The 115,343-nt window shown below is 45.0% G+C and carries 112 protein-coding genes and 1 pseudogene (2 of these 113 running past the window's edge); 21 read left to right on the top strand and 92 right to left on the bottom strand.

Annotated features, from left to right (window positions below; translation table 11 throughout):
- The 37 genes from A5877_RS09610 to flgB all read right to left on the bottom strand — a co-directional run.
- Positions 1-253: the 5' portion of a hypothetical protein gene (locus A5877_RS09610; RefSeq protein WP_016609029.1), read on the bottom strand. It extends 104 nt beyond the left edge of the window; only the first 253 of its 357 coding nucleotides appear in the window; its start codon is at positions 251-253; the stop codon falls past the left edge of the window.
- On the bottom strand, positions 254-529 hold the full coding sequence (gene flgM, locus A5877_RS09605; RefSeq protein WP_016619539.1) for a flagellar biosynthesis anti-sigma factor FlgM: 276 nt from the start codon (positions 527-529) through the stop codon (positions 254-256). It abuts the gene before it with no gap.
- A gap of 95 nt (positions 530-624) precedes the next feature.
- Positions 625-1,683, bottom strand: coding sequence for a flagellar motor switch phosphatase FliY (fliY, locus tag A5877_RS09600; RefSeq protein WP_008376584.1), 1,059 nt, complete (start codon positions 1,681-1,683; stop codon positions 625-627).
- On the bottom strand, positions 1,680-2,690 hold the full coding sequence (fliM, locus tag A5877_RS09595) for a flagellar motor switch protein FliM (protein WP_008376586.1): 1,011 nt from the start codon (positions 2,688-2,690) through the stop codon (positions 1,680-1,682). Before fliM ends, fliY begins: the two co-directional genes overlap by 4 nt.
- Before the next feature lie 17 nt (positions 2,691-2,707).
- Positions 2,708-3,097, bottom strand: a complete 390-nt coding sequence (locus A5877_RS09590) for a chemotaxis protein CheW (RefSeq protein ID WP_005232757.1) — start codon at positions 3,095-3,097, stop codon at positions 2,708-2,710.
- A gap of 19 nt (positions 3,098-3,116) precedes the next feature.
- The gene (locus A5877_RS09585) at positions 3,117-3,479 is read right to left on the bottom strand and encodes a response regulator (protein ID WP_003129084.1); all 363 of its coding nucleotides are present in this window, start codon (positions 3,477-3,479) and stop codon (positions 3,117-3,119) included.
- A 14-nt stretch (positions 3,480-3,493) separates the two neighbouring features.
- Positions 3,494-4,081, bottom strand: a complete 588-nt coding sequence (locus tag A5877_RS09580) for a chemotaxis protein CheC (protein ID WP_005226634.1) — start codon at positions 4,079-4,081, stop codon at positions 3,494-3,496.
- The gene (locus A5877_RS09575; RefSeq protein ID WP_086316748.1) at positions 4,078-6,129 is read right to left on the bottom strand and encodes a chemotaxis protein CheA; all 2,052 of its coding nucleotides are present in this window, start codon (positions 6,127-6,129) and stop codon (positions 4,078-4,080) included. Before A5877_RS09575 ends, A5877_RS09580 begins: the two co-directional genes overlap by 4 nt.
- A 21-nt stretch (positions 6,130-6,150) precedes the next feature.
- Positions 6,151-6,924 carry a protein-glutamate O-methyltransferase CheR gene (locus A5877_RS09570; protein WP_005226631.1) on the bottom strand — a complete coding sequence of 258 codons (774 nt, stop codon included), beginning with the start codon at positions 6,922-6,924 and terminating at the stop codon, positions 6,151-6,153.
- A gap of 5 nt (positions 6,925-6,929) precedes the next feature.
- On the bottom strand, positions 6,930-7,940 hold the full coding sequence (gene cheB, locus A5877_RS09565) for a chemotaxis-specific protein-glutamate methyltransferase CheB (protein WP_061053560.1): 1,011 nt from the start codon (positions 7,938-7,940) through the stop codon (positions 6,930-6,932).
- A gap of 15 nt (positions 7,941-7,955) precedes the next feature.
- Complete coding sequence (locus A5877_RS09560) at positions 7,956-8,465, bottom strand: chemotaxis protein CheD (protein WP_005226629.1); 510 nt, start codon at positions 8,463-8,465, stop codon at positions 7,956-7,958.
- Positions 8,437-8,940: a chemotaxis protein CheW gene (locus tag A5877_RS09555; RefSeq protein ID WP_086316747.1), complete on the bottom strand. Its 504-nt coding sequence runs from the start codon at positions 8,938-8,940 to the stop codon at positions 8,437-8,439. The genes A5877_RS09560 and A5877_RS09555 overlap by 29 nt, the downstream gene beginning before the upstream one ends.
- Positions 8,941-8,957: 17 nt before the next feature.
- The gene (locus A5877_RS09550) at positions 8,958-10,253 is read right to left on the bottom strand and encodes a methyl-accepting chemotaxis protein (protein ID WP_005226627.1); all 1,296 of its coding nucleotides are present in this window, start codon (positions 10,251-10,253) and stop codon (positions 8,958-8,960) included.
- 154 nt (positions 10,254-10,407) lie between these two features.
- Positions 10,408-11,118, bottom strand: coding sequence for a cell division ATP-binding protein FtsE (locus A5877_RS09545; RefSeq protein WP_005232774.1), 711 nt, complete (start codon positions 11,116-11,118; stop codon positions 10,408-10,410).
- A gap of 12 nt (positions 11,119-11,130) precedes the next feature.
- On the bottom strand, positions 11,131-11,913 hold the full coding sequence (locus A5877_RS09540) for a flagellar hook-basal body protein (RefSeq protein WP_086316746.1): 783 nt from the start codon (positions 11,911-11,913) through the stop codon (positions 11,131-11,133).
- Between the two features lie 10 nt (positions 11,914-11,923).
- Positions 11,924-12,625, bottom strand: coding sequence for a flagellar hook-basal body protein (locus A5877_RS09535; protein ID WP_086316745.1), 702 nt, complete (start codon positions 12,623-12,625; stop codon positions 11,924-11,926).
- Positions 12,622-13,329: a sigma-70 family RNA polymerase sigma factor gene (locus A5877_RS09530; protein WP_015508736.1), complete on the bottom strand. Its 708-nt coding sequence runs from the start codon at positions 13,327-13,329 to the stop codon at positions 12,622-12,624. Before A5877_RS09530 ends, A5877_RS09535 begins: the two co-directional genes overlap by 4 nt.
- Positions 13,330-13,359: 30 nt before the next feature.
- Positions 13,360-15,435: a flagellar biosynthesis protein FlhA gene (gene flhA, locus A5877_RS09525; protein WP_061053555.1), complete on the bottom strand. Its 2,076-nt coding sequence runs from the start codon at positions 15,433-15,435 to the stop codon at positions 13,360-13,362.
- Between the two features lie 19 nt (positions 15,436-15,454).
- A complete protein-coding gene (locus A5877_RS09520; RefSeq protein WP_005232780.1) occupies positions 15,455-16,522 on the bottom strand; it encodes a flagellar biosynthesis protein FlhB in 1,068 nt (355 codons plus the stop codon).
- Between the two features lie 30 nt (positions 16,523-16,552).
- A complete protein-coding gene (gene fliR, locus A5877_RS09515; RefSeq protein WP_016619533.1) occupies positions 16,553-17,302 on the bottom strand; it encodes a flagellar biosynthetic protein FliR in 750 nt (249 codons plus the stop codon).
- 12 nt (positions 17,303-17,314) lie between these two features.
- Positions 17,315-17,578, bottom strand: a complete 264-nt coding sequence (fliQ, locus tag A5877_RS09510) for a flagellar biosynthesis protein FliQ (protein WP_005232782.1) — start codon at positions 17,576-17,578, stop codon at positions 17,315-17,317.
- A gap of 25 nt (positions 17,579-17,603) precedes the next feature.
- Complete coding sequence (gene fliP, locus A5877_RS09505; protein WP_005232783.1) at positions 17,604-18,368, bottom strand: flagellar type III secretion system pore protein FliP; 765 nt, start codon at positions 18,366-18,368, stop codon at positions 17,604-17,606.
- Positions 18,365-18,730, bottom strand: a complete 366-nt coding sequence (locus A5877_RS09500) for a flagellar biosynthetic protein FliO (RefSeq protein ID WP_008376622.1) — start codon at positions 18,728-18,730, stop codon at positions 18,365-18,367. Before A5877_RS09500 ends, fliP begins: the two co-directional genes overlap by 4 nt.
- A 14-nt stretch (positions 18,731-18,744) precedes the next feature.
- Positions 18,745-19,248 (bottom strand): flagellar basal body-associated protein FliL, encoded by a 504-nt coding sequence (gene fliL / locus A5877_RS09495; protein WP_008376623.1) that lies wholly within the window; start codon positions 19,246-19,248, stop codon positions 18,745-18,747.
- An 11-nt stretch (positions 19,249-19,259) separates the two neighbouring features.
- The gene (locus A5877_RS09490; protein WP_005226609.1) at positions 19,260-19,457 is read right to left on the bottom strand and encodes a flagellar FlbD family protein; all 198 of its coding nucleotides are present in this window, start codon (positions 19,455-19,457) and stop codon (positions 19,260-19,262) included.
- 35 nt (positions 19,458-19,492) lie between these two features.
- Positions 19,493-20,389, bottom strand: coding sequence for a flagellar hook-basal body complex protein (locus tag A5877_RS09485; RefSeq protein WP_005232786.1), 897 nt, complete (start codon positions 20,387-20,389; stop codon positions 19,493-19,495).
- A gap of 78 nt (positions 20,390-20,467) precedes the next feature.
- On the bottom strand, positions 20,468-20,830 hold the full coding sequence (locus A5877_RS09480) for a hypothetical protein (protein WP_005232787.1): 363 nt from the start codon (positions 20,828-20,830) through the stop codon (positions 20,468-20,470).
- Positions 20,827-21,258, bottom strand: coding sequence for a flagellar hook capping FlgD N-terminal domain-containing protein (locus A5877_RS09475; RefSeq protein ID WP_003129052.1), 432 nt, complete (start codon positions 21,256-21,258; stop codon positions 20,827-20,829). Before A5877_RS09475 ends, A5877_RS09480 begins: the two co-directional genes overlap by 4 nt.
- A gap of 12 nt (positions 21,259-21,270) precedes the next feature.
- Complete coding sequence (locus A5877_RS09470) at positions 21,271-22,608, bottom strand: flagellar hook-length control protein FliK (RefSeq protein WP_086316744.1); 1,338 nt, start codon at positions 22,606-22,608, stop codon at positions 21,271-21,273.
- A gap of 64 nt (positions 22,609-22,672) precedes the next feature.
- Positions 22,673-23,092 (bottom strand): flagellar export protein FliJ, encoded by a 420-nt coding sequence (fliJ, locus tag A5877_RS09465; RefSeq protein WP_005232789.1) that lies wholly within the window; start codon positions 23,090-23,092, stop codon positions 22,673-22,675.
- A gap of 22 nt (positions 23,093-23,114) precedes the next feature.
- The gene (gene fliI, locus A5877_RS09460) at positions 23,115-24,467 is read right to left on the bottom strand and encodes a flagellar protein export ATPase FliI (RefSeq protein WP_008376625.1); all 1,353 of its coding nucleotides are present in this window, start codon (positions 24,465-24,467) and stop codon (positions 23,115-23,117) included.
- Positions 24,464-25,222 (bottom strand): hypothetical protein, encoded by a 759-nt coding sequence (locus A5877_RS09455; RefSeq protein ID WP_016619529.1) that lies wholly within the window; start codon positions 25,220-25,222, stop codon positions 24,464-24,466. The genes fliI and A5877_RS09455 overlap by 4 nt, the downstream gene beginning before the upstream one ends.
- A complete protein-coding gene (gene fliG, locus A5877_RS09450; RefSeq protein WP_005226586.1) occupies positions 25,206-26,210 on the bottom strand; it encodes a flagellar motor switch protein FliG in 1,005 nt (334 codons plus the stop codon). Before fliG ends, A5877_RS09455 begins: the two co-directional genes overlap by 17 nt.
- 10 nt (positions 26,211-26,220) lie before the next feature.
- On the bottom strand, positions 26,221-27,843 hold the full coding sequence (gene fliF / locus A5877_RS09445; protein WP_051154592.1) for a flagellar basal-body MS-ring/collar protein FliF: 1,623 nt from the start codon (positions 27,841-27,843) through the stop codon (positions 26,221-26,223).
- 27 nt (positions 27,844-27,870) lie between these two features.
- Entirely contained in the window at positions 27,871-28,194 is a 324-nt protein-coding gene (gene fliE / locus A5877_RS09440) for a flagellar hook-basal body complex protein FliE (protein ID WP_016611614.1), read from the bottom strand.
- Positions 28,195-28,201: 7 nt separating this feature from the next.
- Positions 28,202-28,618 (bottom strand): flagellar basal body rod protein FlgC, encoded by a 417-nt coding sequence (gene flgC / locus A5877_RS09435; RefSeq protein WP_086316743.1) that lies wholly within the window; start codon positions 28,616-28,618, stop codon positions 28,202-28,204.
- A 21-nt stretch (positions 28,619-28,639) separates the two neighbouring features.
- Positions 28,640-29,002, bottom strand: coding sequence for a flagellar basal body rod protein FlgB (gene flgB, locus A5877_RS09430; protein WP_008376628.1), 363 nt, complete (start codon positions 29,000-29,002; stop codon positions 28,640-28,642).
- Positions 29,003-29,619: 617 nt separating this feature from the next.
- Between flgB and motA the strand changes: the two genes are divergently transcribed.
- Both motA and A5877_RS09415 read left to right on the top strand, forming a co-directional pair.
- Positions 29,620-30,384: a flagellar motor stator protein MotA gene (gene motA / locus A5877_RS09420; protein WP_005232810.1), complete on the top strand. Its 765-nt coding sequence runs from the start codon at positions 29,620-29,622 to the stop codon at positions 30,382-30,384.
- A gap of 13 nt (positions 30,385-30,397) precedes the next feature.
- Positions 30,398-31,162: a flagellar motor protein MotB gene (locus A5877_RS09415; RefSeq protein WP_008376629.1), complete on the top strand. Its 765-nt coding sequence runs from the start codon at positions 30,398-30,400 to the stop codon at positions 31,160-31,162.
- Positions 31,163-31,308: 146 nt separating this feature from the next.
- Here the strand turns inward: A5877_RS09415 and A5877_RS09410 are convergent, their stop codons facing one another.
- Both A5877_RS09410 and A5877_RS09405 read right to left on the bottom strand, forming a co-directional pair.
- Positions 31,309-33,354 carry a methyl-accepting chemotaxis protein gene (locus A5877_RS09410; protein ID WP_008376630.1) on the bottom strand — a complete coding sequence of 682 codons (2,046 nt, stop codon included), beginning with the start codon at positions 33,352-33,354 and terminating at the stop codon, positions 31,309-31,311.
- A gap of 283 nt (positions 33,355-33,637) precedes the next feature.
- The gene (locus A5877_RS09405; protein WP_061053548.1) at positions 33,638-34,447 is read right to left on the bottom strand and encodes an aldo/keto reductase; all 810 of its coding nucleotides are present in this window, start codon (positions 34,445-34,447) and stop codon (positions 33,638-33,640) included.
- A 172-nt stretch (positions 34,448-34,619) separates the two neighbouring features.
- Between A5877_RS09405 and A5877_RS09400 the strand changes: the two genes are divergently transcribed.
- A complete protein-coding gene (locus tag A5877_RS09400) occupies positions 34,620-35,012 on the top strand; it encodes a YbaN family protein (protein WP_005226569.1) in 393 nt (130 codons plus the stop codon).
- An 81-nt stretch (positions 35,013-35,093) separates the two neighbouring features.
- Here the strand turns inward: A5877_RS09400 and ppdK are convergent, their stop codons facing one another.
- Positions 35,094-37,727 (bottom strand): pyruvate, phosphate dikinase, encoded by a 2,634-nt coding sequence (gene ppdK, locus A5877_RS09395; protein ID WP_086316741.1) that lies wholly within the window; start codon positions 37,725-37,727, stop codon positions 35,094-35,096.
- A gap of 190 nt (positions 37,728-37,917) precedes the next feature.
- Here ppdK and A5877_RS09390 point away from each other — a divergent pair, with 190 nt between their 5' ends.
- Genes A5877_RS09390 through A5877_RS09380 form a run of 3 tightly spaced genes read left to right on the top strand, consistent with a single transcriptional unit; the run spans position 37,918 to position 41,245 of the window.
- Positions 37,918-38,553 carry a helix-turn-helix transcriptional regulator gene (locus tag A5877_RS09390; RefSeq protein ID WP_005232817.1) on the top strand — a complete coding sequence of 212 codons (636 nt, stop codon included), beginning with the start codon at positions 37,918-37,920 and terminating at the stop codon, positions 38,551-38,553.
- A 12-nt stretch (positions 38,554-38,565) separates the two neighbouring features.
- Positions 38,566-39,384, top strand: a complete 819-nt coding sequence (locus tag A5877_RS09385) for a pyruvate, water dikinase regulatory protein (RefSeq protein ID WP_005232818.1) — start codon at positions 38,566-38,568, stop codon at positions 39,382-39,384.
- The gene (locus A5877_RS09380; protein WP_086316740.1) at positions 39,374-41,245 is read left to right on the top strand and encodes a fructose-1,6-bisphosphatase; all 1,872 of its coding nucleotides are present in this window, start codon (positions 39,374-39,376) and stop codon (positions 41,243-41,245) included. Before A5877_RS09385 ends, A5877_RS09380 begins: the two co-directional genes overlap by 11 nt.
- Before the next feature lie 34 nt (positions 41,246-41,279).
- Here the strand turns inward: A5877_RS09380 and A5877_RS09375 are convergent, their stop codons facing one another.
- The 7 genes from A5877_RS09375 to A5877_RS09340 form a co-directional block, all read right to left on the bottom strand.
- Positions 41,280-41,693 (bottom strand): phosphate-starvation-inducible PsiE family protein, encoded by a 414-nt coding sequence (locus A5877_RS09375; protein WP_005232820.1) that lies wholly within the window; start codon positions 41,691-41,693, stop codon positions 41,280-41,282.
- Positions 41,694-41,990: 297 nt separating this feature from the next.
- Entirely contained in the window at positions 41,991-42,557 is a 567-nt protein-coding gene (locus tag A5877_RS09370; RefSeq protein ID WP_086316739.1) for a hypothetical protein, read from the bottom strand.
- A 266-nt stretch (positions 42,558-42,823) separates the two neighbouring features.
- Positions 42,824-43,327: a general stress protein gene (locus A5877_RS09360; protein WP_016619521.1), complete on the bottom strand. Its 504-nt coding sequence runs from the start codon at positions 43,325-43,327 to the stop codon at positions 42,824-42,826.
- Between the two features lie 240 nt (positions 43,328-43,567).
- A complete protein-coding gene (locus A5877_RS09355) occupies positions 43,568-45,670 on the bottom strand; it encodes an SH3 domain-containing protein (protein WP_086316737.1) in 2,103 nt (700 codons plus the stop codon).
- Between the two features lie 221 nt (positions 45,671-45,891).
- Positions 45,892-47,121 (bottom strand): OFA family MFS transporter, encoded by a 1,230-nt coding sequence (locus tag A5877_RS09350; protein ID WP_086298937.1) that lies wholly within the window; start codon positions 47,119-47,121, stop codon positions 45,892-45,894.
- A gap of 90 nt (positions 47,122-47,211) precedes the next feature.
- Positions 47,212-49,638, bottom strand: a complete 2,427-nt coding sequence (locus tag A5877_RS09345; RefSeq protein ID WP_086298936.1) for a flavocytochrome c — start codon at positions 49,636-49,638, stop codon at positions 47,212-47,214.
- A gap of 18 nt (positions 49,639-49,656) precedes the next feature.
- The gene (locus tag A5877_RS09340) at positions 49,657-50,262 is read right to left on the bottom strand and encodes an NADPH-dependent FMN reductase (protein WP_008376652.1); all 606 of its coding nucleotides are present in this window, start codon (positions 50,260-50,262) and stop codon (positions 49,657-49,659) included.
- Positions 50,263-50,525: 263 nt separating this feature from the next.
- Here A5877_RS09340 and A5877_RS09335 point away from each other — a divergent pair, with 263 nt between their 5' ends.
- Positions 50,526-51,440: a LysR family transcriptional regulator gene (locus tag A5877_RS09335; protein WP_086294335.1), complete on the top strand. Its 915-nt coding sequence runs from the start codon at positions 50,526-50,528 to the stop codon at positions 51,438-51,440.
- A gap of 65 nt (positions 51,441-51,505) precedes the next feature.
- On the opposite strand, the gene A5877_RS09330 is transcribed toward A5877_RS09335, so the two are convergent.
- The 3 genes from A5877_RS09330 to A5877_RS09320 all read right to left on the bottom strand — a co-directional run bounded on the left by A5877_RS09330 (position 51,506) and on the right by A5877_RS09320 (position 54,726).
- The gene (locus A5877_RS09330; protein ID WP_086294334.1) at positions 51,506-52,447 is read right to left on the bottom strand and encodes an FAD:protein FMN transferase; all 942 of its coding nucleotides are present in this window, start codon (positions 52,445-52,447) and stop codon (positions 51,506-51,508) included.
- A 136-nt stretch (positions 52,448-52,583) separates the two neighbouring features.
- Positions 52,584-53,792: an NAD(P)/FAD-dependent oxidoreductase gene (locus A5877_RS09325; protein ID WP_005232831.1), complete on the bottom strand. Its 1,209-nt coding sequence runs from the start codon at positions 53,790-53,792 to the stop codon at positions 52,584-52,586.
- Positions 53,793-53,823: 31 nt separating this feature from the next.
- Entirely contained in the window at positions 53,824-54,726 is a 903-nt protein-coding gene (locus A5877_RS09320; protein ID WP_008376658.1) for a prenyltransferase, read from the bottom strand.
- Between the two features lie 93 nt (positions 54,727-54,819).
- Between A5877_RS09320 and A5877_RS09315 the strand changes: the two genes are divergently transcribed.
- On the top strand, positions 54,820-55,800 hold the full coding sequence (locus A5877_RS09315; protein ID WP_005226544.1) for a polyprenyl synthetase family protein: 981 nt from the start codon (positions 54,820-54,822) through the stop codon (positions 55,798-55,800).
- Between the two features lie 54 nt (positions 55,801-55,854).
- On the opposite strand, the gene cydC is transcribed toward A5877_RS09315, so the two are convergent.
- From cydC to A5877_RS09290, 5 genes are all read right to left on the bottom strand, one after another.
- On the bottom strand, positions 55,855-57,615 hold the full coding sequence (cydC, locus tag A5877_RS09310) for a thiol reductant ABC exporter subunit CydC (RefSeq protein WP_086316736.1): 1,761 nt from the start codon (positions 57,613-57,615) through the stop codon (positions 55,855-55,857).
- Entirely contained in the window at positions 57,608-59,329 is a 1,722-nt protein-coding gene (gene cydD, locus A5877_RS09305) for a thiol reductant ABC exporter subunit CydD (RefSeq protein ID WP_086316735.1), read from the bottom strand. The genes cydC and cydD overlap by 8 nt, the downstream gene beginning before the upstream one ends.
- Positions 59,326-60,345, bottom strand: a complete 1,020-nt coding sequence (gene cydB / locus A5877_RS09300) for a cytochrome d ubiquinol oxidase subunit II (protein WP_005232836.1) — start codon at positions 60,343-60,345, stop codon at positions 59,326-59,328. The genes cydD and cydB overlap by 4 nt, the downstream gene beginning before the upstream one ends.
- The gene (locus A5877_RS09295) at positions 60,342-61,772 is read right to left on the bottom strand and encodes a cytochrome ubiquinol oxidase subunit I (RefSeq protein WP_005232838.1); all 1,431 of its coding nucleotides are present in this window, start codon (positions 61,770-61,772) and stop codon (positions 60,342-60,344) included. The genes cydB and A5877_RS09295 overlap by 4 nt, the downstream gene beginning before the upstream one ends.
- Positions 61,773-61,954: 182 nt before the next feature.
- Positions 61,955-62,920 (bottom strand): Rgg/GadR/MutR family transcriptional regulator, encoded by a 966-nt coding sequence (locus A5877_RS09290; protein WP_086316734.1) that lies wholly within the window; start codon positions 62,918-62,920, stop codon positions 61,955-61,957.
- Positions 62,921-63,015: 95 nt separating this feature from the next.
- Between A5877_RS09290 and A5877_RS09285 the strand changes: the two genes are divergently transcribed.
- A complete protein-coding gene (locus A5877_RS09285; protein ID WP_061053538.1) occupies positions 63,016-63,957 on the top strand; it encodes an ATP-binding cassette domain-containing protein in 942 nt (313 codons plus the stop codon).
- Entirely contained in the window at positions 63,954-64,706 is a 753-nt protein-coding gene (locus A5877_RS09280; protein WP_008376673.1) for an ABC transporter permease, read from the top strand. Before A5877_RS09285 ends, A5877_RS09280 begins: the two co-directional genes overlap by 4 nt.
- A 79-nt stretch (positions 64,707-64,785) precedes the next feature.
- Here the strand turns inward: A5877_RS09280 and A5877_RS09275 are convergent, their stop codons facing one another.
- From A5877_RS09275 to A5877_RS09255, 5 genes and pseudogenes are all read right to left on the bottom strand, one after another.
- On the bottom strand, positions 64,786-66,225 hold the full coding sequence (locus A5877_RS09275) for a glycoside hydrolase family 1 protein (protein ID WP_086316733.1): 1,440 nt from the start codon (positions 66,223-66,225) through the stop codon (positions 64,786-64,788).
- 44 nt (positions 66,226-66,269) lie between these two features.
- Positions 66,270-67,535 carry a PTS sugar transporter subunit IIC gene (locus A5877_RS09270; RefSeq protein ID WP_008376678.1) on the bottom strand — a complete coding sequence of 422 codons (1,266 nt, stop codon included), beginning with the start codon at positions 67,533-67,535 and terminating at the stop codon, positions 66,270-66,272.
- A gap of 110 nt (positions 67,536-67,645) precedes the next feature.
- Entirely contained in the window at positions 67,646-68,452 is an 807-nt protein-coding gene (locus A5877_RS09265) for a MurR/RpiR family transcriptional regulator (protein ID WP_008376679.1), read from the bottom strand.
- Positions 68,453-68,601: 149 nt separating this feature from the next.
- Positions 68,602-68,893 (bottom strand): annotated as a pseudogene (locus A5877_RS09260) (type II toxin-antitoxin system RelE/ParE family toxin).
- A complete protein-coding gene (locus A5877_RS09255; protein ID WP_086298932.1) occupies positions 68,883-69,212 on the bottom strand; it encodes an AbrB family transcriptional regulator in 330 nt (109 codons plus the stop codon). Before A5877_RS09255 ends, A5877_RS09260 begins: the two are co-directional and overlap by 11 nt.
- 255 nt (positions 69,213-69,467) lie before the next feature.
- On the opposite strand from A5877_RS09255, the gene A5877_RS09250 reads away from it, so the two are divergent.
- A complete protein-coding gene (locus A5877_RS09250) occupies positions 69,468-69,824 on the top strand; it encodes an MmcQ/YjbR family DNA-binding protein (protein WP_005232842.1) in 357 nt (118 codons plus the stop codon).
- 107 nt (positions 69,825-69,931) lie between these two features.
- Here the strand turns inward: A5877_RS09250 and A5877_RS09245 are convergent, their stop codons facing one another.
- The 15 genes from A5877_RS09245 to A5877_RS09175 form a co-directional block, all read right to left on the bottom strand.
- The gene (locus A5877_RS09245; protein WP_086298931.1) at positions 69,932-71,374 is read right to left on the bottom strand and encodes a glycoside hydrolase family 1 protein; all 1,443 of its coding nucleotides are present in this window, start codon (positions 71,372-71,374) and stop codon (positions 69,932-69,934) included.
- 221 nt (positions 71,375-71,595) lie between these two features.
- Positions 71,596-72,915 (bottom strand): PTS sugar transporter subunit IIC, encoded by a 1,320-nt coding sequence (locus A5877_RS09240; RefSeq protein WP_008376690.1) that lies wholly within the window; start codon positions 72,913-72,915, stop codon positions 71,596-71,598.
- Positions 72,916-72,922: 7 nt separating this feature from the next.
- Positions 72,923-74,203 (bottom strand): DUF4038 domain-containing protein, encoded by a 1,281-nt coding sequence (locus A5877_RS09235; RefSeq protein WP_086316732.1) that lies wholly within the window; start codon positions 74,201-74,203, stop codon positions 72,923-72,925.
- 45 nt (positions 74,204-74,248) lie between these two features.
- A complete protein-coding gene (locus A5877_RS09230; RefSeq protein ID WP_086298928.1) occupies positions 74,249-75,106 on the bottom strand; it encodes an alpha/beta hydrolase in 858 nt (285 codons plus the stop codon).
- A 12-nt stretch (positions 75,107-75,118) separates the two neighbouring features.
- Positions 75,119-76,567, bottom strand: a complete 1,449-nt coding sequence (locus A5877_RS09225) for a glycerol kinase (protein ID WP_086316731.1) — start codon at positions 76,565-76,567, stop codon at positions 75,119-75,121.
- 1 nt (position 76,568) lies between these two features.
- On the bottom strand, positions 76,569-77,510 hold the full coding sequence (locus A5877_RS09220) for a transketolase family protein (protein WP_086316730.1): 942 nt from the start codon (positions 77,508-77,510) through the stop codon (positions 76,569-76,571).
- Positions 77,497-78,333, bottom strand: coding sequence for a transketolase (locus tag A5877_RS09215; RefSeq protein ID WP_005232864.1), 837 nt, complete (start codon positions 78,331-78,333; stop codon positions 77,497-77,499). The genes A5877_RS09220 and A5877_RS09215 overlap by 14 nt, the downstream gene beginning before the upstream one ends.
- Entirely contained in the window at positions 78,324-79,742 is a 1,419-nt protein-coding gene (locus tag A5877_RS09210) for an L-fucose/L-arabinose isomerase family protein (RefSeq protein ID WP_005226500.1), read from the bottom strand. Before A5877_RS09210 ends, A5877_RS09215 begins: the two co-directional genes overlap by 10 nt.
- Positions 79,743-79,773: 31 nt before the next feature.
- Positions 79,774-80,061 carry a PTS Lactose/Cellobiose specific IIB subunit gene (locus tag A5877_RS09205; RefSeq protein ID WP_016611646.1) on the bottom strand — a complete coding sequence of 96 codons (288 nt, stop codon included), beginning with the start codon at positions 80,059-80,061 and terminating at the stop codon, positions 79,774-79,776.
- Between the two features lie 155 nt (positions 80,062-80,216).
- Positions 80,217-81,224 (bottom strand): LacI family DNA-binding transcriptional regulator, encoded by a 1,008-nt coding sequence (locus A5877_RS09200; protein WP_016611647.1) that lies wholly within the window; start codon positions 81,222-81,224, stop codon positions 80,217-80,219.
- A 117-nt stretch (positions 81,225-81,341) separates the two neighbouring features.
- Positions 81,342-83,363: a type I pullulanase gene (gene pulA / locus A5877_RS09195; RefSeq protein ID WP_086316729.1), complete on the bottom strand. Its 2,022-nt coding sequence runs from the start codon at positions 83,361-83,363 to the stop codon at positions 81,342-81,344.
- A gap of 40 nt (positions 83,364-83,403) precedes the next feature.
- Entirely contained in the window at positions 83,404-84,042 is a 639-nt protein-coding gene (locus A5877_RS09190; protein WP_086316728.1) for a DUF624 domain-containing protein, read from the bottom strand.
- Between the two features lie 6 nt (positions 84,043-84,048).
- Positions 84,049-84,936 carry a carbohydrate ABC transporter permease gene (locus A5877_RS09185; RefSeq protein ID WP_086316727.1) on the bottom strand — a complete coding sequence of 296 codons (888 nt, stop codon included), beginning with the start codon at positions 84,934-84,936 and terminating at the stop codon, positions 84,049-84,051.
- Positions 84,937-84,952: 16 nt separating this feature from the next.
- Positions 84,953-85,885 carry a sugar ABC transporter permease gene (locus A5877_RS09180; protein WP_008376715.1) on the bottom strand — a complete coding sequence of 311 codons (933 nt, stop codon included), beginning with the start codon at positions 85,883-85,885 and terminating at the stop codon, positions 84,953-84,955.
- 148 nt (positions 85,886-86,033) lie between these two features.
- Entirely contained in the window at positions 86,034-87,704 is a 1,671-nt protein-coding gene (locus tag A5877_RS09175; RefSeq protein WP_086316726.1) for an extracellular solute-binding protein, read from the bottom strand.
- Positions 87,705-87,909: 205 nt separating this feature from the next.
- Here A5877_RS09175 and A5877_RS09165 point away from each other — a divergent pair, with 205 nt between their 5' ends.
- Together A5877_RS09165 and A5877_RS09160 are read left to right on the top strand one after the other, a co-directional pair.
- Positions 87,910-89,415 carry a response regulator gene (locus A5877_RS09165; RefSeq protein ID WP_086316725.1) on the top strand — a complete coding sequence of 502 codons (1,506 nt, stop codon included), beginning with the start codon at positions 87,910-87,912 and terminating at the stop codon, positions 89,413-89,415.
- The gene (locus A5877_RS09160; protein WP_086316724.1) at positions 89,409-91,124 is read left to right on the top strand and encodes a sensor histidine kinase; all 1,716 of its coding nucleotides are present in this window, start codon (positions 89,409-89,411) and stop codon (positions 91,122-91,124) included. Before A5877_RS09165 ends, A5877_RS09160 begins: the two co-directional genes overlap by 7 nt.
- Positions 91,125-91,187: 63 nt before the next feature.
- Here A5877_RS09160 and A5877_RS09155 read toward each other — a convergent pair whose 3' ends face one another.
- Entirely contained in the window at positions 91,188-91,889 is a 702-nt protein-coding gene (locus tag A5877_RS09155) for a TetR/AcrR family transcriptional regulator (protein WP_086316723.1), read from the bottom strand.
- 225 nt (positions 91,890-92,114) lie between these two features.
- Here A5877_RS09155 and A5877_RS09150 point away from each other — a divergent pair, with 225 nt between their 5' ends.
- From A5877_RS09150 to A5877_RS17195, 3 genes are read left to right on the top strand one after another with little or no spacing between them, the layout of a single operon-like run.
- Positions 92,115-92,441 carry a PadR family transcriptional regulator gene (locus A5877_RS09150; RefSeq protein ID WP_005232883.1) on the top strand — a complete coding sequence of 109 codons (327 nt, stop codon included), beginning with the start codon at positions 92,115-92,117 and terminating at the stop codon, positions 92,439-92,441.
- Entirely contained in the window at positions 92,428-93,018 is a 591-nt protein-coding gene (locus A5877_RS09145) for a DUF1700 domain-containing protein (protein ID WP_016619500.1), read from the top strand. Before A5877_RS09150 ends, A5877_RS09145 begins: the two co-directional genes overlap by 14 nt.
- Positions 93,015-93,179, top strand: a complete 165-nt coding sequence (locus A5877_RS17195; protein ID WP_005232885.1) for a hypothetical protein — start codon at positions 93,015-93,017, stop codon at positions 93,177-93,179. The genes A5877_RS09145 and A5877_RS17195 overlap by 4 nt, the downstream gene beginning before the upstream one ends.
- A 292-nt stretch (positions 93,180-93,471) precedes the next feature.
- Here the strand turns inward: A5877_RS17195 and A5877_RS09140 are convergent, their stop codons facing one another.
- The gene (locus tag A5877_RS09140) at positions 93,472-93,957 is read right to left on the bottom strand and encodes a hypothetical protein (protein ID WP_005226468.1); all 486 of its coding nucleotides are present in this window, start codon (positions 93,955-93,957) and stop codon (positions 93,472-93,474) included.
- 259 nt (positions 93,958-94,216) lie between these two features.
- On the opposite strand from A5877_RS09140, the gene A5877_RS09135 reads away from it, so the two are divergent.
- Positions 94,217-95,590: an MFS transporter gene (locus A5877_RS09135; protein WP_008376728.1), complete on the top strand. Its 1,374-nt coding sequence runs from the start codon at positions 94,217-94,219 to the stop codon at positions 95,588-95,590.
- A gap of 124 nt (positions 95,591-95,714) precedes the next feature.
- Here A5877_RS09135 and treP read toward each other — a convergent pair whose 3' ends face one another.
- Positions 95,715-97,694: a PTS system trehalose-specific EIIBC component gene (treP, locus tag A5877_RS09130; RefSeq protein WP_008376729.1), complete on the bottom strand. Its 1,980-nt coding sequence runs from the start codon at positions 97,692-97,694 to the stop codon at positions 95,715-95,717.
- A 336-nt stretch (positions 97,695-98,030) separates the two neighbouring features.
- Between treP and A5877_RS09125 the strand changes: the two genes are divergently transcribed.
- Genes A5877_RS09125 through treR form a run of 3 tightly spaced genes read left to right on the top strand, consistent with a single transcriptional unit; the run spans position 98,031 to position 102,094 of the window.
- Positions 98,031-100,658 (top strand): glycoside hydrolase family 65 protein, encoded by a 2,628-nt coding sequence (locus A5877_RS09125; protein ID WP_061053524.1) that lies wholly within the window; start codon positions 98,031-98,033, stop codon positions 100,656-100,658.
- 14 nt (positions 100,659-100,672) lie between these two features.
- The gene (gene pgmB, locus A5877_RS09120; protein WP_005232889.1) at positions 100,673-101,323 is read left to right on the top strand and encodes a beta-phosphoglucomutase; all 651 of its coding nucleotides are present in this window, start codon (positions 100,673-100,675) and stop codon (positions 101,321-101,323) included.
- 54 nt (positions 101,324-101,377) lie between these two features.
- Positions 101,378-102,094, top strand: a complete 717-nt coding sequence (gene treR / locus A5877_RS09115) for a trehalose operon repressor (RefSeq protein ID WP_005226457.1) — start codon at positions 101,378-101,380, stop codon at positions 102,092-102,094.
- A 302-nt stretch (positions 102,095-102,396) separates the two neighbouring features.
- Here treR and rny read toward each other — a convergent pair whose 3' ends face one another.
- The 7 genes from rny to A5877_RS09080 form a co-directional block, all read right to left on the bottom strand.
- Positions 102,397-103,971, bottom strand: a complete 1,575-nt coding sequence (gene rny / locus A5877_RS09110; RefSeq protein WP_005232891.1) for a ribonuclease Y — start codon at positions 103,969-103,971, stop codon at positions 102,397-102,399.
- A gap of 242 nt (positions 103,972-104,213) precedes the next feature.
- Positions 104,214-105,257, bottom strand: a complete 1,044-nt coding sequence (recA, locus tag A5877_RS09105; RefSeq protein ID WP_008376737.1) for a recombinase RecA — start codon at positions 105,255-105,257, stop codon at positions 104,214-104,216.
- A gap of 102 nt (positions 105,258-105,359) precedes the next feature.
- Complete coding sequence (locus A5877_RS09100; protein ID WP_005232893.1) at positions 105,360-106,598, bottom strand: competence/damage-inducible protein A; 1,239 nt, start codon at positions 106,596-106,598, stop codon at positions 105,360-105,362.
- Between the two features lie 127 nt (positions 106,599-106,725).
- Positions 106,726-107,307 carry a CDP-diacylglycerol--glycerol-3-phosphate 3-phosphatidyltransferase gene (gene pgsA, locus A5877_RS09095; RefSeq protein WP_042890631.1) on the bottom strand — a complete coding sequence of 194 codons (582 nt, stop codon included), beginning with the start codon at positions 107,305-107,307 and terminating at the stop codon, positions 106,726-106,728.
- 132 nt (positions 107,308-107,439) lie between these two features.
- A complete protein-coding gene (locus A5877_RS09090) occupies positions 107,440-108,342 on the bottom strand; it encodes a helix-turn-helix domain-containing protein (protein WP_005232895.1) in 903 nt (300 codons plus the stop codon).
- A gap of 464 nt (positions 108,343-108,806) precedes the next feature.
- Positions 108,807-110,105 carry a pitrilysin family protein gene (locus A5877_RS09085; protein WP_005232896.1) on the bottom strand — a complete coding sequence of 433 codons (1,299 nt, stop codon included), beginning with the start codon at positions 110,103-110,105 and terminating at the stop codon, positions 108,807-108,809.
- On the bottom strand, positions 110,098-111,366 hold the full coding sequence (locus tag A5877_RS09080; protein ID WP_005232897.1) for a pitrilysin family protein: 1,269 nt from the start codon (positions 111,364-111,366) through the stop codon (positions 110,098-110,100). Before A5877_RS09080 ends, A5877_RS09085 begins: the two co-directional genes overlap by 8 nt.
- 161 nt (positions 111,367-111,527) lie before the next feature.
- Here A5877_RS09080 and mscL point away from each other — a divergent pair, with 161 nt between their 5' ends.
- Complete coding sequence (mscL, locus tag A5877_RS09075) at positions 111,528-111,974, top strand: large conductance mechanosensitive channel protein MscL (RefSeq protein ID WP_005232898.1); 447 nt, start codon at positions 111,528-111,530, stop codon at positions 111,972-111,974.
- A 96-nt stretch (positions 111,975-112,070) separates the two neighbouring features.
- Here mscL and A5877_RS09070 read toward each other — a convergent pair whose 3' ends face one another.
- From A5877_RS09070 to cysS, 7 genes are all read right to left on the bottom strand, one after another.
- On the bottom strand, positions 112,071-112,523 hold the full coding sequence (locus A5877_RS09070) for a GNAT family N-acetyltransferase (protein WP_086298923.1): 453 nt from the start codon (positions 112,521-112,523) through the stop codon (positions 112,071-112,073).
- A 61-nt stretch (positions 112,524-112,584) separates the two neighbouring features.
- Positions 112,585-112,830 (bottom strand): Veg family protein, encoded by a 246-nt coding sequence (locus A5877_RS09065; RefSeq protein ID WP_005226417.1) that lies wholly within the window; start codon positions 112,828-112,830, stop codon positions 112,585-112,587.
- A gap of 87 nt (positions 112,831-112,917) precedes the next feature.
- Positions 112,918-113,481: a sigma-70 family RNA polymerase sigma factor gene (locus A5877_RS09060; protein WP_005232901.1), complete on the bottom strand. Its 564-nt coding sequence runs from the start codon at positions 113,479-113,481 to the stop codon at positions 112,918-112,920.
- Between the two features lie 95 nt (positions 113,482-113,576).
- Positions 113,577-114,095, bottom strand: a complete 519-nt coding sequence (locus tag A5877_RS09055; protein ID WP_005232902.1) for an NYN domain-containing protein — start codon at positions 114,093-114,095, stop codon at positions 113,577-113,579.
- Entirely contained in the window at positions 114,092-114,931 is an 840-nt protein-coding gene (rlmB, locus tag A5877_RS09050) for a 23S rRNA (guanosine(2251)-2'-O)-methyltransferase RlmB (RefSeq protein ID WP_005232903.1), read from the bottom strand. Before rlmB ends, A5877_RS09055 begins: the two co-directional genes overlap by 4 nt.
- Positions 114,897-115,319 carry a Mini-ribonuclease 3 gene (locus A5877_RS09045; RefSeq protein WP_005232904.1) on the bottom strand — a complete coding sequence of 141 codons (423 nt, stop codon included), beginning with the start codon at positions 115,317-115,319 and terminating at the stop codon, positions 114,897-114,899. The genes rlmB and A5877_RS09045 overlap by 35 nt, the downstream gene beginning before the upstream one ends.
- Positions 115,316-115,343, bottom strand: partial view of a cysteine--tRNA ligase gene (cysS, locus tag A5877_RS09040; protein ID WP_016619443.1) — the end only. The gene runs 1,385 nt beyond the window's last position; 28 of the gene's 1,413 nt are visible here — the last part of the coding sequence; the start codon falls outside the window, past its right edge — the gene reads right to left on this strand; its stop codon occupies positions 115,316-115,318. Before cysS ends, A5877_RS09045 begins: the two co-directional genes overlap by 4 nt.

Genomic DNA, 115,343 nt, shown 5'->3' with positions numbered 1-115,343 from the left:
AAACGGTTTGGAAACTAATGGCTTGTTCCGTCAGCAGGAGATTCTCGGCTTGCTGCACTTGGATCTGGCGGATGAGTTCTTTGATCGCCACTGAAAGAGTTCCTTCATACGTGGAAAAAACGGGTACGAAGGCGGTTTTTTTCTCGACGAGTTCTGGTAATTTTTCTGCTTGATTTTTGATCAAGCAGGTCTTTTCTTTTTGCAGCAACCGCAAGAACTGCTGTAGCTGACGCTCAAATTCCCGTTCTGTCATCTAGTCGACCTGCTTTTCATCTTGCTGCAGCATTTTATCGGCGATTGTTTCGGCAGATATTTGGTAGGTGCCTTCTTTGATCGCTCGTTTCAATTCTGCCACTCGTTCACTGCGACTGGCTGTTTGATTGGCACTCTTTTGAATGGCTTGAGCTGTTTCGGACAATTGAACATCGACGGTTTTTTCTGTCTGAGCAGCAGTTGGCTTTTCTTGTTTGACCGCTTCACGTTTGATAGCCTTGTCGCTGTATTCTGCGTAACCTCTTTCGATTTTCATAGGTTCTCCTCCGTTCTCATTCTTCTACCCTCTACTATCGGTCAAATCACAAAAAAGTTAAACCCATATGTTTAACTTTTTGCGATTTCTTCAAATTAATGCAAATTGTGGATGCGTTGTTTTTGCGAAAGAATGTTGGTGATCCGTACGCCGAAGTTTTCATTGATGACCACGACTTCCCCAGTGGCGATCAGTTTGCCGTTCAACAAAATCTCTAGCGGTTCATCCGTCAGTTTTTCCAGTTCGATGACGGACCCTGTATTGAAAGATAAAATGTCCTTAATGGTTTTTTTGCTGCGGCCTAACACGACACTTAGATCCAGTGGCACATCAAGAATCAAGTCCAAATTATCCCCATCGCTCACCCCGCTAGAGGCCAATGTTTGAAACGCCGGTTTGCTGACTTCAACGGGTTTTGATGTAGCCGCCGGTTCAGGGGTAGGCGCAGCAACGGGTGCCGTTGGCTGCGGTGTTGGTGTTTCTCGAGTAACGACAGTCGCTTCATCGGACAGCATCGCACTGGCGATATCGTTAACCACCGGATCCGTAAAGATCTGCATGATTTTGCTTTCGATCAGACCTTCGACGCGCAAAGAAAATGAGATACAATAAATCTCTTCCTCTGCCTCGATCCCGCTATACTCAATGTTTTCTGGTGTCTCCCATAGTTTGACGATCGGCGGTAAGATATCCACTTTACGGCTGATCATCGTCGCCATCGAAGTCGAGGCAGTCCCAATCATTTGGTTCATGGCTTCTGCCACAGCACTTAGCTCTAATTCCGTGAATTGGGTGTTGCTGGTTTCACCGGTTCCCCCCATCATCAAATCAGCGATCACGATGGCATCTTTGACTTCTAACAGCATCAAATTACTGCCTAAAAGGCCTTCTTTAAATTCAACTGTCGTTGCTACTTTTGGTGCAACGAGGTCGTTTAAGATCTCACCAAATTTGATTTTAGACACCCGGGGAGTCGTGATGCTGACCCGACGATCAAGAATGGAAGACAACGTCGTCGCCGCTTGCGACATGGAGATATTGCCAACTTCGCCGATAATGTCGACTTTGACTTGCTCTTCTAATCCTTGCGGCTGGGTTGGGGCACTTTGATTCAACAATGCATCGATTTCTGCTTGGGATAAACGTTCACTCATAGTTCTTGCTCCTCTTCTAACTTGTCTAATAATTCAATGGCTAAATGGTCCTCTTGCTTCCCAGGTTTTGCTCGGAAGTAAGGTTTTCCATCGATGAAGGTCTCTAATGGTTCAGTAATTTTTTTGTCTAGTTTGATGACATCGCCTTCTTCTAAGTGGAGAAACTCAGAAAGACTCATTTGAGCATGGCCCAGCAGAACTTCTAGATTCAATCCGACCCCATTCAAACTTTTTTGCAACTCGCGGCTATCGTCTTGGTTGACGGGCTGATTGCTATCAAACCAATTGCGGAAACTTAATTTATCAATGATCCCTTCAAAGAAGACATAGGGGATACATAGATTGATAAAATGTTTCACTTCAAAAATTTTGATAGTAAAGGTCACTAACACGACGGGTTCGTTGGGCGACATGTTTTGCATCAATTGCGGATTCGTATCGATTCCATCCAAAACCGAATCCAAGGCAACGATGTCCTTCCAAACATTTTGGTAGACCCGTACAAATTGTGCTACTACTTCTTCCAAGATCGCTGTTTCAATATCAGTAAAACTTTTTTTCTCGCTAAAATCCATTTCGATCGGCTTGTTTTGATAAACATCCAATCCGCCGCACAACAACTCCACCAACATCATACACAGTTGTGGGTTCATCTCGATCATTTGGATCCCGCTCAAAGGCTGCGAATGAAAGAGCCCCAACAAAGTAAATTTTGGTATCGAATGGATAAATTCGTCATAACTGACTTGTTCGATAGCTGCCAACTGCAAAGAAACATTGGTCCGCAGTTGGGTAGAAAGCATGCTGCTGCTCATCTTCGAGAAATCCTCGAAGATCATGTGCAGGGTATTGACGTATTCTTTCGACAGCTTTGTTGGTCGGCGAAAATCGTAGGCTTTCACTTTGGCTTGTTTGTCTTCTATCTCAATAATTTCTTGATCGATCTCTCCGCTGCTCATCGCATTCAACAATAAATCAATCTCTTGCTGCGTCAATACCTGATCCACACTAATCCCCCATTTTTTTAAAAAATCATGTGATCGATTTGAATCACACTGGCTACTTTTTCACCGATCGTCACGACCCCAACGGCATGTTCTGTCTCTTGATTGCCCAGTTGGATATCGTCTTCAGTGATATCAAGTACTTCAATTACTTCTTCTACGAGGACCCCTTTGGTCTCCTCTTGCTTCTTCATGATCAATATGTTTTTTTCGTAGGCTGGTTCCATGATGGGAATCAATTTTGCCAAACGAATCACCGTTACGACAGACCCCCGCAGATTGATCAACCCTTCCACCCACTCTGGTGCTAAGGGCACCTTCGTAAAGGAAGGGGCATCAATGACCTCGTCCACCGAGTCCGCCGAGATCAAATAGTACTGCTGGGCCATTTTGAAAAGAATCATCTGCATGTCGCTATCCTCCTAGGCATTAGGCAAAGGCTTTGTCGATGGCAGTGATTACGCGGTCCGTGTCAAAGGGCTTCACGATAAAGTCCACCGCACCGGCGCGAATCGCATCCATCACCATTCCTTGTTGCCCCATAGCACTGCACATCACGACTTTCGCCTGCGCATCAAACGTGCGGATCATTTTTAATGCCTCTAAGCCGTCCACTTCTGGCATCGTGATATCCATAGTCACTAAGTCTGGTGTCGTTGCTTGGTATTTTTCAAAAGCCTCTTGGCCATTTTGGGCTTCCCCCACGACTTCATAGCCGTTTTTTTCTAAAATATCCTTTAATTTCATGCGCATAAATACCGCATCATCCACGATCAATACTTTTTTTGACATTGTATTTGCCCCTTTCAAATTCCTAATGAATCAAATATGTTTTCTAGTACACCGATTTCTGGAATCAAAAATAACGATGCCTCTAATGTTTCTTTGGCGTAGACGAACTCATTACGAATCACCATCACCTGCTCATCATACTGGGCCATCGCCAGATAGATGGAGCTGATCGCTGCGCCAAAGAAATCATAACTGGCGCTTGGTAAAGACGCACTCAGCTGGGTTTCCAACAGTTGCCCGATCGCGATCAAAAAAGAATTGGTGAGGATGTTGGTCAACTCGTTGATGACCGATTGCTTCAACTCTTCTGACGGATCGCTTTCTTGGATCATCAACTGACGCAATTTTGCGGCGGATTCATCCGTTAAGACAAACAAGAAGATCCCCCGAAACGCCCCTTCGATCTGGCTCATCACCACATGGACTTCTTTGTCTTCCGCCATGATCTGCTGATACAGGTCCTCATACGCTAGAATCTCGACTTCCGGTACCCGCATGTCGATCGGTTGTTGGACGAGCTTTGATAAACTCGTCGCAGCGTGACCACCGCCGATATTGATCAGTTCTTTTAGGCCATCGATCTGCAGCGCTGTATAACTCATAAGCGGTCATCCTTTTTTTCCTGACAGATGGCATGAATGTCTAAGATCAGTGCAATCGAGCCGTTACCCATAATCGTTGCTCCTTGATAGCGATTCAGCTTTTGCAGCAGCGGATCGATTTTCTTGATGACGATTTCTTGCTGGCCGATCAGTTCATCTGCCAAAATGCCGTGAAATTGCTGGTCATTGTTGACGATGATGGCGAATTTTTTCTCAGATGGATCGCCTTCGATCGCTAAGAGTTGATCGGTCCGAACCAAGGGAATCAACTCCTCTTGAAAACGATAGACCTCATCCGAGACCGTCTGGATGATCTCTTCTTCTTTGACCATCACCACGCGTTCGACGAGATTTAATGGGATCGCAAAGGTTTCTGCTCCGACGCGAACCATCAACGCTTGAATGATCGACAGAGTCAATGGCAATTTGATCACAAACTGCGTGCCTTTATTTGGCTGACTCTTCATTTCGATCGTGCCCCCTAGTTGGGTGATCTTCGATTGCACGGCATCCATCCCGACACCGCGCCCTGAAATGTTGGTCACTTCTTGCGCCGTTGAAAAACCAGGATGGAAAATCAGCTGCTGCAACGCTTCATCGGAAAGACCTTCCGTTGCTAAGCCTTTCTTTTCAGCACTTGCTTTGATTACTTGCGGATCAAGGCCTTTGCCATCATCCTCTAAAGTAATGATCACGCGATTGCCTTCTTGGTAGGCCGCCAAGCGAATCGTGCCCTTGCGCGGTTTGCCCAGTTTTTCCCGAACATCGGGTGCTTCGATGCCGTGATCGACAGAATTACGCAATAGATGGACCAGAGGTTCACTCAACTCAGAAACCACTGTTTTATCCAATTCCGTTTCTTCCCCAAAAATGACAAGTTCCATCTCCTTTTGCAGTTCATTGGATAAGTCCCGAACCATTCGCGGAAAGCGACTAAAGACGACATTGACTTGCTGCATGCGGATCCGCAAGACCAAATCTTGCAGCTCAGAGGTCAATCGTGAAACTTGCTCTAAGGGGTCTTTGACTGCTTCGATGTTTTCCCGCTCACTGACATCCTCTAATTGATTGCGATAGACCACTAATTCGGACACGAGATCTAAGAATGAATCTAAGCGATTCAAGTCGACTCGGATCGATTGATTTTGGGCGGACGCATGATGCGCGGGCGCCGGCGATTTTTCTTTCGTTTCTGTTGTCGCTTGCTGAAGAGCAGAAGTCTCTGACTCTTGGGTCGGCACTGGTTGAAGCAGCTCTTCTGCCTCCTCCAACACAGCAGCTGAAGGATCAAACGGTGCCACCACAAAGGCTTCGATCTCACTATTGCTGGCGATGTTTTGCTCGACATCAGCCAGTGTTTGCTGCGTCAAATACAGCAGTGAAAAATCTGATTCAAAGGTGCCTTCTTCGAGTGTTTGGGCATCTGGTTCTGTATAGAGAACATCCCCTGCTTGACCCAGCTTTTCCATGATCAAGAAGGCACGAGCGCCTTTTAACATGGATTGGGCATCTAAGCGAACAGCAATTTGGACCGCTTGATAGCCATCTCCAGCCGCTTGCTCGATCACATACAGATCAGAAGGATCGATCTGTTGAAGCTGTGGGGTTAATGCGCCCACTGCGGTGGGTTTTTGACTTGCTTCTGTCTCGGTTGGTAGGCCGCCAGAATGTTCCGTTTGGTCAAGTTCGGCCAATAAATCGGCAATTTGAGCTGGCTGCAGGTCGCGTTCTTCCCGCAAGTCCTCCACAAGTTCTGACAGGCGATCCAGACATTTGAAAATCAATGAGATCGATTGCTGGGTCACTTGCAAGGTCCCTGTTTTAAATAACTCAAAAATATTTTCCATTTTATGGGTCAGCTGCGTCATGACGTCATAGCCCATCGTTGCCGCCATCCCTTTAAGGGTATGGGCAGAACGGAAAATATCATTCAGCAAGGCGCTATCTTTTGGATCGTTTTCCAATTGCAAGACATGATCATTCAACTGTGCTAAATGATCGTCTGTTTCTTCAAAGAAAAGGGTACGATAGACACTATTGTCATCCAAATGGGTCCCTCCTTTACAAAATTATACTTTTTGATAGATAAACGAATCGATTTTCTTGAGACCGAATTGTTCCGCAAAATTGATCGTTTCTGTCGCTCCCGTAAACAAAATGCCCCCTGGGACCAATGCATCGCTGAATTTTTGATAGACGGCATCCCGAGCATCACTTTTGAAATAAATCGTCACATTGCGGCAAACGATCACATCAAAAGGCCCATTGTACGGGTCTTTCAAAAGATCGTGTTGCTTAAAATGAACTCGCCGTTTGATTTCTGGTTTGATTTGAAACTGGTTCTTTTCTTTTGCATCAAAAAAACGGGTACGTTCTGCCGCTGAGACATTCCGCAATTCGTGGTCTCGATAGAGTCCTTGCTTGGCTTTTGCCAAAATTTGCGTATCGATATCAGTGGCCAAGACATTGGCTGCGGCAATTTGGTTTTTTTCTAGCAGCATGGCGATCGTATAGGGTTCTGCCCCAATCGAACATGCGGCACTCCAAATTTTTGGCAGCGTGGTTTTCGGGAGAACAATGGTTTTCAAGACGCGTTCAAAGGCGTCAAACAGTTCTTTGTTGCGATAAAATTCCGTTACGTTAATGGTGATATGGGCTAAAAAAGCCGCCCGCACCCCGTCATCTCCTTCGATCAATTGCTGGTATTCCCTCAACGTTTTTGCCCCGCTGTTTTCCATGATCGTAAGGATGCGGCGCTGCATTTGATTTTCTTTGTATGCGGCTAAGGGAATCCCTAATCGGCGATCCACCCACGCATTAAATAAGGCAAATTCTTCTTCCATCTTCTTCACCTGACCATCTGTGCAATTTTTGCTTCAATGCCCTGCAACGGCAGGACTTCATCCACGACTCCTTGTTCAATGGCATACCGCGGCATCCCAAAGACTGTACACGTTTCTTTGTCTTGAACGATCGTATAGCCCCCAGCCGCTTGGATCTGTCGTAAGCCAGCGGTGCCGTCTTTTCCCATCCCCGTCAAAACCACTGCCGCTAGTTGCGGGCCATAGTAGTCAGCAGCTGAGGAAAAAAGATAATCGACGGTTGGCCGCGTCCCATGACGTTTTTCTCGCTGGTCCAGCTGCAAGTGCCCTTGTTTGACCGTCATGTGGTAATCCCCTGGACAAAGATACACTTGATTTTCGATCCGCATGCCATCGACTGCTTCTTGTACTCGGACGGTTGTCTCTGTGTCTAAGCGCTTTGCAAAGGAAGCCGTAAATCCCGCAGGCATATGCTGAACAATCAAAATGGGACAACGCAAACGCGCAGGCAAACGGCGGATTATCCCCAGCAAGGCACGCGGTCCGCCTGTTGAAGCACCAATGACTAGCGCATCAAGTGATACCGGCAAGCTGTTTTGCGTCAGCTTAGTGGGCTGGGCAATCGTTGGCATCAGGGTTTGAACCGTGCCGGCTTCATGATCCATCGCCAAAATCTTTTGATGAAATTCAGCGATCCATTCTTTTTCGATCATCGATAGACTGACCGGTTTTTCGACAAAATCTCGGGCGCCTAGCGCCAATGCCTCAATCGTGGTTTCTTGATTGGTTAATGAACTAAGCATGATGACGGGAATGGCTGATTGCTGTTTCATCCTCCGCAAGGTCTCTAATCCATTCATCACAGGCATCTCCACATCCATTACTACCAAATCGATCGCTTCTTTGGTCAGATAGTCCAATGCTTGTTTGCCATTGCGGGCAGCGACGGTCACTTCGATATCAGGCAGCTGATTCAATAAATCTGTCACTACTTTCCGCATGAATGCCGAATCATCGACGATCATTACTTTTTTCATATCCCTGTACTCCTTTTACAAATAAACGATTTCTTGTTTGACTTGCCGAACCATGGTCTTGAAATCCTGAAGATCTACGATCATCGTTCGACCAGCGCTGCCGCCAACATGTTTGGCTACGATCGGAATGTTTAGCCGAGCCAAGACTTCCTCGACGGCTTCAATATTGCGCTGACCAATGTTGCTGGCAGCGTTAAGCGTCTGGAACTGAAACATATTGGCGCCCCCAACGATTTTCGCTTGAAAGCGAGGCCGACGGATCTTTTGTTCCAGCTCAGCCACCATCGCTGGCAATGCCAAATCCGCAAACTTCTCGGGCTTGATTTCCCGCTTGTGCAAAAAAGGCTGACTATCTGGCAGCATAATATGACTCAAGCCGCCGATATGACTGGCTTCATCGTAAATGATCGTGCCGATGCAAGAACCTAAACCCACCGTGATCAAACGCGTTGGCGCTTGGGCGATCTTATACTCCGAGATCCCCACATGCAGTTCCTCATTCACGGTCATCATTGTCATCGTCATTGGCGGCTGCCAATTCCTCTGTCTGATAGGCGTCTAACTCAGCCGTCATCTCAGCGGCTTGTTCATAGCTAAAAAGAAACGGCAGCACCAATGCCAGCACAAGTTCATCGTCTTTTTTCAGAAAGGCTTCGATATAGTTTTGCTTGAGTCCTGACGTATTTAATTCCGCATTGCTAGGACTTTCAATTAGCGGTAAAATGCCGACGATCTCTTCCACGTATAGGCCGATCGCCTGCTCTTGCCAGTGACACAACAAGACCACATTTTGCCCAGTTTCCGGTGTAAATTCATCAAACAGCTTTTTGCGGATGTCAATGATCGGCACCATCGCCTCTTCAAAAGGCTGGATCCCCAGCACGAAATCTGCCACTTCTGGCAGCTGTGTAAAAGGAGCAGCCTCAATGACCCGTACCACATAGTCGATACGCAAGGCAAAGAGTTGTTGATGACTTTTAAATACAACGTATTGTTCCATTGGCGTCACTGCTCCTTTTAGAATTTGAAACTATCCACTTGGAATTTAAGGATAGTGGCGATCGTTTCGATCTCTTGCACATTCCGTTCAAAGTCTTCGATGACTAAGTAGAAGTCTTCTAAGTTTGCCGTTACTTCTTGGGTGCCGGCAGAGGTTTCCGAAACAGCAGCCGAAATGTTGCTGACGGAAACTTGAACCATGTCTTTTTTCTCAACGATCCCGGTAATATGGGCTTCCACGGCTTGAATACTTGAAACCAATTTTTCGACAATATCAGAGATCTCATTGGCTGACTCGATCGCTTTGTTGATATTGTTGGTTTGTTTTTCGCCGCTTTCAAAGGAATCCGTCACTGCAGAGACCACTTTTTCCGATTTTTTGCGGATCGTTTCAATGATCGAACGAATGCTTTTCGTTGATTGACTGCTTTGTTCCGCCAAGCTGCGGACTTCTTCCGCAACGATGGCAAACCCTCGGCCCGCTTCTCCAGCTCGAGCTGCTTCGATGGATGCATTCAATGCCAGTAAGTTGGTCTGATCAGAAATGTCATTGATCAGCTGAACGATCTTACCGATGCTTTGGACATCTTCGTTCATGTCGTTCATGCTTTCTACTAATTCTGCTTGGTTTTGCCGTTCGATCTCCCAGCTTTCAAATACATGGAACATCATTTCTGAATTGTGGACATTGCTGCTTTGGGATTGACCCACATAGCCATTCATCAATTCGATCTCTTTGTGGATCTCTTCGATACTTAAGGCTAGCTCGTCCATATCAAAGGAGGTTTGTTCCGCTTCGGAGGCTTGTGAACTAGTGGCATCTGCGATGGCATTCATCGTCTGACGCACATTTTCAATTGAATTTTTGGCATTTTTTGAGGTTGTTGTTAGGCCGCCTACCATTTTTTCCATTCGGCTGCTTTCTTCGTGCATACCAACGATCACCGCTTTGAAGGTGTTTAAAACCCCTTGAAAACGATTTTGAACTTGCCCAAAAAGAGAAGTCTGGTCGCTGCTGCCGATCTCATCGATATGCGACAGATCGCCAGAACCGACTGCTTCTAGTTCTGTCAATAACGTATCCATGCCCGAATGGGTCTCTTTTTTTACCAAATAGGTCATTCCTACTAACACTGCGATTTCTAGCAGCAGTACGATTACTGAAAAAATAAAGAAACTTTTTGCTGCTTGTCCGTCTCCGTGGGTGCGGATCACGAAGAAATAGCATCCTAATAATACGATCAGGGTAAATCCTAGCGGAATCAACGCCGCCAAGCGGATTTTTTTGATGATAGCTTGTACCTTCTTCTTCATAACAGTATCCTTTCCTATGCAAAATGATCAGTCGTGCTGTTTATCAAGATTCGCTCTTCACTTGATAATCGTTGGGTCACTCCTTCTTTATCCGATTATGAAAACAATCTTCTAGTTCTTTAATCGGATCTTTTGCTAGAAAAGTTAAGCATCTTCACCAGACATATGTATCTTTTGGATCAGCAAAGCGCGTATAGCCGCCTTGATATTCATCACGAACCAAGCGACCGTTTTGCAGCTCGACTACCCGATTACGGACCGTATTGACCATCGTGCTGTCGTGGGTCGCCAAGAGGATCGTGGCACCGACTTGATTGATCCGCAAGAGTAGTTTCATGACTTCAACGGCTGATTTCGCATCCAGATTGGCGGTGGGCTCATCGGCGATCAAGACTGCTGGCTCTGTGACGATCGCCCGCGCGATCGCTACTTTTTTGCGCTGTCCCACGGAAAGCTCTTCAGGATAGTGATCCTTTTGAGGAAACATACCCACCAGTTGCAGTGCTTTGGCGGTTTTTTCCTGACGCAGCTTACGGGGAGTGCCTAGTACTTGCAGCGCATAGTCAACGTTTTTGGCAACCGTCAGATAAGGAAGCAAAAGGTCTTCTTGTCCGACGATACCGACTTGTCGTCGAATCATATAGAGATGACGGTCTTTGAGTTGTTCCAACAAGACATTGCCGACTTGGATAGAACCGGCCGAAAGCTCTTCTTCTTTCAAGAGCAATTTGAATAATGTCGATTTGCCGGCACCACTGGGACCCACCACATAGATAAATTCTCCTTGAGGGATCGCAACAGAAATATCGGCCAATGCCAACGTACCATTGCTGAATTTTTTACTGACCTTGGTTAAGCGAATCATGTTCTTTCTCCTCTAATCTGTAAAACGATTGATCACGGACCACATCTCATCAGCAGTCTGCATGGCTTTCGTATTCAATCCATACGCACGCTGGGTCGTTAACAAGTCTGTCATGGACGTCGCTAGATCCACCGTCGACTGTTCTAACTGTCCTTGCAAGACGCTGCCAAAGGCTGCTGGATTGGTTTGCGAAGTAAGCAACGCTTGATCACCGGCACGGTACAGTTGGTTGCCCACTGGCGTGATGTTTTCTGTATTCGTCGGCTGATAAAGGGTCAGCTGCCCCAACACGCGAGTCTGACCATTTTCTTCCGTCGTCAGCTGACCGCTGGCATCTATTGCGATTTGCTGCGCATCTGGCCACTGAGGGGTTGGTACGTTTGTGGTCATTGCCACAGGGTACCCTTCACTATTGACTAATTGCTTGTTCTCACTTAAATGAAAATTGCCTGCTCGACTCAGCAGCAATTGACCAGTTTGGTCCCGGACCCCGAAAAAGCCGTTGCCTTGGATCGCGAGATCTAATGGCTGAGCAGTGCCCGCCAGATTGCCTTGGGCAAAACTGGTGGTCGTGGTTGCCTTCGCCCCCATTGACGCACCATATTGGGCGGCGTTGCCATTAAACAGCGTTTCTTCTGCACCGATGGCATTTTCCATCAATGCTTGAAAGTGCGTCGTTTGTGCTTGGTAGCCATTGGTATTGACGTTGGCAATATTGTTGGCTGTCGTGTCTAAGTTTGTCTGCAAATGATTCATCCCAGAACGGCTGATTCCTAATAATCCACTGATATTCATTGACTCATCCTCAAATCTTTCCTAATTCGTTGACCGCTTTTTGCAATGTCTGATTCGTTGAACTCAAGACTTTCTGATTGGCTTCAAATTCCCGAGAAGTCTGGATCATCGCCACCATTTCATCGGCAACCGCTACATTGGCTTGTTCTAAGGCACCTTGTTGGATCACTGGTGCATTCACCGTGGTTCCTGCTGCGTTGCTAGTCACGTAGTTTTGACCATCTGTAGTCAATGCTTCTTGGGGGAATGTTTGGATCTGAAAGTTCGCTGGTCCTAAGGCGCTGACTGCTTGTCCATTGGCACCCAAGACAAGATAGCCTTCTTGTGTCACGTATTGATTCTGCTGATTGACAGTAAAGTCGCCATTTCTCGTATACAACCGCTGACCCGCATTGTTTTGAACGACAAAGTAGCCTTCGGAAAGCAGTGCAAAATCACTGGCTTGTCCCGTCTGTTTGACAGCACCTTGGTCTTGACTGATGGTACTGCCTGCCAATTGGGTCCCTAAAGACAATCCACCGATGTCACGGCGGATATCCGCATTGGGCCCGCTTTGGTAATTATGCAATGCCACTTCGTCTAGCGTCGACTGGAATAAGGTTTTTGCTTGATACCCTGTTGTATTGACATTGGCAATATTGCCGCTCGTCGTCTCTTGTCGCTTTTGTAATAATGAAATGTTCCGTGATAAGACATCCAGTCCTCGAATCATGCCAGTTCCTCCTCAATCAATGTGCGCAATTTGGCAATCGTTTTGCCATGAATTTGTGAAACTCGCGGAATCGAGACTTCTAAGATTTCAGCGATTTCTTTTAACGTCAGTTCTTCGGTATAGTACAAACTTAAAATCAATTGTTCCCGTTCCCCTAATTTTTTGATGCACGCAACCAAAGCGGTGCGTTTTTCTTCGGCGACCAAGGTATCTTCGACATTCTCGGCAGGATCTCGAACCATATCTTTTAACGTCATGCCTTCTTCTTGGTAAGCAAACAAGGTATCTTCCAAAGAGACGCTGGCTAAGTAGTGCAGACTCTCATAAATATCCGCTAGTTGACTTTGGTTGATTCCCAACTGTTTGCAGATCTCGGTGTCGGTCGCTTCTCTTTTGAGGCTTTGCTCCAACTCTTGCCGCGCTTGATAAAACTGATTGACTGCCGCCATTTTGTAACGGGAGATTTTGGCGTGCTTGCGTACTTCATCAATGATAGCCCCTTTGATGCGAATCGCTGCATAGCTTTCAAAAGGAACTTTTTTTGAGGGATCGAATTTCCGCAAGGCATCCATCAGCCCAATCACCCCAATATTGTAGAGATCGCCTGATTCATAATCGGCGGTTTTGATAGACAGGCGCTGAACCACCCGTTCCACTAGCGGCAGATACTTGATGATCTCCGCTTCTCGATCGACTTCATACATCGGCGATGCCCCTTCCTAAGAAAATTCTGCTTAAATGTCAATACTGCCCACCGTTTCGATCGCAATTTCATTGGGAATCTCATTCAGAGAAAGAACGGCGATATCTGGGAAATTAAAAACGATCATTTTTTTGAATGCTAACCGGATCTTAGGCGATGCCAGAATCACGAAATTGATATTTTGAGCGATCGCTGCATGTTGGATCCCACTGATGGAATCCAACAGCTTGGTCACGGTATCTGGTTTTAAGACCGGGTACGAGCCAGTTGCGGTTTTTTGGATACTTTGAGCGATGATTTCTTCTAGTTTCGGCTGGATCACCGCCACTTGCAGCTCGTGGTTCTCATTGGCATACTTGGCAGCGATCGTCCGTTTCAATGCTTGGCGGACATATTCTGTCAAAACTTCTACGTCTTTCGTGACAACGCCGTAATCGGCTAAAGTTTCTAAGATCGTTGCTAAGTCATTGATGGGAATTTGCTCATCCAATAAATTTTGTAAAACTTTTTGGACCTCGCCGAGCCGTAAAATATCGGGGATCAATTCATCGATCACGACATTGTACTGCTCTTTGATGCCCTCCAATAATTTCTTGACTTCTTGGCGACCTAACAGCTCTGGTGCATGGGCATAGATGATTTCTTTTAAGTGTGTTGCGATCACGGTCAACGGCTCGATAATCGTAAACCCTTGCAGATCCGCCATCTCCTTATCGGATTCATCGATCCACATAGCATCCAGATGAAAGGCTGGTTCTTTTGTTGCGATTCCTTGAAAAGGAAACGGCTCTTCATTCGGACTGATCACCATGACTTTATTCGGGTAAATATCGCCGCGGCCGACTTCGTTGCCGCGGATCTTGATCACGTAATCGTTGGCATCCAAATAGAGATTGTCGCGAATACGAACGGGACTGACTAAGATCCCTAATTCTCTAGCACTCTGTTTACGGATCGCCACGATGCGGTTCATCAAGCTGTTGTCGATCGAACGATCCACGATAGGGATCAGACCATAACCGATTTCCACTGAGATTGGTTCCACTTGGAAGGAAGCCACGGAATCGTCTTCTTCCTGTGCTTCTTTTTTGCGTTCCAGTGCCAATTTTTGTTCCCATTGTTTTTGTTCCACTCGCTGCTTTTCTTCTTTTTGCGTCACCAGAAAGCTGGCTGCGAAAAGGCCTAAGCCAATCAACACAAAAGGCACAAAAGGAAACCCAGGAACTAAGGCTAAGACGAAGAGAATCGCCCCCACGATCCGAAACAGTTGGGGATTACGCATCACATCTGCCGCAATATCCAAACCAAAGGAACTATCGTTATCAGAACGAGTCACGATCACCCCAGAAGCAATCGAAATCAATAAAGAGGGAATCGAGCTGACCAAGCCATCCCCGATCGCCAGTTTCCCGAATTGGGCGAAGGCTTCCATGACGGTCATTTGTCCCCCCATGGAGAAAATGATCGCCCCGCCGACTAAATTGATGACAGTGATCAAGATCCCTGCGATCGCATCCCCTTTGACAAACTTGCTGGCACCATCCATCGAACCAAAGAAATCAGCTTCTCGCTGCAGATCTTTTCGTCGTTTGCGGGCATCCGCTTCCGTGATCAAACCGGCATTTAGGTCGGAATCGATCGCCATTTGCTTGCCGGGCATCGCATCCAATGTGAATCGAGCAGTCACCTCTGAGACACGCCCTGCACCATTGGTCACGACGACTAGCTGAACGACCATGATGATCACGAACAAAATGATCCCCACGATATAATTGCTGCCGGCAACGACATTGGCAAAGGCATCGATCACGTGTCCGCCATTTCCTTGGGTCAAGATCAAACGAGTGGAAGATAGGTTCAAACCTAAACGAAACATCGTTGTGATCAGCAGCAAGGTTGGAAACGTAGTGAATTCCAACACTGATTTGGTAAACAGGGTGATCAGTAAAATGTTGATCGCAATCGTCAAATTGATAATGATCAAAATATCTAATAATGCACTCGGTAATGGAATAATAATCAAACCAATAATAGCTAGGACGATCACCGAGATTAAGATATCCGCCAGACCAATGCCTTTTTTCGGTTTTGAGGCAGCCTCATTCATTTTTGTTCCTCCTGTTTCCTTAAATCTTGCCGCGTTGGCTTTCTTCTAACTGATAGACCAAAGCGATGATTTCGGCAATGGCTTCATACATTTCAACAGGGATCAGATCCCCGGGTTCTACTTGACGATAAAGGGCCCGTGCCACTTCACGGTTTTCGATCTGTGGGATATTTTCTTTCAGGGCTTCTGCTTTCATCCGCTGCGCCAGCTGATCTGCCCCTTTGGCCAAGACCCGAGGCACCCCTTCACTGCTGGCATCGTAACGAATCGCAATGGCGAAGTGGGTCGGATTGGTGATCAAAACCGTCGCTTCTTTGACGTTGGCGATGGCATTTTGGGTCATCGCACGGTACTTCGCTTTGCGCTGTGCTTTGACTTGCGGATCACCTTCCATTTGCTTGAACTCTTCTTTGACTTCCTGCTTGCTCATCATCAAGTTCTTACGATGGCTATAGCGCTGGTAGCCGTAGTCGACTACGGCTAAAATGATCAAGAAAATCGAAATCTGTAAAAACAATTCTTTGGCCCGCAGCAGCATGAACAGGATCGTTTTTTCCAACCCCACTTCACTCAAACCCAGTAAAACAGGGACGGCGGCTAAAAATTGTTGATAGCACAAGTAGACGATCACGCCGAATTTCGCCAATGTTTTGCCTAAATTCATCAACGAGCGCAAACTGAATTGCTGCTTGATCCCGCTGATGGGGTTCAGCTTTTTAAAATCTGGTTTGATGGCCTTGCCGGAAAACAACAGACCGACTTGGGCATAATTCGTGATAAGCCCGACTCCGAGCGCAACCAGAAAGACGGGCGCACACAACAAAAGCAGCAGCAAGATACTCTGCACCCCCAGTTTTGGCAGATCCGCCAAACTGGTTTGATAATCAGCCAGCTGCGCCAAACTTTGGGAAAAATAAGGCAAAAAAGAAGCGGCGAAAAACTGCCATAAAGACAGGATCAAAAATGAGAAGACCAGCAGCGAAACAGCAGCTGCTAATTCCTGGGTCTTAGGTACCTCCCCGCGTTTGCGGGCATCCCGCAGCCGCTTGGCACTGGGTAGCTCGGTTTTGCCATCTTTTTCTGCCATCTTCTCACCTCCTGCTGGCTGCCTGTTACTTTATTGAAAGGACTCGATAAACTCCTGCAAGTAGCGGACCGTATCTGGCAAGTGTTTGCCTAAGTACGAAAGGACATTGGGTAATAGCAAGAGAAACACCACAAAACTGATGGCAGTTTTCATCGAGAGACTCATCATCAAAATATTGATCTGGGGGATCGAACGAGAGATCACACCTAGCACGAGGTCCACCAACAGCAGCGCAATGATCATTGGTGCCGCAAGATTGACTGCCATTACCATCATTTGGCTGAAAAGTTTGACGATGCCTTCAACCGTCGTGCCTTGGATCACCACAGAGCCTAAGGGCACGATCCGAAAAGACAACAGCAGTGCTGTGATCAGTCGATGATGCAGATCAAGACCAAAAAACACAGCGATCGTCAGCCAATAGTACGTTTTGCCATACTGGGAAGAGGCGATTTGCAACGTCGGATCATAGGCTTGCGCCATCGAAAAGCCTACTTGAAAGTCGATCAATTGGCCCGCAATTTCCACACCGGTAAAGACCAGCTGGCTCAAATAGCCCATCGCCATCCCAAACAGTACTTCTTTGATGACGAAAACCGTCAGCATAAAGAGGGAAAGCTCGGGAATCGCAGGTGCCGTCGGCAGACATAGGACCGTCAACGCCATGCCAATCACGATTTTTGCCAGTGACGGAAAATTTTGCTGTGAGAAGATCGGACAAAGGACGACAAACGCCAATATTCGACAAAAAATCAACACCGTCGCTTGAATCGTCGCCATCAGGTTTCCTCCTTACATTGCCGCAATCATTTTGAAGATCATTTCGGTAAAATTCAACAAGAGATTCAGCATAAAATTTCCCGCTAAGATCAAAGTCAAAAAAATCGCTAATAGTTTCGGCACAAAGCTCAACGTTTGTTCTTGGATTTGGGTAGTGGCTTGAAAAATACTGATCACCAATCCAACGAGCATGCCGACCAATAAGGCGGGGCCAGATATCGCTAGAATTCGAAGAAAGGCTTCCCTTAGCACATCAAGTACCATTTCTACTGTCATTTCCTCTTGGCTCCTTTCTTAGCGGCTATTGAAAGCTCTTGATCAGCGACTCCACGATCAGATACCAGCCATCCACTAAAACAAAAAGTAAGATCTTGAAGGGCAGTGAGATCATGATCGGCGACAGCATCATCATCCCCATCGACATCAAGATACTAGAGACGACCAGATCAATGATCAAAAAGGGGATAAAAATCAAAAAGCCGATACTGAAAGCCGTTCGTAACTCACTGATAATAAACGCCGGTACCATAACGGTCAGAGGAACATCGTCAGAAGAATGATACTTTTCGGTCTCCCCATCAGCTTCCGCAAACAAGGCAATGTCTTTTTCCCGTGTCTGTACCATCATAAAGGCCTTGATCCGTTTTTCTGAGCGGTCAAAGGCTTCGGCTTGGCTGATCTCTTGTCGATCAAACGGTTCAATCGCTTGCTGGTAGACGTCGGTATACACAGGTTTCATAATAAAAAATGTCAAGAATAAGGCCAACCCGATCAACACTTGATTGGGCGGGTTTTGCTGTGTACCTAACGAACTGCGCACAAAGGACAAAACCATGATGATACGAGTAAAAGAAGTCATCATGATCAGCAAGACTGGTAAAAGGGAAAGCAGCGTCAGCAACAAGAAAGTATTGATCGTATCACTTGATCCATTCCCATTCGACAATAAATTGTTGATGGTGGAACTGACGTCTTCCGTGTCTAGCGCAAATGCCGTCTGCGGAAGCATCAGACTGCTGAAAAGGACCGCAGCCATGATCTTGATATCTCTGCCTTTGATCTTCATTTTTGCTTGCCTCGTTTTCCAGCAATTTCCGCCTTGGCTTTGTTTAGCCATTCAGAAAAATCTTTGCCAGCTTGCACTTGGGTGCTTTCTAGGCTTTGCTGTAAAAAAGCGGCCGTTTCTTCTTGCGTCAACTCTTTGATGATCTGATTTTGCTGTTCAGAAAAGCTCATGACGTAACATTTGTCCATGATTTGGACGATCCCGATCGAAGACGACTTGCTGACGGCGATTTTTTGCAAAATACGCAACTGATGATTGTGCTGGTTCGTGTAACGATTCAAATATTTCAAACTAATGTTGATCAAATAAAGAATAAGCAGCAAAAACCCAATCATTTTGACCAGCGATAAAAATGTTTCCATCAACATGCCTCTTTCTATTGGATCACTAAATCCGTCACATAAACATCCTTGGCGATTTCTGATCCGTATTCCTGATTAATTGTTTCTTTCAATGCTTTTTTTAAATTCGGTACACTTTCGGCGGAGCTCAAAATACCGCTGGCCTTTTGTTGGCGCAATAAGTTTACGACGCTGTCACGAATGACAGCCACATTTTTCGTGGCTTCCGCGCTTTTTTCCTCATCCGCCACTAAAATCGATAAATTGACCTTCATGTATTGCTGCTCTTGGTTGTCTTCTTTTGCCAGATTGACTAAAAATTCATCCAATGCCACGATCGCTTCGTCTGAGGAGATTTTGCTGCTGTCTTTTGCTGTTTCAGCAGCTGCTGTTTTTTCCCCCGTCAAAAAGTGATTCGTCACTAAGGTTCCGCCGATACTGCCGCCGACTACCACGATCAAGAGGATCGGCAGTAAAACAACCATGTTCAAGCCTTTTTTCTCTTTTTCTGCTTTTGGTACTTTTTCTTCTTTTGCCATCTTTCCCACCCTTACGTTTTCACTTGGTTCGAATGGATCACCGTATGATACTCGATCACCCGCTGCGCAACTTCTTGCGCAGCTTCCGTCACCACTAAGGTTTTGCCGTCTGTCAGTGTGATCAATGTATCCGGCATTTCTTCGATCCGATAAATCAATGTTGGATTTAAATAGAATGGCTTGCCATTCAATGCGGTCACTAGAATCATGGTCAAACTCCTCTCAACGATGAAGCGTCACGTTCTTAACGTTTTAGATTCAATAATTCTTGCAGCATTTCATCAGAAGTCGTAATACTTCTTGAATTTGCTTGATAGGCACGGCTCGCAATGATCATTTCGGTAAATTCTGTCGAAAGATCGACATTCGACATTTCCAAGGCACCTGCTTGCAGCGTTCCCGCTCCATTATTGCCGGGGCCTGCAACGATCGCATTTCCTGAGTTGCTGGTTTGGATATAGTTGTTGCCGCCGACTTTTTCTAAGCCTTCTGGGTTATTGAAGGTTGCGACACCGACTTTTCCCATCACAAAGGTTTGATTGCCGTATTTTGCCAACACTAAGCCATTGGCATCGATTGCCATGGAGTTATAGGTCAAGGTTTCCCCATTGACGGTCAGTGTGCTTGGGATCGACAAGGGAGATACCGCACCTTGTCCGCTCAATGCCGTGTTTTCATCAAAGTTGTCATCATAGACAACTGGTTGACCGCCATTGACTGAACGACCTAAGACTTGCATCCCATCACTATTGGTCAAGGTTCCGTTGCTGTCGCGAACAAATGCGCCATCTCGTGTGTAATAGGTTTCGCCATTTGCTCCTGGTCCTTGTACCATAAAGTAGCCTTGTCCGCTGATATAAAAATCCATGCTGCGACCAGTCGATTGCGGGGCACCGACTGTATTGATGGTATCGATGGAGCCCGTCTGAACCCCTAAACCGATCTGCGTTGCATTGATCCCGCCTAAGCCGTTGCCTGGTGCAGTTGCGTTAGACATCGTTTGGCTCATCATGTCTTGGAAAAGGACTCTACTTGATTTGAACCCGACAGTATTGACGTTGGCGATATTATTTGAAACCACGTCCATTTTCGTTTGAAGATTTTTCATTCCACTGACACCTGAATATAATGATCGTAACATGCTTATTTTCCTCCTTATGGTTGGCGTATTTTCCTCTGTCATTCAGAAAATACTTGCAGCCCCTTTTCAGTCCAGCTGCTATTTGATAAATGTGGCGCTGTCAATATTGGTGACGGTGTGAAGCTCATTCATCCCCATCGCCGTAATGATGGTTCGTGAATGGACATCGGCGATCAAGCCCATATCTTTGTAAACAAGCAGTGATTCTTTGCTGCCTTTTTCCGCTAGCTCGCTAAGCGCCGTTGAAAGGGATTGGTAATCATCGTCTTGTAAGGTCAATTCCCTTGCGGTCAAACGCTTTTGCGCATGGTGCGAGACTTTGATGTCGTTTTGTTTTTGTTCAAGCATTGAAGAGAAGGCTTGTTTGTCCACGGCTTTGCGGGGATTTTGATAAGGCTCCCCGGCAACTTTTTGCAGCCCCTGTTGAATCGTCAAACTCATTTTGCTTCGCCGCCAATCTCTTGGATCGCACTCATACTGTATTCTTTGCCATTTACGACGATCGTGGCGTAGCCATTGGCAAAGCGGACCTTTTCGATGGTTCCTGACAATGTTTCTGTGCCGTCCATCAGAGTGACTTGTTTATTGATCAAGCTAAAAGCTTGCTGCTGTTGCTGTAAAATCACCGAGGTCGTCAACGTTTCGCTCAATTCATTCAAGCTCTCTAAGGTCGTAAATTGAACCAGTTGCGAGATATAGTCGGTGCTACCACCACCAGAAGAATCGCTGCCTCCCATCGATGGGTTGCTCATAGATGCTGCTAAGATCTTCAAAAAATCATCCATGGAGATATCTGAAGATTTTTTTGTTTGCGTTAATGCCGATGTATTGGCAATACCGGCCGCAGCTGCTGTAATTTCATCTGCCATAGGTCTCCTCCTTTACACTAAAATACTGATCGCATGATCGATCGGTGCTAATTGCTGCTCTTCTTCAACCGTATTGCTTTGATGAAATGGCTTTTTGCTTTGTCCTTTTTGAGCCTGTAAAAAACGCTGTTGGTTTAACTGACTGTCACTTGCCATCATACTGCCGGCAAAGGATTGATTTGACAGCGGACCAGCCTGCTGGACAGAAGCTAACGTAGGTTCTTTGATTGCTAGGATCGGCTGCTCTTGCTTTTGCAAAACTTGCTCTAGCTCATGCTTGATGGACAGCAATAATTCTTTGGCTTGCGGCTGCTGAACGGTCAGTTCTAAGCGGCTGCCTTGGGCATTCGTTTCTAGAGAAAGCTGGATCGTGCCTAATTTCTCGGGAACGAATTGCAACGTGATTTTTTTCTCGCTTGACGTGCTGCTCGTTTGGACGAGTTGGGCAGTCGCTTTTGCTAAGGGCAGAGCCGCTTGCTCCATACTCGCTTTTGTTGGCGCTAGTCCTTGCTTGCTCAAAAGGGGAGAAACATCAAGCAGTTGCAGTGCTGGTGTCGCCATTTCATTGTCGGTTACTGCCGAAAAAGCAATGGCTTGTGCAGAAACAGCTTCCGTATTTTTGGCGACTGTTTCCTTCGTGCTTTGCAAGGTGCTAGTCGTATCCGTCGCTTGGTGGGTCACTGGCGACACTTGATCCAATGGTCCCGTTTGGCCCAATTGAGCGGTCCCTTCGGTGGACTGTTTCAGCTGTGCTTCTGTCGTCTGCGCAATCGCGGCTTTTGTTACTGAATCGATTTCCTTGAAAGTCGCGATCCCTTTTGCCGTGGACTGCTCTTCGCCTACTAAGTCTTCTGGCAAAGGCGTTTCAAGCGTTGGTGCTGCGGCTTCACTTCTGTCATTTGTCATCAAATCCAGACCTTCAAGCGTAGACTCGGAGGGGGCGATGACTGTGGTGGCTACGTCTATTGGTGCTAAAGCTGCTGTGGCGCTTGTTTGGTTCTGCTCCGTCGTTACCATTGATGCCTGTGCCGCTTCCTGAACCAAGCCTGCAAAAGGTGTCTGGCTGATCTGGCTCATTTCTGGCGCTTGCGTCGTTGCAGATTGTTCAGCTGCTGAAGTGATTTCTGACTCCTGCGGCAGATGTTCCATACTGCTGGCCGTACCCATTTCTGGTGCGGCGGCGATTTGCTCCGTCATCCCTGATGTTTCGATAGGGGCTGGCAGGTTGCTGCCTGCTTGAACTGTCAGCTGTCGCATCATCAAACTGAAGACCTCTGGTGACGCCTCCATCTTTTTTGATTTGCTACCGACAGGTACAGCGGTTGCGGCACTTGTTGTGATCTCTTTCATTGTTCACCTCCTCTCAGCTGATGCTTTAAAACCAAGGTCATCTCATCACTAAAACATTAGTTCTTTAAGAAAATAAGGCGCGATTGCCGAACTCATCCAATTGTTTTTGCTCTTCCAATTGCTGTTCATAGGTGTATTCAGCAAATTGTTTTTCTCGCAGTTTTTCCACGATCTTGCGTTCCTGCTGCGCTTCTACCACTACCGATAAAGACTCTGCCAATTCTTGCTTCACGTGAAACATTTTGTTCTGAACCTCATCGATGGTGGCATTCAAAGCAAGCAAATAGCGTTGCTGCACTTGCATCCGCCCAATGGTCATTTCATTGACATCAAAAAGCTGGGCTTTTTCCTGTGCCAGCGTGTTCAGGTGCTGTTCTTGCTGAATCAACAATTGCTGTTTTTGGGCGTACGCTCGTTTGGCTTCTTGCTCAATGGTTTTTCGGTGATCCAATACTTTTTCTAAGGAAAAGTGAAATGCTTGCATGGTTGCTCCTTTATGATCTGTTTTACATGGTCGAACGCTGGCGCTCGATCAGCGCTTCTTCACTGAACAAATGCGCCAATTCAAAAATCGTTTGTTCAAATGGGATCCGCTCATCCACTTTTTGCTGTAAAAACCGTAGGATGGGGTGATGCAACGCGATCGCTTGGTCGGTCAACGCATTACTGCCGCTTTTGTAAGCACCGATATCGATCAAATCCTTGGCCTCTGCATAAACGGCCATGTTTTCTTTTAGTTCCCCCGCATGTTCATGCTGTTCCTCAGAAACGAGGGTCTTCATCAAACGGCTGAGGCTGTTTTGAATATCGATGGCAGGATAATGATTTTGAGCGGCGATTTTCCGTGACAACAGAATATGACCGTCAAGAATCCCCCGCACCGCATCAGCGATCGGTTCATTCATGTCATCACCTTCTACCAAGACGGTATAAAAGGCAGTGATCGAGCCTTTGTCAGACATCCCACTGCGCTCTAACAACTTCGGTAAAGCTGTAAACACAGAAGGGGTATAGCCTTTGGTCGTCGGTGGTTCACCTGTTGATAAACCGATCTCCCGCTGCGCCATCGCAAAACGGGTCACCGAATCCATCATCAATACGACTTTCTTGCCTTGATCGCGGTAATACTCAGCGATCGCCGTTGCCACATGAGCCCCTTTTAGTCGTACAAGGGGTGGCATATCGGAGGTAGCACAGACAACGACCGACTTGCGGTAGCCTTCTGGGCCTAGATCATTTTCAATAAATTCTTTGACTTCTCGTCCTCGCTCGCCGATCAAGCCGATCACGATGACATCTGCTTCGCAATAACGAGCCAGCATCCCCAATAAGGTACTCTTACCGACCCCGCTACCAGCAAAAATGCCGATCCGTTGGCCAAGGCCGACGGTCAAGAGACCATCGATCGCCCGGACACCTGTCGGCATGATCTCAGCGATTTTTTGACGACGAAAGGGGTCAGGAGAATCTTGACTAACTGGATATTCTGACGCAGTTTCCAGATCCAGCGCCATATCTAACGGTCGCCCTAGTCCATCTAAGGTGTGCCCTAGCAGCGTATCATCGATTTTTACCGTCAACGATTTGCCAGTTGGCCGCACTAAACAGCCCGGTCCGATGCCTTCTAGCTGATCAAGGGGCATCAGGAGCACGGTTTTTTTCACAAAGCCCACGACTTCGGCTAAAGCTGTATGTGTCTTGTTTTGCAGTGCGACTTCACAGATTTCTCCTATGAAAACCGACAACCCTTCGACTTTGATCAGCAGACCTACGACTTCGCTGACTTTGCCGTAAGTGGTAAAGAACGGCTGTGCTTGCGCTGTTTTGCGCAGCGCTGTGATCGGTAATTCAAACGTCATTCCTTCACACTGCTTTCTAGAAATTGGCTCAAAAAGCGAGCGATTTCTTCCCTCAGTTCAAAAACCACCAAGGCATTTTCAGATTCGATACAAAAATCGTGTTCCGCCAAGCTATCATCTGCCATGAGTAAATAGCGAAACCCGCTGATCGTCTGTTTTTTGGTTTCCAACAATTCTCGCAACCCTGCAAGATGCTGCTCTTGGCTGCGAATAGTCACAAATTGATCGGGTTGTTCAAATTGCCATAGCACAGACTCCACAAAAGGCAGAAAGCCTGCTTGCTCGTCTGTAAAACGTTGATTGATCAAGGCTTCGGCGATTGCCGTGCCGTAAGCGATCATTTCTTGCTTTTTCTCTGAGCGAAAGGTGTTGATTTCAGAAACGGCTTCAGCGACATTGGCTTGGGCTTGTGTCATCAATGCTTGCGCGGCTTCTTTGCTGGCATTGAGTCCTTCTTGATAGCCTTGTTGAAAGCCGTCTGCTTGTCCTGCTTGAAAGCCTTCCGTTCTCGCTTCTGCTAGAATTTGCGCCGCTTGCGCTTGTGCATCGGTCAAGATTTGCTGTTTCAAGGCTTCCATTTGCTGCAGATGCCGTTCCTGCTCCAACTGGCGTGCACGTCTAGCCGCTTGCAGTTCTGGGTCTAAGCTCGGTTTCTCAATCGGCGCTTTGATGGTCGTATCCGTCAAAATACTGCGCGCAGCTTCAGTCGTTTTGACCGCCTGCTGCTTCAATAAACTGCTATTTGACCACTGCATCTTGGTCGCCCCTTCCGATGTAGATCTCACCGGTTTCATCTAGCCGTCGAATCACAGCCACCACACTTTGTTGGGCTTCTTCTACAGCAGACAAGCGGGTAGGACCCATAAATTGAATTTCTTCTTGCAGATTTTCCACCGCCCGTGATGAGAGGTTGGAGAAAATAAAGTTCTTGATGTCGTCGGTCGTGCCTTTAAGCGCTAAGACTAAGACATCGTTTTGAACATCTCGCAAGACTTTTTGAACATCCAAGCGATCGAGGGTCACGATATCCTCGAAAGTAAACAAGCTGGATTTCACTTCGTTGGATAGTTCCGGTTGCCGCTTTTCCAAGTCGTTCAAAATGTTCTTTTCAGTACTGCGGCTGACTGAGTTCAAGATTTCTACCAGTGTATGCACACCACCGACATTTTCCGTATCGTTCTCAATGTAATTCGAGAATTTGTTCTCGATCACTTTTTCAATCCGTTCGATCACCAAAGGCGACGTACTGGAGATCGTCCCGATCCGTTCAGCGATCTCCACTTGCAAATGATCGGGAAACTGTGACAAGACGCTGGCCGCTTTGTCCGGCTGCATGTAGCACAAAATCAACGCTACCGTTTGTGGATGTTCGCCGATCAACAGATTGGTCAACTGTTGAACATCGGCTTTGCGAGCGATATTAAAGGGCCGTTCCCGCAGCTGAATCTGAGTCAATACGTCAATGACTTCTTTGGCTTTTTGAGGGCCTAATGCTTGGTTCAGCAAATTTTTGGCATAATCGATCCCGCCGTCTAAGACATATTTGCGGGCCGTTGCGGTATGAGAAAATTCCTCCAACACTTGATCCCGCTCTTCGGGACTGACAAAGTCGATGTTGGCGATCTCATAGCTCACTTTTTGTATAAATGATTCTGGCAGCAGCTTCATGATCTTTGCAGAGGTATCTGATCCTAGAGAAATCAGAAGAATCGCTGCTTTTTTTACCCCGTCTATTGTATCCATGGCTGCCCCCTTATTTTTCTTTCATCCAAGCTTTGATCAATTCCGCCGCTACTTCAGGATTGCTTTCGGCATAATTTCTAGCCGTTTGATCCAATGTTGGTTCTCCTGTATGTTCTGCTGTGGCTTCTTGTGTGGATGCTTCTGGCACCGCTGGTTTCGTTTCAGCAGACCGGTTACCGACACCGCCAAAAACGACTTCTTGTGCAACCGGGTTACTCGCTCCGATGCTAGCAGCGGATGGTTGTGCAAAAGTGACCATTTCATCCGTCACATCCACTTCCAACTCGTCTTCTTTGCGTCGGCGTCGGATCACGCCAACGATCATTAAGATCACCAAGAACAAGGTCAACACGATACCGCCGATGATGGCATACTTGACATAACCTTTGGCAGCTGCAATCTGTTCATTCCCTTGAGGATCAGCGGCTGGATCAACCTCTGCTTGGGCAAAGTCAAACCCTTGGATCGCAATTTGATCGCCACGATCATTGTCATAGCCGACGGCGCTAGCAATCAACTGCTGCAATTCTGCTTGATCAGCTTGCGAAAGGTTCGCATTGATCACGATTGAGCTGGTCATTCGTTCGATCATGCCAGGAGCCGTAATGGTCGTAGTGGTCTCGGTATCCAATTCATTTTCAACGGAACGACTGTAGGAATTGTTCCCCTCTCCATCCGTGCCCGTCACATTGGAGACATTGTCATCCACAGTCCCTGTTTGGGCTTCTTGGACAGTCTCTTGCGAACCAGCAGCCTGCACTGTTTCACTCTTGATCTCTGGGTCATCATAAGTGACTTTCTTCCGCTCGATCGAATCAAAATTCAAGTCTAAGTTGATCGACACTTGGAATTTGTCTGCACCATAGATCGGTGTCAGCAACTTCGCTACTTTTTCTTCTAGCGTTTTTTCATAGGAATCTTTGATGGCAATGTATTTATTGTTTAAGCCACTTAATTGACTGGCTTCATCTTCGGTTCTAGTCAACGTATTGCCCGCGCTATCAACGACTTTTACATTTTCAGGCTTCAGCTTTTCCACTGCGCCGGAAGTCAAGGTAACGATCCCTTGCACGGACTCGTCTGAGATTTGCTGATTTTTCAAGGACAACACGATAGAGGCCGTCGGCGCACTTTCCTCCGAAGAAAAGACACTTTCTTCTGGCATCACGAGTAAAACTTTGGCGGATTTGACCGCATCGATCGACTCGATTGCTCGCTGTAGTTCGCCCGTTACTGCCCGCTGATACATGATTTTGCGGTCTTCATCCGTTGTCATCATGTTGGCATCATCAAATAATTCAAAGCCTGTACTGGTATTTGGTAACTTATTGTCCACGGCAAGATTGATGCGGTATTCATCGACTTGGTCCTTATCGATCAAAATAGTCGTCCCATTGTCGGCTAATTTGTAGGCGATCTGCTGTTCATCCAAATCCTTGCTGATCGTTCCCGCATCGGCATCGCTTAGATCCGTAAACAAGATACCGTATTCAATTCGCGTATTTAAATAATAAACAGCTGCTGTGATTCCGAGAACGCTGATAACGGAAAGAACAACGATCATTTTCTTTAAAGAGCTTTGCATTTGCCAACGGTCTTTGAGTTGTTCTGTCCATTCTTTCACTTTATCCATCATTTATTCTTATTCCCTCACCCACTGCTAAAACTGCATATTTTTCACGTCATTGTAAGCTTCTAAACACTTGTTTCGTACTTGAACGGCTGTTTGTAGCGCCAATTGCGCCTCCGTCATGCGAATCATCACATTGCCTAGATCGCTTTCATCGCCGGTGATCAAATTGACAGTATCTTGATCCATGACCGCCGTTTTTTGATTCAACTGATCGACCGCATTGGTCAAGTAGGAAGAAAACTGGTTTTCCTTGGTGCCCACAACACTAGTCTCTTTTGAAGCAGCCCCCGTGCCTAGTGTCCGCAAAACGTTTTGGTAGTCTGTTAATCCTGTCGTTAAAAGTCCATCCATTTTCTCGTTACCCCTTTGATATTTCTAATGCTTTTTTCAAGATTGTTTTATTCATTTCTGAAGCAGAAACATTGGCTTCGTACGTTCGAACCGCTTGCAACATTGCCACCATTTCATCGGCAATATCCACATTTGATTGACCGACATATCCCTCAGCGTTGGCAGCGGGATTGGTAAGATCATAGGTCAGTTTTTCCGTCTCATCGGCAGCGATCCCCGTCACTTTGACACCGTATGTAGCCGGTGTTCCTTCACGACTATTTTTTAAATTTTCTGAAAAAAGAATACTCTTTTTTTGATAAGCCGCGGTTGTTTGTGTTTGATTTGTATTTACATTTGCGATATTGCTGGAGATCGTATCTAGTTTTAACCGTTCCAATGCTAGACCGCTCGCGTTGATCGTTAGTCCGTTAAATATACCCATTTGTTTTTCCTGCGCTTTCTATCAATTACTCAAGACAAGGTTCATCATTTGCAAGCGTCCGTTGACTTGTGCGGTCAATGCACTGTAATACAACCCATTGGCTGCTTGATCCAACATCTCTACCTCAAGATCCACGTTATTGCCGTTGTCTTTGATACTGGTAGTTGCATTTTCAGTGATTTTCGGTTTTACTTGAGAAACTGACGCTTCTGTTACAGCGTCGGTCCCTGACGAAGCGAGTGCCTGCTTTAATTCGCTTTCAAACACGATGCGTTTTGCTTTGTACCCATCCGTGTTGACATTAGCGATATTAGACGAAATCAATTCTGCGCGTTGTGCAGAAACGTTCATAGCTGTTTTTAATAAATCATAGGTATCCAACAATAATTGCTCCTTCCACCTTCTGTACCAAACGTTTTTTTCATCGATGGAACAGAAACAAATATATTTATTTATTTTTTTGTTATAGATTAAAAAAACAAGAAGACGTGATGTCATTATAGTAGAATTATTTTTATTTTACAATTTGATTTTTGCAACTTTACGGATATGACATTTAAGTTACAGACGTGTTATGTTATTTGTTAAACACTGTTTCATCGCAATTTCGTCCCCAGTTATAAAAAGCAAACGATCGATATAAAGCGTTTTACAAGCATATCTATGCCTTTTGATCAAAATCAGTTTTTTGATAAAAAAACAAGTATTATTCGAAAAATTGATTAAAAAATTTTCATTTGTGCCTGTTGACATGACAAACCCTGAGAAACGCTTCACGAAAAAAAACGGTACCATCTATAAATATTCACAAAAATTGCAAGCTGTACCATTTCAACAATTTGACGAAACTTGTCAAAAAAAGAACAAAAAAAGGAGAAACAGAAAATTTATTTTAGTTATTTTTTGGATTATTTTTTTTTGCTATTAAGAATGATTTTAATTCACCGATAAAATAAATGAGGGTTTAAAACCTGGAAATAGAATTTAGGAGGACGCAACAAATGGATTTTTTCTTGCTGATCGGTATTATTTTAGGATTGATATCTGTGGTGGTTGGGATGATTGTAAAAGGTGCCAATGTGGCCGTTTTGATCAATCCGGCAGCCGCGATTATCATTTTCGTCGGTGTGATCGCAGCCGTTATCAATTCATTTCCCAGCAGTGATATCAAAAAAATCCCGAAGATCTTCGGCGTTCTGCTGAAAAATAAAGAATACGACTTAAAAACAACCATCAATACCATCGTTGAATTAGCTAACCAAGCTCGGCGCGATGGCCTACTATCTCTTGAAGGTGCTATCCAAAACTTAGAAGATCCTTTTTTAAAAAAGGGCTTGGAAATGGTGGTGGATGGCATCGCTGCCGAACAGATCCAAGAAATCATGGAAAATGAGATCTATGGGATCGAAGAACGGCATCGCATCGGCTCGGCTATTTTTAAAACCGCCGGCACGAGTTCCCCGACCTTAGGGGTGTTAGGAGCCGTGATCGGGCTGATAGGGGCGCTAGGCAATTTAGAGGATGTAGAAGCACTGGGTCATATGATCTCGGCGGCTTTTGTGGCGACCCTTTATGGTATTTTCTTCGGTTATGTGCTGTTCATTCCTTTTAGCTCACGATTAACTTTGAAATCGGAGCAAGAAGTCCAAATGATGTCGATCATCGTTGAAGGGGTCTTAGCGATCCAAGCCGGACAATCGCCGAAAAGTATTGAGAAAAAATTATACAGCTTGATCGATCCGAAAAAACGGCAAGAACAATTATAAAGGGTGAAGCGACATGAAGCGAAAAAAGAAACATGAAGAACATGTAGACGAAGCGTGGCTTTTGCCTTACTCGGATATGTTGACCTTGCTGCTGGCCTTATTCATCGTCATGTTTGCCATGGCGAAAGTCGATGATGAGAAGTTTCAAGAAATCCGAAGCGAATTCGGCACCATCCTTTCCAGCCACCACAGCAACGCCTCCGTCATCGGGTCAGTGATCGATATGGGCGAGACCACGCCGCGAAAAAAAGCCGCCACTTCTGCCGAAGCACAAGCGCAAGAAGCAGCGGTCCGGACCCAACTGGAAAATCAGCAGCTAGAAAAAATCAGCGACCAGCTGTCACAAGAACTCGCCGCTTCTGGCTTAAAAGACCAGACAGAAGTCCGCTTGGAATCCGATGGCTTGCATATCACGCTAGCCAGCAGCATCTTGTTTGCCTCTGGTAGCGCCGAGATCACGGACACCACTCGTCAGTCACTGGATCTACTATCGGACTCACTGAAAAAACTAAAAGCCAACAAAATCGTGATCGCCGGGCATACCGATAACGTACCGGAAAAAGGCAATGGCCGCTACCAATCTAACTGGGATCTTAGTTCCGCTCGTGCGATTACCGTTATGGAATACTTCATCAGCAAAGGCGCCGTTTTAGAAAAAAATGCTGCCATCCAAGCCTTTGCCGATACCGAACCGAAAGCCGATAACAACACCCCACAAGGCCGCTCGGAAAACCGCCGCGTGGAGATGATCATCCAGCGGACCGAAACGACACAATAGCCCGTAATAAGGTTTTATAAATATCATTATGAAAAGCCAAGATGAGCAACATTCGTCTTGGCTTTTTTGTAGTCTCCTCCTCAACAAACAAAAATCACTCATCAGCCATTCTTGCGAATAGCTGATGAGTGATTTTTTTGCTTGATTTATTTCTCCACTTCAAAACGATTGGTCAATCGCTTCAACTCTTCTGCAATGTCTCTGAGGTCTGCCACATGGTTGGTAAATTCATCCATGGTTGCCAAGACTTCTTCTGCATTTGCGGAAACTTCTTGTGTGCCAGCGGCATTTTCTTCCGTTGATGCGGAAATGTTTTCTAAGTTTTCCAGTACACTGTTTTGAATATTTTCGATACGGGCACTGGCTGCTTCAATATGATGGATGCCTTCGATCATATAGCTGCTGCGTTGGAAAACTTCTTTTGAAGATGAGATCGCTTCTTTGATCAAGTTGGTTTGGCGAACGCCGCCTTTGACAGACGCCGACGTTTGTTTGACCATTTGACTAGACTGCTCACGAATTTCTTCAATGATCGCTTCGATTTCTTTGGTAGAAGCTTTGCTTTGTTCCGCCAATTTACGGATCTCAGCAGCCACGACGGCAAAGCCTTTGCCAGACTCGCCAGCACTTGCGGCTTCGATCGATGCATTCAAGGCTAGCAAGTTGGTTTGGTAAGAAATATCGTTGATGACCCCAATGATCGAGTTGATATTTTGGATACTATCATTCATTCCCGTCATGTTCGACATCAAGCGCTCCATCTGTGCCAACTCTTGTCGCCAGCTGTCATCGACTTGATCCATGATCGTTAAGTTTTCTTGATTGATCTTCGTAGATTCTTGCGACTTGCTGCTCATGCCGCCAACATTTTCTCGTAATTCTTTCACGACCTGCGAGAGGTTTTGCATTTGTGACACGCTGTATTCTGTTTCTTGGGCTTGAGCACCGGTCACTTCAGCAATCCCCGTAATGGTTTGAGAGACTTCTTCTGTCGCAATATTGGTTTGTTTTGACAATTCTAATAAAGAATCCGACATTCCTGCGACACTGTTGCTTTCTTTTTGTACTTTTTGGATCAATGCACCCGTGCCTTCGATCATCACATTGTAATTGTCCGCCATTTGCTGGATCTCATTGCCTGCTTTGTCTGGATAAACAACTCGGCGTGCCCATTGATCCCATGTCCATTTTTCGCCTTTGGCTCTTTTGGTTTTGCTCATCTTCTCTAGTTTGCCTTCACCGACTTTTCTAAAGTAGCGATTGAAGCAATCGATGATTGCTGCGACTACTTTGATCGCGGCATAAGAAACCAGTCCTACAAAGAGCAGCATCAAGATCGTAACGATAATGGTGGTACGGACCAACGCTCCTAACTCTTTGTCTAGATCACTAGCTTTGACTTCGGAGTACGCCCAAACATTGGAATCAGCAGACTTGTCATACAACACATCATTGACTTTATTCGAGTCGCCTAAACCAACCATGCCTGTCGGATCTTTGGCTTCTTTGATTTTTTGGAACACTTCTTCTTCTTTGATATTCTTACCGATTTGCTTGGTATTTTTTGAGGTCACGATGACCCCAGATTCTGAAACTAAGGTGACATTCCCAGTCCGCCCCACGGTAAAGGAAGACAAGATGTTTTGAATGCTTTCATAGGAAACATCGACGCTTAAAACCCCCACTTGATTATGGGAATTTTTGACCCGGATCGAAGCCGACGTCACAAATTGATTCGACACCGTATCTAAATAAGGTGCTGTCCAATACACTTCTCCTTCGGCTTTTACAGCCCCTTTGTACCACGGCCGAATTGTGGGTTTATAGTCATCCGGTAAGGGATTGAAGGTCACATACTCATCATCTTCTGTCCCAAAAGTTACTGCTAAGAAGCTGTTGCTCCCAGCAATCGCTAAAGAAAGATCTGAACGGATACGTCCCATGCTGAATTCTGTTTTCATCGCTGGCAGTTCAGCCATTGATTTCAATTTGCTTTCCGTCGATCGGCGCAAACTCTTTTCTTCCGCCAAGATCAAATTGACGGCACTTTCTTTGTTCAAATCATTTCGTTCAATCAATAAGTTCTTGGTGGTTAAATAGGAACTTGTCAGCATGACAATGATCGGGATCCCCGCAACCAGCATCAAGGTGATCATCACATAAATTCCTATCGTCTTTTTTCTTTTTTTCACAACTGTGCCACTCCTTCATTTCCAATTTCACACGATCCAATGAAGACTCGTCCGTAGACGACCCTTAGTAAGGATAATCGGTCATTTCTTTGAATATTTAAGAGGATTCATTGTCAGAAACGGCTGCAAGCGCATTTTCTTTTTTGCTAAGGCTTACGGTTGCTGTTGTAACGAATAGAAAAGCTCCTCAGTCATCAAGGAGCGTTACGACTGCATAAAAATAGCCAGCACGGAAGTTTCCGCACTGGCTGTAGGGTCCCTTTAATAGGACCGCTTCTATTGCCTATAATTCTTTGATGACGGCTTTTTCTTCCGCCGTCAAAGCGAAATCAAAGAGCGCTAAATTTTCGGCTTGATGTTTTTCTGAATGGGATTTCGGAATCACGATCACCCCACGCTCGATTTGGTAACGCAAGACCACTTGGCTCCAGGTTTTTTCATACGCTTCACCGATTTGGGTCAAGGTTTCCCGTGCCGCTTCCGAAATCCGGGAAAGCGGACCCCAGGCTTCTGGAACTACCTGATTGGCTAAGGAATAGGCGATGATCGCATCGTTCCACTTGCCTGGATGCGATTCGATTTGATTGACCGCTGGTTTGATCCGACTGTTTGCCAATAAATAGCTAAGTTCTTCTTCTTGGAAATTGGACACCCCGATCGCTTTTAAGACTCCTTTATCGACATAAGCCTCAAGAACCGCCCAGACAGCGGCGATCTCTGCCAAGTTGTCCCACGGATGATGGATCAAATAAAGATCGATCGATTCCGTCTGCAAGGCTGCTAAACTCGCTTCGACAGACGCTTTCACGGCAGCTGCATCTTGCGTATGCTCTGGTTTGCCAGGAATCTTAGAAGTCAGGAAAAATTCGCTGCGGTCGATCCCGCTTTCCTTGATGGCTTTGCCTACCACGGCTTCGTTGCGGTAAGAAATCGCCGTATCAAAATGCCGATACCCAAGCTTGATGGCAGTCAACAGCTCTGTCGTATCATCATTGATCGCACCTTGGTATTCTCGGTTTTCTTTCCCAAATGTATTCGTCCCACTGCCGATCACTGGAATCTGAATGCCGGTATTCAATTCAATCGTTTCCATGCTGCTTCCCCCTTTGTGTTGTTTCTAGTCTATCAAAAAAGCAGGAGTATGGGGAAGAAAAACTCTTATTGTCGCTAAAAAACGGGGAAAAACACAAAACGCATGTTCAAGCTGCCCCTCCTCCGTTATACTGAGGGTAAGACACGAAACACCCAAATAAGGAGGGTTACTTTTGAAAAAAACACTGTTTTTTCTTTGTGGATCACTGACATTCGGTCTAGGTACTTTAGGAATCTTTTTACCTTTCTTACCCACAACGGTCTTTTACTTGCTGACGGCTTATTTCTGGCTGCGGAGTTCCGATACCTATTATCAACGCTTGGTTCAATCAGAAAATTATCAAAAATACATTGAAAAACCACTCGTACAAAAACAGCTGAGTACCAAGGGAATGGTTCGGATGTTTGCCATGATGCTGGTAGTCTTTGCAATTCCTGCACTATTGATCCCTAATCTGCTGGTACGTTTCGTCCTCGCTGCCATCTACCTCGCCCATGTTATTGGGATCACTTGGTATTTAAAAGGACGCAAACCCGCGATTCAAAAAACGGATCAGCCCCTGTAAGGTGAAGCTGCACGAACACACCGTAATCCACCAAGCAGGCGAGCCTTGCTAGTGGACTGCGGTGTATTTTTTTCTCCTATTTTAGCGGGAGCCCACTGACGCCTCTTCGATGGTGGGGGCGGATTGGGCGATCGCTAACCAGGCAGCGGGGATTCGGTATGGGGAGCAAGAAACATAGTCGATGCCGATCTCTCGCAAAAATGCAATGGAATAGGGATCGCTGCCGACTTCGCCACAAACACCGATCGAGTGCTCTGGCTGACGATCTCTTATGCCAGTGATCGCTTGGCGCATCAAGGTACCAACACCCGCCTGATCTAAGTGCTGGTAAGGATCTTCTTGTAAGATCCCCGACTGCAAATAGGCTTGAATAAAGCTGCCTGCATCATCCCGCGAAAAGCCAAACGTCATTTGGGTCAAGTCATTGGTACCAAAACTAAAGAACGCAGCATCTTCAGCACACTCCCCAGCGATCAAGCACGCTCTAGGTGTCTCGATCATCATGCCGATCTCGATGTGCAACGGTTGCTGAAGGGTTGCTTCTGCTTGAGCGATCACCTGTGTCAACGTCGCTTTCAACACCTGCAGCTCTGCGGGCAAACTGATCAGGGGCAATAAGATCGCCGCCTCTACCTCGACTCCTTGCTGCCGCAACTCCACAGCCGCTTCACAAATCGCCGCTGTTTGCATTTCATAAATTTCTGGATAGCTGAGTCCTAAACGGCTGCCGCGATGCCCCATCATAGGATTGACCTCTTGCAGTTCGTCAATTCGCCGCTCGATCACTGCCAATGATTTTTTACTGCGGCGGGCCATCTCAAGGCGTTCATGCTCATGGGGCAAGAATTCATGGAGTGGTGGATCTAATAAACGAATCGTGCATTTTTTTCCTTGCGCGGCCTGCAGCATTTCTTGGAAATCGGCTTTTTGATAAGCCTTGATCTCAGCCAAAGCCGCCAATCGTTCCGCCTTCGTTTCTGCCAAGATGACTTCCCGCATTTTCCACAAACGCGCTTCCCCAAAAAACATATGCTCCGTCCGTGCTAAGCCGATGCCCGCTGCACCAAAGGCCAGCGCAGCCTCAATGTCATTTTTCGTTTCCGCATTTGCGTAAACCTTTAGATCTGCCTGGGCTTGTGCCCACGTCAAAAGCTGATCCAGCAAAACCCGCTCCTGTACACTGGTCATAGGCAGCTGCCCTTGATACAGTTTGCCAGTGCTGCCGTCTACGGAAAGTACGTCACCTTCTTCAATCAGCAGCTCGCCGCAGCGGGCCTGTTTCAAAAATGCATCGACACTTAATGCCTCGCACCCTACCACACAGCAGACCCCCAGACCACGGGCGACCACCGCCGCATGAGAAGTCATCCCCCCACGAGCGGTAATGATCGCTTCACTCACCACCATGCCTTCAATATCTTCAGGTGAGGTTTCCTGCCGTAGCAGCAGGACTTTTTCTCCTGTGCGGCTGGCTTTTTCCGCCGCCTCTGCAGTGAAATAGACATGTCCTGAAGCTGCCCCTGGACTAGCCGGCAAGCCCTGCGCAAAGGCTTCGGCTTGCTGTAAGGCTTCGGGGGCAAATAACGGGTGCAACAATTGATCGATCATTTCTGGTGTGATTCGGTCTAAGGCTTGCCTGATGGTGATCCGACCTTCTGCGACCATATCCGTTGCAATTTGCGCTGCCGCAGCGGCGGTTCGTTTGCCGTTTCTTGTTTGCAAGACAAACAACTGGCCGTCATCGATGGTAAATTCAATGTCTTGCATGTCTTGATAGTGATCTTCCAAACCCTCAGCCAGTTGCTTTAGTTCCTGATAAATCACAGGATGTTGTTGCGCCAACGCTTGGATCGGTTGTGGTGTACGAATGCCAGCAACCACATCTTCCCCTTGAGCACACACTAGAAATTCGCCGAAAAGTCCCGGTTCCCCGGTTGCTGGATTGCGGGTGAAGGCGACACCCGTCCCACTATTTATCCCGCTGTTGCCAAAAACCATTTCTTGAATCGTTACGGCAGTCCCTAGATCGTCAGGGATCCGATGGAGGGAACGGTAGGTCTTAGCCCGTGGGTTGTTCCATGAGCGAAAAACTGCCGTGATGGCTGCCAATAATTGCTGAAACGGGTCTTGGGGAAACGCTTCTTGGGTATGTTCCATATAAATACTTTGAAACACGCGACAGATCATTTGCCAGTCATTGCCGGTCATCATTTGGTCTGACACATAATTCTGCCGTTTCTTATAATCTGTCAAATAGGCTTCAAAGTGTTCTTTTTCTACACCTTTCACCACATCCCCATACATCTGGATCAAACGGCGGTAACAATCATAAGCAAAGACGGGGTCCCCCGTCTGCTGAGCCAACCCTTGGACGGTTTCATCATTCAACCCAAGGTTTAAGATCGTATCCATCATCCCTGGCATGGAAAACTTGGCACCACTGCGGACAGAAACCAATAACGGCGAGTGCAGTCCGCCAAATGTTTTGTTCCTGCGGACTGCCAATTCTTCGATGGCAGCTTTGACTTGCTTGATGATCGCCTCAGGAAGAACCTGTTCTTCTAAATAGGTCAGGCAAATGGTGGCCGGGACGATAAATCCCTGAGGAACAGGCAAACCCAAATTGGTCATCTCCGCAAGATTTGCCCCTTTCCCGCCTAATAATGCTTTTTGCTCTTTCGTGCCTTCTGAAAACCATACGACTGCTTTTTCCATCATGTTCCTCCTTTTAAATGTTATATACTATTTCGATTAATTAGCAGTATATAGTATGACACATTTAATCGTCAAGCCAAAAAAAGAAAACTTTTAAGGGATTTATCCTTTTTAAAAGAGAAGGATTGCCTTTTCATTCGGAAAATCATATAATCAATAGCATAGCACATAAAAGAAAGAAGGTGACACATTGGAATTAAGCCAAAGACAAATGAAAATCATTGAGATCGTCAAAGAGCATCAGCCGATCAGTGGGGAGACCATTGCGAAGCAGTTGGGTTTGAGCCGCGCAACCTTGCGGAATGACTTATCGATTTTGACCATGACCGGTTTATTAGACGCTCGACCGAAAGTCGGCTATTTCTATACAGGACAAACCGTTGAGCCTTTGCTTTTCGAAAAACTCTACCATACCAAAGTTGCAGAAGTCATGATCCCACCGTTGCTGATCTCACAAACGGTCTCCGTTTATGAAGCAGTCACGACTTTGTTTATGTACGATGTCGGTTCCCTCTATGTCAAAAATGACCAAGACGAACTGATTGGGGTACTCTCCCGCAAAGATCTGCTGCGCTTTGCGATCAGCAATGCCGCACCGGAAAAAACACCCGTAGCGATGATCATGACTCGCATGCCAAACATCGTGACCATCACACCGGAAGAAACGATCTTGACGGCTGGTACGTTGTTAGGACGACATGAAGTCGATACCTTGCCAGTGGTCGATCCACAGGAACCAAAAAAAGTCATCGGCAAAATCACGAAGACGCGGCTGATGAATTACTTTATTCAAGCAGGCAATGACAGTGACAACACACACTTTTAGGGGGCAAAAACAATGAAGAACGTTCGAATATATTTGATTTCAGATTCCGTAGGCGAAACGGCACAAAAGCTGATCGCCGCCGTTTCCGCGCAGTTTCCCACGATCGACCTTTCAGATATCCAGCTCTTTCCCTTTACTAATGATGAAGAGAGCTTAGGCGAGATCCTCAAAGATGCCTTGCTAGACAAATCGATCGTCGTTACCACCTTAGTCAATAAAGAATTAGTCGCTTTTGTTGATGCCTTTGCCAAACGGACTGGCTTGCAGCATGTCGACTTTATGTCGCCCTTGACCACGATGCTGGAAAAAACATTCGGTGTAGAAGCCGTCCAAGAGCCTGGTGCCTTGCATCGCTTGAACCAAGCATATTTCAGCCGGGTGGCCGCGATGGAATTTGCGGTGAAATACGACGACGGCAAAGACCCACGGGGATTTCTCGATGCTGACTTTGTCCTATTAGGGGTTTCGCGAACCTCAAAGACCCCATTGAGCCTATACATGGCAAATCGCGGCTACAAAGTGGCGAATCTGCCTTTGATTCCTGAAGTCGCTTTGCCAGCCGAAGTGCACCAAGTAGACCCACGGAAAATGGTCGGTTTGACTACGAATCCAGAATCCCTTACGGAAATCCGGCGGTCCCGGATGCATTCATTGGGCTTGAAAGAAGAAACCCATTACACCAATTGTGAACGAATCGAAGCAGAATTAGCCTACGCGAATGAATGGTTCAAAAAGCTGAACATTCCGGTGATCGATGTCAGCAAACGCTCCATTGAAGAAAGCGCGATGCTGATTGAAGAACAAGCCAAAGAACAGGCCCATGTTCAATAAAGACACCTTGGCAAACCTGACCGAGATCATCAACTTGGAAGCCATCCAGCAGCTGCCGAAAGCTACCGAGCATTTTGTCAGCGATCTGCATGGCGAATACGATGCCTTTGACCATATTTTGCGGAATGGTTCTGGCAGTATTCGAGAAAAAGTCGAGACTTTGTTTACCGGTGTCTTGACGAAAGAAGAACAGACCGAACTCTGTTTTGTCATTTATTATCCAGAGGAGCTATTACAAGAACAGGCCTGGACCCCTGCCGATTGGCGCTTGAAGATGGCACAGCTAGTGAAAGTTGCCCGCTTTACTTCCAGTAAATACACACGCTCCAAGGTACGCAAAGCATTGCCGACTTCTTTTGCTTACATCTTAGAAGAACTGTTGTACCAATATGATGCCGACTTCAATAAAGAAGCTTACTATCAGGCGATTTTTGATAAGATCATTGAATTAGAGGCAGCCCCGCTTTTTTGCCAAGAACTGGCGTACTTGATTCAGCGTTTCGTAGTGGACCATCTCCATGTCTTAGGCGATATCTATGATCGAGGACCGGCGCCAGACAAAATCGTCGATCGCTTGATGACTTCGCCTTCACTGGATATTCAGCTAGGCAACCATGATATCTTGTGGATCGGTAGCTTTTGCGGCTCGCTGCCCTGTTTGGCCAATACGATCCGCATCGCTGCTCGCTACGGCAATCTGGCATTATTACAAGATGGTTATGGGATCGATCTATCAAAAGCACTGGCTTTTAGCCAAAAATATTACACAGAAAATGCCGGCTTTTATCCGCAAAAAACAGTGGACCCTTTATCAAGCCAGCAAAAAAAAGCCGCCATGCTTTTGCAGCAGGCATTTGCCATCATCCAATTCAAAGTCGAAGCAGCCGTGATCCAGCGGCGACCGGCATTTGCGATGGCAGAGCGCTGCTTATTGCATCGCTTGTCTCAAGATCGACAACAAATCCAGCTAGACCAGACCTATCCTTTGATCAACGGCTGTTTTCAACTAGTAGATCCCGATGATCCTTACCGTTTGACAGCCGAAGAACATGAAGTATTGCAAGATTTGCTGAGCCAATTTCAACGCTCGCCCCGCTTAGCTGCGCATATGCGCTTTTTGGTCGAGCATGGCACATTGTACCAGCGCTTCAACGACAACCTACTGTATCACGGCTGCCTGCCTTGTCGGGAAAACGGCGATTTCCTGGCCTTTACTTTCCAGCAGCAGCCCTTAGCAGGCAAAGCGTTGATGGACTTTTTTCAGCAATGTTTGCAGGAAAGTTTTGCCCAACCAGAAAACCAAACAGACCTTGCCACCGATATGATCTGGTATCTTTGGTGTGGCGAAGGCTCTTCCCTCTTCGGCAAAAAAGCCATGAAAACCTTTGAGCGCTACTTTATAGCAGATCGCAACACTCATACGGAACAAAAAAATGCCTATTATTCTTTAAGGGAAAACGAAGACTTCTGCTGCCGTGTCCTAGCTGCCTTCGGTCTGCCGCCGACAGGCCACATCATCAATGGCCACACCCCTGTCAAAGTGCGTAAAGGCGAGACGCCCATTAAGGCAAATGGTCGTTTATTGGTGATCGATGGCGGACTCTCTCGCTCCTACCAATCCGTCACAGGCATTGCTGGTTACACGCTGTTGTCAAATTCCTTCGGCATGACCTTAGCAGCCCATCAACCCTTTACAGATCGCCAGCAAGCCATCCAGCAGCGACGTGACATCGTCACTCAGAAAAAAATCGTCGTGCGGCAAACGGAAAGAACAACGGTAGGCCAAACAGATATCGGCAAGCGGCTGCAGCAAGAAAGCCGAGTGCTTTTTGAAGAATTAAAAAATCATCCGATCCCTTGACGAGTCATTCGTCAACCAATCGGATGATTTTTTTTTACAGTCCTTTGGAACTATGAAAGGCTTTGAGTTTTTCCAACGCCTGCAGCACAATGATCAAGACCAAGATCGCTAACGCCAAAAAGAGCGTTTCTAACCCTTTTCCTTGCGCTAAAAGCAGCTCTCTTAAAATTGCTGTGATACTGATCAAAATCAAGTAACGCACCGGAATATGGTGACCTTCTTTTACGTAACGCAATAACATCAAAATAATTTCCAGTAAAATAAACAATGTCGCGATCTCTTCGATCAATAAAGAAAGATCGCTAACTTCATGCAGTGGGATCACATGGACAACGATTTTGTAGATCGCTTCCGCCATCACCACCAAAACCAACAGAACCAACAGTCCTAACATAATATCAACCACAACACTAATCAATTTTTCGAAGTGCTTAAAATACTTTCCCATAACACCCCTCCTCGCACTTATTATAGCGAAACTACTCAGAATCACTTTATGATATGCTTGCAAGTGCAGCTTTTTTTATGGAGGCAGTGAATAAAAACGTAAGACAGCTCTTTTCTGTTCCAGCAATCCTCCAAAAAACCTTCCTCTTTGCTACTTTTTGAAGTCTCAGAGTGAGGAATCGCGCATCCTTCGTGCACTTGGTGTGTTCGTGGCTCTGAACATAAGCAAATAAAAAAGCTAGGCACAAGGCCTAGCTGAAATGGTCCCTTTAGATGAGATTGATTTTTACAGTCAGGCTCAGTGAGCCCCTTCGACTGTTAGATCAACATTTTCACTCGTATCTTCCGCGGCTTCGTCGTCGCTATTGGAGGTTTCTGAAGACGGCTCAGTCGTTTCACTGCTGGAGCTGCTTGTTGTAGTACTGGTCGAACTCGTACTGGAAGAGCTTGAAGAACTGCTGCTAGCGCTACTGCTAGAAGTATCGCTGGTGGTGGTTGATCCGCCACTCGGCGCGGTACTCGAACTGCTTTCGCTACTTGCAGAAGTGCTGACGCTAGGATCTGTCTCTGCTTCACTTACGGAAACAGACGTGCCTTCATTTGTCGACGCTTCGATCGAGCGACTAGTCGTTGAAGACGATGTGTAAGAACTAACACTGGCTTCATAAAAAATCTGACTGGAATCAGAGGTTTCTTCGATACTGCTGCTTGCTGTCTGGTAAGGTGGCTCGGAGGAACTACTGGAAGAATCTCGTACAAAGGGCGCAGCCACAAAGGCATTGGCGTCTTGATTGATCGCCACACTCAAAAAAACCGCAACAAAACAACTGACTAATGCCGACTGCATATTGAACTTGAATTTCATCGCACTCCCCATCCTTTCCCCAAAAATGTGGTTGGCTCTTCCGACAACGCTCTATCTCATTCTTATATTATACAAAAAAAAGCAATCGTCAACAAATTAAGTTTTATTTTCAAAAATGACAAAGACATAATTGTCCGTTGCACAAAAAAAGCCCGAGGACAACTGCCGATCACCTGCGGGCCCATCCCTTCACTAAGGGTTGGCAGATACGACGGACGCTTGTTCCTCTGGCTTTAATGATTCCTTTATTGTTTAACCCCTTCTATTTATAAGTTACGCAGATGGTTGGGGTCATGGATCGGTGCTTCAATATCGCTGTCTCCCATGCGGGGCGTTGGATGGACGGACTCATCTGGCATTGCTGTTTCACCTGGTAACGGTTGATCGATGATCGGACCAGTATCTGCATCACGATCGGTTATTTTGTCCATCGGCTGATAATCGTAGACACCGACAACGAGTTTGTCTCGTTCAAGGTCATCACGATAACCATATAACGGATCATGCTCATCATGCCTATGAGCGGAATCGCCGAAAGAAAAAGCATCTTTGATTTTTTCCCAAAGCGAACGATCTTCATCCTCACTAGCTGCCTGCTCCACTTCCACATCATCGATGGATTCTAACCCAAATTGATCGATGACTGTTTGATTCGCAAACAGCACGATATCCTCTTTGCCATAGCCTTCGTTTGTCAATTGCTCAATAACCGGTAATACTTCTGTTCGAGTGTCGTAACTGCCAATAATCGTTAGGTTTCTGTTGTGCATGTGAAATCCTCCTTATTTTGTGTACGCTTCGATCGTTCTGGTTCTGAAGCAATTCCTTTAAAACTAGCAATTTCTATTGCTTCTTTCATTCTAACGCAGGGTTCTATGATTGACCAAATAGTTTGATTGCGCTTACGAAAAACAAGCGGTTTCTTGAAAAAAAACTAGCTGCTCCGGAAGAAGCGGATCCATCATAAAAAACCGCGTGAGCCAATGGCTTGCACGCGGTTTTTTTGCTTGTTACTTGGAAACGATCAGTTTTTGACCGACAAAGATCGTATAGCTGCTGTTGATGTTGTTCCATGATGCGAGTTGGCTGATGCTGGTGTTATATTTTTGTGCCAGTGACCATAAGCTGTCCCCTGATTTCACCGTGTGCGTCTTCGTTGAACTGCTGCTGGTATTCGTATTAGAAGACCCACTGCTAGCAGACGTCAAGTAGGCACCACTGACCCAGCCTTTGCCAGAAACATAATACCATTTGTTCGTGCCATTGACGGTCGTCCCGGTTTTTGTTGCGGTAACCGTGACGGTTGCTCCTTTACTTAAAGAACCAGTAATACTACTGCTAGTAGAAGCATCGGAACGAACATTTAAAATCTCGGTGGTTTTCATTTGCTGATTTGTGGTTGTTGAACCGTTATTATTGGAAGAGCTGCTGGTTGTTGTCAAGTAGGCACCACTGACCCAACCTTTGCCAGAAACGTAGTACCACGTTTTATTGCCTTCCACTGAAGTGCCGTTCTTTTTCGCTGTCACGGTAACGGTCACCCCTTGACCAAGCGTTGTCACAACACGGCTGCTGGTAGAAGCATCGGAGCGGACATTTAATGCGGCCGTCGTTTTCATTTGTTGATTGATACTTGAACCATTGTCTTCTTTTTCCGCTTCAGAAGCATTATTGTTGGTCACTTCAGTAAGGTAGGCACCGCTGACCCAACCTTTGCCAGAGACATAATACCAATTTTTGTTGCCATTGACTGATGTGCCGGTTTTCATGGAAGTGGCAGTAAAGGTCGTGCCTTTGCTAAGTGACCCTACCACTGATCCGCTAGTGGACGCGCTAGAACGAATATTCATCGCTTCCGTCGTCTTCATTTGCTTGTTGATCGTCGTACCGGAATTGCTATTGTCAGAACCGGTGTTGCCTGATCCGCTATTGTTGTTTGAAGAGTCGGTCGAAACCTTCGTCAAATACGCGCCGCTGACCCAACCTTTGCCAGAAATCTTATACCACGTGGTGTTGCCATTGACGCTGGTGCCGGTTTTGGTCGCCGTTGCCGTAAACGTCGTATTAGCTGCTAACGAACCAGTAATAGAGGCACTGGTGGAAGCATCGGAACGAATATTCATAGATGACGTGGTTTTCATCTGCTGATTGATCGCTGTTTCATCACTGACGATCGTTTCATTGCTATTGCCACCGCCTGCATTTGAGCTGCCGGTATCATATTGCGTTAAATTATACGTACTGATCAAATTGTTTAATTTGCTGGCATAAGAAGTATCGGTTGCATACCGCCCTTGTAGCCAAGCGGTCGCTTGTGTGTAAGAGGTCGTATTGCTTTTCCACGCACCGCTGTAATAGTAGTTGCCGCTAGAAAAACTCGTGTTACGCAACACATATGCATTGTCTTCAAAAGACTCTTTTAATGATGGGTATTTCCGAAACTTAGCGCTGATCAAATAATAATTGCCGGAACCATCATCTTCATACGTATCCATCGTCACGTATTGGCCGTTGTAGCTGCCTTTGATCCCAAACATATTGTTGGCCGTGGTCGTCAAAGTCGAGGCGCCCCAACCAGATTCCAAAATCGCTTGTGCCATCATAACAGAGGCATACAGATCGTTTGCTGCCGCCACTTCCGTTGCATAGCCGCAAATCTGACTGATAAAGGCAGCCGGATCGATCGTTGCCCGTGAAAATAATGCCCGACTAGTCAAATCCGAAAGGGCTGATGGTACTTCATCTGCTTCTAAGACTTCATCACTAGCGACTGTTGTGCTTTCTGTCGTCGCTGTTTCTGATCCCTCAGTAACTGCTTCAGCTCCTGACTCCTCTGTTATTTCCGAAGTTTCTTCGGTCACAACAGGTGCTGTCGTTGATTCTGTCGTTTCCTCAACCGGCGTGCTGTCGGTTTCTGGTGTAGTGTTTGTTGTTTGTTCAACGACCTTAAGGTCATTGCTGGTTGCTGTCGTTGCCGTTTCAGCCGCATGCCCTAAGGTCGGGATAAACGTTGATCCCGCTACTAAAGTAGTAGCCATCGTAATACTTTTTTGGGTATATTGCGTGCGCTTCAAGCGCTTTTCTAAGCGGCGTCGTTCTTTACGAATTGTCATTTAATCCCTCCGTCGTATTAGCCTTTTTTTATTGTAACACGATTTATTAAAAAATGGGGGGTTAAGATGAAAAAACAGTGAAATCAACGAGATAAATTCTTGCTATGAAACAGTTTTCTCTTTTGCTTTATCAGCCAATACTCTGTTCTAAAAAAAGAAAAAAGAGTTGTTTTAGCACCAAAAAAGCAGCCTTTATCAAAAAGACTACTTTTGGTGAATTGTTATTTAATAACAGGTGCGGGCTTTTTGGCTTTTTTTAGCATCGCATAGCCTATGTTGAGAACAAGCCCAAAAAGTGCTAAGAAAATTGCCGTATAGAAGGCTTTTGTATAATCTCCTTGGTTACTTTCTGCGATTGCTGCTGCAACTCTGGGGCCAAAGAATGCCGCCGTAGAATAACCAATAAAGACGATTCCATAGTTGACCCCTTGATTGATCGGTCCGTAATTTTCCATAACGATCGATGGGAAAACCCCCATCACGCCCCCGAAGCACAGTCCTAAACCGATGATCCCGACAGTGAAGATCACAGTTGTTTGACCAAGCGTCAATAAGAATAAGGACAATGCCACCACGCCATAGATGATCATCAACGTATTCGTCCGACCAATTTTATCAGAAACGGTGCCCCAAAGGACACGACCAAAACAGTTGCTCAATGAGTACAAGCTGACATAAAAGGCAGCGGCCGCTGCCGTCAAACCAAACATACTTTGCCCGATCACTGAGGCGTTGGAAGCAATCATCAAACCTGAGAAAGCCCCTACCCCTAACATAACAATAATCAAGTAAAAAGTTGGTGTCTTCAGCATGTCCAACCAATTTAGATTGATTTGAGGACCATTTTTTCCTTGATCCGCTGGTTGCCAACCTGCTGGACGGTAATTTTCTGGTGCTTTATGAATAAATAGACTAGCCACCAAGACGATCACGATATAGGCAATTCCTAAAATCCGAAACGCCGCTAAGACATCTTGTGATTCGATCAAACGATTCGCAATCGGTGCGGCAATAATCGCTGCCCCACCCATACCTGCTGTGATCAAGCCCGAAGCCAGTCCCCGTTTATCCGGGAATAACCGAATCGTATTGCTTAAACAAGCCGAATAGGCAAAGCCTTGCCCTAAACCAGCAAAGACTCCATAAGTCAGGTACAGCATAGCGGGTGAGTTGACCAAACCCGTCAGGAAGAAACCCGCTCCGAACAACACGCCTCCGCCAGCGATGACCCATCTAGCGGCTCCTCGGTCTGTCAGCAAACCACCCAAAATCATGGTAATCGGGCCAACTGCGGCATTGATGGTAAAGGCTAGCATGATCTCTTCCATGGACCAACCTTTTAATTGACTAAGAGGTCCTGCAAAGACACTAAAGGCGTATACAGCACCCGTACACAGCAACACTGCGGTCGAAGCGATCAGAATCAGCCAGCGATTGATTTTTGTTTCCATTTTTTCTCTCCTTTGTTTTAAGCATGTTACTTTATTCACATGTTTTTTCAAAAGCTAGCGCGCGTGACAAGTCACAACGCGCAAGGCTTTTTATTCGAGATGTTCTGCGACTGCTGTATTTCCAGCAATCCGGCCAAAAGTAAAGATGTCTGTCAACGAATTGCCGCCTAAGCGATTGCCGGCATGGATCCCCCCAGCAACTTCCCCTGCTGCATACAGCCCTTCAATGATTTGATCTTCCTTCGTCAACACATGGGTTTGCGGATCGATCTTCAATCCCCCCATCGTGTGGTGAACCGCTGGTTTTCTTGGTGTGGCATAGAAAGGCGCTTTTTCCACTTTCAAGTCGAAAACATCTTTGCCAAACTCTGGGTCTTTCCCAGCATCCACATAGCTGTTGTATTTCGCAACAGTCGCCTCTAAGACGGCTGGATCAACATTGATCTGCTCTGCCAGGCCAGCCAAGGTCTCACTGCGGAACAGCGTACCAGCAGCTACTTGCTTATCGATTTTTTCTTGACTCGTGTTATAAGCGGTTTTCTTGATCTCTTCATCCGCGATCAAATAGAACAATCCGCCATTATCGATCGCCGCTTGGGTCAATACATCGCGGCTTTCGTACTCATTGACAAAGCGCTCCCCCTTTTGATTGACCATCACAAAGTTAGCTGGCGGCACTTGCAGCCCACTGAATAAAGCCCCTGTGTTCGGATCAGATACGGGCATCATTTGTGAAAAGCCCATGCCAACAAGGTCCGCGCCAGCACTTTCCCCTAGTTTGATCCCGTCACCAGTGATCGCTGGTGAATTTGACGTTTTGATATCGTCTTCGATCTCTGTCCAATAGGTATTGTATTGTTTCAACATTTTGGTGTTCGCTCCGAACCCGCCGGAAGCCAAAATCACTGCTTTGGCATGGATTGTGATTTTTTGACCGTTACGGCCTTCCCCGATGATTCCAGTAACCTTACCATCTTCGATCAATAATTCTTTGACAGGCGTATCGGTTAAGATCGTTCCGCCATGTTCTTTCACGAATTGATGCAAAGCCGATACAAAGGCATACCCTTCGTTTTTAACTGGTTTATGCCCACGGCGCCATTTCGCTCCTACTGGCATATCGACATTGTTCATATCAAATTCTACGCCGATTTCTTCTAACCATTTCACTGAGGCCAATGCTTGATCCGTCAAGATTTTCACTAGCTCGTACCTCCCATAGATCGGTTGCCCATTCAAATCTTTGCGTTTTCCGCCTAGATAAGTTTGGATTCGATGCCACAAAGCAGAATCAAACAAGTATTCTTTTTCTGGCGTCGTTTCTGAAAGATACGCAGTGATTTGTGCCTTCAAAGCTTTGAAGTCTGGCAAGTATTCTGCATCGATGTCTTGTTCATCGATCGTCAGCACTTCTTCTAAAGCACTGCGTTCGCCAGGCAATGCGGAGAAGCCGTTTTGCCATTTTGGATCCGCAGCATTCATCGGTCCGCCAGTACGTACGGTATTGCCGCCGATCGCTGGGAATTTTTCTACTAAGATCACGTCTTTATTGGCTTGCAGCACACTGGCAGCTGCACTCAGACCTGCGCCGCCGCCACCTACGACAACGACGTCGGTAGTATACGTTTCATCTTCTGTTTGCAAAGCACTGGCGGCTTTTGGACGTTTGCGCAAGACATCTGGGTTCGCACCAGCCATTTTCACGGCTTTTGCTACCCCATCGACGACACCGTTACTAGTAACCGAAGCACCAGAGATCGCATCGACATTTAAGGTTTGCCCTTCAATGATCTCTTGAGGGATCCGTACGAAAACGACATCAGCGATCCCTTCTGATTCACCAGACGTATCGATATCGATGGCTTCGATCCGTTCTTCGCTCAATTTGACGACCATTGGTAGATCCCCGTTATGTCCTGGTGCTGTGACGGTATATTCGCCAGGCTCATAAACGACTTCTTCTGGTACGTTCAACAAATTAGCGACTTCCGTAAACCGAACGAACTTGCGGAAACAGCTTTCCAAAAAGTCGATCGTTCGTTGATCTTTTAAATTGCCTTGTTCATCAAAGGCTTGATGCGCACGTCCCAACAAGAACTCATTTCCTGGCATGACTGTCGCATTGACACCTGGAGCGTCAAGGATTTGGCGCAAATGAAGCTGTGCTCGGGAGGAGCCTTGCACATCGTAGGATGCGCCGACGATCATCACTGGTTTGCCATCAAAGGGATGGAGATTGAAGGAGAGCCATTCCAAGACGCTTTTCAATGCGGAAGGAATCGAATGGTTATGCTCTGGTGTCGCAATGATCACCCCATCGGCTGCTAAAATCTTGCTATTTAACCGTTGGATCACTTCACTATTGGTTTGATCTTGTGTTTCATTGAACATTGGAACATCCTTGATTTCCAGCAGTTCAATTTCTGCTAGGGCAGCAAATTCTCGCTGCATAAACGCTACTAATTGACGATTGGTCGATTTTTTGGCGTTCGTTCCGATTAGGCCGACAAATTTCATGACTAGTTCCTCTCTTTCTTATGCTTGTTCCCACGAAAATTTCTTTGCTCGTTCTTTAGCCGTTGAATATTCACTGACCAGACGGTTCGTGATTTCGACGAACAAGACAAATTCATTGAAACAGTCTTCTAGTTCGGCAACTTTTTCGTTATCGATCAAGTTTCCTTGTTCATCGAAGGCTTGCATGGAATGCCCTAACAAAAATTCCGCACTCGGCATGATTCGGGCTTTTACTTCAGGCGCATCTAAGATCTGACGCAAGTGGGCTTGGGCTCTCGATGAACCTAATGCACCAAGAGAAGCACCCGTGATCATCACTGGTTTATCGATCAAAGGCCGCGTCGTATAAGAAAGCCATTCGATCATGCTTTTTAACACCGCTGGGATCGAGTGGTCGTATTCTGGTGTACTGATGATTACCCCATCTGCTGCTTCGATCTTCTCTGACAAGGCTTGGACTGCCGCTGGTGCCGTCCGATCTTCTGGTTCATTAAATGCCGGCAGATCACTGATTTCGCAAAGTTCGATCTCCGCTTGGTCACTAAAATGGCTTTGAATAAATTGCAGTAAGCGACGGTTGGTCGAACGCGTCGAGTTGGTTCCTACGATTCCAATCAATTTCATTATCATCTCTCCTAATTGTGAATAATTTAACATTTAACAAAAAATAAAAAGTTTTTGACCATTGGCTTTGATTTCTTTTTTCAATCGTTTCTCAAGTTGTTTTTTACGACCTATTGAGATGAAAGGCTTCTTCCTAAACAAAAAAATCTTCCCCAAGTACCCATTAAGTGTACGGCTGAATTCTTTATTTGTGAAATATTTATTTAATTATCCATCGATAACAAATTTGTTATAATGAGAAAAATGACTAGGAGGACAACGCGATGGCACTTAAAGATTCCCATCTGATGCTGCAATACCTCGATACCTTGTTAAAGCATAGCAACTACACCAAAGCCGCCAAAGATCTCTACATTTCACAGCCTTACTTGACGCAAACCGTGAAACGAGCCGAGCAAGAGCTAGGGACCCCCATCATCAATCGGCAGCCGGGACATTTTCAACTGACGGAAGCTGGTAAAATCTATTATCAATATCTAGAAACCTTGGAAACAGAATCTGCCAAATTGAAAAGTCGGCTGTCTTGGTATACCGCGACCGAGAAGCGTTCTTTGCGCTTAGGCATCTTGCCAAGCCTTGGTTCTTACCTGCTGCCGCTCTTTTTGCCTGCGTATTATGAACACTATCCCAACGTGCACTTTTTCTTGCGGGAAGACCTGCCGAAGCACAATGAAAAACGCCTGCTGAATGGGCAGCTGGACTTTTTTATCGGACAAAATCCTGAGACGATCGCACCGAATCTAACGGTCCACAGTACCAATCAAGAACGGTATCTAGCGATCATTCCGCCTTGTTCTTCCCTGTATCAACCAGAGAAGCGGTATTTAGCGCCTGATTCATTGGCCGTCAAAGACTTGCTGCAAAGTCCATTGATTTTGACCGCCAGCGGCTCGGCGATTCGGCGCCAAATCGATCAATTGCTGCAAAAATACAAAGTAGAGGCGACGGTTCTCATAGAAAGCAGCAATATTTATACAGCAGCGGCATTGGCAGAAAACAACCTTGGGATTGCGATCGTACCAGAAAGCGTGCTACAAGCAGCGACCGCGACCCCTTTTAATCTTTATCCAATGCCAGAGGAACTCTTGTCCCTCACCTATTTTATTGCCCACCAAGCCGAACGGGCATTGTCAAACAGCGAAGCCGCCTTGATCGAGGCCTTTTTGCACCACGTCTAGCTTTCCTTTTTTACAAAAAAAACAAGCAGCGATCACCTATATTCCTAGGTGATCGCTGCTTGCTTTCATTCTGCTGTTGGCGTTTCGATCAAACGTGCTAATTCTTGCGGATAGATCAATTCACCTTGTTTGGTAATGACTAATCCAGTGATCCCTTCTAACGGCGCCAGCTCCTGCAAGATGGCTTGTGGCTCTTTGCCGAATAAGCGGGTCGTCCAAATCTCTCCATCAACCGATTTGTCGGATAGAATCGTGACACTGGCAATGGCTGACTCTAACGGATAGCCCGTTTCTCGATCAAAGATATGATGATAGGTCTTGCCCGCTACCTGATAGGTTCGTTCATAGATCCCTGATGTAACGACTGACTGATTGTGTACCTTCAACGCGGCGACAAAATTCCCTCTTGGCAAGAAAGGATTTTGGATCCCTATCCGCCAATAGCCATCAGCATGGCTCGGGGCATCGCCGTAAGTCACCACATTGCCCCCAAGATCGATCAAAGCGGCTGTGACACCGACCTGCTTGAAATACGCCATCAACAAATCAGCAAAATACCCTTTCGCAACGGCCCCTAGATCAAGCTTCATGCCGGCAGCTAACCCAACGGTCTGCAGCGTTTCATCCAAAACGATCTTGGCGGGATCAGTCTTTGGCAGCAGTTCAGCGATTTTCTCAGGCGTTGGTAGATGGGCATCTTGAAACCCGATTCGCCATTCCTGCACTAAAGGACCGATGGCAATATTTAAGTAGCTATCTTTTGGCAAGCTATGGGTTTTCCCTAGTGCGATCAATTCAACCAATTCCGGTGTGGCGGCGATCGCTCCTTGTCCTGCCTGCTGATTGATCTGCATCAACTCAGACGTCGGGTCATTGGCACTAAAACGCTGTTCAAAGGCCACGGCTCTTTTCGCTGCTTCCTCTAAGATCACTTCTGGGGTTTCATGCTGCACCCAAATCGTGATCACCGTTCCCATTCCCTGTAACACTCGTTGACCTTCTGCCATTGTCCTTGCTCCTTTGTCCTCTTCTTTTGGCTATCATAGCAGTTTCTGGGAGAAAAAAGTAGTCTGCGGGATGCCGCCACTGCTTTTTTTGAAAAAAAACTGCGAGGTCACCCTCGCAGTCTGCTGTCTCTATTGCTCAATGATAAAAGTCGAAGCGGCCTTTCGCCAATACTTCTTTGACCCCACCGGTTTGGTACAAGGAACGGTCCATAATGGCTTTTTTCACCACGGAAGCGGGATAGCCTTTGATGCCCATTTTCCCTACTAAGCCAAAGGCATGGGTATTGCCGATAGACGCCACTGAACCTAATGATTCAAAGTGGAAATCTGTTGGTTTTTCCCCGTTCATTTGACGTAAGATATTTTTACCCGCATGCTGCCCCATCTTCAAAGCGATTTGAGCCGTTGTTGGATACGGGCGATTGGTCGCTGGGTCCATGACTGCTGAAACATCACCGACAACATAGACGTTACTATGATCAGGGTCTGTTAGGTCTTGATTGACCATCACGCGACCCCGACGAGCAGAAAAGTCTGATTCAGCCATCACATGGCTGCCGCTGACGCCTGTGGTCCAAACGATGGTTTTGGCTGATAATTCAGCTGTTGCTCCTGTATCGGCATCATCTTGATAGACAACGACACCCGGTTTGATTGATTTGATGGGTTTACCAGTCAGGAAGTTCACGCCCCATTTAACGAGATTTTTGATCCCATAATCCGATAGTTTTTCATCAAACATCGGTAATAAACGAGTCACTGCTTCGACACAATACAGTTTGATGTCTTCTGGCTTGACGCCTGCTGCTTTCGCAAAGGTTTTACGGTTTTCCACCAATGAACCTAGCAATTCGATTCCGGTAAAACCAGCACCGCAGACAACGATTTTTAGGTAGTCAGGATTTTGTGTTTCTTTGTATGCCTTCATTTGTTTCAACAAATGATGATAGATGTTTTCTGCGGAGTCGACATCCACCATTTCCAACGCATGCTCCTCGACACCAGGGATCCCAAATGATTCTGATTCAAAGCCTAACGCCACGATCAAATAATCATACGTGCACGTGGATTGATCTTTAAAAACGATCACTTGCTGGTTACGATCGATCGACGCAACTTCCTTTTGAACAAAGCTCGTCTTTTGGGGACGAACGACATCATTGATGGGATAGCAAATGCGGTCTCTTGGTTGCGTACCAGCCGCAACTTCATGAAGATCGGTTGCCTCATAATGATAATCGTTTTTGTCGATCAATGTGATGTGAAACGCTTCTTTTGCTCCTTGCAGTACGTGCAATGCTCGCAATCCAGCATACCCTGCTCCTAAAATGACAACTTCCTTCATGTTTCCTTACTTCCTTTCTTTGCTGTAAAAATTATAAAATCAAACCAATCGCAAAACTCAGCACTTGTACGCATGCTCCGACCGCAAGGATCCGAACGGCACAAATGAAGGTCTCTCTTTTGATTTGTTTTTGCATAAATCGTTTTGTCTGTTGCCAGACAAAGGGCGCCGCGAAAAAGGTCAGAACCAGTGACCAAGGCGCAATGTTGAGGGCAACTGAGGCAATGATCGCAACAAACGCCAAGACGTTCATCGCGATAAATAATTTCAACGCACGGGCTTTACCAAGGTAATGCACCAGCGTATAGCGCTCATTTTTTTCATCCTCTTCCAGATCACAAATGTTGTTTGCCAGCATCAAGTTGGCGATCCATAATGTGTTGGGCAATGAGATCAAGAAAATACTGCCAATCGTGGCAATGTTCCATTCAAAGGTTTGATAGGCATTGAGATAGACACAGATCAATGAGATCATAAAGCCCATCGTAAAGCCGGAAAAGAACTCGCCTAAAGGCAAACTAGAAAGCGGCCGTGGACCAGAGGAATAAAAGATCCCGACTAGGTAACAATACAGCCCCATCCAAAAGAGCGGCCAGCCAACCACCATTGCCAAGGCGATCCCCATGGCGGCGGAAAGGATGATCATGGAGACCATCAACCAAAAAACCAATTTGACAGACAACTGCTCCCGACCAATAATATTGGTTTTTTCTTTGTAATCATGCCCTTCTGTGGCATGATGGTAATCGTTGTAGTTATCTAAAATATCCACCGCCATATTGAAAATCAGCATGGCAATGAAATACAATAAGACATAGCCAAGATGAATCGTTTGATAATTGTACCAGCTGTAGCAGACACCAATAAAAAATGGCAAAATACTGGCGGTTTTTGCTTTAAATTCGACAAGTTCTAAAAATACAGGTAGCGTCACAACTCCACCTCCTTTAGTGAGTGCATTAAACTAGTCAATCACGCCCCTTTACGCTAGAATAAGGGCTGAATGACTGTTAGAAAGGGTTATACTATGTTTGACTTTTGGATCGATTATCCGACGATCGAACAACGATTGAAAACCGTATGTTCCATCATTGAAGAACACGTTACTGTTCGTAACAAAGAGATACAAGATGTTTTGATCGACTTTACTTATTCAGGTGGAAAAATGCTGCGGCCAGCGCTCTTTTTTTTGTTTGCTGACTTAGGCGATCCCCATTATAAAAAAACCGACCAATTAACAAAAATTGCTGCTTCTCTAGAAATTTTACACATGGCCACTTTGATCCATGATGACATTATTGACGATTCGCCGCTGCGCCGCAGTCAAGTCACTGTTCAAGCCAAATATGGCAAGGATATCGCGGTCTACACGGGTGATCTTCTGTTCACCCAATTTTTTGAGCTTTTGATCGAAAGTATGAATGGCTCCCCGTTTTTAAAAACCAACGCACAAGCCATGAAACGACTCCTTTTAGGCGAACTTGATCAAATGCACACTCGCTACAACATCCATGAATCGATTGACGACTATCTACAAAGCATCAACGGCAAAACCGCTGAACTGTTTTGGCTCGCTTGTCTCGAAGGCGCTCATTTTGGCGGCCTCGACACAGAAAACCAAGAACGAGCTGGTGAGATCGGTCGCAACATCGGGATCGCCTTTCAAGTATTCGACGATATTCTCGACTACACCTCTGATAGCGGCACCTTGAAAAAACCGATTCTAGAAGATTTGGCGCAAGGGGTCTATACCTTGCCGCTGCTATTTGCCAAAGAACAGGCACCTGCAGCATTCGCTCCTTATTTGAATAAAAAAGCAGCACTCTCCTTGGCAGAAGCCCAAGAAGTTGCGGATCTTGTCGTCCGTTACGGCGGTGTCGAAAAAGCGCGCGCTTTCGCGGTCACCTACACGCAAAAAGCCTTAGACGACATCGATCTGCTGCCAGAAGCACCTAGCAAAGCCAAAATTCGTTCATTAACTGAACTGCTCTTGCAGCGCAATTACTGAGCCATAGCGCAATGATAAGAAAAGCGTCCATCACTGATTGATGGACGCTCTTTTTTATCGTCGTCCTTGGTCAATGGCCAATAAGTGTTGAAAATGTTTATTTTCTGCGGCCAATTCGGCAGGTGTTCCGCTCATGGTCAACTGACCATCTTCAATAAAAAGCACACGATCCATCATCGAAATTCCTTGCAAGTGGTGGGTGATCCAAATGATCGTTTTGTTCTCCAGCACTTGGAAAAAGGTTTCAAGTACGCCTTGCTCCGTGATTGGGTCTAAGCCGACGGTTGGCTCATCCAATAAGATGATCGGGGTGTCTTTTAGCAAGATCCGCGCCAATGCCAAACGATGCCGTTCCCCGCCGGAAAAACGCAAGCCGGCTTCATCCACCATCGTCGCCAAGCCATTAGGCAAAGCTACCACCATTTCTTTCAACCCGACTTGCTCCAGTACGCGCCAGACTTCTTCTTCCGAAGCCGACTCATTGCCTAGCCGAATATTATTCAAGACGGTCGTATGGAAAAGATAGGGACTTTGATTGATGACACCAATCAAGTCACTGATTGACTCACTCAATGCCGTCACTGGCACGTCATTTAAGGTGATCGCCCCTTGCGTCGGTTGCAGATCGCCTCGCAACAAGGAGGCAAATGTACTTTTCCCAGAACCGCTGCGGCCAAGGATTGCTAGTTTTTGATGCGCAGGAATCGTTAGATCCAGCCCATGAAGCACTTCTTTGCCTTCAGGATACTGAAAATGCAAGTCCTTGACTGTGATCGACACGAGACCCGTCACTTCAGGTACTAACGGTTGCTCCATGGAGACCTCTTGGCGATTTTCTTCTGGCAATGCATTGAAGCGATCGATGGAGTCTTTGTAGCGATTGGTTTCTTGAGCAGCTGACGGTAATGGCGCAAATGCATCAACTAAAGGAAAGACACACAGGACAAAGGCAGCGATCCAGTTGGCTGCTCCTCCGTGGTTACCTGGAAAGCGAATGCTGGTCCAAAGCAGCAATGCGACAGCGATCACCCCAAAGATGCTTTGTAAAAGAAAATCACGCCGGCGATCAAAGGACAGCATCTGTTCATCCACCGCCCGCAACTGCGTTTCCAGTTCCTTATGGGCAGCCACGTACTCGCTCCCTCTTTGAGAGAAGACCCAATCAGAAACCCCTAATACATTATCCGTCAGTGTCGTATACAAGTTGTTTTTCATATGTTTTTGCTTTTCTTGCCGCGCGCCGTTGATGATCACCGACCAAAGTGGCAAGACAAAGACGATGGTTCCTAATAGCAGCAGCATCACCAAAGCAAACCACCAAGAAAAATAGCCGAGTCCAATGATCAAGAACGCATACAAGATCCAAGCGATCACGGTAGGAAAGATCGTCCGCAAATACAGGTTTTGAATATGGTTGATATCTTCTGCCAATAAGCCCAAGATATCCCCCGTGCGATGCGCTTGCTTAAAGAAGATCGCATCTTTTTCTACTACGTTATACAATTTCAATCGTAAATTAGAAGTCATGCGTAGCACCCAGCTATGACTGGTCAACCGTTCCAAATAGCGAAAAACTGGACGGCCGATCCCAAATGCTCGGGTCAGTACGATGGGGATGTAAACCAATAGAATGTTTTCCGGGATCGACGCCGAGCGGCTGATCAGGTACCCAGAATTAAACATCAGTGCGCCACCACAGAAAAAGGTCAAGAAGCCTAGGAATAAGGCCAACGCCAAAACGTTTTTGTATTTTGACAAGAAAGGCTTGACCCAGGTATCGGTTTTCAATGAGCGCAATAAGCCGATTTTATTCAAGCTGTTCCCTCCTCATTCCATTGACTAGTTCTGTAAAAGCACCTTGCTTTTGCTGCAGTTGTGCCAAGGTTCCTTGTTCCACGATTCTTCCTTGATCCATCACGATGATTTCATCCATTTCTTCCATCCAGTGCAAGCGATGGGTTGCAAAAAAGACTAACCGGTTTTCCATCAGCGGCAGCATCCGTTCCTTTAAGGCAACTTCAGTTTCAATATCCAAATGTGCCGTTGGTTCATCAAACAAAAGAATCTTTCGTTGCTGATCTAAGAAGGCACGGGCTAAAGCGATCCGTTGGGCTTGTCCACCACTTAGATGTCGTTCCCCTTCTCCTAACATCGTGTCCAACCCTTGCGGCAGCTCTGCCAAAAGCTCAGTCAAGCCTGCCACTTCAATGGCTTTCAGTACGGCTTCTTTGGTAGCTGTCGGCTGATAAAACGCGACATTTTCCTGCAAGGTCAACCGATAGATATAAGGATTTTGCGGAATATAGATCAGCTGTTCTTGCCAGCTTGCTTGGCGAAAGGCCGTGGTTTGGGCTCCTCCAAGAGTGATCTCGCCACTGTCTGGCACGAGAAAGCCACTCAAAGTATTGATCAAGGTAGACTTGCCAGAACCGCTCAGACCGATGATCCCGATCTTTTTGAAGCCAGTCACGTTCAAGTTGATATCCCTCAAAGCTGCTTTTTCCTCGTAGGAAAAAGCCAGCTGATCAATCGTTAACTGGGTGTCTTCCTGCCAACGAGGCACCGTTACTGCCGGTACTTGGGCTTCCGGCTGATGCAAGATCTCCGTCACCGCAGTCATCGCATTTTTCCCGTCTAAGGTTGCATGATAATCACTGGAAAAGTCGCGGATTGGCAAGAAATATTCTGGTGCTAAAATCAAGATAGTTAACGCCGGAAACAGCAAGATCCCTTCATTGATCAGCCGCAAGCCTAGCAAGACTGCCACGACGGCAATCGATAAGGTCGTGAAAAAGTCTAAGGCGAAGGTCGATAAAATACCGACTTTTAATGAAGCCATCGTCGCTTTCCGAAACCGTTCGCTGGAAGCAAAGATACTTTTGCCATATTTTTTACTGACCCCAAACAATTTCAGCGTGTCGATCCCTCGCAAAGAATCGATGAAATGATTGGACAATAATTGAAACGTCCGGTATTGTTTTTCCGCTTTGCTTTGGGCGGCATAGCCCAAGATGATCATAAAAATGATGATCAAGGGGAACACCAACAGCAAGACCAAGCCGGATTCCCAATCCAGATAAAAAACGAGTGCCAAAATGACCCAAGGAATGATCGACATATTCATGATTTTGGCAAGAATCAATTTCAAGTAGTTTTCGACTTGGTTGATCCCTTCCAAGACCATCGTTGTTACATTTCCCGTCCCTTGCTGTTGTGCGATCTGAGGACCGACCCGAAACAATTTCTCCAATAATTGATCCCGCAGATCGGCAGCTTGCTGGTAACTGTAATCATCGAGTCTTTTGGAACGGAAATAGATAACGGCTTGCCGGGCGATAAACGAACAAAAGAACAGCAGAATCCAGCCCCACTGTTCCTCTAATGGTCGTCCTTCCCATAAGCTAGTGATGGCACGTGCCAATCCATACGCCTGCCCAATAATGAAGAGCGCCTGCAGGAACGAAAGTCCCGCAAGCAGCCCTAAAAGTTGTTTCATTCCTGGGAGCTTCATGATTTGTTTATCAATCATTTATACCCCTCCAACGCCTCCGTATGACTGATCCGTTTACGGAAGATATAGTAACTCCAAGCCGTATAGGCCAAGACGAAAGGCAAGATCGTCAGTGAAAGATAACTCATGATCTTCAATGTGTAGCGGCTTGAAGACGCATCAGCGATCAACAGGTCATAGCTTGAATCGATCGAACTGATCAAGACTCTTGGGAATAACCCTGTGAAGATCAATGCCACCAAAGCGATCAACGTCAAGCCGCTCGCAATGAAAGCCATCATTTCTTTGCCTTTAAAGACGCCGATATTTGCAATCAGTGTCAGTACAACGATCACAAGCAACAAACCAAGCGTTGTCGCAAAATGATTCTCAAAGAAATCCGTTTGGAAGTAAAGCATCACAGCAAAGACGATTAAGCCTGCATATAGGATGCCATAAAAAATACTTGCATAGTTGCGTGCCCGTGCCCGAATCGGACCTTCCGTTTTCAAAGCGATATAGTTTAATCCGTGCAAGTAGCACAACAAGGTCAACGCGATCCCGCCAACGATTGAAAAGGGATTGACGTAATCCGTAAAGGTTGCGGTCATGTTGCCATCTTCACCCAAAGGCATTCCTTGGATCATGCTGACAAACATCAGACCGAAGAAAAACGGTACGATCGTACTGCCGATCGTCAACGTCCAGTTCCAAATGTTTTTGTGCTCTTTCGGGAAGTTCGCTCGAAACTCAAAGGAGACACCACGAATGATCAACCCAACTAAGATCAACAGCAAAATCAAATAAAACCCGCTGAACAAAGAAGCATACCAGTATGGAAATGAGGCGAACATCGCTCCGCCGGCGGTCAATAGCCACACTTCATTGCCATCCCAGACAGGCCCGATCGTTTTAACGATCTGGTCTTTTTCCTCTTCATTGTGAGCCAATGTCTGCACAGACATCCCCACACCAAAGTCAAACCCTTCTAAGAAGAAGAATCCGGAAAATAAAAGCCCAATCAACGTGAACCATAGTAATTGCAGACCGGTCATCCTTCAAACGCCTCCTTATCAAATGGGTCTTCGTACCCATCTTGGTTGTCTCCTTGGCTGATTTCACCAAAGGCTTCTTTTTCAGGTCCATGATCCATTTCCCGTTTCACAAGATAGACCATTGTTCCGCCTAAGCCAGAGAATAAGAGGAAGTAAACAATATTTGAGATCAAGAGAGAGGTCACGGAAACGTTTGGTGACACACTATCTTCGATCGTAAACAAGCCGTAAACCGTCCACGGGTAACGTCCTAACTCCGTGATCAGCCAACCAGCTGTATTGGCAATAAATGGGGTGAACAAAGTGATCGCCACTACCCAAAGCAGCCAGCGCTTTTCAAAGAGCCACGGTTTCTTCTTACGCGTAAAATACAACCCCAGACCAGAAACCAACAGCATCAAGGCACCAAAACCAGCCATGATCCGGAAGCTCCAAAAGAGTGTGTTGACCGGCGGGTAGTAATTACGGTCGCCGTAGGTTTCAATCAATTGCTGATTGACCGTATCCATCCCATCGATTGAGCCGAAGGGTTCATTGAAGGCTAAGATACTCAACATATATGGAATCGAAATACCGAAGACTTGGTGATGTTCCGCTTCATTCGCCCAAGCAACGACAGTCCAAGCCGCAGGACTCCCGGTATCTTCATAAGTTCCTTCCATTGCGGCAAATTTCATTGGTTGTTCTTCAACCAAGTATTTCATTTGTTCATCCCCGGCTAGCAAGACGGTGAATGAACCGAACAATGCCACCGCAAAACCGATCCGCATTGATTTTTTGAAGAAATCGCGGTCAATGTCTTTGTCTTTCTTCAATAGACGAAAGGCTGATAAACCAGCAACAATGATTCCGCCCATCGTGATGGCTGCGGTGATCACGTGTAAAAACTCATACCACACTTGTGGATTTGCCAATAAAGCACCGAAGTCAGTCATTTCTGCCCGGCCATTGTTCAAGGTATACCCCACTGGATGCTGCATAAAACTATTGGCAGCTAAGATCCAAAACGCCGATAGCATCGAACCAAGCGTCACCAACCAGAAAAAGGTGGCGTGCAGCTTCGGACTGACCCGATCCCATGTAAAGATCCACAGTCCTAAGAACGTCGATTCTAAGAAGAACGCCAACAAAGCCTCCAAAGCCAAGGGCGCACCAAAAATATCCCCGACAAAACGAGAATAGTCTGACCAGTTCATCCCAAATTGAAATTCTTGAATGATCCCTGTCACGACCCCGACAGCAAAACTTAATAGAAAAATATTTCCCCAAAACTTCGTCATCCGGCGATATTTTTCATCTTTTTTGATCACATAAAGTGTCTCCATAATTGCAACGACGACACCAGTTCCGATCGAAAACGGTACAAAGAAAAAGTGAAAAATCGTCGTCATCGCAAACTGGATTCGCGCTAGTGTCACAATATCCATCCTACATCCTCCTATTTCATAAAAAAGTGCATTAAAATAATTCTAAAGAAAGAAAAATTCCAACTTCGAATATACTCCTCTAATCAGTAAAAAAGAAGCAAATTGCTTGCATTTACTGATTTTTAATCACTTCCTCTCCGATTCTTAAACATAAGGCGCTTTCATCAGCGGAATATAGCTTTTTAGGGCTCTTCCCACCCGTAACGAGTTCCCTCAGAAAGCAAAGGATCACTCAATAAAATTCCCGGGAAATCCTCCTTTAAAACAAACGTGCTTAATGATTGATACATGGAAAACGTGGTCTTCATCCCTAATCTTTCCAATTGATCTAACGTTTGTTGCATTAAGTCCGCCGCTTTTGGCTTGTTTTGTTTTAATAGACATGTCCAGCCTTCAAAAAACGGCATAAAGATCGCTTGCTCAATGTGTTCTTTTTCATAAACATGATCTCGCCATAAATGAAAGGTCTTTTCCGCATAATCCACCTCATCAAAAACAGCAAAGACGGAAAACACCGTCTCAAACGTGTTGTATAGAATATCTTTGTTGCCGGGGATTTTTGCAAAGCGCTGACTCTTTTTGATGGCGATCGTCAAACAGCGCCAAAGCAAAGCTGGCTCCATCGAAACTGCTACGCGGGCAAATAGCCGCAGCTCATAAACACCCCATGTATCGGTATTCAGCAAGTAATGTTTCGCAGAGTCCAAACAATAATTGTGTTTCGGGTACGCCTCCTGGATGGGCACCCCTTTAAAAAGCTCCTCTTTCATCAAGTAGTCAAAACGGATCAGTTGTAAGAAGTGGTCCAGCTCCAAGGAGTAATGTCGTTGAAAGTAGGCGGTCAGCTTTTGATATTTCTTTTTTAGTTTAGGTACTTCATCAATAGATTCGATCCCCATCGAACGGACATAGTCGACCATTAGCTTTTGAGCCTCCGAATGATGCTCCCCAGTATGCAGCAGATGAAATTCGGCAAAACTCACTTCTAGTTTATCTAGCAAACGATGAAATCGTTCGCAGGAAATCGTCGTTTTGCCATTTTCAAATTGCGATAACAAAGACATCGACAATTGTTCGTCCACTAATTCCTTCAATAGTAAGCCTTTGCTTTTGCGAAGCTCTTTCACTGTCGCACCATAATTGTTCATTTTTTCACCTTCTTTTTCAATATATTGAAATAAGCAGTTGCTTTTCCCGAAGAGCCTTTATAGTTGAATTATCTTATAGAAACGAGGGAAAAGCTATGGATACCCATGTAAAAAAGAAAATGCTTCACGTGAAACATTTGCAAAAAAGTTTCAAAGACAAAACCGTTTTGAAAGAGGTCACTTTTGACGTCACTCCTGGCGAAGTATTTGTCTTACTAGGATCAAACGGCGCTGGAAAAACCACTCTAGTCAAAATTTTGTCTACCATCCTGCCTTTTGACCAAGGAACCGCGCTGATCGATGGGATCGACTTGACCAAAGATCCAGCAGCGATTCGCGAGAAAATCAGTCTGACGGGGCAATTTTCCGCCGTCGATCAAGAACTAACCGGACGAGAAAACTTGCTGATGATTGCTGCCTTGCGCCATGTCAAAAACAAACAGTTGATCGTCCAACAGTTGTTAGAGCGTTTTGATTTGGTGGATGCCAGCAACAGACTAGTCAAAAACTATTCTGGTGGCATGCGACGGCGCTTAGACATCGCCATGAGTTTTATCGGCGAACCTGACCTGCTCTTTTTAGATGAACCGACGACCGGGTTAGACCCGCAAAACCGCTTAGCCACATGGCACATGATCAAAGAGATCGCCGCTCAAGGACGAACGATTTTCCTGACGACCCAATACCTAGAAGAAGCTGAATTTTTAGCAGACCAAGTCGCCATTTTGCATGAAGGGAAAATCATCTTGCAAGGAACACCAACGGAAGTCAAAGCACTGCACCCTTCGCAAACGATGGAAATCAGCGTATTGACAAAAGAACACTTGCAAACCGTGCGTCAGCATCTGTCTGATTTTCCGCTGCAAGTCAATGAGTCCAGTCTCTCTCTGGCATTTCCCGTCAGTCAAGACTTCCAGCATTCCTTCACGCTGTTGCAGGAACTCAATCAACTACCGATCACCATCACCAGTTTTAATCAAAAGAATGCTTCTTTAGAAGATATTTTTCTAACACTTGTCCAAGGAGGAAACCAATGAAAGCAATTATAGAAACCAACACCTTATTCAAGCGCAATCTCTTGCTATCGATTCGCAGTATGGAGACTTTGCTAAGTGGAATTTTGACCCCAGCGATTTTAATGATCCTCTTTGTCTATGTTTTTGGGGGAGCCATGAACGTCGGTGATACCTCTTATGTCGATTTTGTCGTTCCCGGTGTCCTCGTCCAATGTATCGCCCAAAGTGCTTCCTCCGTTGGGGTAACGGTGACGGAAGATTTGAAATCCGGCATGGTGGAACGGCTGATGACCTTGAATATTTCTAACTCAGCCTTTTTAAACGGCCATGTCTTCGCCGCGACCCTTCGGAGCTTGATCAGTACCTTGGTCGTATTGATCGTTGCCATGGTCATCGGTTTTCGCCCTCAAGCCACAGTTGCTGGCTGGGGGCTCGCCTTCCTATTGATCTTTTGCTTCACCTTCGCTTTTACTTGGGTCTCAGTTCTGGTTGGTCTCATCGCCAAAAGCCCCGAGACAGCTACCTTGTTTACTGTCTTGATCACCCTGTTGCCCTACTTAAGCTCTGGTTTCGTCCCTACGGAAACCATGCCGCGCCCGTTAGCTATTTTTGCTGAATACCAACCAATGTCGCCGATCATCCATTCTTTGCGAGGGCTTTTGTTAAACTTGAAAGATACCACCTTGATCAGTGCCTTTAGCTGGTGCGGCGGTATCGTAGTCGTGAGCTGGTTCTTGGCACGAATGCTTTATCAGAAACGGTTACGCTAATGACGCCGGCTCCCTTTTCTGACTCTCTTATAAAAAAAGCGGCAACGATCAAGCTTCTGCTTCGTCGTTGCCGCTTTTTTTAATCGAGGACTTCTCCGTTAGAAGCCGTCACTTTCTTATACCAGTCAAAGCTGGCTTTTTTGTACCGTTTTCCTGAACCATTGCCCCAATCATCTAGATCCACGTAAATGAACCCATACCGCTTGCTCATTTCTGATGAGGAGCAGCTAACAAGATCGATCGGTCCCCAAGGATAGTAGCCGATCAGTTCTACGCCATCATAGATTGCTTCTTTCATTTGTTCAATGTGCTGTTTCAGAAAATCAATGCGATACGTATCATCGATCGTTCCTTCTTCATTCAATGTCTCATAAAAACCCATACCATTTTCTGTGATCATGATCGGCAATTGGTACCGATCATAATACTCATTCAAAGCAATCCGTAACCCAATTGGATCAATCGCCCAGCCCCAGTCATTGGCTTCTAAATAAGGGTTAGGCGAAGCTGCGTCTTCTTTCCCGTAGTTTTCACTATGAATGATCCGCGTGTAGTAATAGGAGAAAGAAACAAAATCGACCGTATGCTTGAAGTCCGCTTCATCGTTTTCCCCAAATTGAATCTCGATGCCGTTTTCTTCAAAAAAGCGATAGGCATAATTCGGATAAGTTCCCCGCGCAAGTACATCTGAATAATAATATTCCATTTGATTATTTTTGAGAGCACTCAGAACATCCAACGGTTTACAAGTAGCTGGATAAACATTGCCATAATAAGACATCATCCCAATTTGAAAAGAAGGATCAATTTCTTTCCCTACTTTGATCGCTCTCGCACATGCTACCAATTCATTGTGAACCCCTTGGTACTTAGCTTGCTTCAGATTGTCTACTCGGTCAGCGGGAATACCAAGGTGGTTAAACGATTCATGGGTAATCAAGTTCATTTGATTGACTAAGATCCAATATTTGACTTTTCCTTGGTAACGCTTGAATACGACTTGCGCAAAATGACCAAAGAAATCAATCAGTTTTCGATTTGACCAGCCGTCATAAGCCATCGCTAAATGGATCGGCATTTCATAATGAGACAAGGTGATCAAGGGTTCCATGCCGTTTTCAAGGATACAATCGATCAATTCGTCATAAAAGCGCAACCCTTCTTCGTTGGGCGTTTGTTCGTCTCCCTTTGGAAAAATTCTCGCCCAGCTAATAGATGTTCGAAACGAATTCATGCCTGTTTCTGCCAAGAGTGCCAGATCCTCACGAAATGTATGGTAAAAATCGATCCCATCCCGTTTAGGGTAACGCCCTTCTTGATCATTTAAAGCAAATTCAACGTCTGCCGTCGTTATTTCTTTGTTGCTTTTCTTTTTTATATCGATATCATTACGAAAGCGATTGATGTCTGCCACGCTCCAGCCTTTTCCCCCTTCAAGATAGGCCCCTTCTAATTGATTTGCGGCAACTGCACCTCCCCAATAAAAATCGGCAGGAAATTGCTTCTTATTTTTCTTCATGTCATTGCTCCTCTTCTCAAAATTTGATTGCTCATCTCATAGACTTATGCTTCGGTTTGTCCTTCTTCAAGCACTAATTTGCGCTCGTAGGCCTTGAAGAAAGGATAATAAATACCCAAATAAATCAAGAAATTCACCACTACTAAGACAGCACCGCGAATGCTGGCTGTTGCGATCACTGCTGAAAAAATACTCGGAACCGTCCACACAGCCGCTAATGGATACGCCATTCCGGGAACAAGATTGGACACAAACGCGAAATAGGTCACGAAAGTGGTGACGATTGGTGCCACGACAAAGGGAATCGCCAGTGCTGGATTCAAAACGATCGGCAACCCAAACAACAGTGGCTCATTGATGTTGAAGACCCCAGGAATAAAGCTGAGACGACCAAGTTGTTTTAAAAATTTTGATTTGGAGAAACACATCATTGCGCAAAGTGCTAAGGTTCCTCCGCCACCGCCGATCCATAAGAAAGTAAAGATAAACGGCTGTACCCCCAGATTAGGAATCGCTTGTCCGGCTTGTGCTGCTGCCATATTTGCTTCAGAATTGACTAGCCAGATCGGCAACATCACCGTCGCTAATATTTGCGGATGAATCCCGAATAGCCACATGATACAAGTCAATCCTACATAGACCAAGGGTGCTGCTAACGAGTTGGAAGAAACACTTAATAAGGGTGTGATCAAACTTGCAATCAGGGCATTGATGTCAAAGCCGATCAAGTGAACAATGATCCAAACGATCGTCATTGAAAAAAACACGGGAATAATCACTTCAAAACTGCTGCTGACATTCGTAGGTACTTGCTCTGGCAGTTTAAACCCGATATTGTATTTTTTACAAAGGCGCATGCACTCGACTGCTAATATAGCGGTCAAAATACTGGCGAACATGCCTTCTCCTCCAAGATATTGCGTAGAGATAAACGTTCCTTCATCTAAAGAAGTGAAGGTCAATGTAGTAAAAAAGGTAAAAATTGCAGAAACGCCCCCTGCCAAACTATCCAGTTGGTAGCTTTGCGCTAATCGTGCGCCGATGCCAAAAGCTGCATAGATCGAAAGCAGTCCCATACTCATATTGAAGGGAATGATCAGTTTTGCCACTAAGTCGGGATGATTGCCCATAAACGATACATAGGATTGAGGCCATGGAATGTACGGTATCAATAAAAAGATCGATCCGATCACTGTGATTGGAATCGTTGCGATCAATCCATCGCGAACAGCACTCAAGTGACGTTGATTAGAAAGTTTCATCATTGGCGGCATCACTTTGGTTTCAATAAATTGCATTAATTTATCCATCAGTAAATCCTCCTAAATTTTTTAAGATATATCTTAACTTGAATATAAGCGCTTTCTCATAAGGAAACAATAAAAGCTATTTTCCAAAAATGGAAAATAGCTTTTTACGTTTACTCTTTTCTCATATTCATAATCATAAAAATCATCCATAGATGAAGCACTTTTTGCGAGTAATAATTCGATGACATCAATGGAACGACCTCTTTAAACAAGACACGCTCTTCAAAGAGATTACTTTGAGCGGCTTGCTCGCTGAACGTCAATAAAACTTTCTGACAGGCCGTTTTTTCAAGCAAATAGGCCTTTTTATCGATCCAGCTGCCTGTTAGATTGATCACAAAACAAATATCTGTTTCCCGCAATACTTGATCAATCAGCTGATCTTCCGCATTACGGTTTACTTCAAAAACGATATAGCCCATTTGACTAAGCAGTTCCCGCAGGAGATTAACAACCGAAAAAGAATAGCTGTTACCCAAAATCGCCACTCGTTTTTTTCGTTTCATTTCTTCTGCGATCCGTGTGCATTGGTGTTGATCAAATTGGTCAAAAATCTGTTTTTGGACCATGTACTCTCGTGCTAAAAATTGGTCAACCATTTCAGATACTTTACTCTTTGTATCGAGATTCGCTAGCATCCCTTCAAACATCGTATTTGCTAAATGGTATTCTTGTTCAAAATAAATCGTGAGGTCATTACGCATTTCTTTAAAACTAGCATAACCAAGTTTCTTACAAAATTTAGTGATACTGGCAGGGGTCGTCTGTGCAGCATAGGCGATTTCTTCAATATAGATCGCAGGAAATTCATCGATTCGCTCAATTAAAAGTTTTGTTATCAAAAAATTCAAATCGTATTTTTTGCATTTAAATAGATGTTCATTTAAACGAATGTATACTTGACTTGTCGTTTTCATAGCGACCACCTCACTTGCTTATTTACGCTGCCGGTTTCTTCTATCTTAGCATAGGCATCCATTTCTTAGAACCTTTCACTTATTGTACTTTTTAATAGAAATCAAAAAAAGAGTCCGCCTACGCGCAACTCTTCGATTCGGGTCCCCAGTTATTTCATTAACTGCTTTAACTGTTCATAAAAATTCTCATGGGTGCCACATAACAAGACTGGAATCACTTGGTCATCGATCACATCATAAGCAATACGACAGGTTGTCCCTGCATACTTAAAACCCTTCGACCAGATTCCAGCTAAATCGCCAGTTTTTTTGATCGCCGCTATACGGTTCGACAGCTATTTCATCATAAATGACATGAAGAAACTTTTGTTTCAGCGGTTTCTCCTTCAACTTTTTTAAATAATTCACTACTTGTCTAGATGGAATCACCTCATAAGCCAATTTCAGTTGCCAACTCCTCTTTGGTCATTGCTTTCCCGTCGGTAGCAGTATCCTTTGCAATTGTCTTAAATGAAGAAATCATCTTACTCTTACGCGCTTTAAATTCGGATAAAATATCTTCGTGTTCGTATCCCTCATTAATAATATCAGTCAAGATATCTTCACTGAAATCATCGAATGGTTTTACCGGTTCAATAAATTCATACAAGATTCCATTTTCTACTAGCTTTGCTTCTACTTCCACACCATTGGGAATACCAAAGTCTTTGGGCACCGTCAACATAATGGAATTCCCTTGTTTTCTTGTTTTCGTAATCATCGTTGCACTCCTCTCTCTGTTTTTGTAATTACTCTGTAAGAACATTATATCGTAATCGAATGTAATGACAAGTAATGCCGAAAGCTGAGTGTCAAATTGAGAAAATAAACCGCCTGCTACTTTACCTTATTTATTACTATCGATGCAGCAGGTGATACGGCTCATTAAACCAAAGAGCCCAATCTCCTTTTCCAGCGAAATATTGGCAAAAATACAGTATACTGGAGTTGAATGAAGAAAAAGGCAGGGATACCCATGGATCTTAAAAACCGTCTGATCGCATTCGCTCAGACCTTCAATGATGTTCAGATCGACCATCCATTTGCAAAGTTTCCCGAGTACCAAGTCTTGCGGCACCGTAAAAGCGGCAAATGGTTTGGCTTGCTGATGACTGTAGAAAAGCAGAAATTAGGCCTGGAAGGAACGGGAATGATCGAGATTTTAGATGTCAAAGCAGCGCCCGAAATGGTTTCGATCATCAATCAAAGTCACGGCTATTTACCCGCTTATCACATGAATAAAAACCATTGGCTCACCGCATTACTAGATGGCTCTGTATCAGAAAAACAACTCCAATCTTTGTTACGAGACAGCTATGAACATACCCGTTAAACCCAAATATCACAAAAAACCGATCAACGATGCGCCAGTATAGGAGCACCGTTGATCGGTTTTCTTTTATAACGGATCCTGCGTCATCCGTGAGTCTAACGAAACACTTAGGCCAACTCTTCTCCGTTTGTTGCAATAACTTGTTTGTACCAATCGAAGGATTTTTTCTTGGAACGATCCATCGTGCCGTTGCCTTCGTCATCAAAGTCAACATAGATAAAGCCATAGCGTTTGCTCATTTCGCCTGTTGAAGCACTGACAAGGTCGATACAGCCCCATGGCGTGTAGCCGATCAAGTCTACGCCATCAGCAATCGCTTCCCCCATTGCTTCAATGTGGCGGCGCAAGTAATCGATACGATAGTCATCATCGATCTTACCTTCTTCGTTAAAGGTATCAATGGCTCCTAAGCCGTTTTCCACGATAAACAACGGTTTTTGATAACGATCATACAATTCATTCAACGCGATGCGCAGCCCTTCTGGGTCGATTTGCCAGCCCCATTCACTTGCTTCTAGGAATGGATTGCGGACGCCGCCCAATAAGTTTCCTTGCACTTCATCGGCTTCTTCTGTGGTGATATCCACGGCAGAAGACATGTAGTAGCTGAAGCCAACATAGTCAACAGTATGTTCAGCAATCAAGGCTAAGTCTTCTTCGGTAATCTCAAGATCCTCTTTATTGACGCCGTGTTCTTTGTACAAACGATCCGTAAAGGATGGGTATTTTCCACGTACCTGCACGTCGGCACAGTAGTAGTTGAAGGCTTGATTATGGATCATCGTCGCCACTTGGTTGACTGGGTTCGCATCAATGCTGTAAGTCGTTGCATAAATGATCATACAACCGATCTGTAACTCTGGGTTTAATTCATGGCCGATTTTGACTGCTTTACTGCTGGCAACAAATTGGTTGTGCCACGCTTGGATCACGTTTGTAAAGTCGCTGGCACCCGTGCTGTTGACCATTCCTTGACTCAATGCAGAGAAATGGAAAGCAGAGTTGATCTCATTGAAGGTCATCCAGTATTTGACTTTGCTGTGGAACCGTTCCAAGACGACTTTTGCAAAACGCTCATAGAAATCGATCAATGCTCGATTTTTCCAGCCACCGTATTCTTTGGCTAAATGCAAAGGCATTTCATAGTGGGAGATCGTAACCACTGGCTCGATCCCGTATTTCAAACATTCATCGATCAGCGCATCGTAAAATGCTAGCCCAGCTTCGTTTGGTGTCGTTTCATCGCCTTTTGGAAAGATACGTGTCCAAGCGATAGAAAAACGATAGCTCTTGAAGCCCATCTCTGCAAACAACGCAATGTCTTCTTTGAAACGGTCATAATGGTCGATCCCGCGATGATTTGGGTAGGTGTATTTGTCCTCATCGATCGTCCAATCAAACGTATCACTACCTAAAATCGCTAAACGCTGTTTGCCGCCAGGCATTGCATCCGCCACTGACAATCCTTTGCCATCGCGATCGAACGCCCCTTCTAATTGATTCGCTGCGGTCGCGCCGCCCCATAAGAAATTTTCTGGAAATTTTGCCATTTGCTCGTTCTCCTTTTGTTTTCTTTTGATAAACCTACCTAGCTGGTTACTGAAAAATCTCTGATAAAAAACAAAAAACCTAAATAAGAGCCGCTGCTAAAACGAGAAGAGCGCTTTCTTATTTAGGTCTTGCCTGATCGAGTCAGTAACAATCCACGTGGGTTTTCTTTCTTTAACTATAGCACTAACTCATTGGCTTGTCATCATAAAATCGGTTTCTTTTAAACCGTTTCCCCCGTTGCATCGATACTTTCAGTTTGTGGGTGACCCTCCGCTTGCGCAGCTTCTGCTTCGGTTTTTAATTTTCCTTTATCTAATATTTTGACAAAAGGAATGTACAGCAAGCAGCCTGCCAAAACGCAAACAACTTGTAGAACTGCAACCTGCCAGCCTCCAGCTAGAAACCCATTTAGAAAAATCGGTGTGCCAAAGGGAACTTGTACGCCACTAAGTCGTGGGACGATCCCACTCCAGATCGCTAGGTACGCCACAAGCACTTGAACCAATGGTGTTAATATGAACGGAATCGCCATGATTGGATTCAAAATCAGCGGTAAGCCAAAAATCACCGGCTCATTAATGGTGAACAATCCAGGAACGGCACTTAGGTTAGCGACTGTCCGTGATTGTTTTGATTTCGCCAACAGCAAAATAACGATAATCAATGACAATGTTCCCCCAGCCCCACCAATACCAGCAAACAAATCATAAAACGACTTGCTCAAAATATTTGGCAGCTCGGAACGAGCAACACCGCTAGCTAAAGCATCCATATTTTCTACATCCATTGGTAAGTACAAAGCGGTGACAAAGCTACCCACCACCAACGAACCATGGATACCGAAGAACCATAGCACCATTTGGATCAGTACAATAAATAACAACGAACCGACACTAGAAGACAAGCTTTGCAGCGGCATTGCCAAGATTTGATAGATGAAATCTGAAAATGAGCCATAAGAAGTAAAACTGAATGCCCAGCTAATGACGATCGCGGTAAACCCAGAAATAATTGCTGGAATCAAACCGGCGAAGGTATCCGTCACAAATTGCGGCACGCCTGCTGGCATTTTGATGGCGATATTTTTTTCTAAAATAAAGCAGTACAAACGAGCAAAAACTAAGCCGCAGATCATAGCGGTAAACAAGCCTTGAGCGCCGAGTTTGCTCATGTCGAGGGTCGTTGTTTCCTCCAAGGTGACCATTGGCGTCATCATCAAAAAGGCAAACAACGAAACGATGCCGGCAGGGACTGCCGACTGCTTAAATTCTGTCGCTAAACGGTGACCGACAAGAAAGGAAGCGTACACTGAGATAACCCCAACGGTCATACTGTAACCGACGGAAAAATAACCGCCAATATTGATCGAGTTGATAAAATCTGTCCACCCTTGAATCGGCAAAACTGCTAACAACAAGGCGATCGAGCCAATAATGTTGATCGGCAGCGTCGCCATCAACCCGTTTGAAATTGCCTTTAAATACCGATTGTTGGAGATTTTATCTGCAAATACTAATACCTTATCCATATATTTATCCATTTTCTTTTCACTCCTTTATTTGGATGACGAACAATACATCTTCGTGACAATTGTGGGGATGGAAAACAGTGATACCATCAGTAACTGTCAGTTTTGGTTTCAAGAAACGATTGGTGTTCAAATCGATCAATGTGACGGTCGCTGTAGAAAGATCTCCTTGCAGGCGAACTGTTGTATTGCTTGGCAAGTAAAGCAAGGCATCCTTCCTTCCTGCGATAGCTGCCATACGAATCTGTTCATCTGCATCGATCAAGCGCTCTTGGAAAGGCACAAGCTCCTGAATATTTAATAATTCAAATAATTGCTTGATAAAGCCATAATCATCTGCCCCAGGAAAAGACAAAGCTTCTGGCCAAATCATCGGACGGTCAAACGCTTCCCCGATTTCTTCCGCAAAGGTTGCCGTCGGGGTTTGCCAACTCCAGATGCCGTGGGCACCGTACGTGATCCCAGCCGAGCCGCCGGCTAACAATGATTGCCATGCTGCTTTGCGGACATCTTTTTGACCAAATCGACCGTATACGTGACGGGCATAGCCCATTTGTTCATAGCAAGGTTCTGAGTTGATGATCGGCAGTTGCGGTTCTCGTTGATAAAAACGCTCTGCCAAATAATAAGGCATATTCAAAAAGGCGCTGTTATGACCTGATTGGTATAAAAATAAGTCCAAATGTTCGACGATAGGTTCAGGGATTTCTTCAAAACGTCCCTTGATATGAATCGTTTTCAAGGTATTGGGCGAATGCTTTTCAAAGAAAACAAAGGCTTCTAGATACGTATCGATGGTTGGCTGTGTTGGGAAGTCCGTATCGCCACCAATAAAGTAGATCGGATGGAAGGCATCAAACGTCTTAATCACTTTTTGATAGTAGGCCTGGCGGCAATCCTCCGGCAACACGTTGCGTTCTTTGTCCAACTGGCTAGCCCAAGTGCCAGCGACATAGTTTGACCACAAGACAACCAATGCTAAAGTAAAGCCTTTTTCATCGGCAATTTTACAAAGACGCTGAGCCCGTTCGAAATAGGCATCCTCCCAAACCGTAAAATCAAAGACACCCGCATCAAGGGGAAACGGCAAGCAGTCAAATTGACCACGGCTGCGATCCCATTGCGGTAACACATTGATTTGAAGGGTGTTGAATCCCTGCTCTTTGCGTTTGTCTAAGTAGGTGATCCAGTCATTTTCTTGAATACTAGTAAAAGCACTCCAGCAAGTATCGGCTAAATAAAAGAAATGCTGTCCGTCTCGCAATAAGGTGCGTTTGTTTTGGTTTACGGTGATTTTCACGGTGGAGCTCTCCTTTCATCGGCACAAGTTGTGCACTGGCGGTTATTAATCAATATAACTACTGAGCCAGCCTTCGCACAGCTCAAACCATTTGGCGACATGGGCATTGAGGTGACTTGACTTGCGTGCCGTTGTTCGATCCGCTAATGCCAGTCCGTGTTCGCCTTTTTCAAAAATATGCAGTTCGAATGGAATTTCTGCTTCTCTTAATTTGACCGCCAACTTCAACGAGTGCGCCACATCGACTAAGACGTCTTCCGTCGTATGCCAGAGAAACATCGGAGGTGTCCACTGATCGACATGATGCAAAATGTTCATGGATTGAATGGCTTCTTCCGTCGGTTGTTTACTCCCAAAAAAGCGCTCGTTGGCAGTTAAAGGTGTTTCGATTAGACGAGCGGCAAAGCCTAGCTCATCGATTGGGAAAGCATGCTCTTGATAAACCAATGGGTAGCCAGCGATCGCCAAATTCACTTTCAGTAAGTCACTGCTGACGCCCAACGCTTCTGCCAGCTCAGCATCGTGCCAGCGCGTCGCTAGCTGCAACGCTAGATGTCCGCCTGCTGAAAAACCGCAAACGATGATTTGCTCCTCATCCACCAACCATTCTTGAGCATGCGCACGAATGATTTTGATGGTTTGGGCGGCTTCCATCAAGGCATTGTGGGGAACGTTTTTCACCTGATCACCGGTGGTGTACCATAAAACAACGCTATTTAGCCCGATACTATTGAATTTCAAGGCAATGACTTCCGCCTCTCGATCACTGGTAAAGGCGTAGCCGCCGCCTGGACAGACGATCACTAGCGGTCGTTTTTTGCCGACATTGTACTCTTTGGATTGGTGCAATAAATAGGTATCCACGTAAGCCGTTTGATTCAGTTGAATTCGTTTGGTCTCCATATAGTTCCTCCTTTATCCTTCACTAAAAGCAGTTGACTTCTCAATGAACCGTTTCCATTTTTCATATTTCAAACGGATCACGGCCTGTTCGGCTTGCGGAACGATCGTGGTTTGCTGAATAGCTGGTTCATTCATGGTTGGTTTGGCAACAAGCATTGTGCCGATGGCTGAAAATTCTTCGACTTCGCTGACGATGACGGGTTTATTGATCAAAGTCGCCAATAAGCTCATCAAGGCGCGGTTTTTCGAAACACCGCCATCGATCATTACCTGATTGATCAGTCGTTCAGCGACTTCTTCCATCACATCGATCACTGCTTTGATTTGAAAAATGATGCTTTCTAAAACGGCTTTCAACAGCTCATGAGTCGTCGTTGTGCGTTTCATGCCGACAAAGCTGGCAGTCATCGTATTATCCCAAAAAGGGGCACCCATTCCTTGCAATGCTGGGATAAAATAGATGTCTTCTTGACTGTCACTGGTCAGCACTTCTTGACAGATCTCAGCTACATCTGGCAGCGGAGCCACTTGCTCACTGAACCAGTTGATGGCGTCACCACAGGAACGGATGATGCCTTCTAGCGCAAACGCTGTTTCCTGGCTAGTTTGCCAGCCGACCGTCGTCAAAATGCGGCGATCCCGCAACGTCTGCTCCTGCTGCACTTGCATCATGATCGAACAACCGGTGCCCATCGTGATTTTTACATCCCCAAGGCTTTGACAACCTTCCCCAAATAATGCCGCTTGTGAATCGGCTAAGATCCCTTTGATAGGGATTCCGTGATAGCTACCGAAAACCGTATCAGCAGGTTTGATCGCTGGCAAGTCTGCTAAATGGATGCCAAAAAGTTTGACGAGTTCTGCATCCCAACGGCCCTCTTCAATATTGTAAAACAATGTTCGGCAAGCGTTGCTGGCTTCTGTCGCAAATACTGTCCCTTGCGTTAAATTCCACAACAGCCAGCTGTCCATCGTACCGATCGCCAATTCGCCAGTCCCCGACTTTTCTTTGATGGCTGATAATTCTTGGGCCAACCATTTCACTTTGGTGCCGGAAAAATACGGATCTAAACGCAAACCGGTCTTTTGATTGATCGTCTTTTCCCAGCCTTGTGCCGTCAATTCTTCACAAATCGTAGCGCTGCGGTTGCATTGCCACACGATCGCATTGTACAGGGGATTGCCGGTCAATCGATCCCAAGCAACGATCGTTTCTCGCTGATTGGTCAATGACAAGGAAACGATTTGATCTGCAGTGATCGCTTGTTCTTGCAACACTTGTGCCAGCAATTCTTGGACATTTTGCCAAATCTCAAGGGGATCATGTTCGACCCACCCGACTTTTGGATAAATTTGGCGATGTTTTTTATCGTAACGCTGCAGGATTTTCCCTTCTTGAAACAGTAAGAGCTTGGTACCGGATGTACTCTGATCTAAAACAAGCTGATAGGTCTTGTCCATCTTAAGCTCCTAGAAACGCAACCGCTGTTTTCGCTATGGAGCCACCGTCTAAGCCATAATGGGCAAACAGTTCTGACGAAGAACCAGTAATCAAGGCTTCATCCGGAAAAGCAATGATTTTTTGTCGAATGCCCGTTTCTTCTGCCAGCGTTTCCGCCACGGCAGCTCCTAAGCCGTTGTATCGGCTGTGTTCTTCCACAGTGATCACGGTGCCTGTTTCTTTCGCCACTCGTTTGACCGTTTCTGAATCAAAGGGCTTCAAGGAATGAACATTTAAAACGGTAGCAGTGATACCTTGTTTTTCCAATAGCTCAGCAGCATCCAACGCTTGGCGCACGGTTTCGCCAGTGGCGAGCAATGCGACATCTTGACCGCTTCTCAGCTCAATGGCTTTGCCGATCTCAAAAGGATAATCTGCAGAATCATAACAATCTTCAACAGGATTGCGACCGAGACGGATATAGGCTGGTTCATTTGATGCCGCTAAGGCTTTAAACATTTGGATCGTTTCAAAGCGATCTGCTGGCAACAGCACTTGCAAATTAGGGATCGCTCGTGCCACTGCGATGTCTTGCAAGGAATGATGACTCATGCCTAATGCCCCATAGCTGACACCGCCGCTGATGCCTACGAGTTTGACATTTTTATTCGAATACGCGACATCGACTTTGATCTGCTCGATACTGCGCATGCTGAGAAAACAAGCAGGGGATGCAACGAAAGGGCGTTTGCCCATATGGGCTAAGCCGGCCGCAATACTGACGATGTTTTGCTCTGCGATCCCTACTTCCACCAATTGTGTCGGTAATTCCTTGGCAAAAGGTGCTAACGAAGCGGAACCACGAGAATCACTGGTCAACACCGTGATAGCAGGATTCTTTTTTCCTTCTTCAATCAATACGTCGCACATCGCTTGGCGATTGGCAATATTATTTTTTCCCATGAGTCAAAACCTCCATTTGCTGATCAAGTTCGGCAATAGCTTGTGCAAGCTCTTCTGCCGTTGGCACTTTATGATGCCATTGCGCTTGATTTTCGGCTGCAGAATAGCCTTTGCCTTTGATGGTTTTAGCAATGACCAGCTTCGGTTGATTGGGCTGATGCGGTTTTTCTAATGCAGCCACCAAGGCAGCCATATCATTGCCATCAACGATATGCACATCCCAACCAAAGGCACGCCATTTTTCATCTAGCGGCTCCACGGCCATCACATCTTCCGAGGCTCCAGTGATCTGCAAGCCGTTGCGATCAATGATGGCGGTCAAATTGTCCAGCTGGTAGTTGGCAGCCGCCATGGCTCCTTCCCATACCGAGCCTTCTGCTAATTCGCCATCTCCCAACAACGTATAGGTTTGATACGTGCGGTGATCCAGTTTGCCTGCCAAGGCGATCCCTACTGCGACGGGTAAGCCGTGACCTAGCGAACCAGTATTCATCTCAACCCCAGCTACTTTATTGTTTGGATGACCGATCAGTCGTGAACCAAATTGCGAAAAGGTGGCTAATTCTTCTTTCGGCAAAAAACCTTTGTCCGCTAAAACGGCCCATAGTACTTCTGCAGCATGTCCTTTACTTTGGATATACTGGTCACGATCTTGCTTTTGGGGATCTTTCGCATCCACATTCATTATCTGATAATACAGGGCCACTAAAATATCGGTACAAGAAAGATCCGAACCAGTATGACCCGTTTTTGCTTGATAGATCAGCTCTAACACGGATTTTCGAATCGTTAAAGCCTTCATTTCCAGCTCGTTTATTTCCATGATTGATCCCCTCTCAAGTATGCTTTGACGTCTTCTTCGATCGGATCATAAAAATCTGGCTGCACGCCGATGTATTTGCACGCTTCGTACAAGATCGGCACCACATTTTTTCTGACCGCCGCAACGTGATGAATATAAGGGCCTTCAACGAGTTTGAATTCCAAGCGATTCAAATTCGCAAATTCTAGATAGAGATAGGTCCCTTGATTGTATGGTCCATCGATCCCTTTGCCGGTGCCCATCAGCAACGAATACTCGCCGTTGTCTCCATCAAAGCGACACAACGTATACTCGTCTTTGATTGCCCGAAAAGCGACTGATCCCGGATAGTCAAAAACAAAATGCCGTTGCGGCAAAATCGGTTTGGTCTCCGCGGTGGAATAAGCAAAAACCCCTAAGTGCTGCAGCAATTCGCCATTCTCGTTTTCTGGATGGCGGCAGTTGACATCCGCAAAGATCGCACGGTGTTCCCCCAACGAAGCGGCTTCGACCAACAGTTCCGAGATCGCCCCATGAACATCCGTCTCACAGACAAAAGGCAGACCTTCTTCTTGTAAAAGCGACAGGGAGGCATACGGTAAAATACCTATTTCGTCTTGTAAAGCCGTCCAACACTGGATGACCCCTGCATTGCAGCCGTAGCTTTCACATAAGTTTTGCAAGGCCACTTTAAGGGCTGCCACCATCTCCAAATCTTTTGCCGAAATTTGGACTTCCGTATTGGTTTCGAAATAATCAATGACTGCTTGCAATTTATCTGGCTGCTGTTCTTTGACTTTCTTGATTTCTTGCACCACTTCTTGGATCGGTACTGGTGATAGCGAGATATTGAAACGCTCCAATAGTTCGCCTTCGTTGCAGATCACGGTCCAAAAATCAAAGGGCCGTGGGCCAACTTGCAAGATTCGTGTTTGTTTGAAGGTCTTGACGACATTGCAGACTTTGATAAAGTCTTGCAAGCCGCGGGCAAATTCCGGTGAATCAATATCAGAATTTTTGACATAGGTGAAAGGTACCTTGAAACGGCGCAAGACTTTCCCGATAGCGAAAAGACCGCATTGCGTATCCCGCAAACGTGAACCATCGGCGGCTGGTGTCTCGTCTTTGGGTCCCCATAGTAAGACGGGGACATCTAGTTTTTTGGCTAGACGAGCACAGGCATATTCCGTACCAAAGTTTTCATTGGCTAGAAAAAGACCGTCGATTTTTGCTGCTTTGAATTTTTCGGCGATTTTTTCAACCCCTTCATCATCGTATAGCAAGCCATCTTCGTTGATATCTAAAATATCTACATAATCAATGGCCAGTTCGTCCATTTTTTGTCGTGTCAGATTGGCGTACTCAATGGCTGCTTCTGCACTAAATAAATTTCTTCTAGTCGGGGCGAACCCGATTGTTACTTTATCCATAAAACCACCCTTTGCGTTTTAGTATATTTAGCTAAATTTTTATTTCTTCGACGATTCGTGCTACATTTCTGCTCAGAAATTCCTTATCCGTCAGTAAAACGATTTTTTTATTAGGAAAGGCTGTTGCGACTTTCGCTTGATTGAAGCGGGTTTGAGGAGCTAAAATCAAAAAATCATAGTCATTTCCCACCATAAATATTTCTGAAAAAGGCGCGGAATTCACTTGGTAATGCTGATCATCCGCTAGTTGTTCTTTGAGCGCTTTGACGAGCAGTGCGCTGGAGAGCCCAGTTGCACAAAAGAGACCGATCTGTGTCATCTATTCACTTCCTCAAAATGTAATCCCTTACTTTTTACACCTTAAATATAGCATAAGCTAAATATTTTGCAATAGTTTTAGATAAATATTTTTGTTTAATAACTAAAAAAAGACAAAACGCTTGCTAAACGTTTTGTCTTCTTCTTATTTTTTTCTTATTTGATGCTTTCGCGTTCGACGATCGTCGTGGCGACCAGCATTTTCAGATGGTTTTCATCTTCACTGGTGATTTTCTCGATCAAGCGTCGCACGGCTTGACGACCAAGGTACACTTTATCTACTTTGACGGTGGTCAGCGGTGGGTTGCAAAATTCCGCCAAAGGAATATCATCGAACCCAACGATGGCCAACGGATGATCGGGGAACACTTCGCGAATGGCTTTCATTGCACCGATGGCGATATTGTCATTGACCGCAAAAAAGGCGCTTGGTAACGGCCGCTGATCGGCACGCAAGGATTCCAAATAGACCTTCATGTCTTGATATGAGCCCTCCAAGGTGGGTTCTACTAAGGCTTCCGTCTCTTCATAATGGATCAGATCATGCTCTTGGATCGCTTGAATAAACCCTTGCTTGCGTTCACGGAAATTGTTGATTTGAAAGGTTGAGTTGATGATGCCAATGTCTCGGTGGCCTTTTTCGATCATCTTTTCAACGATCTCATAGGCGCTGTCACGATTATTGATGGCGACAAAATCAAAGTCCTGCGAATTAAAAATCGTATCTAAAATCACTAAGGGTACTTCCAAATGACGGAAGACTGCTAAATCTTGTTTTTCCAATTCCGTTCCTAACAATAGCAAACCATCTACTAATTCTGGGCGGATCTTTTCGATCGGGTCTTCCTCTGGCGCCAATGTGATATGGGAAATGACCAATTCATAGCCTAACGCGCTGCATTCCATTTCGATCCCCCGGATCAATTCAGAAAAGAAAGGCGTATCCCCTACGACATTTCCTTGTTTGTTCATTACAACAAATTTGATCTTTTGGCTTTCCGTTTTTTTAATTTCTCGCTGATCAAAATACCCCATCTCACGAGCGATCTTCAAGATCGCTTGCCGTTTTTGTTCACTGATCCCCTTACGATTGTTGATTGCATTAGAGACAGTTCCGCTGGAAACGCCAGCTTTTCGGGCAATATCAGAGATCACAACTTTCATTTGCTCACCGCTTTCTGCTTCTCATTCTGTTAAAAGTATAGCAAAAGAATTGTTTTTTTACTACCAAAAAAGCTAAAACAAACTAAAATTTTTAGTTTGTTTTAGCTTCTACTTTGATTAGTTACTTTGTTCCGCCAAAATGCAGAAGGACAAGGGGGCGATGGTTATTCTTGGCGCTGCTACGCCGCGAGAAGTGAGCCCAGCTCCTTTGGGGTCAGCAATGATGTGCCAAGAAGCATTTTCTGTTGCCGTCGGTAAGTCAAAGGACCAGCTTTCTTCCGTGCTATTGAGTATAACGAATAAAGAACGCCATGGATGCTGTTTGTCACGATTGGGTACTTGATACGCCAAGCGATTTTCATTCTTTGTCTCATAAAAGACCATGCTTTCAGCCGTTTGGGTCGTGGCATCTCTCAATGGTGCATAGGACTGCCGCAATGCCCACAAGCCCCGATACAGCTCGCGCAACTCTTTGAAGGTTTTGGCACGTGACCAATCCAGCTGATTGACTGCCAGTGGCGAACGGAAGGAATTTTCATCGCCTTCTTTGGTACGGCCAAATTCTTCCCCAGCTTGAGTCAGCACTGCTCCTTGGCTAGTAAACAAAATGGCTGCTGCTAGTTTATTGCGGGCTAAAAGCTCAGGATCAAACTCATAATTTCTTTCCTTCACTGAAGCCTGCATGGTTGCCACCAGCTTGTCCCATAAGGTCAAATTATCATGGACTGAAGCATAGGCGATCACTTGGCGGGGCGATTTTGCCCAGCGCTCGGCGCCTTCTTGTGCGGCAACTTTCGTATTTCCTTGAATCGCCGTTGCCAAATTTGCTGCATAAAAGGTTTGCTTGACTTGCGGTTGACCATTCATTCCTTGAATAAACGCGCCGTCTGTTTCTTCAAAGACATCGCCTTTGATACTGTCTCTTAAATCATTGCTAAAAACCGCAACGCCTTCTGACAGTGCCCAAACATTACTTTTATTTGCTGGGATATTCGGCTGAATAATTTGATTGCTGCCGGCATCCCATGGCTCGCCGTATAAAATCACATGGCTGAAGCCGGCATCATCTAGGCGTTGCCGCAACTGGTTCATGGTTTCCACATCGATCAGGCCCATCAAATCAAAACGAAAGCCGTCGATTTTGTATTCTTGCGCCCAATATAAAACTGAATCAATGATAAATTTACGCATCATTTTCCGTTCAGAAGCCACTTCATTGCCGCAAGCAGAACCGTCCGCAAAATTCCCTGCATCATCTTGACGGTAGTAATAATCAGGCACCGTCAAATTAAACCATGATTCTTCCGTGATCGCAGTGTGATTAAAGACCACATCCATCACAACGCCGATGGCTTCTTCGTGCAGCGATTGGATCATTTGCTTGCATTCACGAATCCGCGCCTTGGGATCACTAGGATCAGAAGCGTATCGTCCTTCAGGTACATTGTAATTTTTCGGATCATAGCCCCAATTGTAGGCAGACGAAGTTTCATCATTGTCAAAATCGAAGATCGGCAGCAGATGAACATAATTGATCCCCAGCTCTTTTAAATAGGCCATGCCAGTTGGTTGACTTTCATCTCCCACCAGATGGGTCTTTTTTTCAGTGAAGGCTAAATATTTTCCGCGATTTTCTGGTGAAATACCGCTGTTTTCGGCACCACTGAAATCTTCGACATGCAATTCCCAAATATAGGCATCTGTGATCGACTGCTGACCGACGCCGTGACTTTCCTGCCAACCTTCAGGATCTGTTTCCTTTAAATCAATGATCGCACCGCGGTTTCCGTTGATCCCTACTGCCTTGGCATAAAGATCCATCGCTTCTATTTTCTGCCCATCTCGTTGAAACTCAAAGGTATAAAACAGCTCCTTGACGTTTTCTTCCGTCGTGACTTGCCAACAGTTGTCTTCTTGAACCATTGGCAGCGTCAGCAGACGATCGTCAGTCCCAGCAACACCGCTTTGATAAAGCAATACTGAAACGGCCTCTGCCTCTGGTGACCAGCATTTGAACGTGGTTTGCTGTCCTTGAAAAGTCACACCAAGATCATTCCCGTGATACGTATGTTCTTCTAAAAAACCGATCCTGCGATCGATCGCAATCTTTTTTTCTCCATACTGCGTGTTTTGTCCCATCAAAATTCCTCCATTCAACGTTTCTAACTATAAAAGCCAGTTACTTTTCTGCTATTTCTACCTTCTCATATTTCTTGAAAATTGCCAACAATAACTGACAGCGTGCATACAAAAAACAGCTAAGACCAAAAAAGCAGGCAATGTACATGCTGAAAACCAGCGCATAGGGTGAAAGAAGCATGATGACAATAGGGGCTGCAGTCAGAAGATGAAGACTAAGTATTTTAAAAGGGTGCTTTGCGGCGACTTTTATGCTGTTCAAAAGGATCGTTTTGATTCCGCTATCGTAACGTGCGAGTAAGAAAAACGAAACTTGGAAAAATTGAAGCCACATGAACGTACAAATTACTAAGCCTACGGTAAAAAGATCAGGCGTCCCTTTTAGTTGGAAATAATACAACCAATCAGCAGTCAAAAGCCACAAAGAAAAAAGTAGACTGATCCAGATAAGAGTGCTCTTTCGAAAGCTTTGGCAAAAGACCGACCAAAACTGCTGAACAACAGCCGGTGCTTTTCCTTCTATCAGATCAGTCGCCACTTTAGAACCCGCAGTAATGGCTGCACCGATCGTGAAGAGCGGCAAACTAAAAAACAAGAGTAGTACATTTAATAGGAGCAACTGGCTGAATTTCCAAGCGATTCGTGCGAAGAAGTTTTCTGAATGAAAAAAGTGTATCATGTGGGTTTACTCCTTTACTGATCCGACAACGATTCCTTGAACGAAATATTTTTGTAGAAGCGGATAAATAATCAATAACGGCACCACTGCCACCACGATCTTCGCTGCATTCAAGTTTCGATCAGAGACCGCTAGCAGACTTTGTAGCTGCTCGGAAGTCAAATTCCCAGCTTGTTGCATTGTTTCAGCAATGTTGACTGATAGTGTTTGGATATAGGTCATTAAAGGATAGTTTTCAGTCTTGGTCATATAGATCAGTCCACTGAAAAAATCATTCCAACTACCGACAATACTGAATAGAGAAACGGTTGCCAAACACGGCAAAGACATTGGAATATAGATTCGTCCCAAAATCTGCAGTGGGTTGGCCCCATCGATCCGAGCAGATTCTTCCAATGATTTGGGAATTCCCCGAAAGAAATTCATCACCAAGAGCACACTGCCGATAGGGACTGCACTAGGTAAAATCAGGGACCAAATCGTATTCAATAATCCTAGATTGCGAACGACCAAATACGTTGGGATCATGCCGCCACTGAAGAGCATAGCGAAAACCATCACACTCATGAATAATTTTCTCGTTCGAAATACTTTTTTTGATTTAGATAGCGGATAAGCCATCGTTACGATCATCACCAAATTCAGCAATAAAGAGATCACCACACGAATGACTGAAATACCAAAAGAACGCCAAAACTGCTGATCGCTCATGATGCGCTCATAAGCCGCTAAGGTCAGATCTACTGGCCATAGCCCCACAGCATTTGCCGCGACGGCACTGCTGCTGCTTAAAGAAAGTGCCACGACATTCAACATCGGTACTAAACAAGAAAGAGCCAAAACAATGACGATCAAATAAATTACTGCATGCCGTATACTAAATTTTTCTTTCATCTCTTTTTTCCTTTCCTTAAAACATCACTCTGTCAGTCTTCTTCTCCGCAATTTTGTTGGAAGACCAAATCAAGAATAGACCGATCACCGATTTGACCAGACCAACGGCGGTTCCTAAGCTATAGTCTCTACCGATCAGACCGATTCGGTAGACATAGGTATCGATAATATCGCCGCTTTGATACACAACCGGAGAATACAGGTTATAAATTTGGTCGAAGCCGGCATTCAAGATATTAGGCAGCGACAAAATCGTCATCAGCAAAATAAAAGGCATCATCCCCGGCAGGGTTACGTGCCAGACTTTTTTTGACCAAGAAGCACCATCCATCGTTGCTGCTTCATATAATCCCGGATCAATCGAGGTAATGGCAGCAAGGTACACGATTGAACTGTAACCAAAACTTTTCCAAACATCGGTCCCGATCAGCAAACGAGGAAACAGCTGATTACTACCCAAAAAGTTTAATGGTTCTACACCAAAGTTTTGTAAAATCTGATTCACCGTTCCATCAAGACTGAATAAATTGACCACTACTGAAGCCAATATGACCCATGAAAGAAAATGGGGCAAATATACGATGGTCTGAATGGAGCGTTTCATCCACTTTACACGTACTTCATTTAATAGAATCGCAAAAAGAATCGGTACGATCGTATTAAAGACAATTTTCCAGAAAGCGATGAAAATCGTATTTTTAGTTACTAAGAAAATATCCGGTAAACTGAACAAATAGCGAAAGTGCTCGAATCCCACAAATTCAGAACCAAATACACCTTTCGCTGGCACATAATCTTGAAATGCCATCAACAACCCAAACATAGGACCATAAGAAAAAATCAAAATAAAAATTATGCCTGGTAAAATCATCCCTAGAAAGAAAAGCTGATCTCGAGAAAACCACTTTTTCTTTTCTTTTTTGCTTTCTTTTTCAACAGAAAGTTCCATTTACTTACTCCTCCATAAATTTTTTGCCTCACCAGCCGCTTGATGAAAAAATTCGAACAAAGAAAAGGCACCTGCAGTCGGTTTTCCTGCATACAACCTTGCTTTTCTTTGTTCGAAAGACGAGTGTCAGAACCGCTGGAGTGGCCGCTTAATTATCTGCTCGCTGATCTACTACTTCTTGCATTTCTTCAAGTATGGCTGTCCCACCTTGGCTATTCCAGGTTTCAACATAGTTGTCGAAGTTTTCCAGGGGTTCTTCTCCAGTGATAAACTTAATGAAGGTCTCTTCCTCCAGTTTCCCTACTTGTGCGCCGTTTCGTTCATTGGCTTTGATCGAATCAAAACGCGGTGGTTTCACTTCATTCAAGCGTCCTTGCTCTCTGATACCGCCCATCACATTATTGACGGCTAAATAGCGGGAGGCATAGCGGGTCCAGTCCACCGGATCAGTTTCTTCAGGGCTATCCAGATATTGCTTGATTTTTTCGGCGTTTTCTTTGATGAAGAAGTTGGAGATATCCTCGATAGATGTTTCGCCAACCGCCGCCTTGGAAGCTTCTACTGCATCATCAATCTCACTATAGGCTTTTAAGAAAACAACATTCCATGGACGAACCGTCCCATCGACATCCACTTTCGCATAGTCATAAATTTCCGGAAACTCGGCTTCAATATCTTCCGAGTTGACAACTTCACCATAAATCAGATTGATCATCTCCATGATTTTTTCCGGCTCAGAAAAACCTTTGCGCACCACGATGTATTGCCCAGTGCCGCGGTTAGCCACGGCATTGACCCCTCCATCGCCGTTAGCATTTTCAAGGGCATAAGGAACAAATTCAGCATTTGGATCATTTTGTTTGGCTTGTACTAAGCCCCAGTCAGGCATGTGCCAAGGACCAAAAGCGATGCCCGTTTCTCCATTAACCATCATGGCATGGATATCGTCATACGTGCGGGTACCAAATTGCGGATCCATGAACCCTTCATCTTGCCAGTCCTTCAGTAGCGTTAGTGCTTCTTTCATTTCTGGCGTATTGGATCCATAAAACATCTGCCCATTCTCATCTTGGAGATACGATTTTGGGTAGGCTCCAAACGCATTCATGATGGCTGTTCCGGTATATGCCGTGCCGCCATGATTTGGCGAAGACAACCAGAAGGCCAATGGCAAACCAACTGCTTTTCCGGTATTGGCTAAATCATTTTCTTGAAAAGCAATCGCTGTTTCCTTCAACTCATCCAATGTAATTGAGCGATTGCCATCTTTATCCAGTTCAATACCTAGCTCATCTAGCCAGTCCTGGCGCAACCAGACAAGATTGGGCCCGAAGTCATCGCTAGTAGATGGGATCGCCATCAAACGATCATCAAACGTGGCTGCTTCTAACTGAATCCCATCAAACGAATCATAGATGTCTTTTAGAAAATCGTCGGCATGCTCCTCAAATACTTCGGTCAAGTCTTCCACTAAATCATTGTTAACTAATTCTTCCAATTCATCTCTTGATCCGACGATCATCGTATCCGGTAGTTCCCCTGAAGCGATCGCTAGCGATACTTGACGATCATAGTCTTCCCCATGGGCTTCAAAGGCACTCTCCAGCTCGATGCCCAAGCGTTCTTGAATCAATCGAGTATATGCGTTATTGCTGTAAGAATCCCCCTCAGGCAGTTTCGAGTTCGGTGCGGTCTGGCGTCCGATCGTAATCACGGTATCCCCATTTTCATTGGTCTTTGCTTCTTCTGAACTGCATCCTGTCATAATAAGTGCTGAAGCAACTGCTGTTAACATTGCTGTCCCCCGCCTAAATTTCATTGTTTTCCTCCTCAAACTTTTTTGATATCCTTATTATACGCAATCGCTTCCACAGAAAATATAGCACTTTTTTCAGATTCATAGCACGATTTCCAGAAAAATAAAACGTTTACAAATTCGCTCTGTTGCTTTTTTTGTTTATCGCTTACTATAGAAAGAAGAAGCGACTGCGTAATTTTCTCTATACGAAAGGACGGCGAAAACCATGTACCGACTGCTGCTTGCTGATGACAGCTACGATCAAAGAGAAATGATCAAATACTTCTTGAGTCAGCATGAAAAAGAATGGCTGATCGAAGAAGCCAAAAATGGCCGCGAAGCCTGGCAACTTTTTCAGGAACAGCCCTTTGACTTGATAATTACCGACGTAAAGATGCCCTTTATGGATGGACATGCCCTCGTAGCGAGAATCAAAGAAGCAGTTCCTGAAATTCCTGTGATGTTTATCAGCGGCTTTGAAGATTTTCATTATGTAAAAAAAGCCATACAGTTAAAAGCGGTTGACTACCTCTTAAAACCAATCGACCCTGATGATTTTTATGAACAAATAAATAAAATCATTCTTTTTATTGATCAACAAAAGCAGCGCGCTTACACAAAAACAATCGCACAAACCCATTACTTGAAAGAGATTTTGAGTAAACTTTTTTATGGCTATCCTTGGCATTCACTGCCGAAGGAAGAGCAATCGATTGCACAAGATTTTTTTAAGACTCATCCCTCTTTTTTTCTCGTTACTTGGCCGCTGGATTCTTGGAATGCGCCGGATTTTGTCCCTTCGCTATCTGCTGCATTTCCTGAAATGTTCAGTTTGTTTTTAGCTCCAGCACAACTGCTCTTTTTTAACGAACCTTTGCCAAAAAGGGAAATCGAAGAGCGAAAAAACAACTTAACTACCTATTTTTCCGAACAGTTTCAGCAAAAAATAACACTTTTTGACAGCGGACCAGTTCCCCACCATTCAGGGGTGTATGGCACCTATCATGACTTACTGAGAACCAGTCAGCGGTCTTTTTATCAGCAAAACAAAGGGAAAATCTGCCAGTTGCTTCCGGGAGATCACTACATCGTCAAGAAAGCGCTTTTTGAAAAAACCGTTTCGTATGTGAATCAATACGAAAGTAAAAAAGCCCACGCGCTTGTGAAAACAGTTTTCGACTGCTTTGAAACAAATGGACGTGAGGAACCAACCAATGCCAAGTTTTATTTTGCGACCTTTTATCAAACAATCATCGATCAGTGCACGATCACTTTTGATGCGGAGTGTGGCGCTAATCAGATTGGAAAAATACTGGAAGCGCCAAGTCTGCAACTAATTGCGGATATTTTTGATGCCCTCTTCCATTATATCCATGATGCATTGCTTCAAATCAACGGGAGCCAGTCAAATGACTATGTGCGCCAAGTAAAATCCTATATATTCGCTCATTTTCACCAAGAGTTGAGCTTGGAGCGGTTAGCAAAGGAAGTCAATATCAATCCTAACTACCTAAGCGAATTATTCAGTACTTCTGAAGGCATGGGTATCACCAAATACATCAAGTCTTACCGTATCAAACAGGCTCAGAAGCGTTTAAAGAACTCGAACTGCAGCATTCGAACTATCTCCAAACAAGTTGGCTTTAATCATTATTCCTATTTTTGCAAAACGTTCCGAGAAATTGTCGGAATGACGCCGGATGCGTATAGAAAGAGAGGTCCCTTTTGTTAAGAAAAGTCCACGATTGTGTTAAAAATTTTCGTTTTCAAAAAAAGATCGCCCTTATTTCAATTCTTTCAAGCATTGTTCCTCTGATCGTTTTGACCTTTGTCGGGGTATCTATCATCCGAGCCTTTATCCAACAGCAGGAAAAAAGTGCTTACTCCGATAATCTCAAAAGTATCAGCTATCAGTTAGAAAGCAAGATCCACACCTATCGGGACAGCCTGCTCTTTTTAGCCAACAATACCGCCTTGACGCAAGAGCTTTCTAGTCAACGCTTCTCAAACTTTGATCAATACAATCTCTTTCAAAATACGATCGTGCCTTTGTTTCACAGTGTTCGTTTTCCGCAAGCAGATATTAAAGGCATCACGCTATACACCACGATCGATCTTTATGATCATGGGCAATACGTCAAAAAAATCACGGCTGATACAGCACTGCCTTTTCTAAAAGAACAACCTTCGACCGAGATTCGAACGTATTTTGACAAAGAACGGGAGGAACTTTCTTTTTATACCAACCTTTTTTTAAAAGGCCATACCGCAGATTCCTTAAACTACATCGTTTTAACCATCGATCGAGCAGCATTGTTCACGAATCTTGATGCAGTCACTGAGGAACCTTACGATTTGACGATCCAGTCAGAGACCGGGCAGACGCTTTACCGCATTGATTATTTGACGAAGCAGCAGCGTACTCAAAAACAGTGGCTGGTTGGAAGCGCAGTTATTGAAGAAGCCCCTGTACTGCTGGATAATCATTGGCAAATCGTTTTTGTTAAAACCGCACAGTCATTTTTCAGCAGTCTACTGTATCTAGTTGGTGCGGCACTCATTATCTTTGGTTTTGTATTAGTGATATTGGTTTTATCCAGCTGGTGGCTAGCAAAAACCGTGGTACAGCCGATCAATTCTTTGGCCCAGCAAATGGCTTCTTTATCAATGGATCAATTCAAAATCCAGCACACATATTCTTCAAAAGATGAAGTCGGACGGTTATACACCAATTTTCAAAAAATGCTAGATAAAATCGCTGAGCTGATCAATGAAGTATATGAAGCCGAATTGAAACAAAAAGAATACGAATTGCGGGCTCTGCAAGCCCAGATCAATCCGCATTTCTTTTATAATTCCTTAGCACTGATCAGCAATACTGCCACACTAAACGGCAATCACGAGATCCGTGAGATGGCTCAGCTGCTGTCTCGATTCTACCGTCTCAGCCTAAACCAAGGATCCAACCGGCTATCCATCACCAAAGAACTCGATCTAACAATCACCTATGCTAAAATCCAGCAAAAAATGCATCACCATTCCTTTGATTTAGTCCTCGAAATTGACTCAGATATCGATGAGTATCCGATGATCCATCTGCTCTTGCAGCCGTTTGTCGAGAATGCCGTCTTTCATGGGCTTGATCATATTGAAGATGACCGCAGAGGGGTATTGACGATCCGCTGCCTCAAAGAAGGACAATGGCTACGGTTTGAGATTCAAGACAATGGTCCCGGGATTGATCCTGAACAGCTAAAACAACTGGAGGAACCTTCTGATCAACATTATGGTATCAACAATGTACGCCAACGGCTAGCATTGTACTATGGCGCGCAAGCTTCCTTATCGATTCAATCAGTAAAAGGTGAAAACACCACAATTGTTCTACTCATACCGCAAGACTTACCTCCTCAAAAAAAACCGTCAGTGAAGAATGTTTAATCACTAACGGTTTTTTGGTGTCAAAATATTCAGATATTTATTTTAATGCTTGATTTCAAGTACCTATTCCTCTACAGCAAACGTACCGACCTCTAATAATCCTTGCCGACCCTGGTCTCGCGTCACGCCTTTTGCTTTCTTTAACATTCGTTCCCAATACTCCACGGTATCTTTTATAAAATCCTTGTTGCCGTCAGTACACCCTTCACGAATAAACAGCAATACCAAACCGCTAAAAAAAATCAAGGCTTCTTCATGGTATTTCCTCAGATCGTTTTCTTGCTCACATTGAAAAACAGCTGATTCAGCGATTGCTTCTTGAAAATATGCAAAAGAACACTCTTTTATGTAGGGACCACAACCAATATCATTTAAAAATAATGCAAAAAAGAGGGCTCGATTGCGACTGGCGAACACGTAATAGTCATGCCAAAAACAGTATAGAGGATCCAGTGTCATCACCGTCTCTTTTTTTGCTTCATGAATGTCATGGAAGACATCATCGACCATTGCCTGTTTATAATTTTGCATATTTGAAAAATTCAAATAGATTGGTTGGGTCGATGTTCGTGCATATTTAGCAATGTCGCGGACAGTGATTGGCCGATAAAGATATTCCACCAGATATTTTTTTAAACAGTTGATCAAATATTTTTTCGTAATCGTTGCTTTTCTCATAATACCCCTTCCTTTCTTGAGGCGATCAGCTCTCGCTAACGCTCCTCTACTCTCACTTGCTTTCTTCCAGTGAAACACCACCAACACCCAATTTTCTTACTGAAAGTAATCTGCATACTTCTACTTTAACAAAAAAGAGAACGTTAACATATACTTTCTGCCGAATTTCTTAATTTTGTTTTATATTTTTGACCATTTTTCTAAAAAACCTTCCTGTTTTCCTCGGCTAAGTCTTAAGACTGATTTTTTTGATACTACTTGTGAAATGATACTATGTAATGTATAGTATGGATATGAACAGGAGGAGAGCCTTTGGATGCCCAATTAAAAAAAGGATTATTGGAAATTTGTGTTTTAGCCTATTTGCAGCACGGGGACTCTTATGGCTATGAATTAGTCAAAAATATTTCTCCTTTACTACCAATCTCAGAATCCACCCTCTACCCTATCTTGAAGCGCTTAGAAGCCAGCCGAGCGGTTGAGACTTACAACAAGAGTCATCAAGGACGGACCCGAAAATATTACCGCTTGACCAAACTTGGCAAACAGCGGATCGACGATTTTTTAACCAACGACTGGCCCCAATTGACATTGATCCAGCGATTTATTAAAGGAGGAACACTAGATGAACAGAGTTGATTTTATCAAGGCATTGGCTGCAGAATTATCTGAAAAAGTCAGACCTAGCGAGATTCATCAGCTGATCAACTATTATGACGAGATGATCGAAGATTTGATGGAAGAAGGATACACCGAAGAAGAAGCCGTGGCACGCCTTGGCTCCCCAAAAGAACTGATCCAAACAGTCACAGAAACAGAAGAGGTCGTGGTAGAGATTCCCCGCCGCTTTCATCCCTTTTTGCTCTTGATCTTAGTGCTAGGCTTTCCATTGTGGGGCAGCTTATTGTTAAGTGCCGCTTTGCTGATCCTAAGCTTTTTAATAATCATCTGGTGTGTGCCTTTCACCACTGGCATGATTGGTGTCACTACGTTTATCGGTGGGATTGCTAGCGTTGTCTTAAGTCCCATGCTGATGGCGGATGGTTTCTATCTCTTTTTAAGTCAGTTAGGCGTGGGGATTTTCTTATTTGGTTTAGGGCTGCTTTGTCTGATCGCCACTTATAGTATGAGCCGACCTTTTTCACGTCTTACCCGCTCCCTTGTCGTTTGGCCAAAATCATTTGTTCAAAACTATCGAAAGAAGGCAGTCCTATGATCAAAATCAATAAGCGCTTTTTCGTTTTTCTCAGTCTGTTGTTTATTATTCTCGGACTGGTCATCACCTTTATCGGTTTTTCAATGTCAGGGTACTCACCTGATGCCTACCATATTGAGCATCGTCGTTGGTATCAACTGATTGGTTTCTACACAGACTAATCGGCAAAAACAATTATAAGTTGTTTTTTTCGTCAGAAAAACTAGCAATTTGCATTAATTTCATGTATTGATGAAAAAATTGAACTTTCCTTTTTAACCTCACCATATTACTATATAGGTACATCCTGTATCCTATTTCATAGGGTAACCAGAAAAACCCATACCATCCTATGGGTTTTTTTGTTGTTTATAAAAGCAAAAAAGCGTGCCGCAAGTCCAGGTATCGCCAAGCCAGCTATTTTTAGCTAACCTTGGTAGAGCCTGTCTGCAGTACGTTTTTTCTACTGATCGATTATTCCCCTAGTACTGGCTGTTCTTGCACAGTGCCAATAGGAAACAAGGCGCGAAACACCCGGCGAACGATTGGGCCTGCAATGAACAATTGCAACGGCAATGCGACAATCACATTTTTCCCAATGTTGCTTAGCCAATTGACGAACACCGAGTGATCAGGGTTTGGATGCATCAACGCACCAAAGAGTGACATACAGATCACCATGCCGGCGATCATCAATGAAGAAATCAACCCGATTTTCTTCCAAGTAGCTGATTGATGGTCCAAAAATCGAAACGCCAAACCTTTTGCCGGACCAGAAACAATGAACCAATCCAAAATAAAGGCGACACAAAGGGCTAATGGCAATTCATTCCACGCCAATTGGAATGCCAATGCAGAAACACCGACTTGGAACATGAGGTTGTAAACACTCATAAAATACACCATGAAAATACACATAAGTGTCGTATAGATCAAACTTTCTTTTTTGTTGATGGGCATGTAACAACTTCCTTTCTCTTTTTCGTACTCGACTATTCTAGCAGAAGAAAATTTTTCGTGTAAGTAAAAGTTTGAAAACTTTCAAAAAAGTTTTTTGCTATTTTTTTATCCACTTCTCTTGACACTTTCTTATGAAGTCAGTAGAATAGCGATAGATTAAATCGTACAGATAACAAGCGGGTTCGCTTGTCGAGAGAGAGGCGGTTTCTATGAGAATAGAAACGGTCTCTTTTTTTGCGAATTTTTTAGAGGTGAGAATATGGAAAACAACAAAAAACTCGTGGGGGCGATCCTCGCAACCGGATTGATGTCATTTGCAGGCGTGCTGATTGAAACAGCCATGAATGTAACGTTTCCGACATTGATCGATCAATTTACGCTTTCAACATCCGATGTTCAATGGGTGACGACCATCTACTTACTGGTCATCTCCATCATTGTCCCAATATCGACCTACCTTTTGAAACGCTTCTCATTGAGAACCTTGTTTCTAGCTGCCAACGCCTTTTTCCTTGTTGGCTTGGTGATCGACTTTTTATCGCCGACGTTTGCCATTTTGCTGATTGGCCGCTTTTTCCAAGGTGCCAGCACAGGGATCGCACTGCCTTTGATGTTCCACATCATTTTGACTTACTCCCCCTTTGAAAAACGGGGAGCGGCAATCGGCTTAGGGAATTTGACCACTTCCATCGCTCCAGCGATCGGACCGACATATGGGGGCTTATTGACCGCCCATTGGTCTTGGAATGCGATCTTTCTTTTCTTGATCCCAGTCTTGCTGATCTCCCTAGTACTCGGCCTTTACTCGATCCCTAAAACGGCTGGGGCAAAAGACACTTCCCTGGATTTACTGAGTGTATTAGGAATCGTCTTGATGTTCAGCGGCTTCTTATTGTTCTTGAATCAAGTAGGCACCTTAGCGAGTCTACTGCCGCTGCTTTTCGGTTTCATTGGTGCTGGCTTGTTTTATCAACGCTCAAAAGGCCCGAACCCTTTGATTCGTTTGGCTGTTTTGAAAAACCGTAGCTTCAGTTTGTTTCTGTTTGGCTTTCTTGTTTGTCAGTTCCTTTTACTGGGCATTTCCTTTGTCTTGCCGAACTTTGTCCAACTCGCTTTGGGAAAAGATGCCTTTACTGCAGGATTAGTTATGCTGCCCGGGGCGGCCATCGGGGCGATCCTTGCGCCGATCTCTGGTCGGTTGCTGGATAAAGTTGGACCGAAAAAACCGATCCTGTCTGGTTTGACGTTGATTGCCATCGGTTGGCTTGCCTTAGCCCTCGTTTTGCGTTCGCCTTTCATTTGGAGCCTAGTTGCTGGACATGTCTTTTACATGATCGGGATCGGCTTAGCCTACAGCAATATGATGACCACCGGCTTAAACAAGCTGACTCCTGCGTTGTACGCGGACGGTAATGCGATCTTTAATACGCTACAGCAATTTTCTGGTGCAGTGGCGACGGCTGTGGTGGCGACCATTATCAATTTGGCACAAAATGCGGCGACCGATTACACCCAAGGGACGGTCATCGGCTCTCAAATCGCCTTATTCTTTTTGTGGGCCTTGGTCTTACTGACTTTCCTATTAACGATTAACTACTTCCGCAAAAACACCGACAAAAAAGCTGTCAGCTAACTGCGGCTTTGCCAATTGAAAAACAACGAAAAAAAGCCGCCCTCCCTTGAGGACGGCCCATAAAAAAATCCGCTTCCGATTCCCCTTCTTAGTCAAAGGGCGCTCTCGGAAACGGATTATTTTTTTAGTTTAATTCAGCTGAACCAACCGCTGTTTTGGCTGTCACTGTGCCTGTAGTCGTCAATGAAAGCTGACGCACTTTTTCGGCATTCGTGATGACCGTCAAAACATCTGTCTGTTTGCCAGCTGCGATAACGGCATCTAGATCCATCACTGCAAGCTTCGTTTCTGGTGTGACCGTATCACCTTCAGAAACAAGAACCTCAAATGGCGCACCTTTTAGTTCTACAGTATCCAAGCCCATGTGGACGAGAACTTCCGCGCCACCAGGCGTTAAAATCCCGATTGCATGTTTCGTTTCAAAAATGCTAGAGATCGTACCTGCAACAGGAGCATAAATCGTTCCGTTCGTTGGCTGAACAGCAAAGCCGTCACCCATCATTTTTTGAGAAAAGACAGGGTCAGAAACTTCAGTGATGGCAACTACTTTCCCATCAGCTGGAGCATAAAGGGTTTCTTCTGAAACTTGTGTTGCTTCTGGGGCTGCAGTTGTCGGTGCAGCAGTCGTTGGTGCAACAGCCGCTGCTGCAGCTGTATCAGCAGCCAATTGCGGTTCTAATTTATTTAAGAAGGTAACTTTTCTAAAGACGATAGTGCAAACAAAAGTGATCGCAATCGTCACCGCCATTGAGATGAAGACCATTGGATAGTTTTCAATTTTAAATGATAAGAAGCCAGGCAGTCCCCCTACACCAATACCTAATGCACGGGTATTCGTTGCAGTGATCAGCATTCCACCGAAGGCAGAACCTACCATTGCTGCGACAAATGGGTAAACATATTTCAAATTGATCCCGAACATCGCTGGTTCAGTAACCCCCATGTAAGCAGAAATCGTTGCTGGAACAGAGACTTGTTCTTCTTTTTTATTGCCACGGTGAAGGAACCAAATCGCCAATACTGCCGTACCTTGCGCAATATTTGACAGCATGATCATTGGCCAAAGGTTTGTTGTCCCAAAATCCGCTACTAATTGAGAGTCGATCGCTAGCGTTGTATGATGCAATCCGGTAATAACCAAAGGCGCATACAAGCCACCGAAAATGAAACCAAATAACCAGTTTAATGGTGAGGTCAAGCCAGCATTTACGACCCAAGAAATGCCTGATCCGATTTGCCAACCGATTGGACCTAATACCATGTGAGCTGCTAAAATAGTTGGCAGCAATGAGAACAATGGAACGAAGATCATTGAAACCGCTTCTGGAATCCATTTCCGGAAGAATCTTTCAAGATAAACCAATAAGAAACCTGCCAGCATTGCTGGGATCACTTGTGCTTGATACCCAATTTTATCAATAGTGAAGAACCCGAAGTCCCACGTATAATTTTGGGCGATTTCTGCAGCAGAAGTTGAACTTACTGAATAAGCATTTAATAATTGCGGTGAAACCAATGTAATCCCTAAAACAATCCCTAATATTTGCGTGGTTCCCATCTTACGTGTAATACTCCAGGTAATCCCTACTGGTAGAAAGTGAAAGATCGCTTCACAGGGCAGCCATAAAAAGCCGTTGACACCGTTCCAAAAAGTAGAAGCTTGCGTAATGGTTTGTCCACCTAGAGCTTCTAACGGTACACCTTCTAAGAAATTTCTCAGCCCTAGCATCAAACCACCGACAATAATCGCTGGTAATAACGGGGTAAAGATCTCAGCTAACGTAGCAATCGCTCGTTGCACGATATTTTGATTGTTTTTTGCAATCGCTTTGCTTTGTTCTTTAGAAACACCTTCTATTCCTGATACATCGGTAAAATCATTGTAAAACGTTGAGACATCATTGCCGATAATGACTTGGAATTGTCCCGCATTCGTAAACATCCCTTTGACACTTGGAATTTCTTCAATTGCCTTTTCGTTTGCTTTTGTCTGATCGTTCAAAACAAAACGCATCCGTGTCGCGCAATGTGTTACTGCGGCGATATTTTCTTTGCCGCCAACATATTCCAGCAGCTTCTCAGCATCATCACGATACTTTCCCATAATTAATAAACCCCTTTCATATCCACTTGTATATATATGTTTTAATTACGCACTAATCATAACTTGATAGTTTTGATATTGCAAGCGTTTCAAACCAATTTTTTTCACTTTTTCTACAAACAATACAAGTGAATAGAAAAGGTACCGTATTAAAACCTTAATAAATAAACGTTTTTTAAAATATTTGATTAATATAAAATAATATTGCCAATGACTTTATTTACTGTTTATTTAACAAAAAAGAATAAAAAAACAGGTGAGATAAATTGAAATAGCTTACAAATTACGTTATAATCATCTTGCATGTATAGACAAGTTTAAAGGAGGACAACTATTGTGAATACGATTATATTGTCTAAGGAAGAATGGCTGTTAACGGATCAAACCGGTACGACCTATCCGTTTTCTGGGACAGACAGTGAACGAGTTGCTGCACTGACCGCGCAGCTGCAGAAAATGGAAGGTGGCGGGATCGTCTCTGAATCGCTGGTGTTTACGAATGAAGAAGGGACTTTTTCACTGGACCAATGGTTGACAGAAAAATTGAATCGTCCCTTTGTTTGCACCACGAAAGAACAGTATGAAGAAAAAAGTGCTGAAATTCCTTGGAACCTCGAATACTATGGCTACACCCCTGGTAAAGATGAATACTCGGTGGAGTCACTTTTAACCGTCGGCAACGGCTATCTAGGGCTGCGAGGCACGACGCCTGAGATGACCATTTGTGAAGCGAACTATCCAGGGCTGTATTTAGCAAGTCTTTACAATACGGTAGAATCGGATGTTTCTGGTCATACCATCAGCAATGAAGACTTCGTCAATGCACCGAATCTGCAAAAAATGTACGTGAAGATCGATGATGAAGTGATCGACATTGCCAACAATCAGCTTCTTTCCTTTAAACGGACATTAGATCTGAAGACCGGCTTGTTCCAATCAGTGGCAGAAATTGAAACAAAAAAACAAAAGCGTCTGCGAATCGAAACGAAGAAAATCGCCAATATGCAAGACGTTCACCAATATAGCTTGGTCTATCAGTTTACCCCGCTGAACTTTTCCGGCACCGTTACTTTCGTCAGTGAAGCCGACGGATCGGTCTATAACTATAACGTCGCTCGTTACCGTAGCTTAACCAACCAGCATTTGACCGTGAAAGAGACAGCAGCTGAACAAAACAAAGCGCATTTAGTGGTCACCACTAACCAATCACAGATTACCGTTGTCCAATCCTCTGAACTGTTTTCAAAGGACCTGCCATTGGCTGAGCTGCACGCTGAAACAAACGACCAGCTCGTCCGTCAGCAAGTAGCCCTTGAGGTGACGGATGGACAAACTTATCGGGTCGAAAAATCAGTCACTGCTGCCGCTTATCGGCAAGAGGATCCGCAACCGGCATTTACGTTTTCTTCCTTAGCATTACCTGATTTTGCGACGATGTATACCGCCTCAAAACAAGCCTGGGCTGAATTATGGGCGAAAGCGGCCATCGAAGTCACTGGTGACTTGATGTCGCAAAAAATGCTGAATCTGCATACGTATCATCTGCTGGTCTCCGCAGCACCGAATGCTTATCAGGAGTCCTTAGATGCCAGTATCACTGCCCGTGGCCTACATGGTGAAGCCTATCGCGGTCATATTTTCTGGGATGAACTGTTTATCTTACCCTTTTACATTCTACATTTTCCTGACACCGCCAAAGAAATTTTGCTGTATCGCTACCGCCGCTTAGCTGCTGCCAAAAAAGACGCCCAAAAAGCCGGTTACCAAGGCGCCATGTTCCCATGGCAATCAGGCTTGGATGGCAGTGAGCAATCCCAAGAACTGCATTTGAATCCTATCAGCGGCGAATGGAAAGAAGACCACAGTCGCTTGCAGCGCCACGTCTCCTTAGCGATCGCTTATAACATTTGGCAATATTGGCACAACACACAAGACCGTCCCTTTATGGAACAATATGGATTAGAATTGATGTTAGAAGTCGCCCATTTCTGGCAAAGTGCTGCCACCTGGGATGATACTGCTCAACGTTACTTTATCGATAAAGTCATGGGACCAGATGAATTTCATGAAAGCTACCCAAATAGTGAACAAGGCGGCTTGAAAAACAACGCCTATACCAATATGATGGTAGTATGGTTGTTTGAAGAGATCGAGAACCTCCAACAACAACTATCAGCAGAGAGCTTCCAAGCAGTATTGGAGAAAACGGCTTTAACCCCAGCGGATATTGCTGCTATGGCAGATATTCGTACCAAATTAGGCTTAGAGATCGATCACGAAGGCATCATCGCACAGTTTGAAGGGTACTTCCAGTTGGAAGATCTGGATTGGGCCCATTATAAAGAGAAATATGGCAACATTTATCGGATGGATCGCATCCTAAACGCTGAAGGCAAGAGTGCTGACAGCTACAAAGTCGCGAAACAAGCCGATAGTTTGATGATTTTCTATAATTTCTCAAAAGAGCAAGTCAATCAAATTTTGGCGGATCTTTCTTACCAACTGCCAACAGACTATATTGAAAAAAATCTCCATTATTATTTGGCTCGCACCTCCCACGGCTCGACTTTGTCGCGGATCGTTCACGCTCAGTTAGCGGCAATGGTGGATGATCAGGAATTGGCTTGGTCGTTATACCAAGAAGCCCTCTCTTCTGATTATCGTGATATCCAAGGCGGGACCACGGCAGAAGGCATTCACGCCGGTGTCATGGCCGCTACGTTGTTTATTCCGTTAACCACTTTTGCTGGGATTGATATTCGAGAAGAGCAACTGCAGATCACACCAAACTTGCCAAAAGCTTGGGACAGCTTAGCCTTTCAGCTAGAAGTTCGCGGCACCCGCTTTGCATTGAATGTTACACATGAAACATTGACGATCACCGCTGATCAGCCAGTCACGATCTTAGTGAATGGGCAGCAAGTTTCTCTAGAAGCAAAGAAAGAAGCAACGATTACTTACTAAAAGGAGTGTTACACATGAAAAAAGGATTTGTTTTTGATTTAGACGGCGTTATCACGGATACAGCTAAATACCACTACATCGCATGGAAAGAATTAGCTGCGGAGATTGGGATCGAGATCGATTTGAAATTCAATGAGCAGTTAAAAGGCATTAGCCGCATGGATTCTTTAGAGCGAATCTTAACACTAGGCAACAAAAATGATGCCTACACAGAAGTCGAAAAAGAAGCCTTAGCGACAAAGAAAAATACCCACTATGTACAATTATTACAAAGCTTGACTCCTGATGATCTATTGCCGGGGGTAAAGACGTTCCTTGATGAAGCCAAAGCAAAAAATATTCCTTGTGCCATCGCTTCGGCATCCAAGAATGCGCCGTTTATTTTGGACAAACTAGGTGTCATGCAAGACTTTGATACGATCGTTGACCCAGCAACCTTGAAAAAAGGCAAACCAGATCCAGAAATCTTTATCCAAGCAGCGCTAGCACTAGGCATTGAACCGGCAGAAGCAGTTGGGTTTGAAGATGCTCAAGCAGGGATCGACGGCATCAAAGCTGCTGGTATGTACGCGGTAGGCGTTTATTCAGGAGAAGAACTACACGGTGCAGATGTGATCGTTGAAAAATTGACGGATCTAAACATTGACGAACTTTTGGCGAAATAGTCGATTGCATTTCCAAATTGGCCTCGCTATAATAGCCAAAGAGGGGGCAATCCGATGAACAAGTTCAAAGAGATATTTTTAGATTTAGAACAAAAAATTCTAGCAAACGAATACCCTCCGCATTCTTTGCTGCCTAGCGAAAACCAATTGATCAAAACTTATGGTGTCTCCCGCGAGACTGTCCGTAAGGCATTGAATTTATTGCGGGATGCTGGTTATATCCAAAAGAAACAAGGGAAAGGTTCGATCGTTTTAGACTTGAATCGCTTTGATTTCCCGATTTCTGGCTTGACGAGTTTTCGTGAGCTGCAAGATACCCAACGCATTCCTAGTGAAACAAAGGTTGTCGAGATCCGTAAGATCGCCGTTTCGCCAAAGCTGCACGAGACCACTGGTTGGCCTGTCGCTTCTGAGGCATGGAAACTGATCCGTCAGCGGAGAATCGATGGAGAAGTGGTGATTTTGGATAAAGATTACCTTGATGCTTCTATCATCGAAGAGTTGCCAGAAAACCGAGCGAAAGTATCGATTTTTGATTACTTTGAAAATGATCTTGGCCTTGAGATCGCTTATGCACAAAAAGAAATCACTGTTGACCCCGTCAACAAAGAATTGCGGGATCTAATGGATCTGCGTCCTGAAGATCAGCATGTCGTTACGGTTCGCAGCCTCGTGTATCTAGAAGACACGCGCTGTTTTGAATACACCGAATCGATCCACCGACTGGATAAATTCCGCTTTGTGGACTTTGCCCGTCGACGCAAGATTTGATGGACGTATAGACGTGAAAAAGACAAAACAGACCTAGACTTCACCGAGAAGTCTGGGTCTGTTTTATCTTTCAATCCCCCCCTCTCGAGATGATGCTGGATCGATCCTTCCTCTTTTCGCCTCTGTCGCTAACGATTCATCCTTTTGCTTTCCCGGCGTTTGGCTGCCGACGAACAAAAAAGGCTCAATCATTTATGGGACTGATGAAAAGCACAGTTGATTTTGAACAACTCAGTCGTCCTTATTAACAGTCAGCCACACAAAAAAAGCAGTACCCTCTGAGAGGATACTGCTTTTGCTTGCTATTTGGCGTAATCCGTTGCGCGGGTCTCGCGAATAACGGTTACTTTGATATGACCTGGGTAATCCAAATCGTCTTCGATCTTCTTGCGGATGTCGCGAACCAATCGTACAGCATCCAAATCAGAAATCTCTTCTGGTTTGACCATTACACGGACTTCACGTCCGGCTTGGACGGCAAAACTGGAATCGACACCTTTGAAGCCGTTGGCGATATTTTCTAGGTTTTGCAAGCGGCGAATATAATTTTCCAATGATTCGCTGCGGGCACCTGGACGGGCTGCTGACAAGGCATCTGCGGCTGCAACTAAAACAGAGATAACCGATGTTGCTTCAACATCTCCATGGTGAGAAGCGATCGCATTGATCACCACACCATTTTCTTTGTATTTGGCAGCTAACTCAGCCCCGATCTCAACGTGAGAGCCTTCGATTTCATGGTCAAGGGCTTTCCCGATATCATGCAAGAGTCCGGCACGTTTAGCTAACTGAATATCTTCGCCTAATTCTGCGGCAAGAACACCGGTTAGTTTTGCGACTTCGATCGAGTGGTTCAAGACGTTTTGTCCGTAGCTGGTACGGAAACGCAAACGACCTAAAATCTTGATCAAGTCTGGATGAAGGGTGTGAGCACCGACTTCAAAGGCTGCTTGTTCCCCATATTCACGAATATGCTCATCCATTTCTTTCCGAGATTTTTCGACCATTTCTTCAATTCGAGCTGGATGGATCCGGCCGTCTTGAATCAGTTTTTCAAGGGTCATACGAGCAATTTCACGGCGAATCGGATCAAATCCTGATAAGACGACTGCTTCTGGCGTGTCATCGATGATCAAATCGATCCCTGTCAATGTTTCAAGGGTCCGAATGTTCCGACCTTCTCTTCCGATGATTCGACCTTTCATCTCATCATTTGGTAATGATACGACCGATACCGTGGTTTCAGACACTTGGTCTGCGGCACAACGTTGGATTGCTAGGGACAAGAGATTTTTTGCTTTTCGATCTGCTTCTTCCTTCGCACGCTGTTCAGATTCTTTGACCATGATCGTTAATTCATGGTTCAATTCCTCTTCCGTTGATTTCATGATCAACTCTTTTGCTTCATCTCTAGACAGCGCGGCGATGCGCTCTAATTCTTTCTGTTGTCCATCGATTAAGTTTTCTACTTCTTTTTCTCGCTCGTCAATTAATTGTTGTTTCTCACTAAGTCTGCCTTCTTTATCTTCAAGTGAGCGTTCTCGTTTTTCCAAAGAATCGTCCTTACGATCAAGTACTTGTTCTCTTTGGAGTAAACGATTTTCTTGTGATTTTAAATCAAGTTTGCTTTCTTTCAACTCACTTTCAATCTCTGACCGATACTTCTGATTTTCTTCCTTAGCTTCTAACAATGCTTCTTTTTTAAGAGTTTCTGCTTCTTTCTTAGCGCTTTCGATAATTCCAGCTGCAGAATTTTGGGCGCCGTTGATTTCTTTCTCATGACGAGATTTCGTCACATAAACTCCTAATCCAAGACCGACAATTAAACCGATGATAGCGAGGAGAATGTAAAGTAGTTCCAATGAATCCACCTCCATACTATCTTTTTAAATATTTTGTAATTTTGATTAACAAAGGATAACAAAATTATCAATTCGCTACTTCTTATGTGGAAATCCACATACGTTTATTCTAATGTTTGAACACAAGAGTGTCAACTTTAAATAATAAAGTAAACTTTCGCAACCCTTCCTTTTTACGGATGTTTTTTCAACAATAGATGAATCTAGCAAAAAGCCACAAAAAAGCCAAACAACCTCGTTGTTTGGCTTTTCAAGACTTATTCGTCTAATGGTAATTCTTCTTGCGCTTCCTCGAGGGTTACGGTCTCTCCTGTTCCAATCCCGTAAGCATCGCGGACGCGAGCAGAAACTTCTAGCATCATTTCTTGGTGTTCACGCATATAGTTTTTGGCGTTTTCACGACCTTGACCGATGCGATCCCCTTTATAGGCATACCACGCACCGCTTTTATCAACGATGTCTTGTTCCACGGCCATATCCAATAATTCCCCTTCTTGTGAAATACCTAGACCATACATCATGTCGACTTCCGCTACTTTAAATGGTGGCGCTACTTTGTTTTTGACTACTTTGATCTTCGTGCGGTTCCCGATGATATCTGTACCGGATTTCAATTGCTCAGCACGACGTACTTCCAAACGGATGGTTGAATAGAATTTCAACGCACGTCCACCAGGTGTCGTTTCTGGATTCCCAAACATGATCCCAACTTTTTCGCGAATTTGGTTGATAAAGATCGCGATCGTTTTCGTTTTGTTGATGGAACCAGAAAGTTTCCGTAATGCTTGTGACATCAAACGAGCTTGCAAACCAACGTGGGTATCACCCATTTCACCATCGATCTCCGCCCGTGGGACTAAAGCTGCTACCGAGTCAATAACTACGATATCAACCGCACCACTTGAAACTAAGGCGTCAGCGATCTCTAATCCTTGTTCCCCTGTATCTGGTTGTGATAACAAAAGATCATCGATATTTACACCTAATTTTTGCGCATACTGAGGATCTAACGCATGTTCGGCATCGATAAATGCTGCTGTTCCGCCATTTTTTTGGACTTCCGCAATGGCATGTAAAGCAACTGTCGTTTTACCAGAACTTTCTGGGCCGTAAACTTCTACGATCCGTCCTCGTGGGTAACCACCTACACCTAATGCAACATCCAAGGCCAATGAACCACTTGGGATCGTTGAAATTTGTTGATCAACTTTTTCGCCAAGCTTCATGATGGCACCTTTACCATAGTTCTTTTCAATCTTCTTTAGTGCAGCATCTAAGGCTGCTTTACGATCATCTGCCAAACGGATAATCCTCCTTATATTCATCACTTTCGTGTGTCGTTCATAAGATAATAATAGTCCTTCTGAAGGGAAATTGCAAGAAAAAACGAACAAACATTCGCATTAATTTAATAATTCCTTACGTATTTGATTTAAGCCTGCCATGACAGCACTATGCCGAATATAGGCGCGGTCGCGGTTGAAGTGATACAGCTGGCTTGAGACGCCTTTGTCAGAAGCTAAGGCGATCCAAACAGTGCCTTTGGGCTGGCCTTCTAATTCGTCTGGACCAGCAACACCGGTGAAGGCCACCGCATAATCGGTCTCTGCTTGTTTGCGGGCATAGACGGCCATTGCTTCCGCACACTCCTGACTAACAGTCCCATAGCTTTCTAAAAGCGCTGAATCGATGCCTAAGAGCTTGCTTTTTGTTCCAGCAGAATATGTCACGAACCCACCGGGAAACACCTCAGAGACGCCAGGAATCCCTCCTAGGGTCGCTTGAAACAAACCAGCGGTCAAACTTTCCGCTGCGGTGACGGTTTTCTTTTTCTCGATTAGTAGATCGACGACTGTTTCTGCCAGCGAATTTTGTTCCCCATATCCATAGAAATACGCACCGACCCGTGCTTGGACGGTTTCTTCTAATGCATCCAATTGTTTGATTCCTTGCGCCTCATCTGCGGTTTTGACCGTCAGACGCAATGTGACCTCATTGGGTTTGGCATAAGGGGCGATGGTGGGATTGACTTGGTTCTCGATCAAATCGGCCAATTCTGTGACCAACGCCGATTCTCCGATCCCGTAATAGCGCAAAACGCGAGAAAGCAAGACTTCTTCTTGGGGAAACTGCTCTAACAGAAGTGGTTTTGCGTGGGTAAGAAACATCGCCTGCAGTTCACTTGGCGGTCCTGGCAGCAGCAAATAACTGGTAGCGGCTGTCTGATAAAAAATCCCGATCGCTAGTCCATTGGGATTTGGCAAAGACACACCGTCTTTGAAGACTAAGGTCTGCCGCAAATTGTTTTCCGTCATCCTCCGTTGACTATTTTCAAAGAAGGCTTTCAATTGGTGATAACCTGGTTCATCTCGCACTAATTCCTGTCCCACATGGCGCGCAGTGACTTGTTTCGTCAAGTCATCGTCGGTGGGCCCTAAGCCGCCGCACAGCACGATCAAGTCGCTGCGTTTGTCGGCGATCGTCAGCAATTCCTCTAAGCGATTGGGGTTGTCCCCGACAACACTATGATAAAAAACATCGATCCCTAGACTTGCCAGTTCTTCTGACAAGAAGGTCGCGTTCGTATTCACCACCTGTCCTAAAAGTAATTCGGTCCCGACTGCAATAATTTCTGCTTTCATTCTTTTACTCCTTCATTTATCAGATACGTAAAAGTCTTTCATATTGACAAAAAAAGTCCAGAAAACTTCTGAACTTTCGTGACTTGCATCCTTGTTTTTATCGCTTCTTTATCTAGATCTAGAAATTTTACATAGAATCTTTAAAAACATTCGTATTTTTTATGAAATAATCGACCCCGGAATAGATCGTGAAGATCAAGCATAGATACAACATGATTTGATCGACAGGTAAACCGATCATTGAAAAGGGAATGTTGTTCAAGAACAAGAAAATGATCGCAACCATTTGTGTCGCGGTTTTGATTTTCCCCGGCCACGCAGCAGCCATGACTTCGCCGCTTTGTTCCACTAACAACAAGCGTAAACCTGTCACTGCCAACTCACGGCAAACGATGATCGAAACTACCCAGCCTGGGGCTTTGTTTAATTCGACCAGCATGATAAAAGCCGTCATGACGAGCATTTTATCTGCTAACGGGTCAGCAAACTTCCCGAAGTTGGTAACAAGGCCTCTGGAACGAGCGATCTTGCCATCTAGCCAGTCCGTAATGCTGGCTGCCGCAAAAAGGATCGCTGCAATAAGGTGCGTGTTTTCTAATTGTGTCGTACCAACGGTCATCGTGCCAAGATCGATCGGCAAAACCAAGACCAAAATAAAGATGGGGATCATAATGATTCGTAATACAGTTAATTGATTGGGTAAATTCACGAAATAGACTCCTCTCTGCCGACTATTGTACGAAATAACGGCAAATCATGCCACTACTTCTGCTTTTCACCAGTCGGGTGCAACAGATAACTTTTTAGCTAATGATACCTCAATAAGGCGCATTTGTCAGATTTATGCCGCATCGTCTTGGTATTCAATCACGAGACGGACCGTCTTTTGTAACAATTCAAATTGCGGATCAGAAAAGTCCACTTCCTGTCCATTGGCCTTGATGGAGATATTTTGGCTTGCTCCCAGGGTCAAAGTCGCATTCGTGGCGCCTTCTGGCAGCGTCATTGATTGCGTTTCCCCTGCTTGTAGAGTGTATTGGTACACATAAGCATTGTCAACTTGTACACCGACCCAACAAGAAGCATCTAGCCCAGTAAATGCCAATTCAATAGGGTTTTCCGCATCTTTCATCGTGATCGTGATCGAGGATTGCGTGGAATCGCTAGCCGTCATCGTCATTTTCGCTTCGCTGGATTCCGTCGTACTTGAGGACTCCGTCGCTTCACTCGAAGTACTGGTTTCTTCCGTACTTGTCGTGGTGGAAGCTGTAGACGCCGAATTTTCTACCACGAGAGAAGAACTCCCTTGGATCATCGGTGTTGTATTACGGTCTTGCCAAGCCATGTAGCCCACGATACTCACGATCGTAATGGCAACCAGGCCTAATAGAATCATCGGCAAATAGCGGACGACAAATGAGCCGCTTTTTTCTTCTACGTGCTGTGCTTTTCGTGAGCCGCTGACGGTTTCAGGCTGCGGTCTTTTTGGTAAGGGGGCGTCTAACGTATCTTTGCCATCAAAAACGGCCACCAATTTGTCGCCGTCTTCTCCAACCGCTGCTGCATATTGGCGAATAAACGCGCGGACATAAAAAGTGCCTGGCAATTGATCAAAACGCTCCGCTTCAATTGCTTCTAAATAGCGTTTTTGGATCTTTGTCATTTGTTGTAATTCAATCAATGAAATGTTCTTATCTAAACGGGCTTGCCGTAATTTTGCTCCAATCGTTGTTTCGTTGGCCACTCGATCATCTACTCCAGTCTTTTATTCATCTTTAAAAAAAGCCCTAAAATCGCTGCGCTGCTTGTCGTAAGGTCAGCAAAGCTGCTCTATCATTTTAAAACAGGGGTTCCCTGTATCAGTCAATAAAAAAAACTCCGTCACGCCGATTTCCATCTGGGCGCGCCGTCTACTAAATATAACATTTTTTCCGTGATTTTTTGCAAAAAAACAAAAAAAGATTTTGCTTCAATAATTAAAGAATACCATAAAAGAAAAAGTCTGAGGATAGCCTAACCACAACTCGCAAACAAATTTTAATACTTTTCGCCAAATTGGCATCAAAATGCAAGAAAAAACCACCCTTTGACGCAAAAAGAAAACACTGAATGATCTAGGAGTTGGGCAGCCCTTGAGCTGTTGGGCCTTCCTCCTTGAATCATTCAGTGTCGCTTAAATGACAGCTGTTTGACAAAACCAGCCTTCGCTTAGGCTTTTTCCGTTGGATACATGTAAAAACGGCTAAACGCTTTAGGATCGATAAAGGAACGAGCCGCTTGCTGAACATCTTCCAAAGTGATCGATTGGATCACCTCCGGTAGATCAAAGAGCGTCGTTTCACCGAATAAGCTTTGGGTAAACTGGTTTGCAATAAACTCCAATGAGTTCAGTGATTGGAAATATTTCCCTAGCATTTTCTTCTTCAATAACGTCAAGTTTTCTTCATTAATCTCTGGGTCGTGCTGGAAATTCATTAAGATCGCTTCGATCTCTGCCAACATTTCTTTTGGCTCTTCAGAATCCCCCGAGAAATCGGCAAAGTAAAAGCCGCGATCCAAGTTCACTTCAAATCCAAACGTGTCATCGATGATGCCTTGATCATACAGACGCAAATAATTGGCGGAAGTATTGCCTAAAACCAATTGGCAGAAAAGGTTCAACGCATTTTTGAAGCGTAAGAGCTCTCTTCCTGATTCCGGCAGTTTGTTCAAGTCCCCTTTGATCCCTAACACGCCTTTAGCACGTGTCACTGGCATGGTAAGGCTTGATTCTGCTTGAATATCGGCAAAGGTTTCTTCAGGAAACTGGCGAATGATCGCTTGCGTTTCTGGAAAGGTCTTGGCCGCTTGATTGGTCCGAATCCACGCCATCGTTTCTTCCGGATCGATGTTGCCTACCACAAAAAGTGTCATGTTGCTTGGGTGATAGAAGGTATTGTAGCAAAGATACAAGTCTTCTGCGGTGATCTGCGCAATGCTTTCCACCGTACCAGCGATATCGATATGCAGGGGGTGCTTCGGATACAAATTTTTGATGATGCCAAAAAACTGCTGCCAGTTCGGATCGTCATCATACATTTGGATTTCTTGGCCAATGATCCCTTTTTCTTTTTCGACGGTTTCTTCTGTGAAATACGGGGCTTGAACGAAATCGATCAACGTTTCAAGGTTCAGCTTGATTTGATCGGTTGCCGAAAAAAGGTAGCTGGTTTTCGTGAAACTGGTAAAGGCATTGGCAGAAGCCCCCTGCTGACCAAAGGTTTGAAAGACATCGCCGTCTTCTTTTTCAAACAGTTTGTGCTCTAGAAAATGGGCAATGCCATCTGGAACTTGATGCAATGCTTCGGGTGAAAACCCGAAATGATTGTCGACAGAGCCATAGTTCGTACTGAAAAGTCCGTAAGTTTTATGGAAATCGGCTTTTGGCAGCAAATAAACTTTCAAGCCGTTTGGCAATACTTCTTCATAAAGGGTCTCATTGATTTGCTGATAGACTTTTTTATTCATGGGTCGTCTCCTTATCCAGGAAGAATACAGCTTGCAAGGACACGTTTTTGGCCAATGCTTGGACATCTGCTACGGTCACTTGAGCCAATTTCTGCATAAATTCATCTTCCGTCATTTTCGTATTCGGTACCCACTGATTCAGATAGGCTGTTTCGATCAGTGCTTGTGGGTTATCCAACGAAAGCAAGTACTGGTTTTTCAACATCGCTTTTGTTTGTGCCAGTTCTTCCGCTGTGACTTCGCCACGCTGCAAGCTTTGCAGCTGTTGTTCGATCAATTTGAAGACCTTGTCGCGGTTTTTGCCGTCGATTCCTGTTTGGACCGACAAGTACCCGCGAAACGTATCGATACTGCTGGAAGCATAATAAGCCAAACTTTCTTTCTCTCGGACATTCATAAACAGTTTTGAATGAGGGAATCCGCCAAACAACCCGTTGAAGACCATAAAGGCGATCCGCTCGGCTTGGTCATAATACACGCCAGTATGATAGCCTAAGTTCAATTTGGCTTGAATGATTGGTTCCCGCAAGATTTTCTCGCGAATGATATTTTCCGCCGCTTGCTGATAAAAGACCGGTATTGCTTGGTCTGGCCGATCGGTAAAGGCCATGTTCTGGAAAATCTCCGCGACTTCTGCTTCAACCACATCGCCGATCACAAAAAGATCGATTTGGTCATTGTCCATCATTGAGCGATAGGTTTGGTAAAGCTCTTTTGCGGTCACAGCTTCTAAGTCTTGGGGACGGCCAAAGCTCGGATACTTCTGATTCTGATCGTTTTCGAAATACAACTCTTGCAGCCCTAAAGAAGCCAATGCTTGCTTATCTTCTGCCACGCTGTTCATATAGGCGATCAAGTTGTGCTTTTCGATGGTAAAGTTCTTTTCCTCAAATTGCTCCTCGTGGGCATTCGGATGGAACAAAACTTCTGCTAAAAAAGCGGCTGCTTGCGGCAAGACTGCTTCATCTGACACATACTTCCCGTTGACAAAGGACATCGCTGCATTGATTTGATGCAGATTGCCCCGTTTGTTGACATTCATTCCAAAGCTGGCACCGTAAAGCTCCGCCAGTTGACTGCTAAATGCGGTCTGCGTCGGATAAGCCAAACTAGTCGTTTCTAATAAACTAGTCAATAAAGTCCGTTTGGCGGTCATTTCGGCCTGCAATGGTGCAGTGAACCGAACGAAAAAACGGATCGTTTTATACTTTTTGGTCGGCAGCACCGTTAACCGAACACCTTTTTTTAATTCAATAGACATGTGACACCCCTTCTAGAAGCAAAATTATCTCTTCAATTATAGCATAGCTGACAAACTTTCTCCTTGGCTCATTGATCAAACCTGCTGCAGCGAGCGTTTTTTTTTATAAATCTTGCATTTTTCGCTATACTGTCAGTAAGATTTAGAAGGGAGGATACAGGATGATTAAAGAATTTAAAGAATTTATTTTACGAGGAAACGTCATTGACTTGGCGATCGGGGTCGTGATCGGGAGTGCCTTCACCGCAATCGTCACTAGTTTAGTTGAAGGATTGCTGACACCATTGGTTTCATGGATCTTATCACTCTTCGGTAACGCCGATGCCTTTTCTGGCTTGGTCTTTGAACCCGCCAAAAATGTAGTCTTTGATTTTGGCCGCGTCATCACTGCCATTATTACGTTCTTGATTACCGCATTTGTCTTGTTCTTGATTGTCAAAGCAGTGAACAAATTACGCAATCTGAAACAACAACCTGAGGAAGACGAAGTACCAGAAATCACTGCAGAGGATTATTTAGAAGAGATTCGTGATCTTTTAAAAGCGCAAACGCCTACTGCCAACACCGTTGATCCACGTCCAACATCATTGGACGATACGATCAGATAAGAAACCGGCTCTTTGTCATTAAGGACAAAAGAAGCAATTCGGATTCATCCGATCCATCAATCATAGCGCTAAAAGAAGCAAGCACGGCGAACCTCTCTAGAGAGTCGCTGTGCTTGCTTCTTTTTTCATCCCGACATGCAGGATCCCGTCTTCATAAAAAGGCGGTGTAATGGTTTTAAAGCCATACTGGCCGTAGAATTTTTCTAAGTGGGCTTGTGCTTCGATCTCAATAGGCAAAGCCGGATAACACTGCTCAATGCGATGCAAAACTTCTTTGATCAGACGATGGCCTTCTTTTTGCCCCCGGTATGCCGGTGCCACAATGACCCGACCAAAATGCACCGTTTGTTCCTGCTGGAAAATACGGGCGTATGAAACGACCTGCCCGTCCTCATCAAGGGCCCATAAATGTTTGGCCTGTGCATCGATCACATCGATCTCCTGATACGCACACGCTTGTTCCACCACAAAAACTGCTGTGCGCAAACGGGCAAGTTGATAAAACTCCACCCCAGTCATTTCCCCTAACTCTTTTAGAAAAAACGCCATCCCATCACTCCTTATCTTGTTGAACCAAAAAAGAGTCAACAAAGTGTCAACTCTTTTTGTTTCAAACAGCTTCCGATAAAAATTCAATCTCAACAGTTCTGGTTAAAATATCTGAATAACTATAAGAAACCCGCTCGAATGAATTCTCGTTTGGATCCAAATCTACAACAAAAACTGAAGGATAAGTTTCTGTCAAAACGCCGCGACGTTCAGTTTGACGCTTACGTCCAGTCTGAGCAACTAGCATAATCTCACTACCGATACGGCCTTCTAAATCTTTCTTGATTGTAGCTAAAGTTGTTGGCATCGCATTCACCTCGAGCATCATTATACCACGAAATGCAGAAAATTTCAAGTTTACCATAAAATAATTCTACTTTCAATAAGATTTTTGTTAAACGTCTTTGATAAGCGCTATCAATTTTGTCCTACCGCGGCTGAAAGCGCTTTTTATTTTTTCGTAAGACAGCTTTTCTTGAGCCGCAATCTGATCAAGTTCTAATCCTTTTAAATAATTCATTATAACCATTCTTTCTAAAGACGATAAACTTTTCGGATACTCTACCAACGATTCATTAACAAACAAATAGGTCTCTGCAGTTTCCGCACAGCGATTATGATCGGTCAAAAACCGATTGCCTTCTTGTGAAAGCTTTTCTTCCAGCGAGCAGGCATCGACTTGGGCTTTGCGTTTTTGGGCATGCTGCGCCCGCAACAAGCTGCAGATACGGTTTTCAAAGGATCGCTTAAACAAGATACCCAGCGTCGTTCCTTTGTCCTGATCGTAAGTCTTTAGACACTTATTAAAAACGATCCGGCCTTCTTGCAGCCAATCATCTAAGTCATAATCCCGCAGATAATATTTTTTATGCAAAATCTCAACGATCGGTCGATATTTTCTGAACAACTCTTCAAATCTATCAGAAGGGTGTGATACTTGTCCTTCTTCCCTGCGCATCGATATCACTCCTTTTGTTTTTGCTTCATTTGCTACAAAAGGAGCGTATCATAAATGGCTGGGACATCTTCTAATTTACCAGACCAACTTTGTCCCTAACTAAGGTCGCGCAATTTCTTTTCAAGTTCAGCTAATTGTTCCGGTGACCAAGGGGAATTGCGCCGGAAATTTTCAAACCGCAAATCGGTTTGATGCTCGTGGATGTCTTTTTCCGTTTTTTCCACGCTTTTGTACAATTCCCGTGCCGAAGTTCGTAAGGCACCTTGAGAGAAGATCACCCACTGTTCGGCTAAATCGCTGGTAGCGACGGTGACTTGCGTCAATCGATTGTTTAACTCACCAGCGATTCGTTCAATGTAGCTGTCGGCGGTCTCTCCTTCTTCGGTAAAAATAACTTCCAGCTGATATTTGGTGTAACTTTGTGTCACACCAGGCACCAGTTGGGCATCAAAAACAACGATGATTCTCAAGCCTTCATATTTTGCATAATTCGATAGCCGGTTCAGCAAAGCTTCTCTCGCATCTTCTAAACGGTCCTGATTTTTCAAAAGAACCAGCTCCGGCCAAGCGCCAATCATATTGTAGCCATCCACGATCAGCAAAGGGGTTTTCATTGGGATGCCCCATTTCGGCTAGTAAAGGCCTGATACATCAACAAGCCTGCCGCCACACTGGCGTTCAAGCTCTGCACGTGCCCGGTCATTGGGATCGTCAGCATTTGATCCACTTCTTTTTTCAAACCTTCCCCCATGCCGCGACCTTCGTTACCGATGATCAAACCGACCGCCCCTTGGGCATTCCATGTACGGTAATCACTGCCGCTCATATCAGTACCGAAGATCCAAAAACCAGCTTTTTTCAGCTGCTGGACTGCTTGGGTCAAGTTGGTCACTCGAGCCACAGGGATATGTTCCACTGCGCCGGTCGATGTTTTCACCACGATCGGCGTGATCCCCACCGCACGGTGTTTCGGAATGATGATCCCGTCTACGCCGCTGGCATCAGCGGTTCGCATGATGGAGCCGAAATTATGGGGATCTTCTAGATTATCTAAAATCAGATACAGCGGCTGTTCTTTCGTTTGGGCCAACAATTCATCCAAGGTCAAATACTGGTAAGGGGTGATCGCCAAGATCATGCCTTGATGGACCCCTTGGTCACTCATCGTATCCAGCTTTTGTTTTGGCACCCATTTGACAGGAACTGCCTGTTCCCGTGCCATTTCTTTCAGACGATCGATCTTTTCTCCCCTTGCCTCTTCAGAAAGAAACAGCTTGTTGCCTCGCCCTTCTTTCAAGGCTTCAGCAACCGCATGATAGCCAAAGACAAAATTATCTTCGATGGCTTCTCCCTCGGCTTCTTTGCGGCGATCCGGTCTATTTTCTTTTCTAGCTTCTGATTGGCCAGCTGTTTTTTTATTTGGACGCTTTCTTTGCGGTTTTTCTCGCATCTTCTTCTCCTACTTTCTTTATACACCAGTCTACCAGCTCGTCTAAGCGTTCTTTTTGCTGCGTGAGGTGCAAATACCCGATCAGCGATTCAAAGCCAGTAGCGATGCGATACGTCGTGACATCGGCATTTTTGGCACCCGTATGACTTTTACTATTACGGCCGCGGCGATAAAAATCATGTTCTTCTTCGGTCAAGATCTCTTCATCCAACATCTTTTGGATCAACGCTGCTTGGGCCTTGGCAGATACATAGTGGGTCGCCATATGGTGCAGTTGGTTTGGTCGGGTTTGGCCTTGGGCGACTAAATAATCGCGAATATAGACTTCATAGACCGCATCCCCCACATAGGCCAATGCCAAACCATTCAATTGTTTATAATCTCTCATATTTCTCGTCTCCATCGGGTTCCT

The sequence above is a fragment of the Enterococcus sp. 3C7_DIV0644 genome, from assembly GCF_002141235.1.
GTDB classification, from domain to species: domain Bacteria; phylum Bacillota; class Bacilli; order Lactobacillales; family Enterococcaceae; genus Enterococcus_D; species Enterococcus_D entomosocium.
Note: the sequence above shows the minus strand (reverse complement) of the source record. Positions and strands in the feature narration are given on the sequence as shown.

Coding starts and splice junctions, on each gene's coding strand:
- A5877_RS09255 (WP_086298932.1), bottom strand. CDS start 69,212: ATGATTACGAAAACAAGAAAACAAGGGAATTCCATTATGTTGACGGTG.
- A5877_RS09455 (WP_016619529.1), bottom strand. CDS start 25,222: ATGCAGTGGTCAAATAGCAGTTTATTGAAGCAGCAGGCGGTCAAAACG.
- pgmB (WP_005232889.1), top strand. CDS start 100,673: ATGAAAAAAGGATTTGTTTTTGATTTAGACGGCGTTATCACGGATACA.
- A5877_RS09340 (WP_008376652.1), bottom strand. CDS start 50,262: ATGAAATTGATTGGAATCGTAGGAACCAACTCGACGCGTTCGACCAAC.
- motA (WP_005232810.1), top strand. CDS start 29,620: ATGGATTTTTTCTTGCTGATCGGTATTATTTTAGGATTGATATCTGTG.
- A5877_RS09545 (WP_005232774.1), bottom strand. CDS start 11,118: ATGATTCGCTTAACCAAGGTCAGTAAAAAATTCAGCAATGGTACGTTG.
- A5877_RS09360 (WP_016619521.1), bottom strand. CDS start 43,327: ATGCACAACAGAAACCTAACGATTATTGGCAGTTACGACACTCGAACA.
- fliJ (WP_005232789.1), bottom strand. CDS start 23,092: ATGCAAGCATTTCACTTTTCCTTAGAAAAAGTATTGGATCACCGAAAA.
- A5877_RS17195 (WP_005232885.1), top strand. CDS start 93,015: ATGATCAAAATCAATAAGCGCTTTTTCGTTTTTCTCAGTCTGTTGTTT.
- A5877_RS09485 (WP_005232786.1), bottom strand. CDS start 20,389: ATGTTACGATCATTATATTCAGGTGTCAGTGGAATGAAAAATCTTCAA.
- A5877_RS09370 (WP_086316739.1), bottom strand. CDS start 42,557: ATGAAATTCAAGTTCAATATGCAGTCGGCATTAGTCAGTTGTTTTGTT.
- A5877_RS09415 (WP_008376629.1), top strand. CDS start 30,398: ATGAAGCGAAAAAAGAAACATGAAGAACATGTAGACGAAGCGTGGCTT.
- A5877_RS09520 (WP_005232780.1), bottom strand. CDS start 16,522: ATGGCAGAAAAAGATGGCAAAACCGAGCTACCCAGTGCCAAGCGGCTG.
- fliE (WP_016611614.1), bottom strand. CDS start 28,194: ATGGATGGACTTTTAACGACAGGATTAACAGACTACCAAAACGTTTTG.
- A5877_RS09270 (WP_008376678.1), bottom strand. CDS start 67,535: ATGGATAAATTAATGCAATTTATTGAAACCAAAGTGATGCCGCCAATG.
- A5877_RS09180 (WP_008376715.1), bottom strand. CDS start 85,885: ATGGAACTTTCTGTTGAAAAAGAAAGCAAAAAAGAAAAGAAAAAGTGG.
- A5877_RS09590 (WP_005232757.1), bottom strand. CDS start 3,097: ATGCAGATGATTCTTTTCAAAATGGCCCAGCAGTACTATTTGATCTCG.
- A5877_RS09335 (WP_086294335.1), top strand. CDS start 50,526: ATGGCACTTAAAGATTCCCATCTGATGCTGCAATACCTCGATACCTTG.
- A5877_RS09500 (WP_008376622.1), bottom strand. CDS start 18,730: ATGGAAACATTTTTATCGCTGGTCAAAATGATTGGGTTTTTGCTGCTT.
- A5877_RS09185 (WP_086316727.1), bottom strand. CDS start 84,936: ATGAAAGAAAAATTTAGTATACGGCATGCAGTAATTTATTTGATCGTC.
- A5877_RS09345 (WP_086298936.1), bottom strand. CDS start 49,638: ATGAAATTTGTCGGCCTAATCGGAACGAACGCCAAAAAATCGACCAAT.
- A5877_RS09570 (WP_005226631.1), bottom strand. CDS start 6,924: ATGGAAGAAGAATTTGCCTTATTTAATGCGTGGGTGGATCGCCGATTA.
- A5877_RS09275 (WP_086316733.1), bottom strand. CDS start 66,225: ATGAAGAAAAATAAGAAGCAATTTCCTGCCGATTTTTATTGGGGAGGT.
- A5877_RS09055 (WP_005232902.1), bottom strand. CDS start 114,095: ATGAAAACCCCTTTGCTGATCGTGGATGGCTACAATATGATTGGCGCT.
- A5877_RS09380 (WP_086316740.1), top strand. CDS start 39,374: ATGTTCAATAAAGACACCTTGGCAAACCTGACCGAGATCATCAACTTG.
- A5877_RS09475 (WP_003129052.1), bottom strand. CDS start 21,258: ATGGCAGATGAAATTACAGCAGCTGCGGCCGGTATTGCCAATACATCG.
- A5877_RS09375 (WP_005232820.1), bottom strand. CDS start 41,693: ATGGGAAAGTATTTTAAGCACTTCGAAAAATTGATTAGTGTTGTGGTT.
- A5877_RS09470 (WP_086316744.1), bottom strand. CDS start 22,608: ATGAAAGAGATCACAACAAGTGCCGCAACCGCTGTACCTGTCGGTAGC.
- A5877_RS09135 (WP_008376728.1), top strand. CDS start 94,217: ATGGAAAACAACAAAAAACTCGTGGGGGCGATCCTCGCAACCGGATTG.
- pulA (WP_086316729.1), bottom strand. CDS start 83,363: ATGGGACAAAACACGCAGTATGGAGAAAAAAAGATTGCGATCGATCGC.
- A5877_RS09245 (WP_086298931.1), bottom strand. CDS start 71,374: ATGGCAAAATTTCCAGAAAATTTCTTATGGGGCGGCGCGACCGCAGCG.
- fliP (WP_005232783.1), bottom strand. CDS start 18,368: ATGAAGATCAAAGGCAGAGATATCAAGATCATGGCTGCGGTCCTTTTC.
- A5877_RS09145 (WP_016619500.1), top strand. CDS start 92,428: ATGAACAGAGTTGATTTTATCAAGGCATTGGCTGCAGAATTATCTGAA.
- A5877_RS09215 (WP_005232864.1), bottom strand. CDS start 78,333: ATGGAAATAAACGAGCTGGAAATGAAGGCTTTAACGATTCGAAAATCC.
- A5877_RS09290 (WP_086316734.1), bottom strand. CDS start 62,920: ATGAACAATTATGGTGCGACAGTGAAAGAGCTTCGCAAAAGCAAAGGC.
- fliQ (WP_005232782.1), bottom strand. CDS start 17,578: ATGACAGTAGAAATGGTACTTGATGTGCTAAGGGAAGCCTTTCTTCGA.
- cydB (WP_005232836.1), bottom strand. CDS start 60,345: ATGACCGGTCTGCAATTACTATGGTTCACGTTGATTGGGCTTTTATTT.
- A5877_RS09210 (WP_005226500.1), bottom strand. CDS start 79,742: ATGGATAAAGTAACAATCGGGTTCGCCCCGACTAGAAGAAATTTATTT.
- A5877_RS09265 (WP_008376679.1), bottom strand. CDS start 68,452: ATGAAAACGACAAGTCAAGTATACATTCGTTTAAATGAACATCTATTT.
- fliI (WP_008376625.1), bottom strand. CDS start 24,467: ATGACGTTTGAATTACCGATCACAGCGCTGCGCAAAACAGCGCAAGCA.
- A5877_RS09230 (WP_086298928.1), bottom strand. CDS start 75,106: ATGGAGACCAAACGAATTCAACTGAATCAAACGGCTTACGTGGATACC.
- A5877_RS09385 (WP_005232818.1), top strand. CDS start 38,566: ATGAAGAACGTTCGAATATATTTGATTTCAGATTCCGTAGGCGAAACG.
- fliF (WP_051154592.1), bottom strand. CDS start 27,843: ATGGATAAAGTGAAAGAATGGACAGAACAACTCAAAGACCGTTGGCAA.
- A5877_RS09225 (WP_086316731.1), bottom strand. CDS start 76,567: ATGGACAAGACCTATCAGCTTGTTTTAGATCAGAGTACATCCGGTACC.
- A5877_RS09330 (WP_086294334.1), bottom strand. CDS start 52,447: ATGGCAGAAGGTCAACGAGTGTTACAGGGAATGGGAACGGTGATCACG.
- A5877_RS09540 (WP_086316746.1), bottom strand. CDS start 11,913: ATGAATATCAGTGGATTATTAGGAATCAGCCGTTCTGGGATGAATCAT.
- A5877_RS09295 (WP_005232838.1), bottom strand. CDS start 61,772: ATGGATATTGTGACACTAGCGCGAATCCAGTTTGCGATGACGACGATT.
- fliL (WP_008376623.1), bottom strand. CDS start 19,248: ATGGCAAAAGAAGAAAAAGTACCAAAAGCAGAAAAAGAGAAAAAAGGC.
- A5877_RS09045 (WP_005232904.1), bottom strand. CDS start 115,319: ATGAGAGATTATAAACAATTGAATGGTTTGGCATTGGCCTATGTGGGG.
- A5877_RS09490 (WP_005226609.1), bottom strand. CDS start 19,457: ATGATTCTAGTGACCGCATTGAATGGCAAGCCATTCTATTTAAATCCA.
- A5877_RS09530 (WP_015508736.1), bottom strand. CDS start 13,329: ATGTATGAAGTCGATCGAGAAGCGGAGATCATCAAGTATCTGCCGCTA.
- A5877_RS09285 (WP_061053538.1), top strand. CDS start 63,016: ATGGATACCCATGTAAAAAAGAAAATGCTTCACGTGAAACATTTGCAA.
- A5877_RS09350 (WP_086298937.1), bottom strand. CDS start 47,121: ATGGAAACAAAAATCAATCGCTGGCTGATTCTGATCGCTTCGACCGCA.
- A5877_RS09315 (WP_005226544.1), top strand. CDS start 54,820: ATGTTTGACTTTTGGATCGATTATCCGACGATCGAACAACGATTGAAA.
- A5877_RS09175 (WP_086316726.1), bottom strand. CDS start 87,704: ATGAAATTTAGGCGGGGGACAGCAATGTTAACAGCAGTTGCTTCAGCA.
- A5877_RS09080 (WP_005232897.1), bottom strand. CDS start 111,366: ATGTCTATTGAATTAAAAAAAGGTGTTCGGTTAACGGTGCTGCCGACC.
- A5877_RS09250 (WP_005232842.1), top strand. CDS start 69,468: ATGGATCTTAAAAACCGTCTGATCGCATTCGCTCAGACCTTCAATGAT.
- A5877_RS09355 (WP_086316737.1), bottom strand. CDS start 45,670: ATGACAATTCGTAAAGAACGACGCCGCTTAGAAAAGCGCTTGAAGCGC.
- A5877_RS09100 (WP_005232893.1), bottom strand. CDS start 106,598: ATGAAAGCAGAAATTATTGCAGTCGGGACCGAATTACTTTTAGGACAG.
- treR (WP_005226457.1), top strand. CDS start 101,378: ATGAACAAGTTCAAAGAGATATTTTTAGATTTAGAACAAAAAATTCTA.
- rny (WP_005232891.1), bottom strand. CDS start 103,971: ATGGAGGTGGATTCATTGGAACTACTTTACATTCTCCTCGCTATCATC.
- treP (WP_008376729.1), bottom strand. CDS start 97,694: ATGGGAAAGTATCGTGATGATGCTGAGAAGCTGCTGGAATATGTTGGC.
- A5877_RS09405 (WP_061053548.1), bottom strand. CDS start 34,447: ATGGAAACGATTGAATTGAATACCGGCATTCAGATTCCAGTGATCGGC.
- A5877_RS09060 (WP_005232901.1), bottom strand. CDS start 113,481: ATGCGCAGGGAAGAAGGACAAGTATCACACCCTTCTGATAGATTTGAA.
- A5877_RS09480 (WP_005232787.1), bottom strand. CDS start 20,830: ATGAGTTTGACGATTCAACAGGGGCTGCAAAAAGTTGCCGGGGAGCCT.
- A5877_RS09555 (WP_086316747.1), bottom strand. CDS start 8,940: ATGGAACAATACGTTGTATTTAAAAGTCATCAACAACTCTTTGCCTTG.
- A5877_RS09065 (WP_005226417.1), bottom strand. CDS start 112,830: ATGCCAACAACTTTAGCTACAATCAAGAAAGATTTAGAAGGCCGTATC.
- flgC (WP_086316743.1), bottom strand. CDS start 28,618: ATGGGTATATTTAACGGACTAACGATCAACGCGAGCGGTCTAGCATTG.
- mscL (WP_005232898.1), top strand. CDS start 111,528: ATGATTAAAGAATTTAAAGAATTTATTTTACGAGGAAACGTCATTGAC.
- fliG (WP_005226586.1), bottom strand. CDS start 26,210: ATGGATACAATAGACGGGGTAAAAAAAGCAGCGATTCTTCTGATTTCT.
- A5877_RS09535 (WP_086316745.1), bottom strand. CDS start 12,625: ATGATTCGAGGACTGGATGTCTTATCACGGAACATTTCATTATTACAA.
- flhA (WP_061053555.1), bottom strand. CDS start 15,435: ATGAATGAGGCTGCCTCAAAACCGAAAAAAGGCATTGGTCTGGCGGAT.
- A5877_RS09220 (WP_086316730.1), bottom strand. CDS start 77,510: ATGGGAAAAAATAATATTGCCAATCGCCAAGCGATGTGCGACGTATTG.
- A5877_RS09580 (WP_005226634.1), bottom strand. CDS start 4,081: ATGAGTTATACAGCGCTGCAGATCGATGGCCTAAAAGAACTGATCAAT.
- A5877_RS09165 (WP_086316725.1), top strand. CDS start 87,910: ATGTACCGACTGCTGCTTGCTGATGACAGCTACGATCAAAGAGAAATG.
- cheB (WP_061053560.1), bottom strand. CDS start 7,940: ATGAAAAAAGTAATGATCGTCGATGATTCGGCATTCATGCGGAAAGTA.
- A5877_RS09280 (WP_008376673.1), top strand. CDS start 63,954: ATGAAAGCAATTATAGAAACCAACACCTTATTCAAGCGCAATCTCTTG.
- A5877_RS09190 (WP_086316728.1), bottom strand. CDS start 84,042: ATGATACACTTTTTTCATTCAGAAAACTTCTTCGCACGAATCGCTTGG.
- A5877_RS09325 (WP_005232831.1), bottom strand. CDS start 53,792: ATGAAGGAAGTTGTCATTTTAGGAGCAGGGTATGCTGGATTGCGAGCA.
- A5877_RS09085 (WP_005232896.1), bottom strand. CDS start 110,105: ATGAATAAAAAAGTCTATCAGCAAATCAATGAGACCCTTTATGAAGAA.
- flgM (WP_016619539.1), bottom strand. CDS start 529: ATGAAAATCGAAAGAGGTTACGCAGAATACAGCGACAAGGCTATCAAA.
- A5877_RS09240 (WP_008376690.1), bottom strand. CDS start 72,915: ATGGATAAATATATGGATAAGGTATTAGTATTTGCAGATAAAATCTCC.
- fliR (WP_016619533.1), bottom strand. CDS start 17,302: ATGGCGACGATTCAAGCGACGGTGTTGATTTTTTGTCGAATATTGGCG.
- A5877_RS09070 (WP_086298923.1), bottom strand. CDS start 112,523: ATGGCGTTTTTTCTAAAAGAGTTAGGGGAAATGACTGGGGTGGAGTTT.
- A5877_RS09550 (WP_005226627.1), bottom strand. CDS start 10,253: ATGAAGAAGAAGGTACAAGCTATCATCAAAAAAATCCGCTTGGCGGCG.
- A5877_RS09585 (WP_003129084.1), bottom strand. CDS start 3,479: ATGTCAAAAAAAGTATTGATCGTGGATGATGCGGTATTTATGCGCATG.
- A5877_RS09200 (WP_016611647.1), bottom strand. CDS start 81,224: ATGAAAGTTGTGATCTCTGATATTGCCCGAAAAGCTGGCGTTTCCAGC.
- fliY (WP_008376584.1), bottom strand. CDS start 1,683: ATGAGTGAACGTTTATCCCAAGCAGAAATCGATGCATTGTTGAATCAA.
- A5877_RS09205 (WP_016611646.1), bottom strand. CDS start 80,061: ATGACACAGATCGGTCTCTTTTGTGCAACTGGGCTCTCCAGCGCACTG.
- ppdK (WP_086316741.1), bottom strand. CDS start 37,727: ATGGAAAAAGCAGTCGTATGGTTTTCAGAAGGCACGAAAGAGCAAAAA.
- cydD (WP_086316735.1), bottom strand. CDS start 59,329: ATGATTGATAAACAAATCATGAAGCTCCCAGGAATGAAACAACTTTTA.
- A5877_RS09560 (WP_005226629.1), bottom strand. CDS start 8,465: ATGACGATGACAATGATGACCGTGAATGAGGAACTGCATGTGGGGATC.
- rlmB (WP_005232903.1), bottom strand. CDS start 114,931: ATGCGAGAAAAACCGCAAAGAAAGCGTCCAAATAAAAAAACAGCTGGC.
- A5877_RS09140 (WP_005226468.1), bottom strand. CDS start 93,957: ATGCCCATCAACAAAAAAGAAAGTTTGATCTATACGACACTTATGTGT.